This window comes from Streptomyces sp. NPDC093598, assembly GCF_044764825.1.
Classification (GTDB): Bacteria; Actinomycetota; Actinomycetes; order Streptomycetales; family Streptomycetaceae; genus Streptomyces.
Map to the genome: position 1 here is coordinate 1 of NZ_JBIWIV010000019.1, position 115,043 is coordinate 115,043.

The following is a 115,043-nucleotide window of genomic DNA, read 5'->3' on the forward strand; positions in this document are numbered from 1 at the left end:
TGCGGTGGAGCAGTTGGCGTATGTGATCTATACGTCGGGTTCGACGGGTCGGCCCAAGGGTGTGGGTGTGGGTCGGGGTGCGTTCGCGGCTCATGCGGGTCGGATGCGCCGCAGGTTCGGTCTGGGTCCGGCGGATCGTGTGTTGCAGTTCGCGGCGTTGGCGTTCGATGCGTCGGTGGAGCAGATCTTTCCCGCGCTGACGTGCGGGGCGGCTCTGGTGCTGCCCGAACACGGGCTGATCGCCCCCGACCAACTCCTCACCCACCTCCAACACCACGAAGTGACTGTGATGGAGGTCGTCCCGGCCTACCTCGGCGAACTGGTCGCCGAGCTGTCCGGAACCGGAGCGGCCGACCTCGACCTCAGCCGACTGCGCCTGCTGGTGCTCGGCGGTGATGTCGTCCGTCCGGCCGACCTCGCCTGGTGGCACCAGCGCTTCCCCGACATGGCTGTCGTCAACACCTACGGTCCGACGGAGGCGACGGTGTCGTCGACGGTGTTCGACGTGCCGGCGGGTGTGGGGGAGTGGGAGGGCGGTGTGCCGCTGGGGCGCGCGGTGGGGGACCGCTGCCTTTACGTCCTTGATGAGCGGTTGCGTGAGGTGCCGGTCGGTGCGGTGGGTGAGCTGTTCATCGGCGGAGCCCTGCTCGCTCGTGGATATGTGGGCCGGGCCGGGTTGACGGCGGAGCGGTTCGTGCCCGACCCGTTCGGGGCCGGCCCGGGTGGGCGGCTGTATCGCACCGGTGATCTGGTGCGCTGGCGCAACGACGGTCAACTGGCGTTCTGCGGGCGTGCCGACGACCAGGTCAAGGTGCGTGGGTTCCGGGTGGAGACCGGTGAGGTCGAGGCGCGGCTGCGGGAGCACCCCGGCGTCGACGATGCGGCAGTGGTCGTCTGGCAGGACCGGCTGGTGGCCTATCTGGCCGGTCGGAGGGGTCCGACTGGCGACGAGGTGCGCGACTGGCTCGGTGAGCGGCTGCCGGCGTACATGGTGCCCGCCCTGTCCATCGCGCTGGACGAGCTTCCCCGCACGGTCGGGGGCAAGGTCGACCGGGGTCGGCTGCCCGACCCCGACCAGCACCGTCCCGACCTTCGTGAGAGCTACCAGGCGCCCCGCACTCCCACCGAACAGGCGGTCGCCGAGGTCTGGCAGGAAGTCCTGCGACTCGACCGGATCGGCATCCACGACAACTTCTTCGACCTCGGAGGCCACTCACTCTTGGCCACCCGGGCCGTGATCCGGCTGCGCGCGGTGTTCGGCGTCGACGTCGGCGTGCGCACTCTCTTCGAACGGCCGACCATCACCGGTCTCGCCGACGCCGTCGAGGAGCAGCTGATGCGTGAGATAGCCGCGATGAGCGCCGAGGACGTCGAGCAGGCGCTGCGAGAGCAGGAGTTGTCCGAGGACGTGGAGCGGGCGCTGGGGGAGCAGGACCGGGTGGAGAAGGAGCAGCAGGCATGAGCACGATGCACGGACTGGTCGAGGCGCAGGTCCGACGTACCCCGGACGCGGTGGCCCTGGAGTTCGAGGGCGAGGAGCTGACGTACCGAGAGATGGACCGCTGGGCGAACCGTCTGGCCCACGCGCTGCGCCGGCACGGTGCCGGCCCGGAGACCGTCGTCGCGGTCGGCGCACAGCGCTCCCTGGACCTGGTCGTCGCCCTCCTGGGGGTCCTCAAGACGGGAGCCGCCTACCTGCCGCTCGACCTCGAACTGCCCCTGGAGCGGCTGTCGTACATGGCGCGGCAGGCGGGCGCCGTTGCCCTGGTGCGCGGGCCCGGCATGGACGTGGATCTCGGTCTGCCGGGCCTGCCCGAAGTGTCCCCCGCCGACATCACACAGGAGCCGGACGAGCCCTGTGGCGTACAGGTCGACGACCGCAACGCCGCGTACCTCATGTACACCTCCGGCTCGACCGGGCGGCCCAAGGGCGTGATCGTCGAACACCGGGGCGTCTGCAACCGTCTGCGCTGGGGACAGCACGAGTACGGCATGACATCGGACGAACGGGTGCTGCAGAAGACGCCGTACGCGTTCGACGTCTCCGTGCACGAGCTGTTCTGGCCCCTGATGGTGGGGGCCCGGCTGGTCATCGCCCGGCCCGGCGGGCACCGGGACAGCGGATACCTCGTCGATCTGATCCAGCGCCGCGGCATCACGTCCGTGCACTTCATCCCCACCATGCTGGCGCTGTTCGCCGGTGAGCGGGGTGTTGCGGACTGCACCGGCCTGCGCCGCATCCTGGCGAGCGGGGAGGCCCTGCCCGTCGATACGGCGAACCGGGTGCTGCGCGTGCTGCCGCACGTAGAGCTGCACAACCTCTACGGACCGACCGAGGCGTCCATCGAGGTGAGCGCGTGGCCGTGCCGCCCCGGCTGGACCGAGCCGGGCGTGCCGATCGGCGCCGCCGTCACCGAAACACAACTGCACATCCTCGACGACGAGTTGCGGCCCGTGGCGGACGACGGCCAGGGTGAGCTCTACCTGGCGGGCGTGCAACTGGCGCGCGGCTACTCCGGCCAGCCCGGCCTCACCGCCGAGCGCTTCCTGCCCGACCCGTTCGGCGAGCCAGGCGGCCGGATGTACCGCAGCGGCGATCTGGCGGCCTGGCATCGGCCGGGTGTCGTGGACTATGTCGGCCGGGCCGACGACCAGGTGAAGCTCGCCGGCAACCGGGTCGAACTCGGTGAGGTCCAGGCCGCGCTGAACGACCAGCCTGGCGTGCGTACCAGCGTGGTGGTGACGAGCGGCTCCGGTGCCGACCAGAGACTCGTCGCGTACGTCGTCGCGACGGACGACGGGCTCGACCAGGCGGCACTGCGCAGCGCGCTCGGCGACCGGCTGCCCGCCTACATGGTCCCGTCGGCCCTCGTCGAGCTGGACGAACTGCCCCTGACCGGGAGCGGAAAGCTTGACCGCAAGGCGCTGCCCGCACTGGGCAGGCCCGACCTGCCCGTCCCGTACCGGGCGCCGCACGGCCCGCTGCAGGAGCGACTCGCCGCGGTCTGGGCGTCGATCTTCGGTGTGGCTGTCGTCGGCGTCGACGACCCGTTCTTCGCACTCGGCGGCCACTCCCTCCTCGCCGTCCGCCTCATCTCACGCCTGCGTGACGAAGCAGGCATCCACCTCTCGATCCGGGACCTCTTCGAGAAGCCGACGATCGCGGAACTGGCCGGTCACCTCACCGAGACCGGCCCCGCCCCCGAGACCGGTCCCGTCCCCGAGGAGCCGCCTGCCGCCCCGGCCACCGGCGACGACCCGCCGGTCGCCTCGTTCGGGCAGGAACGGCTGCTGTTCCTCCAGCACATGGACCCCGGCAGCGCCACGTACGTCATCCCGATCGCCTGGCGGGTGGACGGACGGCTCGACCCGGCGGCCCTGCGGCGGGCGCTGGAACGTCTCGCCGTCCGGCACGACGCCCTGCGCACCCGCTTCCCCGGAGTCGGCAGTGCACCGGTCGTCGAGCCCGGCCCCGTCGTGGACCTGCGCCTGATCGACGCGCCGCAGTGGAGCGACGAAGGCGCCGCGATCGAGATCAGCCGGCCGTTCGACCTGGCCGGCGGGCCTGTATGGCGGGCCGTGGTGATCCGGTTGCCGGACCATGACGTGCTGCTCATGACGTTCCACCACCTCGTGGCGGACGGCTGGTCCCTCGGCGTCATCGCCCGGGAACTCGGCGAGCTGTACGCCGGAGGCACGCCGCCCGCGCCGACGGTGCGCTATACCGACTTCGCTCGTCGACAGCGCGCCGCCCTGACCGGGCAGCGCATGACCGACCAACTCGATTGGTGGCGGCGGGCCTTGGACGGCGCCCCCGTCCTGGACCTGCCCACCGACCGTCCGCGCCCGGCGGTCCTCGGCACCGGGGGAGCCACCCACCGGTTCGACCTCCCCGAAGAGGCACTGCGCACGCTGGCGCGCCGGGCCCAGGACGGCGCGACGACCCTGCACACACTCCTGCTGGCGGCGTACCAGGTGGTGCTGGCCCGGTGGAGCGGACAGACCGACTTCGTGGTGGGCATCCCGGTCGCCGGCCGGACCGGAGCCGACGTGGAGAACGTCGTCGGGTTCTTCGTCAACACCATCGCCGTCCGCGCGGACCTGGCCGGCGACCCCACCCTCGCCGAACTGCTGAGCCGTGTCCGAGAGGCCACACTCGGCGGGTACGAGCACCAGGACGTGCCGTTCGAGCGGGTCGTGGAGGAGTTGCAGCCCGAGCGCGACCTCAGCCGCACACCAATCTTTCAGACCATGTTCGCCCTGCGGGACGGTGCCGGCACGGCCCTGCGGCTGCCGGGCACGACGGCCGAGGAGATACCACTGGGCTGGCGGACCGCCAAGTTCGACCTCACGCTCTTCGTCGACCAGGCCGCCGACGGCTCCTGCACCGGACTCATCGAGTACGCCACCGCCCTGTTCGACCCCGCGACGGCGCAGCGGATCGCCGACGGCTACCGGCATGTGCTGCGCGTGCTCGCCGCCGACGCCGACGACCGCCTCAGCGACTGGGACGTCCTGGCCCCGGCCGACCGCGACCAGCTCATCCAGGCGGGCACCGCGCCGCGGCCGACCGTGCCCGAGCGGGCTCTGCACGAGCTCGTCGCCGAACAGGCGGCCGCGCACGGCAGCCGGCCGGCCGTCGTGGACGGCGACACGGTGTGGACCCACGCCGAACTCGATCGCCGCGCCAACCGACTGGCACACCACCTGCGCGCCCTGGGCGTGGGCCCGGAGGCCGTCGTGGCCGTCGCCCTTCCGCGCAGCGCGGAACTGGTCCTGGCCCAGCTGGCCGTGCTCAAGGCGGGCGGTGCCTATGTGCCACTGGACGCCGACCAGCCCGTCGAGCGCAGCCGCCATGTGATCGAGGAGACCGGAGCCGGCCTCCTCCTCACCACCGCCGGGCACCTGGACAGCGAGGGTCTGAGGTGCCGCGTGGTCGACCTGTCCCGGGTCGCCGCGGAAACGGACGGCCTGCCCGACGCCTCGCCCGAGGTGAGCGTGCACCCGGACCAACTCGGCTTCGTCGTCTACACGTCCGGTTCCACGGGCACACCCAAGGGCATCGGCATCACCCACCGCGGACTGGTCCGTACGGTGCGCGAAGGCGGCTATGTCGACCTCGGCCCCGAGGATCGGGTGGCGTTCGCGGCCAACCCCGTCTTCGACGCGGCGACCTTCGAGGTCTGGGCGACGCTGGTCGCAGGGGCGGCGATCGTGGTGACCCCGCCGGATATCGCGCTGTCTCCCGACGCTCTCGCCGGCCATCTCGCCGGACACGGTGTCACCACGCTCTTCCTCACCACGGCCCTGTTCAACCAGGTCGTGCGGGAACGCCCCGACGCCCTGACCGGTCTGCGCCACGTACTCTTCGGCGGTGAGGCCGCGGATCCGCACGCCGTGGACACGCTGCTCGCCGACCCGCCCGGACGGGTGCTGCACATGTACGGCCCGGCCGAGTCCACGACGTTCGCCACCTGGCACCCGGTGACCGAACCTGCCGACGGCCGCCCGGTGCCGATCGGACGACCCCTGCACCACACCACCGCCTACGTGGTCGACGCCTCGCTGCGGCCGGTACCGGTCGGCGTCGTGGGAGAGCTGCTGATCGGCGGAGCCGGTCTGGCCCGTGGCTACCTGCGCCGGCCGGCGCTGACCGCCGACCGGTTCCTGCCCGACCCGTTCGGCCCGCCGGGCGGCAGGGTCTACCGCACGGGAGACCTGGTGCGGTGGGCCGCACTGGGCCGGCTGGAGTTCGTCGGCCGCGCCGACGGCCAGGTGAAGGTCCGGGGATTCCGCGTGGAGACCGGCGAGATCGAGTCCGTGCTGCGCCGCCACCCGGCGGTCCGCGAAACCACCGTGCTGGCCCGTCCCGACCGCAGCGGCGCTCTCAGCCTGGTCGCCTACGCGGTCGTCGACAGTGCCGAACCGGCCGCCCTCCGGGCGTTCCTCGGTGAGCACCTGCCCTCCTACCTGGTGCCTGCCGCCGTGGTGACGCTGGGCGAACTGCCGCTGACCCCCAACGGCAAGGTGGACCGGGCCGCGCTGCCCGAGCCGGAGCACACCCCGGGCGACGGCCGCACCGAACCGGCCAATGCGCTGGAACGGCTCCTCGCGGAGGCCTGGACCGAGATCCTCGGAGTCCCCACGCCGGGCATGGACGACGACTTCTTCGCCCTCGGCGGGCATTCGCTGCTGGCCATCCGCATGGTCGCGGCCGTGGCGGAGCGCACCGGACGGCAGATCACCTTCCGTGACCTGTTCCGCACCCGCACCATCGAGGCACTGGCCCGCCTGCTGGGTGAGGCCGGTCCGGCCGGCGCCCCGATGACACGCGGCGAGCGAACCAGCGGCCTGCCCGTGTCGTTCGGGCAGGAGCGACTGGTCTTCCTGGACGTCCTCGAGGGCGCGGGCCCGGCGTACACGATCCCCGCCGTGTGGCGGCTGACCGGACCGCTGGACCTCGACCGGCTGACGGACGCGTTCGACGCGCTGGTCGCCCGCCACGACGTGCTGCGCACCCGCTTCACCCTGGTCGACGGCGTCGCGTACCAGGACATCGACGCGCACTGGAAGGGCCTCGACCGGCACGAGGCCCTCTCCCTCGACGAAGCCGTCCAGGGGGTCCGGGAGTTGGTGCGCGAGCCGTTCGACCTCCATGCGGGCCCGCTGTTCAAGGCGGTGGTGTACCGCGCCGGCCCGGACGAGCACGTCCTGGCGGTGGTGATGCACCACGCGGTCGCGGACGGCTGGTCCATGGGGGTGCTGATCCGCGAGCTCCAACTCTGCTACGACGGCACCGCCCTGCCCGAACTCCCCGTCCGGTACGCCGACTTCGCGGCCTGGCAGCGCCGGGAACTGTCCGCCGACCGTCTGGCCGGCGGGCTGGCGCACTGGCGGCGGCGCCTGGCGGACCTGCCCGTGCTGGAGCTGCCCACCGACCGCCCCCGCCCGGCCGTCCGCGACCGCTCGGGCGACGCGGTGCGGTTCACGGTCCGACCGGAACTCGTCGCTGGACTGGAGCAGGTGGGCCGACGGCACGGGGCCACCCTGTTCATGACCCTGCTGGCCGCGTACCAGGCGCTGCTGGGCCGGTGGAGCGGGCAGACCGACTTCGCGGTGGGTACGCCGGTCGCCGGCCGCGACCGGCCCGAGGTCCGCGACGTCGTCGGCTTCTTCCTGAACACCCTGGTGCTGCGGGCCGACCTGTCCGGCGACCCGACCTTCGACGAGCTGCTGAGCCGCGTACGCGACGACGCCCTCGACGCCTACGAGCACCAGGACATGCCCTTCGGCCGCCTCGTGGAGGAGCTCCGCCCGGAACGTGATCTGAGCCGCTCGCCGCTGTTCCAGGCGATGTTCAGCTTCAACGGCTGGAACCTGGACACCCTGCGGCTGGGCACGGCGCACGGCACCGCACTGCCCGCCGACCGGGGCGCTGCGAAGCTCGACCTGACTCTGGAGCTGGTGCAGGGCCCGGACGGACTGGCCGGCACGATCGACTTCACCACCGACATCTTCGACACGGACACCGTCGAGCGCATGGCGCGGGCGTACACCGCCCTCCTCGGCGCTGTCGTGGCCGACCCCACGGCCCGCGTCGGCGCCGTCGCCCTCACCGAGGCGGACACGGCGTCGAGCGCTACGGCACCCGCGGCGCGGCACGGCCGACCGGTCCTGGACCGGATAGCCGACCAGGTACGGGACTTCCCGGACGCGACGGCGGTGATCAGCGGCGATGAGCGGGTCACGTACGCCGAGCTGGACCGCCGGGCGAACCGGCTGGCCCACCACCTCGTCGGGCTCGGCGTGACGCCCGAGTCCCGGGTCGGGCTGTGCGTGCCACGCGGCATCGACACCGTGGTCGGGGTGCTGGGCATCTGGAAAGCGGGCGGAGCCTTCGTCGGCCTCGACCCCGATCAGCCCGAGCGCCGACTCAAGCTGCTGGCAGCCGACTCCGGGATGCTCACGGTCGTCGACTCCGACACCCTCGCCGACCCCGCCCTCGACCACTGCCCCGCCGGGGCACCGGACGTGCCCCATGCCCCGGAACACCTCGCCTACACGGTCTACACCTCCGGTTCCACCGGAACCCCGAAGGGCGTACTGGTGGCCAGGGCGAACATCGCCGACCACCTCGACACGTGCTTGGCCCACTACCGGCTGGAACGGGACGACGTGGTCCTGCAACGCGCGTCCACGTCCTTCGACGCGTTCCTGCGCGACTGCCTCGGACCGCTCGCCGTGGGGGCGACCGTGCTGATGGCCGACCGGCCGGACTTGTCCGGCTTCGAGGCCGACGGACCAGGCGCTCCCGCGCCGACCGCGATCCTGAGCATGGTGCCGTCCCTGCTCCACCAGCTCCTCGACGACGGCGAGCTGAGCGTCGAGCGGCTGCCGGCCCTGCGGCTGCTGGTCCTCAGCGGCGAACCCTGCACACCCGCCCTGCTGGCACGTCTCCACGAGGCCCTGCCCGACCTGCGCCGGGTGGTCAACCAGTACGGGCCGACCGAATGCACGCTCACCACCACGTTCGAGGACCTGGACCCGTCGGTGCCCTACCGGACGGTGCCCATCGGCCGGCCGATGCCGGGCACGTCGGTGCACGTGCTCGACGCCGCACAGTGTCCGCAACCATGGGGCGTGTACGGGGAGTTGTACATCGGTGGACGGGGCGTGACCCGCGGCTACCACGGCCGTCCCGGCCTGACCGCGCAGTCCTTCGTCCCCGACCCCTTCGGCCTGCCCGGCTCCCGCATGTACCGCACGGGCGACGCCGCCCGCCTGCTGCCGGACGGGAGGCTGGAGTTCCGGGGCCGTCTCGACCAGCAGGTCAAGGTCCGCGGCGTCCGGATCGAACCGGCCGAGGTGGAGGCGGCGCTCGCCACGCACCCTGCCGTGGGTGCCACGTCCGTCGTGGCCCGCCCCGACGGCACGAACGGCTGGAAACTCACCGGCTACGCCGGACGCTCCCCGGGCACCGCCGTCACGGCCGACGAGCTCCGGGCGCACCTGGAGGCCGCACTGCCGTACGCGATGATCCCGGCGGACCTGGTGGTCCTCGACACGCTGCCCTTGCTGGGCAACGGCAAGGTCGACAAGTCGGCGCTGCCCGAGGCCGGTCAGGCCCCCGGCGGCACGCACGTGGCCCCGCGCACCGCGACGGAGAAGGCCATCGCCGAGATCTGGTCCGAACTGCTGGGCCGGGCCGACATCGGCGTCGAGGACGACTTCTTCGCCCTCGGCGGACACTCCCTGACCGCGCTGCGGGTCATCTCCCGGCTGCGGTCCCAGCTCGACACCACGATCAGCCTCCGCGCCTTCTTCGAGGCCCGGACCATCACCGGGCTCGCCAGGAAGCTGCTCGCCCAGGAAGCGAAGGGAACCACGTGAACGGCCTGACACCCGCACAGCGGGAGCTGCTGCGCCGACGGCTCGCCGGCCGCGTCGAACACCTCGACACCCCGGACCCGATCACTCCCGTCCCCGGCACCGGCTCACTGCCGGTGTCCTTCGGACAGGAACGTCTCTTCTTCCTCGACCGGCTGGAAGGACCCGGCCCGGCGTACACCATCGCGGTGGCCTGGCGGCTCAAGGGCCCGCTGGACTCCACCCGGCTCGGCGCGGCGTTCGACGAGGTGGTGGCCCGCCACGCCACCCTGCGGACCCGGTTCACCGTGGTCGACGGCCGGGTGCACCAGGACATCGATCCGGGCTGGCAGGGCGTGCGGTGGTGCGCGGCACGCTCGGAGCAGGAGGTGGCGCGGGCGGCGCGTGACCTGGCCCGCGAGCCGTTCGACCTGGCCACCGGCCCGGTGTTCCGGGTGACGGCATGGCGGCTCGCCCCCGACGACCACGTCGTGCTGATGGCCTTCCACCACATCGCCTTCGACGGCTGGTCGATGGGCGTCCTGGTCCGCGAACTGGAGGCGCTGTACGCCGGTTCGGCCCTGCCCCCGTTGCCCCTGCGCTACGCCGACTTCGCCGCCTGGCAGCGCCGCACCCTCACCGGGGAGCGGCTCGCCGGGGAACTGGGACACTGGCGCGACCGGCTGGCCGGACTGCCGCCGCTGGAACTGCCCAACGACCTGGACCGCGAGGGCCGGCGGGACGCCGCGGGCGCCGTGTGCGAGTTCCACGCGGAGCCCGGGCTGGTGGCCGGCCTCGAACGGCTGGGCCGGGACCGCTCCGCGACCCTGTACATGACGCTGCTCGCCGCCTACCAGGTGCTGCTGGGCACGTGGAGCGGGCAGAGCGACTTCGGCGTCGGCACCCCGGTCGCCGGGCGCAACCGGCCGGAGGTGGAGCACCTCATCGGCTTCTTCGCCAACACCTTGGTCCTGCGCGCCGACCTCGGCGGGGACCCGTCGTTCGGCCAGGTACTCGAACGCGTCCGGGACGACGCCCTGAGCGCCTACCACCACCAGGACGTGCCGTTCGAGCGGGTCGTCGACGAGGTCCGCCCCGACCGGGACCTCGACCGTACGCCGCTGTTCCAGGCCATGTTCACGCTGGAGGACGACGCCGACGACCGGCCCGTACGGCTCGCCGGAGTCACGGCCACCCGCTTCCCGCTGGAGCTGGACGCGGTCAAGTTCGACCTCATCCTCCAGACCGCCCGCACATCCGACGGCCTGGCCGGCGCGTTCTTCCACCGCGCCGGGCTGTGGCGCCCCCAGACGGTACGGCGCTGGGCCGACCAGTACCTCCACCTGCTGCGTACGGCCGTCGCGCACCCCGACACACCGATGTCCCGCCTGCCCCTGCTGCCCGAGGACGAGCGGCGGCGACTCGCCGTGTGGGCCACGCCGACGGCGTCGTACGACAGCGGCGACCTGCTGCACGAGCGGTTCGAACGGCTCGCGGCCGCCCGGCCCGACGCCCCCGCGCTGATCGCCGGAGAGATCCGGCTCGACTACGCCGACCTGAACCGCAGGGCCAACCGGCTCGCGCACCGGCTGCGCGCCGCGGGTGTCGGCCCCGAATCGGTGGTCGCGCTCTGTGTGGAGCGCGGAGCCGATCTGGCCGTCGGCATCCTGGGCATCCTCAAGGCCGGTGGCGCCTACCTGCCGCTCGACCCGGAGTATCCGCGCGACAGGCTGGAGTACATCGTCGCTGACGCCGGCGCGCACACGGCCGTCGTCTCGCCCGGGCTCACCGACCGGGTGCCGGCCGGAGCGGGGCAGCAGATCACGCTCGACGACGCGGCCCTGGCCAGGCAGCCGGAACACGATCCCGCCCTGGCGGGCGACGCGGACCGGCTCGCCTACGTCATCTACACCTCGGGTTCCACCGGCCGCCCCAAGGGCGTGTGCATCCCGCACCGGCAGGCCGTCCGGCTCCTGGACGCCTGCGAGGCCGACCTCCGACTGCCGCCGGGCGGCGTGTGGAGCCTCTTCCACTCGTACGCCTTCGACTTCTCCGTCTGGGAACTGTGGGGCGCGCTCGCCCGGGGCGGCAGCGTCGTCATCGCCGACAAGGACACCGCGCGCGACCCCGAGCGCTTCGCCGCGCTGCTGGAGACCGAGCGGGTCTCCGTCCTCAGCCAGACCCCCGGCGCGTTTCGCAACCTCCGTGCCGCTCTCGGCACACGGCCGCTCGCCGAACTGGGCGTGCGCACGGTGGTCTTCGGCGGGGAGAAACTCGACCTGTCCGAGTTCGACGGCTGGCTGGCGGGGCCGGGCACGGGAGTGCAGCTGGTCAACATGTACGGCATCACCGAAACCACCGTGCACGTCACCCACCACACCGTGACGCCCGGCGATCTCACCGGCGGCACCGCATCGCCGATCGGTCTGCCGCTCGGCGACCTGACCGTCCACGTCCTCGACGCGCACCTGAACCCGGTACCCGCCGGAGTCGTCGGCGAGATGTACATCGGGGGTGCGGGCCTGGCCCGCGGCTATCTCGGCAAGCCGGGACTGACGGCCGACCGGTTCGTTCCCGACCCGTACGGCTCCGCACCCGGTGCGCGGCTCTACCGCACCGGGGACCGGGCACGCCGGCTGCCGGACGGGACGCTGGAGTACCGGGGGCGGGCCGACGACCAGGTCAAGATCCGTGGTCACCGCATTGAACTGGGCGAGGTGGAAGCCGCACTGCTCGGACATCCCGCCGTCGAGCAGGCTGCCGTGCTCGCCCGGGGCGAGCGCACCGGCGAACACCGGCTGCACGCCTACCTGGTGACGGGAACCGGCGTCGACCGCGACGAACTCCGGAACTGGCTGTTGCGACGGCTGCCGGAGCCGATGGTGCCGGCCACCTTCACCGTCGTGCCGGAGATGCCGCTGACCGCGAACGGCAAGACGGACCGCAGGGCGCTCGCACAGATGGACGGCACCGCCCTGGACACCGCACGTGCCTTCGTCCCGCCCGCCACCCCCACCGAGCGGGTCCTGGCAGACGTATGGGCGCAGGCGCTCGGCCTGCGGCGGGTCGGGGTCACCGACCGCTTCTTCGAACTCGGCGGCGACTCCATCCTGGCGCTGCGCGTCGTCGGCCTGGCCGAGCGGCGAGGAACGACGGTCGAACTGCGTGACGTCTTCGCCCACCAGATGCTCGGCGACCTCGCACGGGCCGTCGACGCCGCCGCCGATGCCCGGCAACGCGACGGGCGGCGGCAGGGGCCGGTGGAACGGTTCGCCATGGTGTCGCCCGCGGACCGCGACCGCCTCCCGGACCATGTCGAAGACGCCTACCCGCTGACCCGGATGCAGCAGGGCATGCTCTACGAACTGCTCGCCGACGCCGGCAAGGGTGCCTATCACAACGTCACCAGCTTCCGCATCCAGGAGCCGGCCGGCTTCGACGCCGGGGCGATGCAGCAGGCCGCCGACGCGGCCGTGCGCCGCTACGAGATCCTGCGCACCGGCTTCGACTGGAGCGGCTACGACGAACCGCTGCAACTGGTCCACCCCGACGCCGGACTCCCGGTCGGCGTGGACGATCTGCGCGGCGCCGACGAGGTCACCCAGTCGGACCGGGTGCGCGCCCACCTGGACGCCGAGGCCAAGCGCTGGTTCGAACTGTCGACGCCCCCGCTGATCCGGCTCCACGTGCATGTGCTGAACGACACCGAGTACCGGCTCACCCTCACCGACTGCCACGCCGTACTGGACGGCTGGAGCCTCACCTCGCTCATCGCCGAGCTGGTGGACCGGCACCGCCGCATCAGGACCGGCGAGCCCGAACCGGCCGAAGGCCCCGCGGTACCGCGCTTCGCCGAATACGTCGCTCTGGAGCGTGCCGCCCTCGCCGACCCGGCCGCCCGGCAGTTCTGGGACCGGATGGTGGAGTCGTTCCCGCCGGTACGGCTGCCCCGCTCGCGAGGCGGCAGGACCGGCGCGCCCACCTGCGAGGCGCTGCGCGCGTACGGCCATCTGACGGCCGGCATCGACGCCCTCGCGGCCCGGGCCGGCGTGCCGCGCAAGACGGTGTTGTTCACCGCCTACTACCAGCTGCTCGGACAACTCGCCGACGGTGAGGCCTATTCGACGGGCCTGTCCACCAACGGGCGTCTTGAGAGGGCCGGTTCGGACGGCATGCGTGGCGTGTTCCTCAACGTGGTGCCGTTCGGGGTCCGCTCCGCGGCCACCAGTTGGGTGGAGCTGCTGCGTGACGTGTTCGCCGCCGAGCAGGAGGTGCTGCCGCACCGCCGCTTCCCCCTGGCCGAACTGCAACGCGGCCGCTGGGCGGGTGAGGTCCTGGTCGACACCGCCTTCAACTACGTCCACTTCCACGCCCTGGGCAACGAGCACAAGCAGGAGATCGAGGAGATCGCCCGGACCAACTTCGGGCTCATGGTCACCACCGGTCCCACGGGTGTGTCCTTCGAGGCCGATGCCGCACGGATGTCACCGGCCGAGGTGGAACGCCTCGCCGACGCCTACTGCACCCTGCTGACCGCGATGGTGGACGACCCGGAGGCCGTTCCCGGCCTGCCCGCTGCGACGGACGGCACGCCGGTGACGACACCGGGCGGGGACCTCGCCCGGGACGAGCGCAGCATCGTCGACGTGTTCGAGGCCCAGGTGGCCGCCCGCCCCCACGGTGTGGCCCTGGCTGCCGGCGACGGCACGCTCACCTACGCCGAGCTGAACCGGCGGGCCAACCGGGTCGCCCACCATCTGCGACGGCTCGGCGCGGGCCCGGAACGCGTCGTCGGACTGTGCGCCGACCGTGGCGCGGACCTCGTCGTCGGTGTCCTCGGCATCCTCAAGTCGGGTGCGGCATACCTGCCTCTGGACCCACGGGATCCTGCCCATCGGCTCCACCGGCTGACCGCGGACACGGGCGCCGACGTGGTGCTCGCCGAGCCGGTCCATCTGCGGGCGCTGCCCGACGGAATCCGCGCCGTCGTCCCGCTCTCCGAGGAGACCTTCGCCGCCGACCCGGCCGGCGACCCCGGCGGCAACGCAGACGCGGACAACCCGGCGTGCGTGCTCTACACCTCCGGCTCCACCGGCCGCCCCAAAGGTGTGGTGGTGACGCACCGCTCCGTCGTCGACTCCCTGCTCGACCAAGGGGCCGCCTTCCACCTGGACGCGGACGAGACCGTCCTGCACCTGAGCAGCCTCAACTGGGACGCGGCCGTCTTCGAAATCCTCGGCCCGCTACTGCACGGCGGGACCTGCGCTCTCCACCCGGCCGGGCCCCTCACCCCGGCCGGAATCGCCGAGGTGATCCGCACCCGGGGCGTCACCACCGCCTTCCTCACCACCACACTGTTCAACCTGGTGGTGGAAGAGCGGCCGGACGGGCTCGACGGACTCCGGCAGATCCTGTTCGGCGGCGAGACGGCCTCCGCGACGCACGTCCGTGCCCTGCGCCGCAGCCGGCCCGACCTGCGGATCGTCAACGGATACGGTCCCGTCGAAAGCCTGTTCATCGCCACCTCCCACCAGGTGGACACCGTCGCGGACGACGCCGTCGGCCTGCCGATCGGCCGCCCTCTGCAGCGGACCACCGCGCTCGTCCTCGACGACGACCTGCGCCCGGTCGCCGCCGGAGTGGCGGGGGAGATACACCTCGGCGGCGCGGCACTGGCCCGCGGCTACGTCGGCCAGCCCGCACTGACCGCCGAGCGGTTCGTCCCCGACCCGCGCGGCGGTGGCGGGCGGCTGTACCGCACGGGGGACCGGGGACGGCACCAGGCGGACGGCGTACTCGAGTACGGCGGCAGACTCGACGACCAGGTGAAGATCCGGGGGCGCAGGATCGAACTGGGCGAGATCGAGACCACGTTGACGACGCGCCCCGACGTGGCGGTCGCCGCCGTGCTCGCCCGGACGGACCGGCCCGGCGACGACGCCCGGCTCGTGGCCTACGTGGTGCCCGCCGCGGGCGCCGCCGCGCCCACCGCCGAGGAACTGCGGCGCTGGCTGCGCGACCGGCTCCCGGGCTACATGGTGCCCGCGGCGTTCGTACCCATGACCGCGCTGCCGATGACCGCCAACGGCAAGCTCGACCGCGCCGGGCTGCCGGAACCCGGCCCGACCGCCCATCCGCAACGCCCCTACGTGGAGCCGCGCACCGACGCGGAGGCGAAACTGGCCAAGCTGTGGGCCGAGACCCTGCGGCTCGACCGGGTGGGCGTCTACGACGACTTCTTCGAGGTCGGCGGCGACTCCCTGGCCGTCGTCCGCGTCGCGGCACGCGCCTGCGACCTCGGCCTGCCCGTCGGCGTGGCCGACGTGCTGCAGCACCCGACGGTGGCGGCACTGGCCGCCGCCGTGGCGGGCCGCCACCAGGCGGCCCCCGGCGCAGCACCGGCACCGCGGGGCGAAGTCCTCGTCGTACTGCGCGAGGGCGCGGGGCGACCGCTGTACTGCGTCCACCCCAGCGGCGGCAGCGTCGCCTGGTACCTACCGCTGGCCAAGGCCCTGCCCCCCGGCCGGCCGGTCATCGGGCTTCAGGCCCGCGGCCTGGACGGCGGCACGGACGCGGACACCATGACCGGGCTGGCGGCGGACTACGTCCGGCAGTTGCGCACCCACCAGCCGCACGGCCCGTACGCGCTGCTCGGCTGGTCGATGGGCGGCAACATCGCCCAGGAGATGGCGATCCTGCTCACCGCCGAGGGCGAGCAGGTGGACACCCTGCTGCTGGTGGAACCGGCGGTGCCGGACGAGGCGGGCATGTTCGCGGTCACCGAGGCGCTGGACCTGCTGGACAAGGCCGTCGCTCTGCGCGAGGCGATCCGCGCGCTCTCCCCGGGCACGCCCGCCCGGCTCAGCCAGGAGCGGGAACTGGTGGCGACGCTCCTCGCGGCCGGGGTGGACGAAGCGGAGGCCGCGCTGGGCGCGGACTGGCCGGTGGCGATGTGGACCGCGCTGCTGCGCGCGGCCGCGACCTACCGTCCCGAGCCCTACCAGGGGCCGGTGCATCTGCTGGTCAGCGCGGAGGCGTCCACCGCGGCCCCCGGCCGGCCCTCCGTCGTCGCCGGAGAGGACCCCGCGGCGTACGAGCGGCGCTGCCGGGAGATGTTCCCGGGCGCCCTCACCCTGCACCACCTGCCCGGCACCCACCGGAGCATGGTCACCGAACCGGAGGTGGCGGCGATCGCCGCCATCGCCGCCGAGTCGATGGAGCGCACGACATGACCAGCACCGGGCAGGTCACCGACCGCTATCTGCTGGACGACGACCTCGTCGCCGACCCCTTCCCGTACTTCGCCCGGCTGCGCGAGACGGAACCCGTGCACTGGAGCCCGGTGCAGCGGTCCTGGCTGGTCACCGGGTACGAGTCCGTCACCGCGTGCTTCTCCGAGCCGGCCGTCTCCGCGGACCGGATCACCCCGATGCTGGCCCAGACACCGCGCCACCTGCTGGGCCCGGAAGCCGCCCGCACCTTCGAGATCATGGCCGGCTGGATGGTCTTCGTCGACCCGCCCGAGCACCGGCGTCTGCGCAGCGCTTTCCGGGGGGCGTTCGGGCCGAAGCAGATCCGGCGCAACCGGCCGATGGTGCAGGAGGCGGTCGCCGGGCTCGCCGCACGGGTCCGGGACGGCGGGCAGTCGATCGACCTGGTGGCCGGTCTGGCCCGCCCCCTGCCGGCAACCGTCGCGGCGGCCTGGATGGGGGTGCCGGCATCCGACACCGCACAGTTCCAGCGCTGGGCGCTCCAGGTCGGCGACCTGGCCCTCGGCGCGGTGCAGTCCGCGCAGGAACACGAGGACTCCCAGCGCGCCCTGCTCGACCTGTTCGCCTACCTGCGCGACCTGGTGCGCCGGCGCCGCTCCGCACCGCAGGAAGACCTCATCAGTGCCGCGCTGGCCGGCGGAGTCGTCGACGACACGGTCAGTGAGGACGAGTTCGTCGCGATGCTCACCCACATCGCGTTCGCCGGCGGCGAGACGACCAGCAACCTGATAGCCGTGGGCACCTGGAACCTGCTGCGTCACCCCGACCAGCTCCGACTCCTGCGGCAGGAACCGGATTTGGCGCCCGTCGCGGTGGAGGAGCTGCTGCGCTTCGACGGGCCGTCGAAGATGTCCGTCCGGCAGGTGCGGCACGACTTCGAACTGGAGGGCAGGACCCTGTGCCGCGGTGACCGGCTCTACCTGGTCACCGCCGCGGCCAACCGCGACCCCTCCCGGTTCGAGCGTCCCGACGAACCGGACCTGCGCCGGCAACCGAACCCGCACCTCGCCTTCGGCCAGGGCGCGCACTTCTGCCTCGGGGCGCCGCTGGCCCGGCTGGTGGCCGGGGCCGCGCTCACCGACCTGCTGGCCGTGGCCCCGCGGCTCGCCCTCACGGGCAGCGAGCCGCAGTGGCAGCCGTCGCTGCTCAACCGCAGCCTCCAAGCCCTCCCGGTCCGGCTGTGACGCCAGGAACACCGGCCACCGGCCGGACAGTCACCCTCACCACTCACACAAGAAGGAGATTTGCCATGTCCGCAGAAGAGGACAACCGCACCTTTCGCGTCGTCGTCAACCACGAGGAGCAGTACTCGATCTGGGCGGCCGGGCGTGACCTGCCGGACGGCTGGACGGCCACCGGATTCGAGGGCCCGAAGCAGGACTGCCTGAGCCACATCGACGAAGTGTGGACGGACATGCGACCCCTGAGCCTGCGCCGACGGATGGCGGACGCCGGACAGTGACCCGACGGGCCCAGCCGGGACGCGGCCGGGCGGCGCACGCCGGTCCTGCCGCGTCCCGGCCCGGCGGCCGTTCCGCCCGCGGCCCCCCATGCTTATGCGCTCTTTCCTCGTCAGACCCAGCAAGCCCCACAGATAGGCGGCCGTGTTGAAAGCCTTCGCCCACCAGCGTCTTGAACGACTCGCCCGCGACCGGGGCATGCCGGAGGAGTACCTGCACGAGCTGCGGGTGGTGTCGTCGGTGTTGCCGTTCAAGGTCAACGAGTACGTCGTCGACGAACTCATCGACTGGTCCGCGGCACCGGACGACCCGATCTTCCGGCTCACCTTCCCGCACCGCGACATGTTGCCGCCCGACGTCTACGACGGCATGGCGGCCCTGCACCGCGCGGCCGCCTCGCCCGACGTGATCCGCAAGGCCGCCCGGGAGGTCCACGCCCGCCTCAATCCCAATCCCGGCGCGCAGTTGGAGGCCAACGTCCCGAACCATGGGGAGCACCCCGTGGACGGCGTCCAGCACAAGTACGCCGAGACGGTCCTGGTGTTCCCCGCGCAGGGCCAGACCTGCCATTCCTACTGCGGTTACTGCTTCCGCTGGTCCCAGTTCGTCGGCAACGCCGACATCCGGCAGGCCGCCCCGGACGTCGGCCGCGTGGTGTCGTACCTGGCCCGCCACCAGGAGGTCACCGACGTCCTGCTCACCGGAGGCGACCCCATGATCATGAGCTCCGCCGTGCTGGACCGGTGGGTGGCCCCGCTCCTCACCCAGGACCTCGACCACATCCGCACGATCCGCTTCGGGACCAAGGCGCTCTCCTACTGGCCCTACCGCTTCACCACCGACCGCGACGCCGACGACCTTCTCCGGCTGTTCGAACGCATCGTGGCCGATGGCCGGCACGCCGCGGTCATGGCCCACTTCTCCCACCCGAGGGAACTGGAGAACCCGGCGGTGCGGGAGGCGATCCGGCGCATCCGCGACACCGGCGCGGTCATCCGGGCACAGGCGCCCCTCATCGCCCACGTCAACGACCGTGCCGAGGACTGGGCGGTGATGTGGCAGCGCCTGGTGGAACTCGGCGTGGTGCCGTACTACATGTTCGTCGAACGGGACACGGGCGCGCACAGCTACTTCAGCGTGCCGCTGACCCGAGCCCTTCAGATCTACACCGACGCGATCCGCAGTGTGTCCGGTCTGGCACGCACAGCCCGCGGCCCCGTGATGTCCGCCGCACCGGGCAAGGTCCTCGTCGACGGCGTCGTGACCGTCGGCGGCAGCGAGGTGTTCAGCCTGCGCATGCTCCAGGCGCGCGACGCCCGCCTGGTGGGCCGGCAGTTCTTCGCCCACCACGACACGCATGCCGAATGGCTGGACGACCTGCGGCCCGCACTCGGCTCGTGGTGGCCGTGACGAACCCGGCAGCGAGCCCGGCCGGCAGGGCGAGCGCCGCGGCCGTCGCGATCTTCGAAGTCGCCACCCCTGGAACGTCCGTACTGGAGGAAACCGATGCCGCCGACCAAAGAGGACGCCGACGCCACGGCGAACGCCGAGCCGGAACCGAGTCTGTGGCGCAACAGGGACTTCAACCTGCTCTGGGTCAGTCAGTCGCTGTCCGACCTGGGCACCGCCATGTCCAACCTGGCCCTGCCCCTGCTCGTTCTGCACCTCACCGGATCACCCGCCCAGGCAGGTCTGGTCGGCACCGCCGGTCTGCTCGTGACCATGGTGTGCAGGCTGCCGGCCGGAGTCCTGGCCGACCGGCTCGACCGACGCCGGGTGATGATCGCCTGCGACCTGCTGCGCCTCACCGCCTACGGTGCCCTCTTCGCCGCCGTCATGGCCGATGTCGCCGGCATCGCCCTGGTGCTCACCGTGGTGGTCCTGAGCGCCGGCGCCAACGCCCTGTTCAGCACCGCCGAGCACGCCGCCGTCCGCAGCCTGGTCCCCTCCGGTCAGCTGTCCACCGCGGTCGCCCGCAACGAGGCGCGCGCCTACGGGACGTCACTGGCCGGACCGCCCCTGGGCGGCATACTCTTCGCGGCCGGACGGTCGCTGCCGTTCCTCGGCAACGCGCTGAGCCATCTGCTGTCCCTCGTCGCCGTCCTGTGCATCCAGCGGCCCCTGCAAGGGCCACGGACAGCAGAGACCGAGTCCGGGCGGGCGGCCGGGGCCGAGGGGCTGCGCTTCGTGCTGGGCAATCCGTTCCTGCGCGCCCTGCTGCTGATCGCCGCTCCGCTCAACATGGCTTTCACCGGCATGATCTTCACCATCATCGTCGCCCTGCAACGCAACGGCACTTCACCCGCCCTCGTCGGCACGGCCAGCACGATCTTCGGACTCGGGGGCTTCCTCGGCGCCTTCGCCGCCCCGGCCCTCCAACGAAGGCTTCCCCTGCCCAAGCTGATTCTGGTGCTGTGCTGGGCCACGACCGTTCTCATGGCGGCCAGTGCCCTGTTCGCCACCAGCGTCCTGGCCGCCGTACCACTGGCCTGTGCCGTCTTCCTCGGCCCCACCGCCAACGCCGCCCTGTTCGGCTACCAGGCGGCCATCACCCCCGATCACCTGCAAGGGCGCGTGATCAGCGTCATCCTGCTGGTCGCCACCTCGGCGGCGGCCCTCGCGCCCGGACTCGCCGGCCTGCTCACGGCGCACCTGTCCAGCGCGGCGACGATGCTCGCCTTCTCGCTGATCGTCGCGATCGCCGCGATCGCGGCCACGTTCAGCACCGGCATCAAAACGATGACCACGGACGCATGACGTCCGACCACGGCCGACACGGCCCACGACACGAAAGAAGGGTTCACCGCATGCGTGAACGCACAGCTCGACCCAGGCGCTACGTCATGTGCCGGCCGGAGTACTTCGACGTCACCTACGCCATCAACCCATGGATGGACACGGGCAAACCCGTCGACACACCACTGGCCGTGGCCCAGTGGGAACGGCTGCGCACGGTCCTCCAGGAGAGCGGCCATACCGTCGAACTCGTCGATCCGGAGCCCGAACTGCCCGACATGGTGTACGCGGCGAACGGCGCGATCGTCATCGACGGCAAGGTGCTGGGGGCACGCTTCCGCCACCCCGAGCGCGCCGCCGAAGGGACGGCATACCTGCGCTGGTTCCGACAGCAGGGGTTCCGCGCGGCCGCGAGCCGCTGCATCAATGAAGGCGAAGGTGACTTCCTCTGCACCGGCACGCTGGTGCTCGGCGGCCACGGGCTCCGCAGCCAACGGGACAGCCTGCTGGAGGTCCAGGAGTTCTTCGGCCGCCCGGTGATCGGCCTCGAACTGATCGACCCGGACTACTACCACCTGGACACCGCCCTGGCGGTCCTCGACCACGACGAGATCATGTACTACCCGCAGGCGTTCACTCCCGGCAGCCGTGAGGTGCTGCGCCGCCTGTTCCCCGACGCCATCGAGGCGGAGGCCGCCGACGCCGAGGTGTTCGGCCTCAACGCGGTGAGCGACGGGCACCGGGTCTTCCTGCCCGAGCCGGCCACCGCCCTCGCGGCGCGGCTGCGGGACCGCGGATTCGAACCGGTGGGGGTGGACCTGTCGGAACTGCTCAAGGGCGGCGGCAGCGTGAAGTGCTGCACGCTGGAGATCAGAACGTAGGAGCAGCCCTGCTCTTCCTTGTCGCCTGTCAGTCCCGGACCAGACAGAACGGGTGTCCTGCCGGATCCGCAAAGATGCGCCAACTCCGCTTTCCGTCACCCTCGTCGAGCAGTGTGGCGCCCCGATCGAGGACGTCTTCCTGGGCTCGCTCCAGGTCCTTGACCCCCAGGTCGAGGTGGAACTGCTGGGGGTGAGCGGAATCGGGCCACCGCGGCGGCCGGTGGTCTTCCACGCGCTGGAAGGCCAGCACGAACCCGCCGTCGGTGTGGAGCGTCGCCCAGCCCTCGCCGCTGCGGTCAACGTTCCTGTGGGGGAGGGACGGTGAGCGGAATTGAGTGCCGGCTACTCCATGGGCGATGGCCATCCGGGCAGAGCATTGCCTCTGCGCCCACCTCGGCGCGTCCCTCATTTCCAGACACGTGGAGAACCGGATGAGAATACGGGCTACGGCGACCGCCACCATCACGGCCGCGCTTCTCACGACGGTAATGGCGGGCACCAGCCCCGCCTCTGCCGGTGAGGAGCCGGACCACCAGGCGGTCTCGACCGCCATCCAACACGCGATCGCGGGAAAGGCCACTCCTGAAGATCTCCAGATCATCAAGAACGACCCCAAGCTGGCCCGGACGGTTCCGGTGAACGTGCGGGCGGGCCGACCGGTCATCACCAAGGCCTCGCCGCCCGCAGGCAAAGATGCCGCGGCTTCCCGGACAGCCGCAGCCGCCACGGCCGACAACCAGACGAAGTGCCTGAGCGTCGACTACCCGCTCACCAACACCAGCTACCTGGGCGAGATCATCTACACCTGGCACCACAAGTTCTCCTGGTGCACCGCCAATACGGTCTCGGGTGCGGAGTGGTCGCGGGTCATCACGGCCAGCCCTTACAACCGGTACGACTACTTCACCAACAAGTCCAGCGTGGTCTACCCCCAGGGACTGACCACTGATGTGTCCTTCGCGCCGGTAGGGTCCCCGATGGGCACGATCAACCCCAGTGGAGCAGGATCGCCCTACCACTCCTACTTGGCGAGGTCGGTGAACCTCTGCATCGCGCAGTATGCCTGCTACGCCAGCAACCTGCCGCAGAGCGACCTGACCATCGGAAGGGACAACGCCTACCCCGCGATGGCGCGGGCGCTCTGATCTAGCCCCCCGCTGCGCCGCAGACCTCACCGCTTCGAGACGGTGGGGCCTGCGGCCGCCGGGAGATCCCGGACAACGACTTCGGCGACGACGCAGACGGCAGATTCTTCCTCCAAGCGCTGCGCAAGGCAGTCGCGGCAGCCAAGCAAAGCTGAACCACGCGTGGTGGTGCGTTCCCAGCTCGTCCTTGTCCACCGCTCCGCCATGTCTGGGCTCCTCATCATGAATCGCTCCTCCGGAGAACGCGCGTCGGCACGGACCACAGAAACACCGACCAAGGACAGGGGAGTCACCTGGACGGGGCCGTGTCGCCGGCGTCCCGTAGGCTCCCGGCCATGAACGACGGGGAATCCGGCAGACGGGTCATAGACGGGCGCTTCGAACTCCAGGCGCGGCTCGGTGGCGGCGGCATGGGCCTGGTGTGGCTGGCTCGCGATCTCATCCTCGACCGAGCCGTGGCGCTGAAGGAAGTACGGCCCTCCGATCCAGGTCTTGCCGAATACGATCCGGGTGCTGCGGCGATGCTCCGGGCCCGCGTGTTGCGCGAGGCACGGGCACTCGCGCGGGTCGACCACCCCAATGTGGTGACCATTCACCACGTGGTGGACGGCGAGGAACACACCTACCCATGGCTCGTCATGGAGCTGGTGACCGGCGGATCGCTTCAGGACCGGCTGGACAAGGGGCCGCTGGCGCCCGTCGAGGCCGCCCGGCTCGGCCGCGAGGTTCTCACCGCGCTGCGCGCCGCGCATGCAGTCGGCATCCAGCACCGGGACGTAAAACCCGCCAACGTCCTGATGAGGCCCGACGGGCGTCCCGTCCTCACCGACTTCGGCATCGCGGCCATCAGGGAGTCGACCGTCCTGACTGTGACCGGCTCCCTCATCGGCACACCCGACTACATGGCCCCCGAGCGCATTTCCGGCGGTGAGGGCGGCCCGAGCTCCGACCTGTGGTCGCTGGCGATGATGCTGTACGTCGCCGTCGAAGGGCATCATCCGCTGCGCAGGGGAACCACCCTCGCGACGCTGGCGGCTCTCCTGAGCGAGGAGCTTCCGCCGCCCCTCCAGGCCGGAGTGCTGACCGGCTTCCTGAACGCCGTGCTGGTCAAAGACCCGGCCGGCCGAGCGGACGCGGAGACCGCCGACCGGATGCTCGCGGAAGCGGCCAACGGCCGCAACGCGGCTCCAAGCGCTCCCGACGGGGCGGGCGCGGCCACCACCTCGTACCGGCTGGCGCCTTCGTCAGGGCCGACACCCACACCGTCCGTACCGGCCGGTTTCGGACCGCCTTCGGGCTTCGGGCCGCCGACCGGCTTCCGGCCGGCGGGACCGCACGACGCCGTGCCCGGCCCCGTCGTGCCGCCCACCCCCTACCCGGTGGGTCCCACACGGCCGACACCGTCGCGACCGGGAAGCCGTGCGAAGAGCCGTATCACGATCGCCTCGTCGGTCGTCGGAACGGTGCTGGTGGGAGTCCTGGTGTGGACCCTGCTACCAGACGGAGGCGACAACAACGACAGGAACGCAGCCGATTCACCCGGCTCGGCCTCGACCCGGACGAAGGACCCGACTTCCGCACCGCCGAGAGCGTCGCATTCGGCATCGGCATCCCCAGCCGACACGAAGACCGGTCTGCTCACCCCGGACGGCATCCGGACGGCGGTGAAGGAGATCAAAGCCGCGACCGGCACGGACCGCGCCTGCGGCCTCACCGTCTATCCGGACCACGTGTCCGCGGACATCATGGTCAAGGGAAGCGACACCAAGTACGACAGCTACACCTACCGCCCGGGCCGGGGCGTCGAGAAGGGCATCATCAGCAGTTCGATCATCGGCGGCGAACGCCCCTTCAGCCTGGACGACTTCGACTGGGACGTCCTTCCCCCCTTGCTGAAGCGGGCGGAGAAGGACCTGAACGTGAAGCGGCCGACCATGCGTTACGTTCTGGTCAACCCTGCCGATGACACGTTCGACACCCCGCTGGGGCTGTCCGTCTATCTCGCTGACGGTCATGCCACCGGCTATCTGGCCGCTGACCTGAAGGGCAAGGTGACCCGGGTCGTGCCGGTCCGGGACTGACCGACCTGACGGCAAGACCCGTCGCTGCGGTCGACGCACTCCCGGGCCCCCGAGGCATGGTGAACCCAAACCCGCGGCCGGCCGTTTGGAGACCGAGGGCCCGGGGTGTCTGCTGAAGGGGAGGGCACGGCCACGGATCGGGTGGCGGCGGCCATGGGAGAGCCTACCCATCGGCCCGCGAGACGGGCGAAGACCTGTTGCAGCCAGGCAGTGATGGTGTTGCCGTTGTGGCCGGAGCGTTCCCCTTCGATTGCCAGCCCGCTCATCCCAGCACGACGAGCACCGCCAACGCCCCTACGAGTGAGTCGATGCGGTCCAGCAGCCCTCCGGCTCCCGCCAGCCACCGGCCGGAGTCCTTGACGCCGGCGCCGCGTTTGATGAGGGATTCCACCAAGTCGCCTGCGGGTCCACCTACGGCCACCGCGGCTGCCGCCGGCCAGCTCCACGCCGAGAGCGACGCGAGTACGGCCAGGCCCGCCGCCGCGCCGCACAGCGTCCCGCTCCACCGCTTGGCCGGGGACAGGCGCGACAACCGGGGCCCGCCCAGTCGCTGGCCGGCGAAGTAGGCCACCACGTCGGCGATCGATACCGCGGTGAAAAGGGCCAGGCCGAGTGTCCCCAACGGTGCCAACGCGGCCAGCACGCCCAGCCACACCAAGCCGAGTACACCGGTGCCGAGCCGTCGCAAGCCGTCCTCGGCATCGCCGGCCGCCACAGTCACGGCGACCAGGGTAAGGGCCCCGACGGCGCCTACCCGCCAGATCTGGTCCGGCGCCGACGCGGCGGCGACGATCAGCCCTGTCACGGCGGCGGCGAGCACCGCCCGGTCGGTGCGAGGCAGCTGGGTCATCGCGCCGAACTCCAGCACCGCGACCACCGCGACGATAACGGCCAGCAGGGCGATCCCGGGCCGCCCCCACCAGAACGCGGCGGTCACCACCGGCACGCCCACCGCCCATGCACACCACCGGACCATCAACTCCCGCCGCCGTGATGCCCCGACCGCCACACCGCTCACCAGCAGGGCGCCGCCCAGCCACGGCGCCAGTGCGGCCACCGAGGTCACTGTGCCGCTCCGAGGCCCGACACAGCGAAGGAGTCCGCGCGCAGTTCACCCAGGGCAGCCCGGTAGGCGTCCACGATGCGCGTGTTCTCGCCGGTGTCTCGGACCGCGACGCGTACGGTTCGGCCCTCGTACGACGACGACAGCGGCGACAGGTCCCGCAGGTACACACCGTGGCGTCGGCACTCCGTGACCAGGGACGCGGCGCTCGGCCCGCCCGGCGGCAGAGTGAGCGTCAGGAAGTTGGCCACCGACTCCTCGACCGTGACCGACGCGTCCACCGCGGCCAGGTCGGCGGCGAGCCGGCGGCGCAGCTCGTGCGTGCGCCGCAGCACGCCGGCGTAGTACGCCGGGTCGCGCAGTGCCGCCACCGCCGCGAGCTGGGCCGGCAGCCCGAGGGCCCACGGCGGCGTCCACCGGCGCAGCTCCGCCGCCGTATCCGGCTCGGCCACCAGGTAGGCGGCCCGCACGCCGGAGAGGGCGTACGTCTTCGACATGGAGGTGCAGACCACCACGCGCGGGTCCCGCGCGGCGAACGGGGCGAGCGACTCGGCGGGGTCGACGTAGCCGAGGTATGCCTCGTCGATCCACCACCGGGTGCGGGCCGGGGCGGCGGTGATGGCCGCGCGCAGCTCGGCGGCCGGTGCGTGGCGGCCGGTCGGGTTGTTCGGGTTGACCACCACCACGAGGTCGTAGGATCCGCCGGCGACGACCGCCGACAACCTGGCCGGATCGATGCGCCAGCCCTCCTCGCGTCGCAGCCGGAACCGGTCCACGCAGCAGCCGATCACCCGCTCCGCGACATGGGAGTACTCGCCGTATCCGGGGTCCACCAGCAGGACCCGGCTCGCCGACGTCAGCCACCGGTCGAAGGCTCGGAAGATCAGGTCGGAGGAGCCGGCGCCGACCGCGAGCGTCTCCGGGGGCAGGCCGCGGACGGCGGCGAGTTCAGCGAGCAGGCCCTCCGCGCCGGTCGGTGGTGAGGTGCGGGCGACCCACCCGGCGTCCTCGGCGAGCACCGCCCGCGCCCCGGGGGCCGGCGGGAACCAGGCGTCGAGCACGTCGGCCGCGACCACTTCGTGCCGTCGTTCAAGTGTGCGGAAGTCCACGCCGACTGCGGTGAACGAGGCTCCACCGTGCTCGCAGCCGTCCGGTCGGGGTGCGAACGGCGCGTCCAGCCGCCAGTCCACGCCGGCCGTCAACCGGGCCAACGTTGCCGCATGCCGGCCTGTCGCACCTCGCGACAACTCCGCCACGTCCCCGGTGAGCACTTCGAAATCGACCGCTCCGCTGCGGACGGTACGGCCGACGGGACGCAGACCCGCCGCCCGGTACATGCCGACCAGGTCGGAGCGGCCCATCGCCACCACCCGCCGCCCGCCGCGGGACGCGATCCAGCGCAGCGCCGCGTACATCAACAGCGCGCCCGCCGCGCCGGCCCGGGCCTCGGGCTCGACGGTGAGCAGCCGCACCTCGAAGACGTCGGCCTCGTCCAGGAGCGGAAGCTGCTCCCGGGTCAGGTACTTGTCCAGCCCGTACCGGCCCACCCACGGAGGCGTCACGCTGACGAACCCGACACGGTCCGCACCTCGCGTCGCTACCAGGTAGACGTTGTCGCCGTCCAAACCGTCGACCAGCCGCCCCTCGGCGTTGGGCACGTGCTGGCCCAGCTCCTCGGCGTAGACACGGTGCCGCAGTTCATAGACCCAGGACATGTCACCGGCGGCGGCGGAACGCAGGCTGAGGGGACGGCTCATCAAAACCTCTTCGTACGGGGGCAAGGCGGTCCAGTGTGGCTGCGACCGGTCTGCGGGGAGCAGGGGCGGACAGCTCGGGCGGTCTGAGTACGCGTACTCAGGCGGTTCCGGTCGCCGAAGTCCAGGCTGTTGCGGTCCCGTGTCCTGCGGCCCCGACCGTCGCGGCCCTGTCCGCCTGGGTCCCTGCTGTCTTCCTTCTGCCCAGGGTCGTTGTCCGCCGTACCGGCGGTGCCGTCGAGCCGCAGTCGGCGGGCGGTGGCGAACGACGACCGGTGGATGCCGGTGGGGCAGGTCCACGCCGACACAGCCCGTGCGAGGAGGTGCGGAAGGCGGCCGTCGGCCCCGCGGCCCAGCCTCCGGCTGCACCGGCCGGACTCCGTATGCCGTCGTCCGCTCCGAGTTCGGCGAGATCGGTGACCCGCACCACGTCGTCAAGATCCTTGTTGTGCCTGTGGCCGTCGCGCACTGCCAAGAGCACCGTGTCGCCCTGGCGCCTGCTGACGCCAGAGCCCGGCCGAACCCGGTGTCACCACCGTGGAAGTGCGGGCCGCCTTGCCCTGCGAAGTGGGCGGGGCGGTCGTCGCCGGGGGCACGGTGACGTCGAGGGCGTGCCACCCTCCGTGAAGAGCGCCAGGCTTGCCAGGATCGGGGCTCGCTTCTCCACGGTCCGACGTGGATCGTGGCGTGCGCGTGGGAGACCCGCGTGCTCTGCAATCTTCCGGCCGCGGCCAGGCGGACGGCGGTTCCGCAGGATCGTGAACCGAGGCTCCTCAAGTCTGGAGTCTGCCCGACGCTGCTGATGCCCCTGCCCGTGACGGCGTCGGCTACCGCCGCAGGGATCAGCACGCCGACATACTGATGGGAGATCCTGGAGTCAGCATGCGGATCGTCTGTGTCGTTGTCGTCCTGGCCGTCGTGAACCTGCTCAACAACTGGCTCGCGCGGGGCCCCTACGTGTACGTGCTGACCTGTGTGACCGCCACGGTCGTCCTGCTGCTGATCGCCCGCTGGGACGGTCTCACTCTGGCCGACCTGGGGCTCGACACAGCGGGGGTGCGCCTGGGGTTGCGGTGGACGCCCGTCCTGGCCGGTGCCGTCCTTGTCGTCCTGCTGCTCCTCCTCTCCGTACCGGCCGGCCGAGAAGCCTTCCGCGATGCCAGGGCCGTCGACCTGTCCATGGGGCAGTTGCTGTGCCGCGTACTGGTGCGGGTGCCGTTCGGCACTGTGCTGCTGGAGGAGACAGCTTTCCGCGGTGTCCTGTGGGCCATGATCCGCCGTCGACGCGGAACGGCGTGGGCCACCACCGTCTCGTCGCTGCTGTTCGGTCTGTGGCACTTGCTGCCTTCTCGCGGGCTGGGCCGCTCCAACGCCGCCGTGGGAGCGGTCTTCGGCAGCGGCTCGGCGGACGTGACGCCGACCATCGCGGTGGCCGTCGTGGCCATGGTGGCTGCCGGAGTGGTCCTGTGCGAGCTGCGGCGCCGCACCGGCAGCCTGCTGGCGCCGGCAGCACTGCACTGGGCGATCAATGGCTTCGGTTACGCACTGGCCTGGGCGACACCTCGGTGGTGACCCTCCGCCTGAACCTCCGGCGGCGCCCGCCCCGAGCTACTCGGCTCACCCCTGAGCGTGCTTTCACGACCATCTGATGATCACGCCCAGCACCGCTGGGGGGCGGCATAAGGAAGGGCCCCGAGGCAGGGTGTTCTGCGTGTCCGACAGTCCCCGCGCCGAGATGACCTGCAGCGAAGCGGGTGACCCGGGCACGCGCAAGGGGCCCACCGTCTCGGGGAACGTGTGGCCCCGGCGAGAGGTGACAAGGAGGCTCGCCGCCCGGCGTGCTGATGTAAGCCCGAAAGGCGAGCCCCTATTGAGTCCCCCGCGCACCGAAGGGCGGGGAGCCGCGTCCACGTGGCCGTCCGACCCCCCGCCACGACCGGACCGACGCCGGGCGGGTCGACAAACAGCACGCTGGAGGCGCTGATGTGCCGGCGCCGTCACGGCGTCGATGGCGATGCGGGGCTTGGACCGCTCGACGACCGGGATCGTCAGGCGAAACAGTGACGTCGTAGAGACTGCCTGGGAAACCCTCCGCGGCGGCCTCTCATCGGTCCTGGCGGCGCTGTGGTCACGCCGGGCGGATGTTCTCCGCCTGCGGGCCCTTCTGGCCCTGCGTGACATCGAACTCGACTTTCTGCCCCTCCTGCAGCTCGCGGAAACCCTGAGCGGCAATGTTGGAGTAGTGAGCAAACACGTCGGGTCCGCCGCCTTCCTGCTCGATGAAGCCGAAACCCTTTTCGCTGTTGAACCACTTCACGGTGCCCTTAGCCATGACCTGCTCCTTCGGTCGAGGGAAACCCAGGCGCGCGCCTTGCAGGCCCGGGAGGTGATCGCCTTGGTCCGATGAGGCGCTGAACAGCAAGAACGCCCATGATCGTGATCACGGGCGAACGGGACTTCGGAACCACGACTGCTGAATAGCGACGCTACACCGCGCGGCCGACAGCCGCTATTGAGAGCGACCTCGCCCGGGCTTGGGCCGGTCCCGCAGACTACGACTTTCCTCGCGAGGTATTCCGGGTGCACAGTGTAAGCAGCACCAACTTGCACTGGAGGTGGCCATGCTCCTCCTCGGTATCATTCTGCTCGTCATTGGATTCGTCGCAGGTATCTCCATCCTGTGGACCATCGGGATCATCCTCGCGGTCATCGGTGCGGTCCTATGGGTGCTCGGAGCCACCGGACACGCCGTGGCAGGCCGTCGGCACTACTGGTGACCGTTGGGTACAGCCAGGCGTTCAGCGTTGCGGCGGGCTTCCGCAGGAATCACCGCACGTTCACCCAACACCTCCACGAGAACGACTTCCTCGCGTCAGCCGCAGTGGGGCCGGCAGTCCGGCTGCTCTCCGGAGCAGAAACTCGATAACACGTCGGGGACCTGCCAGGAACCGTCGGCCCGCTGCCAGGTGGCCTCGTAGTGGGAGCTCTTGGTCGTGCTCATGTGCGTGTGGCCGTTGCCTTCGGTGTGCGTCGTCGCCGAGGTCGGGGTGTGCGTGGGCCGACCGACCATGGAACCCGCCTCTGTTGTCGGCGCCCCGCTCACACGCCACAACTTCGCGGAACCGGGTCTGCCTACGGGTCAGCGGCGCCGGAAGCGCCGCCCCGAGCACACTCGGACCAAGGGCGACCACAATCCACGCTTGAGGGAGCGCTTGGCCGTCGCGGGGCCCGGCAGCAGGCGGACTGACGAAGCCACGGCCGGAGGCGGAGCAGCGGCTGGCGATCTCGTGCGGTACTGGGGGCGGGTGGCGTCGGAGGAAGTCGATGCCCGCCGCGTTGGTGATGTTGCTGCGGGTGACGAAGGCGGTAGGAGTGCGTCTCGAAGTACCGGCACGGCCACGAAAAGCCTCGCGAGGCCCAGTCGAGGGTGCTGAAGCGGCCCCGGTGGTCGACCGCCTCCGGTCGCCTGACCGTGACGCCGAGGGACTCCAGCAGGGCGACGCACTCCTCGAGTTCGTGCTGGGCCCGCTCGATCAGTGAGCGGGGGTACCTGAAGCTTCCGGCAAAGCCCAGTAATGGTTTCGCCCAGGGCGGGACGTTGCAGGACACGACCGGATGACGGGAGGGGAGGGTTGCGCCGTTTTGCGACCACTCCAGAAAGTGCGTGTGAAACGCCGATCGGCGCCGCTCCGGGCCAGGCTCCTCCGACTCGCCGGGCTCGTGGGCCGACTCGCCCCTGCTGGCGTAGGCCCCACTGGGCGACAACCAGCGCGACGTGCTCCAGACTCGAAAGGGACACTGCCGGTCGATCGCACTTGAGGGGTCGGACCCGTGCATGACGTTCCGCTGTGGCTGTGGATGGTGTTCGCCGTCACCGTGCTGGTGTCCCTGGCGGTTGATCTGCTCGCGCACCGGCAGGCTCACGTGATCGGTTTTCGCGAGGCCGCCGCTTGGAGCGGTGTCTGGGTGGGACTGGCAGTCGTCTTCGGTGTCGTGGTGTTCCTCGTGGTTGGCACGGCCGCCGGGGTCGAGTACACCACCGCCTGGCTGCTGGAAAAGAGCCTGTCGGTCGACAACTTGTTCGTCTTCGCGCTGATCTTCGGCTACTTCAGAGTGCCACGCGCCTACCAGCACCGTGTCCTGTTCCTCGGCGTCCTCGGCGCCCTGGTGTTCCGCGGCATCTTCCTCGCCGCCGGTGTGGCGGTGGTCAGCCGCTTCACCGCCGTCCTGTTCGTCTTCGCCGCCATCCTTTTCTACAGCACCTACAAGATCCTCAAAGAGGAGGACGACAGCTTCGACCCCGGCAAGAGCATCGCCGTGAGACTGCTCCGCAAGATCATCCCTGTGCGGGACGACTATGCCGGAACCCATTTCTTCGTGAAGGAAGCCGGACGACGCGTCGCCACCCCGCTGCTTGCCGTCGTCGCCGCGATCGAAGCTGCTGACCTCGTCTTCGCTGTCGACAGCGTGCCCGCAGTCCTGGCCGTCAGCAGCGACGCCTTCATCGTCTACACCAGCAACGCCTTCGCCATCCTCGGCCTGCGCGCCCTGTACTTCATGCTCGCCGGTCTGCTCGACCGCTTCCACTACCTCAGCACGGGCCTGGCACTCATCCTCTCCTTCATCGCCGTCAAGCTCATCCTCCAGGCCTCCCATGAAACGATCAGTACGGCCGTACCCGAGATCCCCTCGCCCCTCAGCCTCGCCGTCATCGCCACCGTCCTGGCCGTCTCCGTCGCCCTCAGCATGCTGCGCCCCCCACCCGAAGCCAAGGCCCTCCCGGAGCCCCTCAGGTCCCTCGACGGCGAGCCCGCCGAGAGCAGCTCGGACCGACCCGGCCCCACGCCGCCGACCGATACGCAAGACACCGCCGAACCACCCGGCAGCAAGTGACCCCGCCAAGCGTGCCGCGCCCGCGGGAGCCGACTGGCGCCGGGGACACCCCACACCAAAAGACTCCAAAACCAAGTAAAGCGGTCGTAAAATGTGGTTATGGGCAGCGAACAGAAACCCCAAGCGACCACGTCGTCCCGATACGTCTGCAGCTCATGCAAGCAGCCGGTGGATGCCGTGGTGGAACGGCACAAAACCATGGGAGTCTTCGTCCCGCTCTGGACGGCAGGCCCCTGCCACAATCCGCGCTGTGACCAGTACATATCGGAACAGGTGCAAATCAGCTCAGTGCGCAGCGCCATCTGGAAGAACATGATCGGACGGACACGCGACTGATCGATGCCTGTGCGACGGAACCACCGCAACGATCATTAGTGCCCTTCAACAACGCTGATCGGCTCGACTGCGGGCGCCCCGGACCGACCCACCCGCCGGGCATCTGAAGAGGGGGACGTGCGGGGTAGTCGCGCTGATCTGCCCGGGGTCGGTGTCAAGCGGGGGCGAGGGTGCTACCCCTGTGCGAATTCGTTCGAGGGTGATGAGTCGGCGGGGGCAGCCAGGCCCAGCCGGAGGGTGGTGGGCCCGCTTCTCCACGCGAATCGCCAGACAGGCGCCGGCATCCGACCGGCCATCGCTCGCGAGGTGGCACAAGCCGCATGCTGCGGCCCGCTACATTGACCCGCGACCTACCCGGAACCGGCCGGCGCGCTGGTGCGCGCAGGGGGTGGCGCGGCAAGCGGAGTTCCGTCGGTCGACCACACCCTTTCATCGCTCTTTTCAGGGGGCGCTCCGCGTGCCGGGGACGTCCCACGTACGGAGGTCGCCGCCATGGCCCAGGACGCGAAGTCCGCGAAGAAGCTGAGGCACAACCGCTCCACCTTCACCCACAAGGTCGGCTACGCCCTGACTCACCCCAGCCGCGTCGCCCCGTATCTCCGCCGTGCCACCCGGGACACCTGGCTGCGCGTGAAGCATCCCGACCACGTCGGCTACTACCGCGCAGTGATGGCCTCCGACACCCGCCGCAACCCTGAAGCCGCGGTCGGCAGCCAGACCCGCGAGCGCTGGCTGGCCCTCGGGCAGATGCAGTTCGACTACCTGATCGAGCACGGGCTGCGCCCTGAGCACCGGATGCTCGACATCGGCTGCGGCAACTTGCGCGGCGGCTGGCGCTTCATCGACTACCTCCACACCGGCAACTATTACGGCATCGACATCTCGCCGGACATTCTGATCGCCGCCAAGAAGACGCTCGTCGAGCGAGACCTCCAGGAGAAACTGCCGCACCTGACCCTCACCGGCGACCTCACCCTGGACTTCCTGCCCGGCGACCACTTCGACGTCGTGCACGCACACAGCGTCTTCTCCCACTCGCCGCTGGAGGTGATCGAAGAATGCCTCGCCCACGTGGGCCGCATCCTGACCCACAAGGGATTCTTCGACTTCACCTTCGATCGCACCGAAGGCACCGAACACCAGGTGCTGGGCGAGGACTTCTACTACCGCACCCAGACCCTCCTGGCCCTGGCCCACAAGCACCGCCTGCACGCCTGCTTCATGGACGACTGGGAGCAGCGGCCCCACGGGCAGTCGAAGATTCGCGTAAGCCGCTCTCCGCTGCCGGGCCCGATCAGTAGGACGGAGTGAAGCGGCGCCTGCCGCACGTTACGGATCCTGCCGGATCGCGGCCTTGGTCAGGCCTTTATCGGCATCCATCCGTCGATGAGTCCGGCGTCAAGCAGTGAGCATGCAGCAAGGGCCGGCACGACACGCCTGCTGATGACGGGCGCCGGCTCCTGCTCAGGAGCCGGGGCCTACGTCAGCGTGGGCGACAGGGCGTGTTCGCACGATCCCGTCGGCGCGTGCTTTCACCGGGCATCCGCCTGCCAAGGGACGGGCTGCCTATCCGGTCCCCGCGTTGGCCTCGGGCTGCCGACCTCGGTGACCGGCGCGCGCCGCGCCTGGACGAGACGTCCGGCACGGTCGCCCACCGCTCGGGTCAGGCCGCTGACGGAACGGCCAACGGCACAGGCATGCAACGGACCGAGCGATGATCACGGCACACCAGCAACGCCCCAACAGAGGAGTGCACTTCGGGCGGTGGCGGGGCTCCGGCCCGCCGCGCGCCTGCCTGACCGAGCACTACCGGTGTCACCCCACCTATTGACGCACCGCGAACCCGGCCATAGCCTCCCGCTACCGTTCGGGATACGGACAATATTTCGCACAGCGCACACACTCGTCAGGAGAGGCCCATGCGAAGAGGCATCATCGGGCTCGCCATAGCAGCGGTCACGTTCACGGCCGCGACCGGATGCGGATCCTCGTCTTCTGCGACAGGCGGTTCCTCGCCCTCGGACGGGGGCAAGACGACGCAGGTCAAGGTAGGGGTCATTCCCATCGTCGATGTGGCGCCGCTGTATCTGGGAGAAAAGAAGGGCTTCTTCAGCAGTCGCGGCATCGAGCTGGAGTTGGTGACCGCCCAGGGCGGGGCGGCGATCATCCCCGGTGTCGTCAGCGGCGAGTTCCAGTTCGGGTTCAGCAATGTCACCTCGCTGATGATCGCGCAGTCCAAGGGAGTACCGGTCAAGTCCGTGGTCAACGGTGTCGCCTCCACCGGCGTCACCGGGAAGGACGTCACGGGAGTCGCGGTCAAGAAGGACAGCAAGGTCAAGTCCGCGAAGGACCTCGCCGGGAAGACAGTGGCTGTCAACACCCTCAAGAACATCGGGGACACCACCGTCCACGAGTCGGTGCGCAAGGACGGAGGAGACCCCTCGAAGGTCAAGTTCGTCGAGTTGCCGTTCGACCAGATGCCGGCCGCGCTGGACAGCGGACGGGTCGACGCCGCCTGGATGGCCGAGCCGGCGCTGACCATCGCCAAGGGCCAGGGCGCCCGCGTCGTGGCGTCCCCGTTCGCCGACACCGACCCGAAGCTCACCGTCGCGACGTACTTTGCCTCCACCAAGCTGGCGCAGGAGAACCCCGGGCTGCTGAAGAAGTTCACCGAGGCGATGACCGAGTCCCTGGAGTACGCCGCCGAACACCCCGACGAGGCGCGCCAGATCCTCACCACCTACACCAAGATCAGCGGTGAGGTGCTGAAGAACCTGACGCTGCCGAGCTGGACCGCGGAGTACGACATGAAGTCCCTGGAGAAGCTCGCCTCCCTCGGCGAGAAGGACGGCATCTTCGGCGGCACGAAGCCCGACCTGGACGCCCTGTTCTCATGAGCGGTTCTGAGAGCACCTCTGTGCTGACGAAGAGCGTCGGCGCCGTCGGGACCGTCAGCGGTCCCGACGGGCCTGAGACGCGGCGTGCCCGGCGCTTCCCGGGGAAGGCCACCACTTTGTCGCGTGGGGCAGCGGGCCTGGTGGGCCTGGTGGTCCTGCTTCAAGTGCTGCCCCACACCGGTCTGGTCTCCGCCGACTACCTCCCACCCGCGTCGGAGATGGGCCGGGCCCTGTGGCAGGTGCTCGCCGAGGACGCGTTCTGGACCGCGCTCGGCGACACCCTGACCGGGTGGGGTATCGGACTGGCCATCGCCGTCATGGCGGGCGTGACGGCGGGCATCGGGATCGGATCGGTGCCCCTGCTGCGGGCGGCCACCGCCTCGACCATCGAGTTCCTGCGGCCCATCCCGTCGGTGGCTCTGATCCCGGTGGCCGTACTGCTCTACGGCACGGACCTGAGATCGAAACTGCTGCTGGTGGTGTACGCCTCCTTCTGGCAGGTCCTCGTCCAGGTGCTGGCCGGGATGCAGGACGTCGACCCGGTCGCCGACGACACCGCCCGCAGCTACCAGCTGGGCACGTGGGGACGGGTGCGCCACGTCATGTGGCCCACCGCGCTGCCGTATGTGATGACGGGCGTACGGCTGGCCGCCACCGTGGCGCTGGTCCTGGCGATCACCGCCGAACTCGTCATCGGCTCGCCGGGGCTGGGCAACCAGATCGCCGTCGCCCAGACCTCCGGCGCGGTACCCGACGTCTACGCCCTGGTCCTGGTCACCGGGCTGCTGGGCATCGCGATCAACCTGGTGGCCCGGACCGTCGAGCGGCGGGCACTGCACTGGCATCAGTCCATCCGCAGGGAAGGGTAGCCGGATGATCCGGACGACTGTCCTCAACGTGGCCCGTCGTGCCTCGCTGGTCCTGGGCCTGCCCCTGGTCCTGTTCGGAGTGTGGTGGTCCCTCAGCGCCGGCAGCACCGACTTCTACAGCCCTCCGCTCTCCACCATCCTGGGGAAGTTCGCGGACGTCTGGACGGGCGAGCGGCTGACATCCGACGTGGTGCCCAGCGTGATTCGGCTGACCGCCGGCTATCTGCTGGCCATCGTCGCCGGAGTCGGGCTGGGGCTGGTGATCGGCATGAGCCGCCTCGTGCGCGACTTCCTGGAGCCGGTCATGGAACTCTTCAGGGCCATACCGCCCCCGGTGCTGGTACCGATCATCATGCTCTTCGCGGGCATCGGCGACACCATGAAGGTGCTCGTCATCGTCAGCGGGTGCATGTGGCCGATTCTGCTCAACACGGTCGAGGGTGTCCGCGCCGTCGACGAGGTGCTCAGCGACACCTGCCGCTCGTACGGCATCACCGGCACTCGACGCCTGTGGCACCTGGTACTGCGCTCGGCGAGCCCGCAGATCGTCACCGGCATGCGTCAGTCCCTGTCGATCGGCATCATCCTCATGGTCATCAGCGAGATGTTCGCCGCCAGCAACGGCCTCGGGTTCGCCGTCGTGCAGTTCCAGCGGTCCTTCGCCATCCCCGAGATGTGGAGCGGCGTCCTGCTGCTCGGCTTGCTCGGTTTCGTCCTGTCGCTGCTCTTCCGGTTCACGGAGAACCGGGTCCTGGCCTGGTACCACGGCTTGCGCCGAGCTCAGCGCAATCCCTGACAAGGAGACGTCGATGCTTGACGTACGCAATCTGCAGAAGATCTACACCGGACGCAACCGCAGCGTCGAAGCTCTGCGGAACCTGACCTTTCATATCGCTGCCGGAGAACTGGTGTGTCTGGTCGGACCGTCGGGGTGCGGCAAGACGACTCTGCTGAAATGCATGGCCGGGCTGCTCGACCCCACCAGCGGCGAAGTCCGTCTGGAAGGTCGTCCCATCGCGGGACCGCCTCCCGCCATGGCCGTCGTGTTCCAGGAGTACGGCCGGTCCCTGTTCGCCTGGATGAACGTGCGCGACAACGTGGCCCTGCCGCTTCGCCGCAAGAAGCTCGGCAAGGCCAGGGAGAAGGAACTGGTCGACCACGCGCTGGAGGTGGTCGGTCTCGCCGATGCCCACCATGCCTACCCCTGGCAACTCTCGGGAGGAATGCAGCAGCGCGTCGCGATCGCCCGCGCCGTCGCGTTCGAACCGAAGGTGCTGCTGATGGACGAGCCGTTCGCGGCCGTCGACGCACAGACGCGCGCCGAGCTGGAGGACCTCATCAGGCACCTGTGGCACGAGCTGGGCGTCACCGTCCTGTTCGTCACCCATGACATCGATGAAGCGGTCTACCTCGGCCAGCGGACCATCATCCTGTCCAAGTCGCCGACCGTCGTGCAGGAGGATCTGACCATCGATCTTCCCGACGAGCGTGACCAGTTGCACACCCGCTCCAGCACGCGATTCGCCGAACTGCGCGCGCACGTCTACGAACAGATCCAACGCGCGAAACACCTCAGCGGCGACACGGACACAGAGGCGCCCGACCGCGGCAAGGACTTCGCCTCACAGGAGGCCGGGGCCTGACACACCGCACGACACGGGGCCCGTGACACTGCACGCACCTCTCGTGATGCGCCATGAGGTACGGCGGCGCGCGCGGTGGTCGGCTCGGTGCTCTCCGCCCCTCCAACCTGTCATTCACACCGTGAAGAAGTGGGCAACGCCATGGCGTTCAGTTCAAGCGTTCAGGCCAGAGGCATCCAACTGCTGCTCGGCCGCAAGATGACCCGCGTGCACCAGGACCTGCGCTTCACCGACGTCCCGAAGCGCACCGAAACCCTCCGGGTGGAGACCGGTGCCGGACCGGTGGCCTGCACCGTCTACCGCCCGCCGACCACCGGATCCCTCGCTCCCGTGTACGTCAACTTCCACGGCGGTGGTTTCGTGGTCGGCCGCCCGGAGCAGGACGACCACATCTGCCGCTACATCGCCGCCACGGCCGGCTGTGTAGTGATCAACGTGGACTATGCCGTCGCCCCGCAGCGGCAGTTCCCCGTCCCCGTGACCCAGGCGTACGACGCCACCGCGTGGGTCGCCGAGAACGGCGCCGAGGGCGGCTGGGACGGTTCACGCCTTGCGGTGGGCGGGCACAGTGCCGGAGCCAACCTGACCGCCGCGGTCTGCCGCCTGGCCCGGGACCGCGGTACTTTTTCGCCCCGCCTCCAGATCATCGACTCCGCACCGCTCGACCAGTTCGCCGACCCGGCCACCAAGCAGTCCCTCGCAGCCAAGCCGCTGCTCAGCCCTCAGCTCATGCGGATCTTCACCGCCGCCTACGTCCCGGATCCCGCCGACCGTGCGCATCCTCTCGTCTCTCCCGCACTCTCCGACGACCTCGCCGGACTTCCTCCCGCCCTGGTCATCACCGCGGAGAACGACCGCCTGCGCGACGAGGGCGACGCCTACGCCAAGTCTCTGGAGGCCGCCGGCGTCCCGGTCACCCACCGTGTCTTCGAGGGGGCCGACCACTACTTCACCCACACCGGCCCGGTACCGGCAGCGAAACAGGCCATCGATCTGATGGCCACCACCTTGCGCACCGCACTCAGCGACTGACACCGGCGCCCCGGTCGGCGGCGCATTCAGGGATGAGCGGGCGGGGACGGGCTCCCGCCCATCGACGGTCCAGGCCAGGCCAGGTCGATCTCGTCGAACCGGTGGATCACCTCCCGGAACACACACTCATATCCGGGATGCGTGCTTCGCCGGTTTCCGATCGAAACAAGCGCGCTCCGTCGCCCGTTCCTGGCGGAGCGGCGCGGGCTCCCAGGCCCTCTGGAGGACTGATCGGCTACTGTTGCCTGCACCGAAGCAAGGAGTGACGGCATGACGGCCGAGGTCGCGGCCAGTGAGGTGGACGGCGCCGCAACGGAGCAGGTGCCGACCGAGGCGGTCGGCCCTCTGATACGTGGGATCGCCGTCCTCAAGGCTCTTGCGGACGCCGGCGGGCAGGAGGACCTGCAAGAGCTCGCGAACCGCACAAGCCTCGCACGGGCCACCCTCGACCGCATCACCGTCACCCTCGGCGCCATGGGCTACGTCCACATCGAGGGACGTAGGGCCGTACTGGCCCCGCCACTGATGGAGCTGGGCAACGCTTACCTGACTGCCGTCAGGATTCCCGAACTCCTGGGACCACGGGCCGACGCGCTGGCCGAGGAACTGGACGAGGGGGTCACCCTGACCGTGCCGGACCAGCACGGCGCCCATTTCGTCCACTCGGCGGTCCGCGACCGGCGGATGGGAATCGTCTGCAGCATCGGCGACAGGCTGCCACTCGACGCCTCGGCGCCGGGCGCGCTGCTGGCCGCCACCTGGAGCCCCGCCGAATGGGAACACCACCGGGCGCACCACCCCTGCGTGCGCGGCGCGAACCTCATCGAGGCGTGTACGGACGATCTCCGCGAACGCGCCGCCGCCGCGAAAGCCAACGGTTGGTCCCTCGACGACCAGTGGCTGGAAGCCGGCCTGATCGCCCTCGGCCACCCCGTCCATGCCCCGGACGGGGACCTGGTGTGCGTGGTGAACGTGGTCAGCCTCATCGGACGCTACCCGAGCGCGGAAGCGCTGGCACGGGCCGCGCTGCCCGCTGTGCGGAGCGCCGTGGCAGACATGGAACGACAACTGCGCACACCGCCGCCGGAACCACCGGCTGCGGCGGTCAGACCACCGCTCGATACCGAAGTCTCCAAGCCCGGGCGCGGAATCATCGAGTCCCTCGCCCGCGGCCTGAGCGTGCTGACCGCCTTCGGCCCGGGCCGCGACGCCCTCAGAAATGCCGAGATAGCCCGTCTCACCGGCTTGCCACGGGCAACCGTACGGCGTGCGCTGATCACGCTGGACCACCTCGGGTATGTCACTGGTCAGGACGGGCTGTACCGGCCCAACGCCGCGATCCTCTCGCTGGGCTACGCTCCGTTGTCGCGTCTGTCGCCGGCGCAATTGGCCCAACCTCATCTCACGGCCCTGTCCCACCGGCTCTCCGACTCCGCGTCCATGACGGTGCTCTCCGGTTCGGAGATTCTTTACGTCGCCCGCGCTGCCCCCGCCCGCCTGATGACGGTCCACGCCACAGTGGGCACACGACTGCCCGCGTACGCCACCGCGATGGGCCGCGTACTGCTCGCCGGCCTGCCCAGGAACGAATGCGCCGCGATCCTCGCCTCCTCAGCTCCGACATCCCTTACCGCGCAGACGGTGACGGATGTCGATGAACTGATCCGGCTTGTCGCACAGGCCGACGACGACGGATACGCCCTGGTCGACGGGGAACTCGAAGTCGGTCTGCGCTCGATGGCCGTGCCGGTCCGCAGCCTGGACGGCAAGGTGCGCGCCGCGATCAACGTCGCCATGCACTCCAGTCGGCGTTCGGTCACCGAATGCCTCGAGGAGGTCCTGCCCGCGCTCCGCGCCGCGGCGGCGGGTATCGAACGTGACCTGGGGCCGGTTTCCTCGATCAAGACCTGACGGCGCCACCGCCGCGCGACGGTCGGGGTGTTCGGCGCAGGATCGCGTGAGCGCCGGGGCGCACCCCCGCCCGCGACGTGCGCCCGTCACTGGCCGGGCGAGGGCAGCCGAAGCCCTCGCCGTGGCGCTGTCGCCGACTCGCAGCCGGTGGGTCGTGAGCCCGTGCATCTTCACCACCATTGACACCCGCTCGGTGTCGGACCCAGACTCATGCCAGCCGTCCAACGAACTAAATTTCGCCAGGCGAACGCAGTTCATCTGCTCCAAGTAATCCGGCCATCCCGGCGGTTCGGCACCCGAACCGCCGACCGCTTCCCACTCGAAGAGGAGTGAGCATGAGGATCCGGCATCGACGACCTACGCGGTTGCGTATCGGTCGCGTTCTCATGGCGCTGGCGGCAACTGCCATCGCCTTGGGGGTCACCATGGCCCCCGGTTACGCGGCCCCCGCCCCGGGACCCGACGAGGTGAGAGTGACCAGGGACATCGCCTACGCGCCGGCCCAGCCGGCCGACAGCCAGGGCCACCTGTTGGACCTGTACATCCCCCGGTCGCAGCGGCCGGTGCCGTTGGTGATCTTCACGGGAGGCTCGGCGTGGCTGGCCGACAACGGCCGACAGGGCGCTGACCAGGTTGCCGCCCAGCTCAACCCGCATGGGTTCGCGGTGGCGGGTGTGTCGGTCCGTTCCAGCTCGCAGGCCGAGTTCCCGGCCCAGCTCCACGACATCAAGGGCGCCATACGCTGGCTGCGGGCGCACGCCGAGGTCTACCACCTCGACCCTCGACGCTTCGCGATCATGGGTGATTCCTCGGGGGGCTGGACCTCGGCGATGGCCGCGGTCACCGGAGACATCCCGCGGCTGGAGGGAGACGTGGGTGTGCGCGGTCCGTCCAGCGCGGTGCAGGCGGCCGTGCCGTTCTACCCGCCGACTGATTTTTCCCAGATGGATGCGCACATGCTGGACAACTGCAAGGTGTTCAACGACTTCCTGGGGACGACCGACTGTCACTCGGACGCACGCTCGCCCGAGTCGCGGCTGCTCGGCTGTCCCATCAAGGACTGCCCGGACAAGGTCGCGGCCGCGAACCCTCTCACCTACGTCACCGACCGGCCCCTGCCCCCGACGCTGATCTTCCATGGCGAGCAGGACCCCTTGGTGCCTTACCACCAGGGTCGACTGCTGCGCGACGCCCTGGCCTCCGCCAACGCCGATGTGCGCATGATCTCCCTCCCGCACGCCGGTCACGGTCCGATTTCCAGCATGCTGGGCGACCCCGACACCCGCCGGGACGCCTACGAGGAATACGCACGGCACGGTCACACCACGCCGCCTCTTCCCGTGACACCGTCGTGGCAGACCATCGTCTCCTTCCTGACGTCCGAGTTGCGTCCCGCGGCGAGGTAGATCCACCGCAAGGCGACCTCACGACGCACACCGCATTCCGCGGTCCAAAGCCGCCTACAGCGCACCGTGCCCGCGCCGGTGCTCGACTGCCAGCGACAGCTCGACCAGGGTCTTCACCGCCCCGTCCGCGCACAGCACCTCGTCAGTGAGCTCGAAGAGCGCATCCGCGCGAGCGTAGAGGCATTCGTAGAAAACGACCCGAAAGCGGGACAATACGTCCAATGCCTGGCTGCGGGTGCATCGACAGACAGACTCATACACAGCGGCCGTTCTCTCGTGCTTTGTGACTCGACATCTCGAAGCGTGGGAGAACGGCCGTCTCCGCTGTCCCGGAGAGAACCGCAGATCAGCGGGTCGAGTGACCTACGACGCTAAACGCCAAGCTCAGAGGGCGTTAAAGAAGCGACGTTGGATGTGTGCCAGCCGCTCCTGCTCACGGTCCGGCCTGGTGAACAGCCGCTGCAGACGCGTGAAGGCTCCTTCGGTACGCACCCATCGGAGTTATATCTCGCGATCGGGCGATACCTCTCGGTGCCGGCCCTTTGGGTGGGCGCCAGCCCGTGGCATCAGGGGACGTGGCGATGTCGCCGACAGGTCAGTCGGCGGCGATACAGGTCAACGTCTCGGAATCGGATGGGTCGGCCGTGAGCCCCTTCCGGAGTTTGACCGCGGCCCGCGTGCTGCCTGGTCGGTCCGTGGTGGGGGCGTCGCCGCATGCCTCACCTAGGAAGGGACTGCTGGCGTCTCATCGCTCGCAGGTGCCGGGCCCCCTCAGTCGTGAGGGCCGTTCGCCTACGCAACTGGGCGAGCTGATCATCAAGGATACGGAGGTCGACGTCGGGCTGGCAGTGCGGCCAGGTGGGAAGCCAGGAGCCGCGGGCTTCGTCCCGCCGACGGCGCGGCGGCTGCCTGCGGCGTAGCTGTCACTGCCGTGGACCGCGACGGGCGAGCGTCCGGTGCTGACACCGAGCTGGACGATCCACTCCGGCCCGGCAGGTCAGCTCGGTCCAGTCTGCTTCCGCTTGCGCCGCACCGCCGCGTTGTGTCAGGTGACGAGCAGGCGGTTGAAGAACGCACGGTAGTGGCGCAGTGCCAGACGCAGGTCCTCTGTATTCGCTTGTTCGCCGCGGTTCCACTGTCCTTCCAGTTCCTTTTTGTGGTCGGCGAATGTGGCGGCCAGCTTTTGCATCACGTCGGCGACGAGGGCGTCGGCGGTGTGCACGGCGTCGCGCGGGTCATCCAAGAACTCGTTCTGCACCTCCTGCCAGCGTGTGCGGAACCCTTCCTCGTCCTCCGGGGTGAGGAGCTGGGGGACCGCGTCATCGGCGTCGGCGCCCGGGCTGCCCGTGACGTGGCGCTGGGTGCCCGCGTCGGCCTCCCGGCGCCTTGTCCTGAGTTCCCGGGTCGGCTCCCACAGCCTCGTCTTCAATGGGCTTGCTCGGCGTGTTCGTGCTCTCGCCGGGGAAGGTCGGGACTTCGGCCGGCGTGCTCGCCGTGTCCTCCTGCGTGGACGTGTTGCGAGACTGGGCGAGGTCATCGGTGGACAGGCCGCTCGCGGCGGCGGAGTCCGGTATGTCTTTGCGTTGCATATCTTCTCCGTTCCCAGATGCCCTTCCTCCCGGATGGGGCGACGGGCTGTTCGCTGAGCCGCTCAGGTCGGCGCATGGCGGGGTTCGCCGCCGTCGGAGAGCAGCTCGTCGAACAGGGCCCGGTAGTGCACCATGGCACCCCGCAATTGTTCGGTGGTCGCCTCGTGCCGGGTGCTGAGCACATCGACATCGTGGGCGGCCCGGTAGTGTTCGAGTGTCCGGCCGTGCTCGACCGACAGGTCCTTGAGCTGTTGCTCGAAATCCTGGGTTGGGTAGCCGCGCTCGTGCATCAGGGAGGTCACCAGGCGGTCTGCGTGGTGCACGGCGTCCTCTGGGCTGCCCTGGTGCGGATGCCTGACAGCTCAAGGCGGGGCTGGTGCATCAACGCACGCGAGTGCCTGTCGTTCGGCCAGCCCGGTCAGGCCGGTTGGTTTTGCGGTGTGGGCGGGGCGGGCTGCTGTGCGCGGCTGCGGATCCGGACGGTCACCGTGCTGGCACAGCCGGCGAGGATGCCGAAGACGAGCGCCGCCGACACGCCTGAGCCTACGGAGACGTAGTAGAGCAGGGGCCCACCAGTGCTGCCTTGATAGGAGAGGAGCGAGTGCCAGACTCCGCTCACCACCACGCCCAGGGTGGTGGCGGCGACGGCGCCGAGCGAGTAGGCGGGGTAGGTGACACGGTCGAGCAGGACGGGCAGCAGCCGCAGCCCCCACCAGACCAGGGCGAGCAGAGCCACGTCGCCGAGCCGGTACAGCAGCCAGCGCCCGGGAGCGGAGCCCGTGGGCAGGGTCCAGGCGCCAAGCTGGATCCACTGCCGCAGCAGATCACCGGGCTCGGACAGCCGCCCGTTGCCCGTGAACCCGGTCTGCATCCACCCGGCCACCCGGTCGTTGGACAGGACGGCGAGGGCGATGGCGACCACGGCGGTGCCCAGGGTCGCGGCGAGCCGCGCCGTGGCCGCGGTCGGCACAGACCGGTCAGGTGAGGGTGTCACCTCGGGCCGCAGCAGGGTCATGAGGCCGACGGCGCCCGCGGCGGCGACCAGGGCAGCACCCACCGGCAGTTCGCGGCCCTGGGACATGGCACTTGCGAGGCCGGGCAGCAGCCGGAACGCGGCGGAGCCGCCGGAAGCGAGCATCCAGGGCGCGGACACAGTGACGGCGAGCATGGCCGCAACGATTCCCCAGCCCCACAGGGCCGCCACGGCGACGGCCGCGCGCCCCGCGCCGCGGCCCGACAGCCGGCGCAGCAGTGGCACTGCGCCGCACGCAAAGAGCAAGACGAGCACGGCGTAGCGCACCCGCATGGCGGTCTCTCTCAGGGCCGCATAGTCCGCGCCGTGGCCGGGTGCGCCTGCGGGGTCGGTGAACTGGGCTGATGACGGGGAGTCGGTCGACCAGGGCATCGTCCACGCGGCCAGGCGGTTCGCCTGGTCGGGGCCGAAGAACCGTGTGGCTCCGGGCAGGCTGAGTGCGTGGGCGCTGGTTCCCGCCCACCACAGCAGCCCCGCCAGCAAGAGCGCCCCGAAGATCGCGGGTGCGAACACACGCCGATTCGCCATCGTCCTTTTCCCCCATCCGCCCGCGCGCGCGGACCCCCAGCCGCCGCTCGTCGACACGTGCGGGCTTCCATCCGTCTAGTCGGCGGATGCATGACAACGGCCTCAGATGTATCAGACGTCCAGAGCGCAGTGCACCCCGGGACAGGGCGACGAGAAGCTGCCCGCACCTGGGCGGCCGTTGTCAGCTTCGTGCTGGCCTGCGACGGAGACCCTGACGAGTGGAGCGACCGCTGGCAGAGCCTGCGGCTGGCGGACACCAGGCCCGCCAGCGACCTGAGCTGTGATGCACTGCGGCAGCGGGAGCGCACCGGCATACTGAACCCATCAGTCCCGCAGGCGAAGTCGAGCTGCGTCAGCTGATCCGAGACGCTGCTGGACTTCAACGAACTCAGCCACCGCCAACTCACCCGTCAGGTGCCCGGCTACTCGCATGTCACCTACGGTGCCGCGCTGCGAGGCGCCCGCCCGCTGCGCGCCAAGATCCCTCACCGGATTCTGATCGGCTGCGGCGTGTACTCGCTGCACAGCCAGGAGGAGTGGTTTCGGGAGCTGAGCCGCTCGCTTTGGAGCAGAGCGTTGACGGAGGCAAGCTGCTGGACCGGGTGGAGCCGAGATACCGGTACGCCGACGACATCGACCTGAAGCCGCTGGACCGGGGCTGCATCGGCGTGGGCATGTCGTCGGCCGTCTGCGGGCAATGCTGAACTATGGCTACGGATGGTGGCGTTGCGGCCGGAGTGCAGGTCTGCTCTCTCAAGGTCGATACACCTCAGCTGATCTCGCCGGGCACCGCGTACACGATTGTCCGGTTCCCCTTCGGAGCGGCGGAATCGACGGACCGATTCGAGATGCACCAGGCCGTCCAGCCGGACGGCTACGTGGTGAGTGACTGGGCGGCAGACGACCGGAGCGGCCTGATCTGGCCGTCCAAGGCCGGCTGGGGCCATCTGCACGCGATGATCCAGTGGGAGTCCGCCAGCGGCACGGCCGGCTACACCGAGCTGCGCGACCAGTACGTACGTGACCCGCTGGGCCTGACGCCCAATCCCAACGACACCACGGCGACCGAGCACCGCACGCCGACGCCCGGCGGCCAGTTCTACGTCAAGAACCACGGCGTCTTCGTCGCCCCGGGCACCCCGGTTGCGCTCCGTGTCACGCACAACGACGCCATCCCGCGTCTGTTGACCCTCGCCGAGTTCAAGCTCGTCATTCACGATGCCGCCTGAACCGGTTTGTTTCGTCTCTCGGGCGGGGGGGGCTGTCGGCTTGTGGTGCGGTAAAGGGGGTCAGCCGCAGTCGTTGCGGTTGATCTTCACCGAGCGGGTCTGGTCGTGAGGTTGTAGCCGCGCAGGTCGTGGATGGAGCCGCCGCTGCGGGTGACGCACGGATAAGGCGCACCGGCGCGGTCAGTGCGGGCACCGACGATCCGCCGTATCGCGCACCGGGAGTTCGGCGTATCGGGTCGGAGGATACGCCGGATCCCCCTACCGTGGCGCTGCGCACCGCGCGGTGCGCAGCGCGGGCCCCTCCAAGTGCTCGAGCGCCGCCTTCACCAGCCTCAGTAGCCGGATGCCCGCCCTACTGACTGATGCCACCCTGGCTGCTGCCCTGCAGGAAGGCGAGGACCGACTCGCCGCCCTGCAAACTTCCTTTCCGGTTTGACGTCCTGCCCGACCCCGATGCCATCCTCGTCGCTCCCGTCACGCTGAAACGACCACCAAGTGCGCAGCTGGCCATGTCACCCTCTCGCCCTCGGTCTGATCACAGAAGTCCTTGGCATGCCCGAACGCCCCGTCTACCTCCTCGATGACGGCAACGACCTCAGGTTCCGTCCCCACCGGCCCGAGCTCGGCGACGTCGACGCCTGCCCCTGGGCCCTCGCCCTCCACGGGCTCGACAAGGAGCCCTTTCCAACCTCAGCCTGAGGCCTGGTGAAGGGCCAGGGCGGCCTTCACGATGTCGCGGATGCGGTTGGTGTTGCATCGGAGCTTTCGGAACAGTCGCCAGCCCTTCAGGCTGGCCATGGCCTACGCGCCGAGGCAACGGACCTGGACATGGCTGCTGTTCTGTCGACGCGTCCACCGCTTGAGACAGCGGCCGGGGAACGCGCTCTGGGCAGAACCGTTGAACGCTTTCGCGCATTCAGCCTGGAGTCATCACGAGCTTGCCCCGGACGTGGCGGCCGGCCAGTTCCTCCAGGGCGGCCGGAACTTCGTCGAGCGTGACCGTCCGGGCCAGAAGGGGATCGAGCCGAGCGTCGGCAGCCAGCGCGCACAGCTCGGTGAGCATTACGGCCATGTCCGTCCGGGCCTTGTCGTCGCCGCTGCTGTAGGCGGCTCCGAGCGCGATCTCGTGCACCGAGGGCGCGATGGTGAAGGGCGCCACCGTGGTGACGTCGGGCCGCCCCGCGACGGCGGCCAGTCCGCCGCCGTACGCCAGCAGGCGAAGGGAAGCGGTGGCCGACTCGGTGCTGACGGTGTCGACAACCGCATCAACCCCCCGCCCGCCGGTCAGCTCGTATACCCGGTCAGGCACGTCCTCGGTGCGGTAGTCGATGACCACCTGCGCGCCCAACTTCCGCACGTAGTCGGCGTTGCGCGCGGAGGCGGTCGCGAGTACCCGGGCGCCGGTCATCGCGGCCAGCTGGACGGCAAATCCGCCCACGCCGCCCGCTCCGCCGTTCACGAGCACGGTCTGACCCTCGGAGATATGCAGCCGCCGGACCAGAGCCTGGTAGGCACTCATACCGGCGGCCGGCAACGCAGCAGCACTCACAAGATCAAGCGCTGCGGGTACCTGAGCCAAAACCTCCGCGTCACCGACGGTGTACTCGGCGAATCCGCCATGGCGCCGCAGGTCTGCGTGGTAGGCGATACGTTGCCCGACGCCGACACGGGTCACCCCCTCTCCCAGAGCGTCCACGGTGCCGGCCACGTCCAGGCCAAGCACGTGCGGCCATGCCAAGCCGGCGACGCCGTTCTTCGCGATCTGGTAGTCCACCGGGTTCAGTCCGCACGCCTCGACCTTCACGCGTACCTGGCCGGGACCTGGCGCCGGGACGGGCAGCTCGGTGCTGTGTAGGCTGTCGAGCGGTCCGGGACGGTCTAGGACGAGCGCGCGCATGCACGATTCCTTACGCTGTCGGTTGCTTGTTTTGACCACTCGTAGGATCGGGAAGCCGAGGGATGCTGGGCGTGGCCCTGTGTTTCCAGCCCTCTTGTCGCTAGCAGGGATTGGCCCATCTCGCGACGTCAACCACTCATTGTGATACGCGCGACAAGATCGCTTGGTAGGGACACGCTGGCGCGGGCGCCTGCTGGGACCGGTACTGGAACGACTTACTGATCGTTTCAGAATGAGTTGGGCCGCGGGTCTTGTGCTCGACGATCTTGGTCGGCAGGGTGTCCGGGGTGCGTGCTGATCTTGTTCCTGACGATCTGTGGGAGCGGGTCGCCCCGCTGCTGCCGCCTGCTCCCGAGCGGCGCCGTCGCCACCCCGGGCGGCTGCGTGTTCCCGACCGAGCGGCACTCGTGGGTGTCATGTACGTGCTGCGGACCGGTGTCGCGTGGCGTGATGTACCTGCGGAGACGGTGGGCTGCTCCGGGGTGACGGCCTGGCGCCGGCTGCGTGACTGGACCGAGGCTGGCGTCTGGCCCCGCCTGCACGCCGCCCTGCTGACCGAGCTGCGCCGCCCCGACCTGCTGGACCTCGACGACTGCTCCGTGGACGGCTCGCACGTCCGGGCTCTCAAAGGGGGGATCACGTCGGCCCCTCACCCGTCGACCGCGTCCACCCCGGCTCCAAGCACCTCTTGATCGTCGACCGTCACGGAACCCCGCTCGGCGTCACGCTCACCGGCGGGAACCGGCACGATGTCACACAACTGCTGGCCCTGCTGGACGCGGTCCCGCCGATCCGGGGGCTTCGGGGGCGGCCCCGCCGCAAGCCGCGGCGTCTGTACGCCGACGGGGGCTACGACTTCGACAAGTACCGCTGTCTGCTGTGGAAGCGCGGCATCAAGCCGGTGATCGCCCGACGCGGCGTGGCCCACGGTTCCGGGCTGGGCAAGGTGCGCTGGGTGGTCGAGCGCGCCTTCGCCTGGTTGCACCGGTTCAAGCGGCTCCGCAACCGCTACGAGCGACGTGCCGATCTCCATCAGGGCCTGCTCGAACTGGCCTGCAGCCTTATATGCCTGCGCCGCCTGCGAACCTCAGCCTGAGCGATCAGTTGGCTACGCTGAACCACCCCGGCCGCACCTCGTTCAGAAGCGGTTGCAGCGACCGCACTGCAGACCGCATGTCCTCATCCATGACGTCAACAGGCTCCGGCAGACTCAGCCCATACCCGCGCAGCCGCCAGAGGTCGAAGACTTCGCTCCCTTCGGTGCGAAGTCCACATCGACCTCAGTGCCGTTGTCGCGCACGAAGCGGCAACCTGCCCCATGAACCTTGTAGGAGTAGGTGCCGATGTGATCACGCCTCTCTCGCAGTAGTAGTTGAGAATTGAGGACAACGACGTCAGGACGTGCGCCAACGAGCTGGTGCGTGATAGCGGGTGGGACATGTTCGGCCTGGGTGGCCTGTTTTCAGATGCTGGAGGTGCGGTCGGAGACGATGCCGGCGATGGCTCGGTAGGTGTCGGGCAGGCGGTCGCGGCGGTGGGTCCAGCGCATCAGTTGCTTCCAGCGTTTGTGATCTGCCAGGGCGTGTTCGACGGTGATGCGGTCGGGGGAGTGCCAGTGGCGGTTTCGTGTTCTGCTTCTTCTTGCTCGAGATGAACGCGCGCCGCCCGCCACGGTCGGCCGGTGGCCTGCGGACCTGGATCTCGGTGGCGTCCAAGCGGAGCTCGATGCCTTCGGCCCGGGCGTAGGCGAACACATCCACCGTCGCGTCCAGCTCGGCGGCGGGGCCGACGGCGGATAGGGCGCCGGTGCTCTCGTCGACGAGCACGGCGCCGTCGGCGGTCACCCGGTCCGCGGGGCCTGCGATGACACGGTCGGCGGTGATCAGTAACGTGTTCACGGGGGTGGGGGTCTCCTCTCGTGCCTGCTGCTTCCCGGCGAAGCGTTCCGCGAGCCCTCCTACGGGAACTGTTTCTCCTCGCGGCCGATGTCGTCGATCGGGCCGAGGATCGTCCAGCCGGGCCCGAGGGGGCGGGTGGAGCGGAAGCCGTGGGCGTCCGCGTACTCCTCGGCCTCCTCCGCGGTGTCCTCGGGGGCGCGCATGATCGTGTAGCGCGGGGGGTCCTCGTGGTAGAAGCGGTAGAACGTGCGGCCCTCGTCCTTGGGCTGGTAGAGGATCACGCTGACGCCCCAGAGGGCGTCGTACACCTTCTGGTCGCGCGGGGGCGTCGTCGTGCACGTGTCGGAGGGGCGGCCGGGCTCGCGGACGCAGGTCCGGTACCGGCTCCAGTCGATGCGTTCGGCGCGGGGGTGTTCCGCGATCAGCTTCCGCATCCGGGCGTCGGCCCGGGCGAAGGCGTCCTCGCGGCGGTCGTACTCCTGCTGCAGCCGGTTGAAGCGCTGCTCGTCGAAGCCGCTGCCGAAGTGGGCCTCCAGGCCCGCGAGGACGGCGACCCGCCAGGCCAGGTACCCGGCCGTCACGACGAGCAGCGTGACGACCAGGACCCGGCCCGGCGAGCGCCTGTGGGGCATCAGGTCGGCGAGGTCAGAACGTGCCGCTGATGGGGATCTCGATGTCCGCCTGCGCGATCGGCGGGGGGTACTTCCCGTCGAACCGGTCATAGTGCTGGAGCGTAAACCAGTCGATGAAACCGTACTCCGTGATCTCGTCGTCCGGGTCGAGACCGAAGTGGTCGTAGGAGTGGAAGACGAGCTTGCCGGAGAAGGAGTTGCCCTCGACCTTGTAGTCCTTCAGCGCGATCGTGTGGCCGTGGAACTGGTGGATCGCGATGGAGAGGGCACGCTGGTTGGCGTCCCAGAGCGAGAAGTCGTACACCGGGTACTTCACGTCCTGGCGGAGGAACTCCTGGAAGAGGAAGTTCTTGGAGAGGTCCTCCTGGACTTTGAGCTGATCGGTGCGGCCCTTGTTGTCGATGAGGGACTGCTTGATGATCTGGCCGGCCTTGTCGGTGTACGTCTTCTCCTGTGGTGAGGCGCCGACGGCGCGGGAGAGGGCCGTGCCGGAGCCGCGGTAGAGGTAGCGGCCGGGGTCGAAGTTGTCGTCGACGGTGACCGTGCCCGCGCTCTGGCCGTCGCGGCCGTAGCGGAAGGCGTTGCGGAGGTCGTCGACGGACTGGGCGTAGTCGGCGTCGGCCCCGAGCTTGCCGAAGTTCATGATGTCGTTGAACTCGGCCCACATCCAGGACTCGGGCGTGATGCGGGCGACCCAGAACTCCCCGCCGAGGTCGGTGAGTTCGTCGAAGTTGTAGTCGTTGAAGGTGAGGTCGTCGGCGACGCGCGGGTCGGCCGGGACGGGCGGGTGCTGGGGGTCGGGGGCCTTGCGGCGGCCCTCGCGGAAGGACGACTGGTGGATCAGCATGTCGGTCGGGAGCGGGTCGCCCGGGTCTCCGCCGTCGCCGGGGCCGTCGGAGAGGATTCGCTTGCCAGGGGCCTTGGGGCCTGCCTTGTCGAAGGCGTGACTGTCGAGGACGACGTACTTGGCGGAGCCGTCGGCCGTGGCGGTGGCCGTGATGGTGCTGCCGCTGCGCTGCTGGCCTGACTGCTTGACGAGGTGGCGGGCCTTCTCGTCGTAGCGGTAGAGGGCCGGTGCGGTGCCCTCCGTACGGTCGGGGTCGAGGCGGAAGGTGAGCCTTGCGGCGCCGTCCGCGGGGGCGGAGACCTGGAAGCCGTTGCCGAGGTAGCCCGGAGTGGACTCGGGGAACTCCCGCTGCTTGGCAGGGAGCCTGGTGACCTGGAAGCCGCCGACCTGCTTGGCGCGCAGGCCTTTGAGCGTGGCCTCGGCGGCGGTGGCGCCGCCGTCCGCGCGGCGGGTCACGTCGAAGGCGGAGTTCTTGGCGCGGGGGGAGGTGTTGAGCCTCGTCTCCTCGCCGTCCTGGACGCCGTCGCCGTCGGTGTCGGCCTTGGTGGGCTCCGTGCGGAGCTTCAGCTCGCGGGCGTCCGCGAGGCCGTCCTGGTCGGTGTCGGCGCGGGTGGGCGTGGTGCGGAGATTGAGCTCGCGGGTGGCCGTGAGGCCGTCCTTGTCGGGGTCCTCGGCGCCGTCCTTGGTGCCGTCGCCGTCGGTGTCGGCCTTGAGCGGGGTGCTGAAGCGATAGCCGAGCTCGGCGAAGTCGGAGAGGCCGTCGCCGTCGGTGTCCTCGGACTTGGGGTCGAGCTTGGCGCGCACCTCCAGGTCGTCGGGGAGACGGTCGCCGTCGGTGTCCTCCGTCGGCGAGATGCCGTGCTTGGCGAAGGACGCCCAGGTCGGGGTATCGGCCTTGGCGCCGGGCTCGGCGCGGTACCAGACGGTCTCGGTCCTGCCCGGCTGGAGGGTGTTCGTGGGGCCGACGCCCTGGAGCGTCGTGCGCGCGTCCTGGGGGGCGGCGAGCTTCGCGGCGGAGGTGTCCGTGATGCGGTCAGAGAGCTCGAAGGTCAGCGACCATTTGGAGACGGGGTGATCGGAGACGTTCTCGAGCTGGAGCCGGGCGACGTACGAGCCCTCCGTCGCTCTGCCGCGGAGGGCGGCCGGGACCTGGCTCCACGCCGCGTCGCCGGGGGCGACCTGGCGGTAGGAGACGTCGACCGTGTTGTCGCGGTAGAGCGTCGCCCCGTCGGTGGCCGCGGCGTCGCCGGGGGTTCCCGCGGCGGCGGGCACGGCCGTGCCGAGGAGAAGGAGTAAGGCCGCGCCGAGGGGCACGGCGGCGCTTCTGTTCATGGGGCCTCCCATGTCTGAAGCCATGTCTGAAGACATGCCCGTTGTCTCGAAGCTGCCGCTGTGTCACAGCAGTTCGGAATCGAACGGGGAAGCTAGCATGCGTGGGGGATGGTTCCCAAGGTGTGGTAGAGGCGAAATTGAGACGTTTGGGAGATTGGTAAGCCCTGTTCGGCCCCGGAGTCCTGGCCCGGACACCGGGGAACAAGTAGCCCACCGGTAGCTTTCAGGGCTTCGTGACCGGCTGGCGAGGCACGGTCCTGGTCTTGTCGAGGTGCCCGTACACCGTCGACCGCGGCACGCCGAACATGTCGGCGATCTGCTGGACCGTCTTCTCCCGCTCGTCGGAGAGCCGTTGGGCGAGCGCGGCCTGGTCCTCGCTGAGCTTCGGCCGGCGTCCGCCAACCCGGCCCCGGGTGCGGGCGCGTCAGAACGTCGGTAGGCGCTGCGTAGGGGCCGGAGTCACGGTAGCGAGGCGGGAGTTCGATGCCGGACAGTGGGTGTTTCGCAGGTCGAGGGAGAAGGACTTGTCGCGGGTGGCGTCGCACTGGACGAGGGCAGTCAGGGCGGCGTGCACGTCGGCCGGCACCTTTCCGCCCTTCTTACTGATCGTTTCAACGTGAAGTTTGGAGTCGTCTCAAGCAGATGATGCTGCAGGCGAGTTGGAGCAGGTTGAGGTGGATGTCCGCGCGTACGGATGACGCTCGCTCGCGCCGTGCCCGCGCTGATCGACCGCGACGACCCGTACCGGGCAATCAGCCGCGCGGCCACCACCTCCCACTCACCCGCATGACCGGCCAAGCCGTGCAGCAGCACGACCGGCTCCCCCGGCCCGCCCCGGTCCCGGCAGACAAGCCGAACCCCGTCACGCACCACCACACGCTCTGACCACACCACGATCGCCCCCAGGAATCGTCTCGCCCCGATCACGCCCGACAGCCACGAGCCGCGCTCAAGGCCGCCCTTCTCGAACGCGCGTCGCCATGAAAACCGGCCACGTCCGCGGCGACGGTGCCCTGCGACCGCAGCGGGGCGACTGCCACTGTCAGACCCAGGTGGCAACATCACCGAAGTGAAAGCCCTGAGGCGTCCTCAACTCACCTCCGTCGCGAACGAAGAGGAGCATTCCCCTTGCGACTGCATCGCGTAGTGCCCGGCATCGCCGCGGGCATCCTTGCCCCGGCTCTCCTGCTCGCCGCCCCGTCCTTCGCCGCCACGGCGGCACCGACCGCGGTGACGGTGCCCGCGGTGTCCTCGTCCGCGGATGAGCCGGACGCCGACGACCTGAGGGTGGCCATAGTCCGGATCCTCGCCGACTCGGACAGCGGTCGGCGTGTGACACGAGAAGCCAACGCCCTCCTGGACGCCAACGACCCCGAGGCGATGCGCGACTGGCTGGAGACCGGCTACCGCATCGCCCAGGCCGAGGACGACCGCGTCGCCATCGCCCGCATCCTCGCCGATTCGTCCATCAGCCCGGCCCTGCGCGCGGCAGCCAACGCCGCCCTGGACGACAACACACCCGAAGCACTGCGCCACTTCCTGGAAGTCGGCAGGTACCAGGTCGCCTGACCGGCCCGGCGCCGCACCACAGCGCGTCGCCTGGGTGGCACCCCCTGCCGCACGCCCGGTCGCCGGAACGCCGAGAATCCGGGCGGGGCCGCCTGCACTTCTGTGTGCCGGCGGCCCCGCCCGGCAGGCCCTGTGTCGGCTCGGCGCCCTCCGCAGAGTTCTGTGGTCTCGCCGCCCGGTGCGGCGTGGGCCACTGACACCTCCGACAGCAGAAAGCACATTCTTCGATGACCACACAACCCCTGCGCACCGAGCGCAGCGGTCCGCAGACCGCTTCCGTCGTGACCGACCTGCCGTTCAAGCCTCAGCTCGTCAAAGCGGTGTTCAGGGACGTGACCTCGTTGCACGTCTCCCGGTCGGCCGCGTGGGCCGCCGCGTCGGTGACGCGGACCGTGCTGACGGAGATCATCGAGGGCGCGAGAAGCGCGGCGGCCGAGGAGGTCAGGAAGAGGCTGATCCCCAAGGACCTCATCTCGGCGATCGACCGGAACATCGAGGTGGAGGTGGGATCGGCGTGGTACCTGCACAGCCCGACCTTCCACGGCCTGATGGGCGAGGTGCGCAACGCCGATGGTGCGCTCGTGTCTCTTCGTGAGCGCCGCGGGGCGCGTACACCGAGTGGTGTGGCTGGTGCCCACCGGTTCGAGGCCGGGGTGAGAAGACTGCTGGGGAGCCGGGGGGTGAGGGCGGTCCCGGCGATGGTCCGCGACCTGGACGGAATCGCGAGCGTGTTCCTGACGGCCCTGGCCCGGGACGCGGCCAAGGTCGTCCGCGAGGGCGGGGTCAAGCGGTTCGGGACGGTCAGTCTGGTGGTGCCGGGCGAGCCAGCCCCGGCCCCGCTGCTCAAGGACCCCCTCCTCGCCCTGTCCACCCGTCGCGGGGACGGGCGGACTGTTGGCGGGGACGACGTCCTGGCCGCCGTCACGATGCAGCTGTTCGGCGATCTCAGGCAACGCGCCATCACTGAGGCTGCGCCATCTTGCAGTGGCTGGTCAGCAGGGGTGGTGTGACCCGTTTCGGGCTGCTCGTACTGGTCGCGGGCGGCAGTCTGGGATGTAGATCGTCTGGCAGGACGGTTTTGCCGATGAGTTCACCGTCCTCGAACGGTCTACCCAGCGACACAACCGTTCTCGTCAGGAGTGCCATGTCCACCATCCAGCCGGTGATCCTCACTGCCCACCAGGACGTCCTGCTCGGCTTCTATACGAAATTGTTCGGCGCCGAGGAGATCTTCCGGGTACCGGCGGAAGGCCCGGCCTTCTACCTCGGCTTGCGTATCGGCGACACCGACCTCGGGCTGGTGGCCAAGGAGAACCCGGGGACCGGGGCGGCACCGCGGATCCTGCTCAGCATCGGTGTCGACGACGTCGACGAGATGCTCGGCCGGGTGACGGCGCTGGGCGGCTCGGTCCGCAGTGGCCCCAACGACATGCCGTGGGGACAGCGCGTCGCCCACATCTCGGACCCCGACGGCAACCCGGTGAACCTCACCCAGCCGATCCCGGCCCGGTGACGCTGTTCCGTGTGCTTGTGCTGGTCGTGGACTACCTGCGGTAGAGATCAATTGCCTGTAGTGGCCTCGATGTTCGTCAGTATGAGCAGCGCGCGAAGCAGGTGGGTGGCGAGGGCGGGGCCAGTGCGGAGCTTGATGAGGATCCGCCAGTTCTTCAGATGGGCGAAGCCGCGTTCGACCGGGGCGCGTCCGGCGGCCAGGATGCGGTTGGCCTCCCTTTCGGCGGGTGCGAGCTTGCGGGCGCGGGTGGCCTTGAAGCCGGTGACGACCACGGGGTCGTCCCCGTCGTCGTCCAGGCCGATAAAGCCCAGGTCGGCCAGGGCGCCGAGACCGGCAGCGCGCAGGTGGGCCAGGATTCGGTCGCGGCGGGCGGCTGTGATGTCGTGAGTGCGGCCGGGCCGGGCGGCCGATATCCACACCGGACAGCCCCGCTCCGCGACCAGCGGAAACCGTCACGACGTCACCCAGCTCATGCCCCTGCTGGACACGATCCCTCGCATCCGCGGCCTGGTGGGCCGGCCCCGCCACCGGCCACGGCAGCTGTTCGCCGACCGTGGCTACGACTACGACAAGTACCGACGCCTGCTCCGCGCCCGTGGCATCACGCCGAGGATCGCCCGCAAGGGTACCGCCCACGGATCCGGCCTGGGCAAGACCAGGTGGGTCGTCGAGCGAACCTTCGCCTGGCTCCACCAGTTCAAGCGGCTCCGGATCCGCTACGAGATACGAGCCGACCTTCACCTCGGACTGCTCCAACTCGCCTGCAGCATCATCTGCTTGCGACGACTCCGAACCTCATTCTGAAATGATCGGTTAGAACTCCTAACGGAATGACTGTTCGAGTCAGGAGTCGATCTCCCAGTGAAGGGCACCGGCTTGGGCGGGTACTTTCAGCGCCTCCGTGAGGGCAGCCGGGTCGGTGCCGGGCGGCAGGTCCACCGAGAGGTAGGTGCCCTGAAGCCACTCGTGTGGCGGGGCGGCTTCGACGACCTTGCCGTGCAGGAGCTCACAACGCCCGCTCTACGACCCAGCGTTGGTGCCAGATCCGGAGCCGTACTCGGTGCCTCGGCGTGCGATCAGGGGTTTCACGCCGAGCGCCCGGGCGAGGCGGAGGTACTTGTCGTGGGTCGTAGCCTCGGTCGCCGAGCGCCACGTCGGGGCGGCGCCGGGGCCGGCCGCGCTTGCCCCGCACGGATGATACTGCTTCGAGTAGCGGGATGAGCTGGGTCACGTCGTTGCGGTTGCCGCCGGTCAGGGTGGCAGCGAGCGGGATCCCGGTGGCGTCGGTGATCAGGTGATGCTTGCTGCCGGTTCTGCCCGGTCTACGGGGGCTTCGTCCGGTCTTAGCTCCCCCTTCAACGCTCGGATGTGGGAGCCGTCGACACCTGCCCGGGAGAAGTCCAGGGCGTTCGCGCTGCGGAGTTTCGCCAGGAGAACCTCGTGCAGCCGGGACCACACGCCGGCCTCGGTCCACTCGGCCAGACGCCGCCAGCAGGTCATGCCCGACCCAAAGCCCAGTTCCTGCGGCAGGTGTTCCCAGGAGATCCCGGTGTGCAACACGAACAGGATGCTCTGAAACACCATCCGGTCCGGATGCCGCTTGCGTCCCGGATGTCGCGTCCGACGCTCGACCCTGGGCAACAGTGGCTCGATCACCTCCCACAGCTCATCGTCAACTTCCCACGGGTTCGGCCGAGCCAACCCGCACGCACCCCCCAGATCACCGGTCCCGGAGTGATCCAACCACCTCGAAGATCATTTCGTTCGGAGTTCTTAGAGGTCCTATCAGAAACTGCCGTGGGGTGACTGTCGGCTTGTGTGCTCGTTGGTCTGGTCGTGGGGAAACGTCAGTCGCAGCCGTGGATCGTGTCCGATGAACGGTGGCCGCTGATCGAGCCGTTGCTGCCCGAAGCTGAAGGAGGGGCGGCCGCGGGTGCCGGACCGGCAGGCACTGTGCGGGATCCTGTTCGTGTTGCACACCGGCATCCAGTGGGAGTATCTGCCGCAGGAGCTGGGCTTTGGTTCGGGCATGACCTGCTGGCGGCGTCTGGCAGCCTGGGACCAGGCCGGCGTATGGGAGGAGCTGCACGTCGTGCTGCTCAGGAAGCTGCGGGCGGCGAAGAAGCTGGACTGGTCGCGGGCGCTGATCGATTCTCCCACGTCCGGGCGGCCCGGCTGGGCCCAAAAGCGGGCCCAGCCCGGTCGATCGTGCACGGCCGGGCAGCAAGCACCACGTCCTGACCGACGGCCAGGGCATCCCGATCGCGGTGTCGCTGACCGGCGGCAAACGCAACGACGTCACGCAGTTGCTGCCGCTGCTCGACAAGGTTCCACCGGTTGCCGGGCTCATCGGCCGACCCCGCCGGCGCCCGGATGCACTGCTCGCCGACCGCGGCTACCACCACGACAAATACCGGCGCCTTGTGCGAACTCGCGGCATCACGCCGGTGATCGCCGAACGCGGTCAGGAACACGGCTCCGGCTTGGGCGTCTTCCGCTGGGTGGTTGAACGCACCATCGCCTGGCTGCACGGCTTCCGCCGCCTACGCATCCGCTGGGAACGGCGCGACGACATCCACGAAGCCTTCCTCGGCCTCGCCACCAGCCTGATCACCCACCGCCACGTGAAACGCCACCATGAATCCATGGGCAACCACTTCGCGACGTTCATGCGGGACATGCGAATCGTGGACAAGGATGCGTACTGGCTGGACACGCGGATGGATGACGGCGGCACCTGCACGTACGGCATCGGCGGCGGTCAGCCGGTGATCTGCAAGCTACTGAACTTGATTCGGTGATGTCGGGCCGTTCGCCTGACGAGGGCCGGTTGGTCCGGTAGCCCTGTGGGGCGTGAGATATGCACAGGGCGGCGGGTTGACCGACGTCGGGAGGGCCGCGCGGGAGCGGGTCCGGTTAGAGGCAGTGGAACGCTTCAAGGGCGGGGAGAAGAACAAGGGCATCGCTGCCGCGTTGCGGGTGAGTGAGCGGTCGGTGGAGCGGTGGCGTCGGCAGTGGCGTGAGCAGGGCGAGGCCGGGGGTCCTGTCGAGGGGATCACCCGGGCGTCCACGGCTCGGTGAGTCACAGATCGCCCGGCTTGAACGGGAGCTGGAGTGTGGCCCGCTGGCTCACGGCTGGGCTGACCAGCGGTGGACGCTGGCGCGGATCAAGACGCTGATCGGCCGGCTCTTCCACGTCTCCTACACCGTGGAGGGCACCTGGCAGCTGCTGAAGCGGCACGGCTGGTCGTGGCAGCAGCCCGCACGGCGGGCCATCGAGCGAGACGACGAGGCCGTGGAGCTGTGGAAGATGGAGGTATGGCCGCGGGTAAGAGCATCGCGGCGGCGTGCGACGGCTGGATCGTCTTCGAGGACGAGGCAGGCCAGTCGATGTCGCCGCCGCGCGCCAGGACATGGGGCCGCAGAGGCCGGACCCCGGTGGTGCGGGTGCGGGGCCGGGGCTCGGGGCGGGTGTCGATGGCAGGCATGACCTGCTACAAGCCGGGTGAGCGGTCCCGGATGTTTTACGCGATCATCGAGTACAACGGCCGCAAGGACCAGCCGAAGGGCTTCGGCTGGCGCGACTTCCGCGACCTGCTCATCCGGGCCCGCATCCAGCTCGGCGGCCCGATCGTCCTGGTCTGGGACAACGTACGCATCCACCTGACGGTCCCACTGAGGGATTTCATCGCCGCGAACGCCGACTGGCTCACCGTCTTCCAGCTGCCCTCCTACGCACCGGACTTGAACCCGCAGGAGGGCATCTGGTCGATGGTCAAGCGCGACATCGGCAACCTTGCCGCAGCCGACCTGAGCCAGATCACCAGGGCCGTGAAACGCAGACTCAAGCAGATCCAGTACCGCCCCGACGTGGTCGACGGCTGCCTCGCCGGTACCGGCCTGCTCATTGACCGCTGACCGACATCGCGCATTCACGTGAACCCGACCATCGTCGCCCCGGCCCGCCCCCTTCACACAAACTTACAAACGTGTATGTTTGTTTCTATGGGGAGAGAGATCAGCGAGAAGATGAGCTTTCGCCTCGTGGCGGCTGCGGGCTGGCTCGCCATCGGCATGGGCGTCGTGCACGTCGTCGTCGCACCGCTGGAGGAGGGCGACCTCTGGGCGAAGGTCGTCGACGAGGGCGTGTGGAACACCTTCACCATCGACGTGCCCGCCACGCCTGGCCAGTTCGAGCGCGCGGCCGGATTCTGGGCCACATTCGGCAGTTGGGCCGTCCCAGTGCTCGCCTTCGGTTGCTACGTCCTGTGGTCAGCGCGCCAGCACCGTCGTGTGCCGGGGTGGTTGGGGTGGATCTTCCTCGCCTGGGGGCTGCCCCTCGCGATCGTGTGCCCGACCTCGCCGGGCTGGGCATTCCCGATCATCGGCGGACTCATCGTGCTCGGGGACACGCGCCGAAGCCGCTTCGTCTCCGGGCCGCCACCCGAGACCGCGGCTGGGACAGATCAGCCGGACGCGTCCCGTCAGGGAATCCGCTGAACAGCCGGCGGAGCCGAAAGAAGAGACGTACAGACTTGTCTGCATGCGAGAAGCGATGACGGGAGCAACACCCCGGCTGACACAGGCCGAGCGGCGTGCGAGGACCAGGCAAGCAGTGCTGGAAGCCGCGGCCCGAAGGCTGTCCACCCACGGCTATGCCCACCTGACGCTGGATTGGGTGGCCGGCGAGGCGGGGTACTCCCGCGGTGCCGTGTATCACCAGTTCGCCGGCAAGGAGGAGTTGGCGCTGGCGGTTGTGACGTGGGTCGAGGAGACCTGGACCGCGGAGGTGGGCAGCCCCGCCGCCGAGGCCGACCCTGTCGATGCGCTGCTGACGCTGGCCCGGAAGCATGCCGTCTTCTGCCGCCGGGACGTGGCGCGAGTCCTGTTGACCTTGAGGATCGAGTTCGCCGGGCAGGACCATCCGGTGGGCCGGGCAATCGCCGGGATCGTCGACCGGCTCGACGCCGACTGTGCTGACCTGATCGCTGCGGGCAGGACGAGTGGGGTGATCCCTCCCGGGCCGCCGCCCCGGGAGACCGCGGCGGCCTACACCTCGGTCGTCGAGGCGGTCGGGATCGAGCTGGCCGGAAGGGCTCCCTACGACATCGAGCTCATGGACCGGGCAGTGCGCGGAGTGCTCGGCCTGCCCCCGACAGGGCGCTGACCGGGACGGCCACGACGCCACCGCGCGCCATCACATGTGGGCCTTGAGGCCGCCCTGCCCTGTGAGCCGGCGGTTCCCCGTCACGTCCGGACAAGGAGAATGCTCATGAGGTTCACCAAGCCCGCTGGATGGGTGGCGGCAGCCGGCCTCGCCGCCGCCGCGGCCCTGCACGTGGTCTGGGTCTGTTCACCGTGGCCGTTCGACGACCGCGCCGAATTCACCCGCACGATCGGTGGCGTGTCCGAAGCCGAGGCCCCCAGTGCCGCCGCCACGGCCACCGTGGCGGCGGCACTCGGTTCGGCGGCCTATCTCGTCGCCGCTCAGGCGGGCCTGGCCCCGCGCCTGCTGCCTGCCCGGCTCGGACGCCTGGGCGCTGCCACCGTCGCGGGCGTACTGCTGCTCCGCGGCGGCGCGGGTCTGGTCTCCTCCGGACTCGCCGACGAGCCCACCACCTTCACACGGTGGGACCTGGCCCTGTACTCGCCCCTCTGCCTGGCCCTCGGCACCCTCGCCGCCTACGTCGCGAAGAACGAGTAGGTCACGCCGTGACCGGTACCGCGAGGACAACGTCGATGACTGCCTTGCCGCCACCGGCCTGCTCGACTTTCCGACATCACGGATTCAAGTTCAGTAGCGGCGAAGTAACACCCCTGCCATCAAAGGCATTGGCCCCCACCTTGCGATCAGGGTGGGGCCGGTCTCATGCGAGCTGCAGACGCGTCATGCCGGGGCGATGAGGACGCAGGGAAGGTCACCGGCCTTCACGGCGTCCTGGTCGATGGCCACGCCCGTGTAGGCGCCCACGGCGGCGAACACCAGCTCGGGCAGGCGCTCGCCATGCTCCTCGAAGTACGCGACGACTTCGGCCTCACTGGCCTCAGGCATCGACGGGAACACCGCGCCCGCGGCGCGGAGGGCGGCATCGAGGGCCGAGCCCTGCCCGGTGTCGGTGCCGAAGTCAGCCCGGTAGGCGCAGGCATCGGGCGCATGGATGATCAGCGCCGGGGGGCTGAAACGGTTGGCGGTCAGGCAGACGATCTCTTCGCCCCCGCAGGGAAGCATCGACTCCACCTTCCCTTGGTAACCGGTCGCCCAGGTTGCCATGCCCCAGTCGTCCAGCACGTACGTCCACTCACCGCACGTGCCGTACATGGCGCGGTTGAGATGGGGTGAGGGCTGGCCCGGCTGCCCCGCCGGCGCACGCAGCTCACTGCACGGGGTGCGCGCTGCTAGCTCGTCGAGGTCGGCGCCCAGGTTGATGAGGAACTCGTCCGTCTCCACGCCTCGGGCCAGGGTCAGCGAGATGCCGCCGAGCATGCCGGGCACGGTCGATGAAGGGGTGTGGTGGTGTGCGCCTATCCACGCGATGCCGTCACTCATGCCGGGCAGACTATCGACCAGTATCGAGCTGCAAGGGCCAAAACTGGCCCCCTTGTCCAGCTTGGTCGGCCCGACCATGACCCCTTGTCCCGGTCTGCGCGCCACCGACCTTCGCCACGTTCCCCTTGCCCACACCAGCTACCCGGGCGCCGTCAGACCGCGGTCAAGGGGGTCTTGTGCATGCTGCTCCCTCGATCACCGCCCACCTAAGGGCGGTTCGAAGCGAAGGAGCCACGACGATGAGCACACACCAACCACCAGCGGGCGCCAGGCGAGCCAGCCCCGACCATGGGCTCGACCAGCACTGGGCAAGCCGTCCCGGCCTCCTGAGGTGCGGACTTGGGAGACCACGGGCGTCGAGGCCGAAAATCTCGGGCCCTGCATCCGCTTTCGTGCGACGATCTACAGGCCCTCTCGGGCTCCACCCTGCCGCAGTAACGATTCCCCGGAGAGTTCATGCGCCGCGCCCACCTCCTCTCCGCTGCTGTCCTCCTGCTGAGCACCGCCTGTTCCGGCGGTGCGGCGGAGGAAAGTGCGGAGAAGACTATGGATCACGGGGCAGCCGTGCGTGTAGCGATCGAGAGGACGAGCGCGGACAGCGCCCGCGTGGACGAGAAGATCGAGCTGAAGTCCGCCGACAGCCCCAGGACGTACGTGTTCGCGATCGCCGGCGCGTTCGACCTGGCAGGTGACAGGGGCCGGCTTACGGTGGAGTTCGAGGACAGTGGCATGGACCCCGTCGAGGAGGTCTTTGTCGGCGACACTGTATATGTGCGGGGCTCGCGGGATGTGGGCGAGGACAGGTGGGCCTCGGCCGTCCGCAGCGAGGCACTCACCCGCTATTTCCTGCGGGCGCCGCTGAATGACCCGGAGCACGTGCTGCGCCAGGTGAAGGCGATGCGGCAGGTGTCGAACGAGGGCAAGGAACAGGTGAACGGCGCCCCTGCGGTGCACTACCGGGGCACGATCGACCACGCCACCGCGACGCTCCGGATGACGGCGGAGACGAAGCGAGGGCTGAACGACCTGCGCGAAAAGCTGGGCGACGACATGCCCGTCTACGCGGACGTGTGGGTCGATGGGAAGGGGCGCGCCGTTCAGGTCCGGCTGTCCTGCTTCGGCGCTGTGAAGGCCATGACGACGATGACGCTGTCGAACTTCGGGACGCCGGTGAGGGCCAAGGCGCCGTCGGCCGAGCAGATCGTCCCTGTGACGGCGGGTGAGGATGTCCTGCTGGCTTGAGCAGGGGGCGAACCTGGCACGGGCTCCTGGGAGGACGTGAGACCAGGGGGCGGCGGCGGGGACGAAACCGGCGAGGGGCCAGGTCTTCCTGCGGCAGGTGCGGAGCAGGGCGTGGATGCGGACGAAGGTCCGCAGCACCTCGTGGAGCCCTGAGGCTCGGCAGCGGCCGGGTCCCTCGTCCAGGAGCGCGGGATGTACAGCTGTCGGTCCACCTCCGTGTGTCCGCGGGCGTTGGCGTAGACGAGGTAGACGGCAACCTGGGAGGGCGGCGCCGACTCCGCCAGCCGCTGCGATCGGGACCGTCAGCGAAGGGTGTGCAATGCACACGCCCGCCCGCCGCCTGCACTCGGCAGCGGCCGGGCACAGGCCTGCCGCACGCCGCCTTCGTCAGGCCAAGTTTCTACAGCGTCCGGCATCCGGCCGGGAGGCGGCGGGAATGCCTACCGCCGTCGGTTCCGGGGCATCAGGCCCGCGCGGCGGGCCAGTTCGTCCTCCGGTCCGGTGCCACGGCGCTTGCCCGGCGTCGAGCGGACCACGTAGCGGAAGGGCAGCCCGCCAGGTTCGGCGATCATGCCGCCGAACCTGGTGTCGCCGGCGAACCACACACGGTCCGCCGGGCGGGGCCCCCGCGGACGGGGGCCGTCCCAGCCGTCCGCGGGGACGGGGAACGAGCAGTGGCTCTGGCCGTCCGGCTGGAGCAGCACCACCCGCCCGTCCGTCCCCCAGCGGCGGCCCTGGACCCGCTCGCCCTCGGCGGCGACCACCCGGACGTCCTCTGTGCGCACGGGCCAGACCTGCCAGCCGTAGGTGGACATCACCAGCCGCTCCCGGCGTCGCGCCCGGCGCCACAGCAGCGTCAGGCCGACCGTGACCGCGATGCCGGGGATCACGCAGGCGGCGGTGACCAAGCCCGGGGCGGAGCCGGGGCCCGCCACAGTGAGGACGGCCGCCAACAGCAGCACTTCGGCGGTCAGCGCGAGGATGCCCCACCGCAGGCCGCGTTCACGCCGCCGTAGGACGTCCTCGACGCCCGGGGTGTCCACCGCCACTCCGGGCAGCACCTCATAGCCGTACTCCGCAGCGTTCATCACGTTCCCCTTCCGCAATGGCCGTGGTGCGGCGGCTTGCGGGCCTCCGTCGGGGCCAGAGCCTACCGGCCGCGGCCGGCCGCCAACGGAGGCGTTCGTCAACCGTGTCATGACCAGATACTGCTGCTGCTAGGACTTGTCCGGTCGATCATGTGACTACTTCGTCCACAGGCCGTTGATGTGGACATGGGGCGGGGAGATCTGACGGATGCCGAATGGGAACGGCTGCGGCCGTACCTGCCGGTGAGCAACGGCTGTTGCGGCCGGTGGCGGGATCACCGTCAGGTGATCGACGGGATTCTGCACCGGGTGCGGACCGGCGTTCAGTGGCGGGACTGCCCGAGCGGTTCGGCCCGTGGAAGACTGTTTACGAACGCCACCGGCTGTGGTCGGCCGACGGCACCTGGGAACGTCTGCTTCAGCAGGTCCAGGCCGCAGCCGACGCGGCAGGTGAAATCGCCTGGGACATCTCTGTGGACTCCACCATCGTCTGCGCGCATCAACACGCGGCCGGGGCCCGCACCGATCCGCCCCCTGCGCCCGCCACAAAGGGGGCCGACGAGGTGGAACACCAGGACGAGACTCCGTGGCAGAGCCTCGTCGGCCGCCTGGTGGAGGTAGTGCTGGAAGTGAGGGCTTGGGTCGTTCGCGGGGCGGGTTCACCAGCAAGGTCCATCTGAGCGCGGACGGCCGCTGCCGACCGCTCTCTCTGGTCATCACTCCAGGTCAAAGGACAGACCGCACCCAGTCAGTCCCGAGTTGTCGCCACTCGATACGACAAGCGCGGTTACGTCTACCTTGGCACCGCGACAGCGGCAGCCGTGGCAATCTGGCTCCGGACCTGAAGATCCGGGACCCAGCTCAAAGACCGCCCTCGGCCGTCCGCTGGTGCCCACACGGCACTCGGCCTCCGTTCTTGTCGAAGACCTCGGCATCGTTGCCAGAGTTCACCCACACCGTGATGCCCTGACCATGCACGACCACATTGAACGGCGACTCCTCCGCCTCCGTCTCAGTCACCACCGTGAACTCCTCGCCCGGACGCATCCAGTGATCGGTTCCCCATGGCTCGACCCACAGGCAGAGCATGGTGCTGGTCTCGTTGCTCACGCTCGTCTTCGACACGCTCGCACCCTAACCAGCAACATGATCGGCCGGACACGTCCTAAGCGAGGACGATCGCGAGTCCGAAGAGGAACACGGCTGCCGCGAGTTGGTAGTTCAGTGCGGCCCTGCCGTTCATCAGCGCAACCCACTTTGGCATCAGGTCTCGGTCCGAATCCCACAGTCCACGGCGGGACCAGGTATTGAGAGCCAATACCAGGTTGCACACCCCGACGAGAACAAGGCCGACGACCACGTTATCGCTGGACAAGTTCGCTTTACCCCCCTTTGGCGAACAGCATGTCGAGCAAGTATGCCCTGCGCAGGACGCAAGCCGCAGCGGCCGTCCACTCTCCGCGTCTCGCCCCAGGGCGCGTCCATTGGACGTACTACGAACGCGACATCCACCGCACCGCCCAGGAGCTCGCGGACTTCCGCCTGAATCCTGGCGACGTAAAGGGAGGTGCATCTGCCCATCTACCGCGATCACAACGAGCATGACCCGGAAAACTGGAGCCGGGCCGACTGGCGGCAGGACGGCCGCACGATTGCGGGCCCCGACTCTCCCCCCAGGAGGAGGTGCGGGCAAGGGCTGGCAGCACGGCGCGCGGGGGCATCCGGCCCCGGCCCGCACCACTGACCGATGGCCTTCGCCGCCGCCGACGCTGGCCGTAGGCGTTGCGCGACGCCGTGTAGACGGCGGGGACGCAGCGCTGGTCACAGCGCCACTACCAGCGGGTCACCCGAGCGGTTCACGACCGGCCTCCACACCCCGTCCGCCGACGGACCGGAAACGACGAAGACGTCCCCCCCAGAATCGTCGCCATAGGCCCCCCGACCTGGCAGAGTGCTCGCCACTCTCAAGCTTGCTCTGCCGACCGTGAGACCCCACGTCCACGCCAACGCCGCTCCGGCGCTCGGCCGGCCCGCATCCGCAGGTACTGGACCTGGACTTGTCCGAGGTCGCATGCGACGCGGATGACCCAGATCATCCCGGGTCAGATCCAGAAAGATCCGCGGTCACGCGTACTTGATCACCGTGTTCGAAGCCTAGTTGTTGCGGGTCAGGACGTTGGTGACGGCGCATAGTGGTGGGCAAGGTCGGTGGCGAGGGCGCGGAGGTGAACCCTGGCTTCGGTGGGGCCGTGCACAGTGATGGCGCTGCCGAACGGCAGTAGTGCTCGCACGTCCTCCAGATGCAGGAAGCGGATCGTCACCTTGTGGCCGGTGGCGGATGCCTCATGGTCGTCCCAGACGAGTCGTTGGCCAAAGATCCGTCGCGCTCGCTCGATCTGGGTTTGGTCGATGGTGGCGCTGACCTCTATCGCATGGTTGTGTTCCCACTGATCAATGAGCGCTGCAGCGACGGCAGCCAGGGTTTGGTTCTCGCGGATCCGTCGTGGCTGGTCGACTTCTTTCCACGTCGTGATCCGTTCGAGCCGGTAAATCTGTGGCACTTGGGCACAGTCGGCGACGAGATACCAGATGCCGGCCTTGGCAAACAGCCCGTAGGGATCCACGAGCTGGTCGCGTGGGCATGACTCGCGTGGGCTGTCGTACTCGATCCGTAGCTGGCGACCTCGCCGCACCGAGCCGATCAGCGAAGCCGGAGTCGTGCCGGAAGCTCGTGTCTGGAGCCAGGGGCGGCTGTCCACGTGCACTACGTCGGTGAGCGGCAGGAGCTCATGAACTCGACGTGACTGTGTAGCGACGATCTTGGAGAGCGCGCGCCGGCTTTCGACCGATGCGTTGAGCTCCGCACGTTGCTTCTCATCCAGCCCGGTGAGCGAGAGATGATCACGCTCGCCAGGCGTGAGTCGCGTGAGATCGAGCCCGGACCCGGGCAGCATGGTCACGCCTCCGAGGCGGCCCCGGTGTGCGGTCACGGGCAGACCGGCGTCGCGGAGCCAGTTCAGGTCCCGGGTGATGGTTCGAAGGGAAACCCCGAGCGCCGAGGCAAGTTCCTGTGTGGTCACTCCATCCCTCGATTCGAGGAGCAGCATCAGGGTGAAGAAGCGATCTGGGGTCACACCCCAAGTTTTTCAGGAATTACGACACGATGCGGCGCATATTCCGATCAGGCTGGCGGATGCGTACCTACGACCTGTGAGAAGGAACAAACATGACCACATCCGTCGTGTCCATCGTCTATGTGAACGACGCGCCCGCCGCAGCTCGTTTCTACGGCGACCTCCTCGGCATGAGCCCTTCGTTCGAGACTCCGGGATACATCACCTTCGACCTCGGGCCAGGCGCTGACCTCGCTCTGTGGTCTGACCAGTTCGAGGATCTGTCACCGGACGTCCCGCGTACCAGTGAGGTTTGCCTGGCCATCGACGGTGGGCCCGACGAGGTCAACGCGATCTTCAAGCAGTGGCAGTCCATGGGCGTCACGATCCTGCAGGAGCCACATGATGCGGGGTTCGGGCTGACCTTCCTCGCAGCCGATCCTGACGGGAACCGTATCCGCGTCGCACCGCAGGACTGAAAGGCCGCAATGCGGCAGGCGCCCACGCTAGGTGTCGCGCCTGCCGTCGTCTGACTTCGAGAGGACGACGAGTGCTCCACGCGAATGCGCCCCTGAGCGTCGAGGGTCGTAGGCGGCTCGTGAAGCGGTGCCAGACACGTCCCATCGCCCACGTCGCCGCCGAAATGGGCATCTCCCGTGCATGCTGCCAGCAAGTGGGTAAATCGCTGGCGATTACACGGTGATGCGGGACTGCAAGACCGCCGTCGAGCCCGCACCGGAGTCCGAACGCGACACCAGCATGGGTGATCGAGCAGATCGAGTCCTGGCGCCGCGAGCACAAGTGGTCCGCGCAACGGATCACCGACGAACTTGTGAGCATCGGTTTTGTGATCGACCGGCGGACTGTTAGCCGACACCTGACCCGGCTCGGCCTCGGCAAACGCCGCTTCATCGACCCAGGCCGAGAACAATCAAAAGCCGGGGAAGATCACCGCCCGCTGGCCCGGACACATGGTGCACCTGGATGTGAAGAAGGTCGGCCGGATCCCTGATGGCGGTGGGTGGCGGATCCACGGCCGGGACAGCGACCAGGCCAAGGTCGCTAGTCGGGCGAAGTCGGCCGGGGCGAAGCGCGGCTACGTCACCCGCACTCCGTCGTCGATGGTTTCTCACGGCTCGCCTACACAGAACCGCTGGGCGATGAGAAGGGGGCGACGGCTGCTGCCTTCCTCGCCCGGGCGAAGGTCTGGTTCACCGCCCACGGCATCAACCACATCCACCGGGTCGTCACCGACAATGGCGCTTGCTACCGCTCCGGCGACTTCGCCCGCATCGTCGGGCAAGGCACCCGGCATCAGAGAACCAAGCCATACACACCTCGGCACAACGGGAACGTGGAGCGCTACCAGCGCATCATGGCCGAGAAAGTCCTCTACGCCCGCGAGTTCACCGGCGAGGACGCCCGGTCAGGCGCGATCGCAGTGTCGAATATCCACTACAATTACCCATCGGCCGCATAGTGCTGCCGCCGGAAAGCCGCCAGCAGCACGCCTCCGCGAGAGCGTCACCAACGTCGAGCCCTCATACAGCTAGCGGCCGGTCCGGACGAACACCCACTTCCCCTCGGGAAGGATCCGCGGTCGCGGGTGTCCGGCTGGACCACGCGCACCCTGGCTGCCCCATTGCTCACGGGGACTCCGCCGGCTGCTCAGCTTGCCGCGCTGTTCCTGGCGGCTCACGCCTCTGCCCATCTGAACGGCACGGTTCCGGACGACCTGCCGCGAGCCTGTCGTGATCGCCTGCCCGGCCTGGTGACGAGCGGCTTCCTCGCCCATCTCGACGGCGACCGCTACCGGCTCGACTCCTCCATGCGGAACATGGTTGGACGGCTGCCTCACCGGGCCGACCCAGACGACTTTCGACCGCGCAAAGGTCCGTGGAAGGCCCCCCGGCCAGGCCGGACCACCAAGGCCGAGTGGGCACAGTGGAAGCAGGAGGCCCACCCGACAGTCCGGCAGAACGGGGAAGCGGTCGAGCGCTGCACCCTGTGCCGCCTACCCCGCGCTCAGGTGGCGGCCGCCTTCACTACCACCCGCTATACCGGCAAGGCCCCGCGCCACGTACGCGACGCGTACGACGCCTGGAAGGAGCGCAACCCCGGCCACGGCCTGCAAGCCGCCCAGGTCACCGCCGTGTTCCGGACCAGGCACGGGCACGGCCCCTCGTACGGTTAGCTGTGCTCCAGTCCCCGTTGGCCGCGGACGCTGCGGGGCATCATCGTCCAGCGGCTCCTGGCCGGCAGGTGGCTCGCCGAGATCCCATCCGTGCCGTGGACCCTGCGGCCGGGAGACACGGCCGCAGCTCATGGGATCCTCCAGCAGCCTCGCGCTGCGAGAGAGTGAGCCGCCCGAGCAGGGGACCGGTTCAGCGCGTCGAGACGAGGCGACTTCGTGGATCGCGCCCGCGGGCCCTGGTGCGCCGCACGGCCGTTCCCCGGATGGCGCCCGGGCGGTGACGCCGGGTTAGGCATGGGAGGGGAGCCGAGGATGGCCAATGCCCGTACGTACCCGCTGTGGCGGGAGCTTGCGATGAGCGAGGACCTCCCCAAGGAAGCTCTCAAACCGTGTCGAGACCCTGTGCGCCCGGGCGACGAGTCCATACGGCTTCGACCCCCAGGCCGACCGGTGGCGGGAGGAAGCCCTCAAGGCCGCACTGCCGACGCTGCTGACCCGGACCTCTGCCAAGCGGCTGCGACTGTGCCCACGGGCGGTTCACTCGGATGGGTCGGCGTTCGTTTGCAGTTGCCGCCAGCAGTGGTGGACGTGTTGCTCAGCCTCTCGCACGGCGCAGGAGGAGGCGTCCGAGCCCCCGGCCGCAGATGACGCAGTCTTGTCCGCGTGAGGTGCGGTGCGACGGCGCGCGACGTTTGCTACGCGCGCGACACGCGTTCGGTCGCCCTGGCGAAGGATGACGGCACGGGCGACCAAGATCGTGGCGATGACTGCGGCGGCGGTCAGCGCGGCAGCCGCATGCTGATCGGACATGACTGTGGGCGTCCTTCGTACGGGTACTTGCCGGGGGCGATGAGAGGGCCGGTATCCGTGCTTCGTACCGGCCCTTGCTCATCCTCATAGGTCAACCGGGCCAAGTGCCGGTCAGGCGGCGGGTGGCGGCGGCGCCGGCTCGGTCGACGGCGGCCTTGACCCCGGCGAAGATCGCGCCCTGCAGGGTGGCGGCGAGCAGCACCTCTGTCCAGGCGCGCTCCTCGTCGGTGGCGTCCGGTGCGTCCTCGTTGTGGCCGAGCATCTTTCACGCCTGCTTGAACAGTTCACCGGCGAGCATGCCGCTGACGGCTCCAAGGGCCAGACCGACCGGCTTGTAGGCGATCTTTGATGCCTTCGACCAGCTCACCCCTTCCGGCGGCGGCAGACCAGCCACACCACGGCGGCCGCACCGGCTGCCGCCAAGAGCAGGTTGCGGTTGTCCCGCGCCAGCTGTGCCCCCTGGGCGGTCTTCTGCCGCACAGGCTCGGGCACCTTCTCTTCCCACAGCTGACCGGCCTGGGCCGTCTTCGCCTTGGCCTGCCCGGCGGCGTGGGCGGCTTTGTCCTTGACCGGGTCGGGCAGCCTGTCCTGTGCCTGGTGGGCCAGGCCGGTTGCCTTCGCCTTCAGCTCCCCGGCCTTGGCTGAGGCCTGCTCCTTCAGCTCGTCGGCCTTCGCGGCGGCCTGTTCCTTGACCTCGGCGGCCTTCTCCTGGGCGCGGGCCTTGACGTCGGTCTTGGCCGCCAGCGCCTCGACCGTCTGCCCGAGCTCTTCTCGGGTCTGCTCGACCTGCTCGCGCAGCTCGTTGGGGCTGGAGGCGGTGGGCTCGTCGTGAGGCGGCTGGGTCATCGCTGTGCACTCTCCTTGATCTCGGCCACGTCGGCCTTCACGCTTTCGACCGTCTGCTCGGGCGTGGGCGGCGCGGCCTGGTCGACCTGCTTCTTTCCACTCATGGCCATCACTGCGGCGATCACACCCAGCACCGCGGTGACGATCAAGGCGGCGGCCCATACCGGCAGCGGCACCGCCAGCGCGGCAATCGCGGTGGCGACCAGCGCCTGCAGCATCAGGAAGCCAACTACCCCGGCTCCGCCGAACAGTCCGCCGCCTTTGCCGTAGCGCTTGCCCTTCTCCTTCATCTCCGCCTGCGCCAGCCTCAGCTCGCCGCGCACCAGCTCCGTCAGCTGCTGCGACGCCCGCTGCACCAGTTCGCTCATCGGCTCGTCGGTGCTGTGAGTACTCCTGCGGTCGGCGCCGGCAGGAGGTGGCTGCATGGTCGACACGACGATCACCTCCCGTCCGTCTTCGGTCCATTACGACGGGCCGCGTTGCAGCCCCGTCTCCTTGGTGAGGGTGCGAGTACCCCGAACAGACAAGATCAGGACAGGCTCGGTGCGGTGGTTGAGCCGAGGCTCGCGGGTCACCCGCACGGTGCGGTCTTGGTGCGTCGCGGCGGCGACCTGGCCGGCTTGTGGGCGTGTGCCCGGTAGTGGGCTGCCGGGTACGCAGCGCCGGCCCGCTCGTGCAGGTTCCGAGCGGGCCGGCGCGTGTAGGCGACGCAGGCTCGGCTACTGTTCCCCAGTCGTCGTGCCTTCGGTGTCGATCTGTTCTCCGCGGAGCTGGCCGCACCGTCTGGACCACATGGGTGTGGCGGAGCTGCCCACGGTCTGCCCCGGGGCCAGTCCCGCTGCCGGTCCTTTCCGTGCACGCCCAGCCGCGCCGATCTGTCGGTGGCCAGTGGGTTGCTGGGTGTCAGCTGCCGGCGGGCGTCACGCCGAACATCAGGGTGTGGCGTGGGACGTCGTACTGGACCGTCTGATTGTGCTCCAGCAGATCCTTCAGCACGTCGGCGTCGTCGGCGTCGACCGTGAGGACTTCTTCCCCGGCGCCTTCGTCCAGGACCAGCTGCAGGGTGAAGGTGCCGCGCTGGCCGGGTTCTCCAGCCACCCAGCTGAACTGGTAGTGGTTGACTTGGCGCACTTTGATGGCGGCTTCTGTCAGGGGCTGCTCGACCTGGGTCATAACGGCCGACTCCTTTTCTGTTCCGGTGTTGATTGCCCGGGCAGCGTCTCGAAGTCCCGGGGCTGGTGTCCGGCAGCTGTTGACCTGCCGGACCCCCCTTTTTCAAGTCCGCCGAGCGGCAGCGGGCAGGCGACGCGGGCTCGGTTACCTGTCGCGCCGGTCTTCATCGACGCCTTCTGTGTCGATCTGTTCCTTGCTGACCTGACCGCGCACCGTCTCCTCGTCCGTCTGCTCCTCCGTCGTCATGCGCACCCGCTCCACCGGCACCGTCTCGGTCTCCGTCACGGGGCGTTCCTCATGGAGGGTGACCTCGTGCTCGTCCTCGCTGATGTCGGGCCCGGACAGGGCGGCATCGCGGTCTTCGTCCGTGATCGGCCCGCGTTCGACGCGGACCTCCTCCCGGCGCACCGGCACGGTCTGCTGCACCTCTTCGGTGACGGCGACTTCGGAGTGGTGGCCGCTTGCGTCGACGTCGACGTCAGGTGCGTCCTTGACCTTGTCCTTGGGGTAGGGGATCTCCAGGTGGTCCTCCACTCTGGAGGCGTCGTGGATCGCCACGAAGGACTCGCTGGTGCCGAACAGGCCGGTCTAGACGCTGACCCACTCGGGCTGGCCCGTGGCGTCGTCGAGGAAGACGTGCTTGGCATCGCCGATCTTGTTGCCGTCCGTGTCGTAGACCGGGTGGTCGAGCACAGTCGGGATCTGCTCGTGGTGATCACAGTCTGCTCACCCCCTCTCTCGTGTGCGGCTCACTCCCTGCCCGGCTCACCATCCCAAAGGGTGTGAAACAGGAACAAGCATGTTGAATCGCGACGCGACAAGCGCGTCCCGGAGGCTGCTCTCACTCCCCGGGCCGGATCAGACGGTGTCCATCCACCGAGCTTGTACACGCGTTTGATCTCAGGTGACGTGGGCTACTCGCACCTGCAAGCCTGCGTCGCAGCGAGGGACAGCGCCGACGGGACCGCGCAGAGACAGACAGCGAGGGGTTGGTCCCGATGACCGTCGCGACACAGCAGGGCGGCGGGGGCGGTTCCAGCGGCCTGTACGACGTTCTGGAACTCATTCTCGACCGCGGGCTGGTGATCGACGCGTACGTGCGGGTCTCCCTTATCGGTATCGAGCTACTCACGATCGACGTACGGATCGTGGTGGCCAGCGTCGACACCTACCTTCGCTTCGCCGAGGCGTGCAACCGCCTCGACCTGGAAGCGGGGCCGCGCAAGCCGGCCGGGCTTACCGAGCTCACGGGGCAAGCGACTGAGTCCGGCACCCGCGGCAAGACCAAGGGAGCGCTGTCCGGCCCCGCTGAGACCGTCTCGGATGCCTTCCAGCAGGCACGTGACGAGGGCCGGGAACGTCAGGCCGAGTCTCCCGCCGCGGCGGGAGAGGGGGAATGAGAGATGAGCACGTACGTCTACGGGATCGTCCGCGCCTCACACCCCTCCCTCCGCGAGGATTTGGACGGCATAGGCGACCCTCCGCGGCCGGTACGCGTGCTGCGCCAGGGCGAGCTGGCCGCGATCGTCAGCGACGCCCCCGATCCGCTGAGGCCCAAGCGCCGTTATCTGCTTGCCCACCAGGCGGTGCTGGACGAAGCCGGAACGGGCGGCGTGGTACTGCCGATGCGGTTCGGCAGCGCCGCTCCGGACGACGACACGGTGACGGCGGTGCTCGCCGGAGCGTGCAGAGCACTTCCTCGAGCGACTGCGGGCCCTGGACGGCACAGCGGAGTACAACATCAAGGCCACCCACAATGAAGAGGCCGTGCTCCGTGTGATCATGGCGGACCATGACGACATCCGGTCCCTGGCACAAGCCAACCGCGAGGCCGGTGGCGGCACGCAGGAGCAGAAGACTCGGCTCGGGGAGATGATCGCCGCCGCCGTCCAGGCCCGCGAGACAACCGACGCGCAGCTGCTCCGGCAGGCGCTGGAACCGATGGCCAAGGCAGTCAGCGCCGGGCCGCAGAGCACCGGCTGGCTGGCCAATCTCTCCGCCCTCGTGGACCGCAGGTCGGCGGGTCAGTTCCTGGCCGCGGTGGAGGACTTCCGCCAGGAGCATCCGCATCTCGAGCTGCGTGTCAACGGCCCTCTGCCGCCCTACAGCTTCGTCGACACCCCCGCGTCCCAGCAGGCCGAAGGCGGCGCCGCCGAAGCGTTCTGAGCCGCAGCAACCCAGCAGACGAACAGGTAAAGCAGCGGCGCAGCGCGGGCGGCTTCCGCCTACACAGCTGATCGTCTAAACAATCAACGGCCCCGGGGACGCCTCCAGGACTCGGGTTCGACGGCGGCTGGCGTCAGCACCTCGTCGAGCACGCCGCCACTGCGCATCGGCATAGAGATCGTCCAACGCACTGCCGCGGCAGGCTGAGCATGCGCACTGCTGCATGCCCCCGGCGCTTTTTGGGAGGGGTTCGGCGCTGGGACAGTCAACGCCAACCAGTCATGCGACGCTGCGTGCCTTGGCGACGGCAATGAGTGTGCGGCGCTGGCGGTGGCGCCTTTCGTAGTCCAGCACCTGCCGAGCTTCGGCGGGGGCGGCAGTCTGCAGCCGGGCGGTTATCTGGTCGGGGATCATGGCGTCGTACCCGGGCCACGGTTCGCTGCCGCGCAGCCGCTCGATGGCGTTCAGGATCTCCGGCCGGCCGGCGCGGGCCCGCTCGTACGCGTCGAGCGCGTACAGCTGCGCCTGCGAGAGCGTGGGCAGGCGCTGGACGATGTCGGGGACGCGGAAGTGCTGGTATCCGAGGATCGGCGGCTCCTCTTCCCTGGTGACCGCGTCGTCGTTCTCCTCGGGCATTCGGCGGAGCGCGCCTGTGGCTGTGCGCGTAGCCTGCCGGGCACCGCCCTCGGCGGCTTTTGGGACCCGTTCGACGGCAGGGCGCACGGTGCTTGTGGCGGCGTCCGGCGGGCCGCCGTCACCGGATTGCCTGCCGTGGCCGTGGCCGTGGCCGTGGCCGTTGCCGGCGACCGCCGCGGCCCGGGCCTGCTGAGCGAGGCGGTCCTCGAGCGTAGCGAGCAGTTCCTCGTCCTGGCGGCGCAGCGTGGCGAGCAGGTCGGCGGCGACCTGGTCATGCACCCGCTCGGCAATACCCTCCCCGGCCAGGCAGGCCGCCAGCGCCCGGGCGGTGATCGAGTACTCGTTCTCGGTGTGTCTCACCAACTGGCGCGGGCTCGGCACATTGCGACGACGCAGTATGGCGGTTGTGATCGCCGCACCGATCTCGAGCAACAGCCCGGCCATCCGGACGGTTGCCCGGGCGGTGAGGCGGACCCGGTCGGCGGTGTCCCGCAGCGGCCGGCCGGGGCGCAGTTCACGCATGTGACCGTCGATGCGGGCGACACAGTCGTACGTGTCGTCTATATGGCGCTCCAAAACCTCCCGTCGAGGGCCCGTGGCGTGGACGGCGATATCGGCCCGGAAACGGTCGATGATCGCAGTGTGAGCATCACGAGCGTCCTCAAGCGCCGGGACAAGCGCATCTGTCGTTACCGCTGTCATGGTGTGCCCTACCTTCTGGCATGGGTTCGAACTGGGCGGATCGGTAAATCCAGCAGGGTCCGGGTATGGGTGTGGCTGAGGCCGTTTCAGGCCCACGAAGGTTCGCCGCTCAACAGCCAGTACCAGCCAGGCGCCTGCTGCCTGAGGCGGCACCGCAGCTGGCTCGAGTACCCCCGCACCCCTGGCTGATTGCCGGATCGCCACACCCAGCAGCCGCGAGGCAACGCCACCGACCGGGCATTACCCGCAGGCCGCACGGTGTGCACGGGAGTGCCCCGGCAACGAACCGCTAGAGCCAGTGGCGCAGGATCAGGTGCGGGGCGCGGCGGGTGAGCCAGGCGCTGACCAGGCCGATGGCGGCGCCGACGGCGACGTCGCTGGGGTAGTGGGCTCCGCTTTGCACCGGAGGGAAAGGAGGAGGAATCGGGACGGTCCTCGGCCTCATCGTGCGGAAACCACTCCCTGGGGGGCCGAGGACGGTCGGGCAGCTGCTTGCACACGCCGTTGGCGACCAGCTGCGCCACGGCCACAGCGGCCAGGCCCGCAGCGGCGGCCTTGTGGCCACGCCAGCCGCCCAGCCAGGCCATCACCGCGGCCGCGACGCACCACAGCTTGGTTCCCTCCGCCGTCTCCTCCACCACCGACAGCGCACGGTGAAGGCCGGGTGAGGCACTGGCAGCGAGCCGCTTGGTCAGACTCCGGTCTGCCTCACGGATCCCTGCCGGCAAGCTCAAGCCTGCGGGTATCCCACAGAGCACCCGCCATGCCCGGTCCCAACGCCGACGCCGATGCGGCGCTGCGGCGGTCAGGTGTTTCCTCAAGACGGGCGGCTTACGGCAGCGCGGCAGCAGCTGACCGAGCTGGTGTGCGGGAGATGCGGGTGACGCAGGCCGAGATGAAGGAAAAGGCAAGCGACAAGGCAAGGGGCGGGCTGTTCGTCGGCGGCGTTGTGGGCACGCTCACCCTGCAGGCACTGCCGGTGTGGCACGCGGCCGTGCTCCGCCCTACTCGGTCTGGTGGGTGGCGCGCCGACGCTGGACAGCACCGCACCCTGCACCGTCGGCACGGCGGGGTGCTTGTCAGAAGCACGCTACTCGGTCAAGCGCATTGCCCCCCCCGAGCACGCACGGCGAACATGCACACGCGCACAGCGCGGGGCCCGACCTTTGGGCGGCGCGTTGCCTCAGGCGAGACGGCGTCGGTCCTCCTGCGACCACTTACGGGTGTCCCGGGGCGGGACGTACGGCTCCTGCGTCTCCGGCAGACCACCGGCGACCGCACGCTGGCGGGCCATCTCGGCGTCGAATTCCAGGCCGAGCAGGATCGCGATGTTGCTGATCCACAGCCACACCAGGAAGACGATCACTCCTGCCAGAGTGCCGTACGTCTTGTTGTATGAGGCGAAGTTGGCGACGTAGAACGCGAAGCCGGCGGAGGCGACCATCCACACCAGCAGGGCAAGGAAGCTGCCCGGTGTGACCCACTTGAAGCCGCGCCCCTTCACGTTGGGCGTCGCCCAGAACAGGATTGCGATCATGATCGTGACCAAGACCCCCAGGACGGGCCATTTCGCGATCGACCACGCTGTCAGCGCCGCGTTCCCCAGGCCCAGCGCGGTGCCCACCTGACGCGCCAGGGCGCCGGTGAACACAACGATCAGGGCACTGATCACCGCCAGGATCAGCAGCGCCACCGTCACACCCAGCCGGACCGGCAGCACCTTCCACACCGGGCGCCCCTCCGGCATGTCGTACACGGCGTTGGAGGTACGGATGAAGGCGGCGACATAGCCCGAGGCCGACCACACGGCGAGCGCCAGACCCACGACCGCCATGATGGAACCGACACCGCCGTTGCCCTGCAACTGCTTCACGGCATTGCTGATGATGGTGCGCGCCGAACCCGGCGCCAGCTTGTTGATGTTGTCCATCACCTGCTGCGTCGCCGACTGCCCCGAGATACCCAGCAGCGACACCAACACCAGCAACGCCGGGAACAGGGACAGCACCCCGTAGTAGGTCAGGGCCGCAGCCCGGTCTGCGAGCTCGTCGTCCTTGAATTCCTTCAGGGTTCCCTTCAGCACCGCCCACCAGGATCGCTTGGGAAGCTCGGTCGGCGCGTCCGGAGCCCGCTCCTCCACCTCCTCGTCCGGTCCAACGGCCGTGTCATGGCCGTCCGGCTCCGGCTCAGGTCCCTTGTTTCCGTCCGCATCTACTGTCCGTGCCATGACACTCGGGTATCCGTAGGACTCCGTTCTAGGCAGCACCGGGACCATCACCCGTCCAGCACAGCCCCCTGCGGCTGTCGACCGATGGAGCACCCGGACACTGGTCGGTCACAGGCATGACGACTCGAGCCACAGATACCCGACCACCTTCGGGCCGCTGGTCGACAAGGAAAGTCCGCGGCGCCTCTCGTCACTGCGACCGGCCCAACCCCGCCCCCCAACCTGCGACTGCCTGCCGAGTCACCGGCTCCGGTGACGGCGCTCCTGCAGCTTCTTCATCTGGGTCTCCAGGAGCCCGCCACGATGAGTCCCGGCCTTGTGCCGCCCCTTGCTCTTCTGCTCAGCCGGGTGCCTCTGCCGTAGTTTGCCGGCCATCTCCCTGGCCCGTTGCCTCATCCTCTCGGCGTCCATACCGCTCCTCCTCACATCACCCGTTCAGACCCTTTTCGTCAGATTTGCACACCGCCTGGTACGCCGCATCCTGCCGACCGAGTATGCCGCTCCCTCAGCAGCAGCGTCCCCACGACGAGGCCCGCGGAATGGATGTAGCCGCGGACCATTGCCCCACAGCGCCGCGTACGCCGTCCAAGTCGGCCTGGCCCAGGGATGATGCCCTGACACCAGTTGGCCGGTGAGGCGCTGCCAGACCGCGATCGTCCACGTGGTAGCGGGTCCACTGCGCGTGTTCCCCAGCGACCGCATCCACGCTCTCGTACGCTCCCTGCATGGATGACGCAGAACCAGTCGGTGACAGCGGCGAGCCCACTGCGCGATGTGGTTGTGGGCCGTTTTCCCTCCAGGACGTCCTGCGGGAGCTGCACAGCAATCTGCAGTCGCTCTCGGCGCACGGCACGCAGAGGCATCCCCTTACTCCGGGGCGCGGCCGAGCCCCGCGGCCGCGGGCCCGTCCATGGAGCGAGAGCCACTGAGGGGTTCACCCACAATCTGGGGGGTTCCGGCCTTGGCCGGGCTGGTTAGGGAAGGGGGCAGGTGAGCGGAAGGAGGCGTTCACTCAGCTGCCCGGTGAGCTGGGTGTCGGTGAGGGTGGCTTCGGTGAGCCAGTCCGCTGCGGTCAGCTGGTCGACCAAGTGCTGCAGTTCCCCCGAATCGACCGGTACCCAAGCGGCGAGAGCGTGCAAGGCGATGCCCTGGCCGCCGGGACCGAGGCGCCCCGCGGCGTCGGTCTGGGTGGCCAGCGTCAGGGCTAGCAGCCGGGCGCCGGCGGTGGCCTTGGTCTTGCGGAGCTTCTTGTCCGAGATGACCTTCTGGGCCCAGCCAGAGAGCTTGGGCCGCATCTTCTTGCCGAACGTGAACGGGCCCGCCTTGTCCTCGTGGGGCGCAAGGGAGGGGACGGTGGCCGGGGTGGGGTTCTCCGGCCGGGAGGCGAGCAGATCGCGAGCGGTGCCGGGCAGGGTGAGCCAGCCGCAGGCGGTCAGCTTTTCGACCAGGTCCTCCGGGTCGGTCAGTCCCAGCGCAGTGAGGTCCTGGCCGACGAGGTTGCCGGTACCGGTGTGCGCGGTTCGCAAGGTCAGCATCAGCACCAGCAGCCGTGCCTCCGGGCCGGGCAGCGGGCTGTGGTCGGCCACGTGCTCGATGACAGAACGCGCGTGGCCCCACTGAGTCGGCGCGGTCAGCAGGCGGGCCACAGCCGGATCGTTGCTGTCTGGCTGGGTGCTGTTCGCCGTCAGGCCGGTGCGTTGCTGGTGCTGGAAGCGGGCGGCGGTGGCGGCCTGCTCGGCGCGCCGGGCCTCCAGCCGCAGGCTCATGATGCCGCTGACGTCGGCCCAGGTGGTGAAGGCCCGTGCTTTGCGCTCCTGGAGGTCGGCGAGGAGCGCTAGGTCAGGTTCGGTGCGCTGCTGGTAGGCGCGGAAGAGGTCACCGAGTTCGATGAGTTCGTCCCGCAGGGCGACCGGCCGCAGACTCTGGGGGATGACGCGCTGGGCGATCTTCGCCTGTGGTGGGCGGCGCACGGGTGTGGAACGGGGAGCCGGCACCCCGTTCCCGGCCGCGACCTCGCGGTCGGAGAACTGCGGCGAGCTTGCGCCCTGGGCTGCGGCGGCCGGGGGCTCGGTGCTCTGGGGGCTGGGGGCTGGGGGCTTGGGAGGTGGCTGCGGTCTTCGCTCCGGGTGTGGCGGCCGCGCACCGCGAGCAGCACTCCATGGCCTGCCACCAGCGTCCTTCCCGGTCGGTGATCACGGCCAGGACGACCGGGCCGCCGCACCGCCAGGGTTCGGCACGTGCGTGCCGGCCGGTGTCGACCAGGTGTGTGTGGCAGCCGTCAGCCCTGCAGGCGCAGTACGCCCCGGGTCGGGGTGCCGGGGCGGCGCGCAGGTGGGCCTTGAGGTGGGCGACCGCGGCCGCGCGGCCGGCGACCGCGGTGGGCAGGCGCTGCTCGGTACAGGCGGGGCGGCTGCACGAGACGCGTACCGCCGCGCTGCCTCGGCCGGCGGCGTCCAGACGCACCGTCCACCGGCGCCCCGGCACCCGCTCGTCCAGTTCGCTCACCGCGGCCTGCGTCATCCTGCTTTCCTCCCGTTCGTGTTCCCAACCCCGCACGCCGGATGGTGTGCGGCGGCGGGCCCACCGTACGCGGCATGGGCTGGGCAGGCGGTGAACTCGCCCTGCTTGCCTGCGGAGCCTTGCAGCCGCAGACCCCGAGAATTTGCCCGGGGCGCTGCCCGGTCTATCCGTCGTGGAGTGCGCAGCCCGTGGAGGAGAAGCAGACGGGGTTCTCGACCATGTGCAAATGATGTTGGTAGACGCCGTCCCATTCCGCCGCGTCGTACGGGCGGATGACCACGGGCTGTTCGGCGGCCATGCCTCTGGGCGCGGTCGTGATGTAGGGGAAGCGATGGCGGGCGGCAACCGTCCTCGGATCCGTTTCGCGGCGGGAAGGCCACCGACGGGTTCACCCACAAGCGGGCGATGCCGTCCACGCATCCGTCCAGCGCCAGGAACTCGTGCTCGACCAGCCATGCGACCACCGCGCGCAGACGGGCGACGGGCACTCCCAGTGCGTCGGCCCACTGGGCGCACTCGAATGGGACCGGTCCGCTGCCCTTGAGCCGGCCGGACAGGATGTCCAGCACATCCCGGCCGGTCCCCTCGTTGCGCGGAGGCTTCCTCCCGTCGGCGGCCTGGGCCTGCATGCGGTGCAGGAAGCCGGCCGCCATTCCCGCGGGTGCCGTGATGACGCCGAAGTCGCACGTGCAGCTGCTCAGGCCCGGACACGACAGCCGCGGCCGTTGACGACCGGCCAGCAACGTCCTGCGGGGCGAGACCAGCCTGGAGGCCCTGCTGGAGCGGGGCCGCGAACCCTTTCCATGGAGTCGGCGGCCCTTCTGGAACGCGAGAGCGACGCGACCCCGTGGACCTGCGCCGGCAGCGTGGGCCCTGCGCCCTGCGCCACCCCCGAGGCGGCGGACGTCGACGTACCGTTCGGCGATCACATGGCCCTCGCGCTGACCGGACGGGTTCCGCCCGCCGAGGACCGCCGCGTCCTCGCGGCCTTCGCCGCCCAGGCCGCCGTCGTACTGGACCGCCGACGCCTACGGCAGGAGGCCGACCAGGCCAAGGAATTCGCCGAGGGCAACCGCATCCGCACCGCGCTGCTCGCCGCCGTCAGCCACGACCTGCGCACCCCGATCCCCGGCATCAAGGCCGCGGTCACCTCCAGAAGAGGACCGACGAGATCATCTCGATGGCCCTCGGCGGCGCCCCTGAGGGCAGTGTCGAGTCGACCTGACCATTCGGCACATGGCGCCATGGAAGCTGACCACGAGCAGGGGGCGGCCGAATTGCTCGGGAGCGGGACGAACTCGCCGATGCGTTTGCTGTGCGCTCGGGGGCGTCGTCACCCGTTGGGAGGAGTCCGAACTGCGTCGGTGTGCGCAGACTGGTCGGCTAGTGGGTGCGGTTCTCTGCATGCCGTATCCGCGTCCCTGGCACCCCGTCCCTCCTTGCTGTCCACCATCCTGCGAGATTCCCATGAAGGAGTGCCATGCTTCCGCTCGAGGTGACTACGAGAACGGGCGAACGAGCGGTGCTCAAGGAATCAGTCGCTCGGGGTCTGGCGGAGAATCTGCGAGGAGAACTGCTCCTCCCCGGCGATGACGCCTACGACCAGACCCGAAGGGTCTGGAACGGCATGATCGACCACCGGCCTGCGCTGATCGCCCGCTGCGCCGGGAGCACCGATGTGGCAGCGGCCGTGGCCTTCGCGCGTGAGTACGATCTGCTTGTTTCCGTGCGTGGCGGCGGGCACAACATCGCAGGCAAAGCAGTGTGCGCGGGCGGCCTGATGATCGATCTTTCATCAATGCGCCGCGTCGCGGTCGACGCTGACAACCGAACAGCCCGGGTAGAAGGTGGTGCCACGCTCGGCGAACTGGACAGTGCCACACAGGTGTCGGGCCTGGCCACGACCACGGGCGTCGTCACTCATACCGGTGTCGCCGGCCTCACGCTCGGCGGCGGCGTGGGTCGGCTCGCCCGGACCTACGGCCTCGCCTGCGACAACCTGCTGTCCGTCGATGTCATCACCATCGATGGTCATCCACGGACAGCCAGCGCCACGGAGAACCCCGATCTCTTCTGGGGCATGCGGGGGGCCGGCGCGAACTTCGGTGTCGCAACCTCCCTTGAGTTCACACTCCACCCGGTGGGTCCGCAGGTACTCGGAGGCGTCGTCGTCCATCCCTTGGCGCGGGCCCGGGAAGCCCTCGGTTTCTACTACGAGTACTCACGTTCAGCCCCGGACGAGCTGAGCGCTGACGCCTTTTTCCTGACCTCGCCCGACGGTGACCCGTCTTTCGCCATCTCCGTCTTCTACGCCGGATCGATGGAGCAAGGCGAGCGAGTGCTGGAACCTCTCCGACGTTTCGGCCCGCCCGTCGCCGACCAGGTGGGGCCGGTACCGTACACGCAGCTTCAAGCCGCCGGTGACCCTTTCTTCCCTATCGGCCTGCACTACTACTGGAAGTCCCACTTCCTCGAGGAGATCCCGGAAGACGCGATCGAGGCCACCGTGGAACACTTCGCCAGTGCTCCCTCGCCCAGGTCCCTTATCGTCTTCCAGCAGTACGGCGGCGCCACCAGCCGCATCCCACCTACGGAGACGGCCTTCCACCACCGTAATGCGCAATACGACAACTTCGCCGCGTCGGTATGGACGGATCCGCAGGAACGCGACGTGCACAAGGAATGGGCACGGCAGTGGTGGGACAAGATGAGCCGCTTCTCCGTCGGAGCCGAGTATGTGAACAACCTGGGAGAGGAAGGCGAGGACCGGGTACGGGCCGCCTACAGCGACAACTACGACCGCCTGGTGGCCCTCAAGAACGAGTACGACCCCGAGAATTTCTTCCGGCTCAACGCCAACATCCTCCCGGGTGGCTGAGCCGCGGTCCAAACTCCAGCCGTAATTGTAGATCTTGGTGGGCTGCCATCGACAAGCAGCCGAGAGCGAGAAAAGTGAGCGGAGTGAGGTTTTCTCAGAGGCTCAGTTCAACATCTCTACGGGATCAGGTGTGGACTCGCATTGCGCGGCTTCGTCGGTAGGGAGTCACACCGGGTCCGGCAGGTCCATGAGCGCGAGTCTGGCTGGGTCGACCACGGCGGTGATCTCGGTGATGTGGCCGTCGGCGACGGTGAAGGCGAGGAGGGAGAGCGGGGTGCCGTCCTTGCCCCAGGAGATGACGCCGGGGCGGCCGTTGATGGTGGCCGCATGTCCTCGTGCCGCGCTGCCGGCCACTCGCGCGCGGGTGGCGACTTCGGTGGCTCCGAGCGTGACGAACGTGCCGTTCGGGGTGTGGACGGTGAACTTCACTTCGGGGTGGAGGACCTGCAGCAGCTGCTCGAACTGACCGTCGCGGGCTGCGGCCAGGAAGGCTTGGACCACCTCGCGTTGTTGTCGTCCGGCGCTTGCCGGCTGCTGGGCGGCTTGTATTTTCCTGCGGGCGCGGCTGGCGAGCATTTTGGTCGCGTCGGCGGATTTGCCGAGAATGGTGCCGATCTCCGCGAAGGGCACGGCGAACACGTCGTGCAGCACGAACGCCAGTCGTTCGTCAGGGCGCAGCGAGTCGAGAACCGTGAGCAGCGCGAGGCCGACGGAGTCCCCGAGTGCCACAAGGTCTTCCGGAGCAGGAGCGTCGTCGAGCGTCACGGTGAATTCGGGTAGCTGGTCGTCGAAGGAGACTTCTGGGCGCGTCCGGCCCGACCGCAGGGCATCGAGGCTGATGCGGCCGACCACGGTGGTCAGCCAGCCGCCGAGGTTGTCGATGGTGTCGGTGTCCTGGCGGGACAGACGCAGCCACGCCTCTTGGACCACGTCTTCCGCGTCGACGTGTGATCCGAGCATGCGGTAGGCGACGGCTCGGAGCCGGTCACGGTGGGACTCGAAGGCATCGGCGATCGGGTCCGCGGGATGGGGGCCGGCCATGTTGTTACCTCCCTGGAAGCTGCTCCGTCATAGGGATGACGCGCACAGGCGCCGCAACGTAACCCGATGAAGGAGAGCACTCCCCCATGGAAAACCGGCTCAAGAGCAAGAATACGAACAACCCCGATGTGTGGAACGCGGTCCAGCACCTTCAGAAGGCGATCGCCGCCGGGGGTGTTGACCCGAAGCTGCTCGCGCTGGTCCACCTGCGCGCCAGCCAGATCAACAGCTGCTCGGCGTGCGTCTACGCCAGTGTCGCCGGGGGGAAGAAGGCCGGTGACACCGACGAGCGGCTGCACAACGTGGCGGCGTGGCGTGAGGCGCCGTTCTACACCGATGCGGAGCGCGCGGCACTGGCGCTGGCCGAGGCCGCCACCCGGTTGCAGGATGGTGCGCAGGGGGTTACCGACGAGATTTGGGAAGAGGTCAACGCCCATTTCACTGAGGAACAGATCGGCGCGATCAACCTGGAGATCGCGCTGACAAACTTCTTCAACCGGATCAACCGCACCATCAAGGAACCGGCCGGCAAGACCTGGGGCTGAGCCCAGCTGGCTCTTACCCCCGCTGAGGCTTCCCCGGCGAAATGATCTCCGGGTGGGCCACGAGGTCGGGCAGGCGTGAAGCCCCTGGTAGGACTGGTCTACCAAGATCATGTCTGCTCGAACCAGAGGCTTCACGTTGGTCACCTACGCTGCCGCGCTCGACGTCCCACGCCACATCGTGGAGTTCCTCGCCCGGCTGCTGGCCGCTCACAGGCGCGGGATCGGCACGCCGAAGGGATCTCGCGCCCTGGGCCCGTTCCGCCAGGCGGTACTGGTGCTGCGGTGGTTCCGAGAACGCGGTTGCGTGCACTGCCTGGCCCGGGACGCCGGGATCTCGCAGGCCACCGGCTACCGCTACCTCCATGAGGGCATCGACGTGCTGGCCGCCCAAGCTCCTGATCTGCACGAGGTGTTGGACCTCTGCCGCGCCGAGGGGATGACACACGTGGTGCTGGACGGCACGCTGATTGCTTGCGACCGCCTGGCCGGAGTTCGGGAGAACGGCAACGACCTGTGGTTCTCCCAGAAGCACAAGAACTTCGGCGGCAACATTCAGTTCCTGGCCGCGCCGGACGGTACCCCCTTGTGGGTCTCCGAAGTCGAGCCGGGTTCCACCCCGGACATCACCGCGGCCCGTATCCACGTGCTGCCCGCGCTGTACAAAGCCGCCGCCGAAGGGCTACCCACACTCGCAGACAAGGGCTACATCGGCGCTGGCATCGGTATTCACGTGCCCGTACGCCGCCCCAAAGGCCGCTCCGAGACCGCCCTGGACCGAGGGACCCGCGCCACGAATGCGCTGATCAGACACGTGCGGGCGCGCGGCGAGCGGACCGCGGCAGAACTGAAGGAACGCTGGCGAACCCTCAAACACGTCACACTCAGTCCCAGCAGAATCGGCGACATAGCCCGCGCCGCACTCGTCCTCAACGGGCACTGGAAATGATCTTCGCTGAGAAAACCTCAGTGAGGACTCACCCATTGACGGAGCTGTTTCAGCGTTGCCGCTCCAGAGTGAGGACGGTCGCGGCGATTGACGTCATTCGATTCGGGCTGCACCGGGATCTGCGGAAGATGCGCCAGGACTTCAGCCGTGCCACGCCGCGTTCGACTGGCGCCCTTGCTGCGGACAGCGCACGGTTGACGGTTTGCTGGGTCGGTGTGAGCTCGCGGCCAGGCGGGCGTCTGAGGGGCGTCGTCACCCATTGAGCGTTTTCAGCGTTGCCCTTCCAGGGGGTGAGGACGGCTTTGGTGATGACGCTCATGCGGTTGGGGCTGATACGGGATCTACGGAAGATCTGCCAGGACTTCAGCGGCGCCATGCCTCGTTCGACAGGTGCCCGGGCCGCGGACAGGGCCCGGTTCTCGGTCCGCTCGGTGAGGGTGAGCTCGCCGCGGGATGGGCTGGCGCTTGGCGGTGGTGACCCAGTCGCCCGCACCGATGTATGCCATGTCGGCGAGGATCGGAACGCCCTGGCGCGCGCAGAGCGGGCTGCTCAGCTTGGACGAGGTCGGCAAGTGGTACGGCCGCGTCAATGACGTTCAAGACGGGAGGGAAGTGATGCAGGCCATAGGAGACGGGGAGTACCGGAAGGCCTTCTCGAAGGGCATGGGAATCTTCGCGGGAGGTGCTACAAGTGCAACCTGCGGTACCGGCGTTGCCATCGCGGCCCCGCAGACGGCCGGAGCATCCGCGGCTGCAGCGACTACCTGCGTGGTCATAGGCGGAGCCGCTGGAGAGTGGGCTGAGGCAGAGACTTCGTGAACGCCAGTGCGGTGCGGAGCGCAGAGCCCGCCCCGCACCGTAGGTAGAGGGTGACTAGTGTGCTTGTCACGACGTTGGCTCAAGACGTGACTCCGGACGGATACGAGCCGCACGTGATCATCGCTTGCTTGATACTCCTTGGAGTGATCTTGTTCTTGGATCGTCCCCGGGCCAACAGAAGGAAGGGACGGTGAGCGGACCTTGGACCGCAGCCGCCCGCCCCCTGGGAATGATGGGGGACGAACTTTTCCTTGTCTCTCACTCTTATGGCGATTGTGGGAGCCTTGCTCTACGGAGGGGCGGCGTTCATCGTCATCGCCATCGCTGGAGCAGTAATGACTGCTTTCAACGTCTGGGCCATCACAAGGCGTAGGCGCAAGCAGGAGAGCTGACTGCCGTACGCCCCGACGCCCACGGACCAGATGTCCGTGGGCATCGGCGCGTACGCAGACGATCGCCCCCGCACGCGGACCGGCGGAACCGGACGCCTCCGGACGTCGGCCAGCCAAGGGGGCCTGTCGGTAGGTCGGCGAGGGCATCCGCCGCAGCGGCATCGACCGCTCCGAGGTGTTCGTCACGACCAAGCTGTGGCTGTCCGACTACGGCTACGAATCCCCCTGCGCGCCTTCGACACCAGCCTGGGCAAGCTCGGCCTGGACTACCTGGACCTGTACGTGCTGCACTGGCCGGTGCCCTCCACGTTCGAGGCCACGGCGGCCTCGTACCGGGCGGCCGAGAAGCTGCTGGCTGAGGGCCGGGTGCGGGCCATCGGCGTGTGCAATCACAACCCCGCCCACCTGCGCGCCCTGACAGAGCAGACCGAGGTGGTGCCGGCGGTGAACCAGGTCGAGCTGAACCCCTACTTCGTCCAGCCCGAGGTGCGCCAGGCGGATGCCGGGTACGGCATCGTCACGCAGTCGTGGTCGCCGCTGGGCGGGGTGAACGTCTACTGGGACGGCGGCCGTAACAAGGCCAAGAACCCGTTGGATTACCCGACCGTCGGCGAGATCGCCGCCCGCTACGGCAAGACGCCGGCCCAGGTCATCCTGCGCTGGCACCTCGAACACGGTCTGTCCACTATCCCGAAGTCGGTCAAGGCCCACCGCATCGCGGAGAACTTCGACATCTTCGACTTCACCCTCACGGACGGTGAGGTCGCCTCGATCGACGCGGTCGACACCGGAGTACGCGGCGGCCCCGACCCGGACGGCGCCCGGCACAGCTCCTACAGCGATAGCTGAAGCATCGCGTTCGAGCGCGGCCACGGCCGACGGAAGCGACCGCTGCCGCCTCCTGCCGCACCACAAACGAGGTCTGGCCGAACACGCAGACCGAGGCCACTGCCACACATGAACTCCACAGACATGTGCAATGACCCGAGAAGGAGACCCCCTGACCAAGCGGTTCAAGCTGGGCGCGGCTATAGCCGCGACGGCAGCCGTCCTCGGTTCCGCGCCGTACGCGTCCGCCGAGACCGGGCAGACGCACCCGCAGCCGGTCGTCACCCACGTGAAGATCGCGGCCCCATTCGACTTCGCCGTCGGCGAGGCACCCGAGAACATCACCGTCAAACGGGATCACTCGGTGACCGTCTCGATGCTCGGGGCCCCGGCGGGCTGCAGACGGCCGCCCAGAACCATTCCCGGGTGGTCCTGGACCCTTCGGGCGTCACGTTCGCGGACTCAACGTTCCTGAACCTGCTGCTGCACATCCACCCCATGACGAGCCTGCGTGTGGCCGCGCCTACGCCACAGCTCAAGCGGGTGCTTGGATCACCGGAGCCGACACTGTCCTGGACATCCGGGCCAGCGTCGCGGACGCCACCTCGGACTAAGGTCAGCGCTCTCACGACCGCTCTGGGCACCGGGCCGCCGACTGCGCGGCGTCGAAGGGCCGGAGTTTACCGACCGCTACACGCTGGCCGTGCGCAAGGCAGCTGCTCTGGCCGTGCTGTCGCGGTCGCGGCGTGGCGGGAGGCGCATGACCTCGATCAGGGCCAGAGCCTGGTCGATCTTCTCGCCCTCTTCTAGCCGAACGGGGCCGGGCGTCGCCTGGGTGGGGTCACGGATTTCGTCTGGCCACAGCAGCCCGCGCAGCGCGATCACGTCCCCTGGCATTGGCTTTCGGACGTGTACTCGATCTAGGCTGCGTCGGTTCATGCCGCTCGCGGCGGCCCATCGACGGAGAGGAAAGCCGATGACCCAGCAGGCCTCGGCCACCGACCCGGCTTCAGGGCGTCGCCCCGAGCTGGTCCCGGATCCGGATGTGGAGGCGGCCCGTATTGCGGCGGTCCGCCGCTACGACATCCTTGATACTCCGCCCGACGGCGCGTTCGACCGGGTGGCGGCGATGGCCGCCCGCCTCTTCGATGTCCCCGTGGCCACGGTCACGATCGTGGACACCGACCGCATCTGGTTCAAGGCCGCACACGGCCTGGAGGGCGTCAAGGAGATCGGCCGCGATCCGGGCCTGTGCGGCTCGGCGATTCTGCGCGACGACGCGCTGGTCATCCCCGACACCCTCCGTGACCCCGTGGCGGCGAACAATCCGCTGGTCGCCGGGGAGATGGGTGTGCGCTTCTACGCCGCCGCACCGATCATCACCCCCGACGGCCACCGGCTGGGCACGGTCAACGTCCTGGACACCAAACCGCGCTCCATCACCGAGGGCGACACCGCCACACTGGCCGACCTCGCCGCGATCGTCCTGGACGAGATGGAGCTGCGGCTGTCGGCGCTGCGCGCACTACGCAACGAGCAGCAGCGGCGGGAGGCGGAAAGCCGCCAGGCCGAGACGGAACGGGCGCGTGCCGAGGCGGAACGGGCGGCGCGGGAACAGGCGGAGAAGGACAAGACCGCCATCGCCGCGTTCGCTTCCACCCTCCAGCGCACCCTGCTGCCCCCGGCGCTTCCCGTGGTGTCCGGCCTTGAGCTGGCTTGCCACTACCGCACCGCCTCCGCCCACGACGTGGGCGGTGACTTCTACGACGTCTTCCCCGTCGACGGCAGCCGGTGGGCGTTCTTCCTCGGGGATGTGTGCGGCAAGGGCCCCGAGGCGGCGACTGTCACCGCCCTGGCCCGCCACACCCTGCGCGTCGCGGCCCAGATCGACCCGGACCCGGTCACCGTCCTGCGCACCCTCAACACCGCCCTGCTCGCCGACGTCACCGCCGGAAGCCGCTTTTGCACCGCTCTCTTCGGCCTGCTGGCACCCCGGGAGGACGGCGGCTTCACCGTCACCGTGGCCACCGGCGGCCACCCGCCGGCCTACCACCTGCGCCCCGACGACAGCGGCGCGGTATGGGTCAAGGCGGTCCGGCCCAAGGGCGGCATGCTCATCGGAGCCTTCCCCCAGGCACAATTCGCCCAGGCCACCTTCTTGCTTGCCCCCGGGGAGGGCCTGTTCCTCTACACCGACGGGCTGACCGAAGCCCACACCACCCAGGGCACGATGCTCGGCGAGGACGGCCTGACCGGCTTCCTCCACCAGCGCACCGGCCCCCTTACCGCCACCACCCTGGTCGAAGACGCCGTCACGTTGCTGGCCTCAATGCCCGACGGAACCGGCGACGACGTGGCCCTTCTGTCCCTGTCCGTGCCTGACCCCGAAACCGCACCCGCGGTCGCCGTTACCGCCCACACCACCGCCGCACCCGAACACTTCGGCCAGGAGTGATGACCGACGTGACCCACACACTTCACCTGACCGTCCAGCATCCCCGCCCCGGCATCGCCATCGCCACGATCGTCGGGGATATGGACGTGCACGCCGCGCCCACCCTGCGCTCCGGTGCCCTGGAGATCATTCAACAAGGACACCCGCGCTTGGCCCTCGACCTGGCACAGGTCGGCTTCTGCGACTCCGCCGGTCTCAGCGCGATCATCGGCATCTGGCACGCGGCTCAGGAAGCGGGCGGCTCACTCAGCCTCGCAGCCGTCCCCGACCGCCTGATGCGCATGCTCAGCATGACCGGCGTCGACTCACTCCTGCCGGTCCATGCCACAACCCCCGACGCGGTCGCCGCCTTGACCGACAGCCCACCCGCCTCCGCGAACAGGTAAGCAGCCTCCGGTCTGCCAGACCAGAGGCTTGTGCGGCGTTCCAAGGGCATGCACCAGAGACGCTGTCGCCTCGGCGCCGGGGCAGGCGTCACGGGCCCAAGGGAACAGGGCCAGAAGTCAGGCGGAATTGCCCTTTGCAGGGCAACCGGCAGGCAGTCTGGCTCTTCACACGGCAGCGGACGCAATTCGACGGCGGTTTCGGGAGGCGGGTCGGCGCTGTCTGACTGCCGGGGCACAGTGAGTTTCTTGTGACGGCCATGTGAGGCGGGGCGGGGCGGGTTGCATGGGGCAGACAGCGGGGGATGAGGGACAGAAGACCGGGGACAGTGATCCGCTGTCGGCGTCGGCCGCCTATGACGGCGACTCCTCCTGTATTGGTGCCGCGCGGCGCCTGGCCATCGGCTTCCTCACCGACGTGCAGGCCGTGCACGGGCTGCCGGTGTCCGAGCGGGCGCTGGGTATGACGCAGCTGGTGGTCAGCGAACTGGTCACCAACGCGGTGAAGTACGCGCCTCGGCCGCTCATGCTTGATCTGCAGATCGTCGGCCGTGCGGTACGGGTGTCGGTGTGGGACAGCGACCCGGTCCTGCCGGACGTCGCCGCCACCGACCCGCAGCGAGTGGGCCGGCACGGCCTGGAGATCACCCTCGCCGTCAGCCAGGGCTACGAAGTCCACCGTGAACCGGTCGGCAAACGCGTCACGGCTCTGGTCGCTCTGGCCGACGACCCCGGCGGCAACATCGCCGGCCGCACCGCGCCATAGGGGCCCGATAGGGAGGCCGAGGAGGGAGCTGGGGCCGATGGATGGCGGCGCAGGTTCCGCTGCTTCTCCGGGCCCCAGCTATGAGGCATGGGGCCCATGAAGGTGGCGATTGCACCCATTCGCCGGGTGGGATGCCTGGTGCCGGACATGTCTGCGGGGCCCGGGTGCGCCCGGGGCCCGCAGTGTGGCGCGTTGCCGCTTGATGGTTACCAGCGATACCAGCGGCCCTTGCGGCCGCTGGTATCCGCCGTTCGCACGACGAAGCCCAGCAGCCAGACCACCAGCACGATCACAGCGATCCACCACAGTGCCTTCAGCGCGAAACCCGCACCGAACAGGATCAGAGCCAGCAGCAGAACCAGAAGCAGGGGAACCATAGTTATCAACCTCCGACGCACCGGATGCCCGAGCAATCGAAGAACACACAACCAATTTCCCTGGTTTCTTCACCGCTGTTACGGACACTCGACGCACTTCCGTCACCGCACACATCGTCCGTGCGATCTCATAGGAGAGGCTCCGGCACCGCAATCACTGACAGGCCGCCGCCTCACGGACGGGGTGATGGTCCGCATCCGTTGACAATGCACGATCACCGGGCGGCCTCCCCCAGGCAGCGGTTCTCCACCGATGATCAGCGCCCGCGCCACCTGTACGACAGATCGTAGGGGCGGTGCTGGTCGAAGAAGTCGGCCTCGTCCCGTGTGAGGTCGAAGCGGGAGGAGATCGAGAGGCCGTAGTCGGTGAAGAAGAGCTGTCGGCCGTCGGTGAGGACGTTCTCGAAGTGGGCGTCGAAGTGCAGAAGCCCGCGGGCGTTCATGAACGAGATGCCGGCTTTCAGCTCGTCGTCGACCATCGCGCAGGCCTGCTCGGCCGCCTCGTCGCTGGCCCCCCGGGGGATGGTGGAGCGGTTCACGCCGAACCAGCAGGCCAGCACGTCATGAATGGCCCCGTGGCGGAGATGGACAAGAGTGGCCAGCAGTCGGTCGACGAACACCAGCCGGAGCTTCGCGCCAGCGCCCACGGCCCGCTCGCATGGCCGGGACGCAAGCGTCGCCTGGTGCCGTTCGTGCCACAAAGGGCCTATCTCCGCGACGAGTTCAGCGATGACACCGGCCGACAGGCCGGTAATCCTTCGGTTGCTGATGATCGCTGCACGAGTCGCGTTCCCCACCACACGACCATGATCGACGATCAGGAGCCCGATGCCTCACCGCAACCATGCACCCGAGCTCGTCAGGTGAGTGCCGCCAGGATTTACGACGACCGCGCCAGACGCACGATCGCCGCGATCGACTGGTCGACATCGGCCTGCGTCGTGGCGTGGCCGGACACCGAGATGCGCATCAGCCGCCGGCCGCGCCAGGTGGTGGCGCCCATCCAGCAGGTGCCGTCATGCTGCACTGCCTGAACGACGTGATCGGTGCGGGCGTCGTCGCCGAAGCTGACGAGGACTTGGTTGAGCGTCACGTCGTTGACCACCTCGAAGCCTGCCCCGGTCAGGCCGTCGGCGAAGCGGCGGGCGAGCAAGCAGCAGCGGTCCACAAGTGCGGCGACGCCGTCACGGCCGAGTTCGCGCAGCGCCGCCCAGGTCGCGAACCCGCGTGCGCGGCGGGAGGACTCGGCGGTGTAGTCGGCGCCGCCGGCCGCAGTGCCGCCGGCGCGGGTGAGGTAGGAGGCGGTGTATGACAGGGCGGCGGCGTGGACGGCGGGGCGGGAGCAGAAGGCGTAGCCGCAATCGTAGGGTACGTTCAGCCACTTGTGGCCGTCGCAGGCCCAGGAGTCGGCCAGCTCCACGCCGTCGAGGAGGTGGCGGGTCGCTGGGCTCGCGGCGGCCCACAGGCCGAAGGCGCCGTCGACGTGCACCCAGCCGCCGTGGGCGTGAGTGAGGTCGCATGCGGTGCGGAGGTCGTCGCAGGCGCCGGTGTTCACGTTGCCCGCCTGGGTGCAGACGACAGCCGGCGTGCCCGGGTCGGACGCCAGCACGCGGCGCAGGTCGTCGGTGTCGAGGGCGCCGCGTCCATCGGTGCGGACCGTCTCCAAACAGTCGGTGCCCAGGCCGAGCAGCCGCAACGAGCGGTCGATGGTGGCGTGACGCTCCTCGCCCGCGACCACCCGTAGACGGGGGGCGCCGCCCAGCCCCTTGTGTCCGACGTCCCAGCCGGCCTCGGTGAGTAGGTGCTGCCGTGCTGCCGCGAGGCCTGCGGTGTTGGCCGCCTGTCCGCCGGTGACGAACCCGGTGGACGCCGTGACGGGGATGCCGAGCAGGTCCTTCAGCCAGCCGCCCGCCGCCTCCTCCGCGGCGAGGGCGGCGGGCGAGAGCGCGGCGTTGAAGGCGTTCTGGTCCCACCCGGCGGCGAGGATCTCCGCGGCGGTGGCTGCGGGCAGCGCCCCGCCGACGACGAACCCGAAGAACCGCGGCCCCGCGGTGGCGACGAGCCCCGTCTCGGCGACGGCCACCAGCTCGTCGATCACCGTGAGCGGATCGGCGGGCGAGCGGTCCAGCGGGCGGGAGAACGCGGCGCGCAGAGCTGCGTAGTCGACGGGCCGCGCCACCGCTCGCACGGGCAGCGAGCGGCGATAGGCGGCGGCATGCTCGGCGGCATGATGGAAGATCCTGGTCAGCTCGTCCATGACCGGACCGTAACCGCACGCCCCAACAGTCGAAAAGAGCCAATGGGGGGAGAACGGATTGCCCTACGACCCCGCAGCACCGCCGGCGGCCGGCTCGACGGTCTGCGCCGGCACCCCACAAGGGCACAGACCGGCCCGTGACGGGAACGACCTCGGCCCACCCGCTCTCGCCACGACCTCTGGCCGGCCTGGGCAGACCACCGCTGCTGCCGGGCCGCTTTCCCTCCGGTCGCCAGCCCGCCTGGAAAGCCGCCATCGCACGGCTGACCGCTGTGCCGGTCACCAGGCTCACCGTCCTGCGCACGCCCGACGGCAGCCCACATCGGACGCCTCTTCCAACTGCGCGCCGACGCAGGCACCCCCCGACCGTGGTCTCCCACCGCCCCCATATCCCCGCCGCTCGGCAACAAGCCCTGCACCCGGCCGACCACACGGTCATCACCGGCTCAGCGGCCGCCCGCCGCCACCACGACGACGGCCTGCCCCCCGCGCCAGAGGGCGAGACGGCCGACGCCCTCCGGCGGCCAGGCCGCTGACTCACTCCACCCGCCCTGCGCCCTCTGGCTCCCTACGACAGCCCTGCCTGCTGCGCAGAGCCCCGCACGCCGCCGCCGACCGTCTGGCGCCACCGTCCGCCGCCCGCGCCCCTCACCCCGCGGCCCGCCTGCACGGGCCTTCCGTGGTCTGGGGGGACTGCCCACCAACTCGTCGACCGACTGACGGGGCGAAACCGCCCACCTCCTCCCGGCCGCAGCCCCTGCTGCCACGCTGATCACCGGCGCTTCCCTCCAGCAACTCGGACCCGCCCGCCTCCGCGACCACGACGACGCTGTAGCCACGCTCGCCCCGCACGACCGCGCCCGCCGCACCGACGGCTGCGCCGCATACGCCCCGCCGACCGGCCTGCTTCGCCCGGTCCAGAGCCGTCTGCAGCGCGGCGAGCCGGGCCCCGCGCACTTGCTCACATCGCCCATCCGCACCGGCCAGCACGGCCGCCTGGAACTGCGTGTCGGTGACATCCACGCAGACCAGCTGGTACGGCGCACAGATTCCCCTGTCGATGGCCTCCGAGATAGCCAGAGCGAAAAAACCCGCTGCGCAGCCCTCGCCCAGAGACGCGTTCGGGCACGACATGGCCCTGGGCGACCTCGGCGGCGTGTACTTCTTCGTCGGTCGCGGCTGCCCCGACACCCCCTACACCCACCGCTACGACGGCTGAGGCCCGCTCGGGCGAGTCGCGTGCCCGCGATGCAGCTGGCCACCGGGCGGCCTCTCAGCATCGGCTCCGGCAGTGTCCACGTCGCGAACGATGACTCTCACTGCGGTTGGCCGCCGAGTGCTCTGACCAGAGCCCGCTACCGGCAACGGTCCTGATCACGCGTTCCACGGCCGATGCTGCCTGGCGCGGCGAGACCCCGCTCGGCTCTCGCCTCTCTTGATGGACACCGGCGTCCGCGCCATCTGTGTCCTGGGCGGAACGACCGGTGTTCGGGCCTGTCGTCAGGTGGCGGGGGTGTAGGTGACGGTTTGGTCGGGGCTGGCGGCGGCGAGGTCGGTCAGGGCGGCGTGTTCGGTGTCGTTGACGGTGAGCTTCCAGCGGAGTTTCGTGGCGGTCCATTCGGCGGCGTACCGGCAGTGGACGTCGCCGGCCGGGGGCATCCACTGGGCGGGGTCCTGGTCGGCTTTGCTGCGGTTGGAGCGGGCGGTGACCGCGACGAGCGACGTCTCCTGGCTTTGGTCGTTGGGCGTAGACCTCGCGACGCTGCGCGGTCCAGGTCGAGGCGCCGCTGTCCCAGGCTTCGGCCAGGGGCACCATGTGGTCGATGTCCAGGCCAGAGGCGGACGTCACCGTGGTCTGGTCGTAGTACGACCACCAGCTGCCGCCGGTGAGCCGGCACCTCGGGCGTGGTCGGCCCAGACGTAGCTTTCGGGCAGCAGGTCGGTGATCAGGACGGTTCGGATGCGGTCGCCCTCGCCGACGATGACCTTCGGCGGTGTGCTTGTTCCGCCAGATGATGTAGCGGCGGATCATGCTGCCTTGCTCTTTGTGGCTTGCGTGGTCGGTGCCGTCCAGCGTGAAGTATCGCAGGGCGGTGAACTGGGCCTCGATGCGGTTCAGCCAGGAGCTGTTGGTCGGGGTGTAGGCGAACTCGACGTTGTTGGCCTCGGCCCAGTCGCCGACCCGGGTGTCGTTCTTCGTGGTCAGGTGCGGGGAGAAGTTGTCGAGCAAGATCGCGATACGGATCTTGGGCGGGTAGAGGCTGCGCAGATAGCGGCAGAACTCCAGGAACCTCATCCGGTTCTTCTTCGGCTTGATGTGGCCGTAGAGCTTGTCCTTGCCCAGGTCCAAGGCGGCGAACAGATGTCTGACTCCGTGCGGGCGGGTGTAGGTCGCCCGCAGGCGGGGCCTCGGCTCCCGTTCGGGGTCCTTGTGCTTCCCGCCGCTCGGCCCACTGCCGCCCCGGGGGTGAGGCTGGAGGTTGAGCGGGCCGAACTCGTCCATGCAGAAGACGACGTCGCGCTCGCCCTCCTCGGTATGACCTCGCCGTCGGCGATGGCGTAGAGGTGCTCGACGCGGGCCTTCTTGGCTGCATAGTCCGGGTCGCGGGAGGTCTTTCAGGTCTTTAGACCGTGTCCTACGTGGTGAGGCGGACGAGTCGCTTGTAGCAGCAAAGGGCGGCTGCGAGGCCGAGGAAGGCCAGGTAGTTGCGGGGATTGCGTTCGTAGCGGGGGCTGAAGAGAGGCCCGCGAAATCTCGAAATCGGGCTCGGATACTCCGGCGATAACGCCCGTGGCTAGGTTTGCGGCATCCCTGTCACGTCCGGTGAAAGGCATCCTGTGAAGAAGCTCGCCTCTGCCTTGCTCTCCGCAGTCCTCCTGGGCATGTCCGTCGCCGCCACACCCGCCGCCTCGGCGGCCACCGCGTCAGGCACCACTGCCTCGGCGGCACCCGGTTGCGTCACCGAGACCAAGGAGGTGAGCCAGGGCTACGGAACCATCATCGTGTGCGTAAACGAGGACGGTTCCGCCCGGGCCTACGGCGACCTCCACTGCACCGCGTTCGGCGCCACCCTCGTGATGTGGGACATCGGCTGGCAGACCGCTTCCGGTGCCAAGTACTCGACCGTGGCCACGGCCGGCTGGGGCTACGACGACATCGAGCTCGACGTCGACCCCTCGGCCGGCCCGGACGGGATCAAGGGGATCACCGGAGTGGACGAGATCCATCTGACCACGATCTACATGTGCCCCCGGCCGGAGGAGGAGAGGCACGCGAAAGCCGTCGTCGGCCAGGCTGGAGGTTCCCCGGCGTGTGAAAGGCCGGGTAGGCCATTCTTCATCCAGCGCATTAGGCTGAAAAAACGTCACACTCCTTGCGTGCACGGAGAGTTAGCGTCACTTTCAGGTCACCTCGGCCTTGAGGCGCGTTCTCTCCACAGCTCCGTTTTGCCGCTCAGGGTGGGGAATGCTCCCTATCGGACATCTCGACTTCCCCATCACGACAAGTGAGGTCACAGGCCAAGCAGGGACCGGATTCTTCGCTCTGCACGTTCCCCCATCCGTCCTTGTGGGGCCGAGGATCTGATGTGATCTACCTGACGTTTGATCACGTGCGTCCCGACATGCCAAGCGCGCCCATCTCCCGACTAGTTGTCTGATGCACGTGTCCTGAAAGCAACTTCAGAGGGGTTGCTTTTCCTGTCAGGGTCCTGCCGTTCGTGCGACTCCGCACAGACGTTTGAGTTGACCCATGAGGAAGGGCACTGCACTTCGTGTCGCCATCCACACGATCCACCCCAGCAAGACGCATAAGAGGCAACCGAGTTGCGGCAGCAGCCGCATTGCTGCTGATCGCCGAGGCGGGGATCGCCATCACGGGCCAGGCCGCCGCGGCTTCTGGCCCTGACCGCAGCACGTCTGCGGAAGCCGCCCAGACTTACAAGGCTGACGCTCGCAAGGCCGACGCCAAGAAGGCCGCTCGCCACGCCAAGGGCTCGAAGGAGTGGGCGAGACTCGAGGCTCGGAAGACCGGCAAGAAGGTCGTCGCCTCTGACGAGACGACGGCCACCTCGTACACCGTGGCCAACCCCGACGGCACTCTCACCACCGAGCTGACCTCCGGACCCGAGCGGGTGTGGCGGGCCGGTGCGTGGCGCAAGGTCGATGCCACGCTGACCCGGGCCGGTGACGGCACGGTGAAGGCGAAGGAGCATCCCAACGGGCTGCGCCTGGCCGGCAAGGGCGGCACCGCGCCGCGTTCGCTGGCCGCTGCCCGTGACGCCGCCCCGCGTGATCTCGTCACGCTGGGCAGTGGTGAGCAGGCCGTGACGCTGCAGTGGAAGGGTGGTCTTCCTGCGCCGGAGCTGGACGGCACCACTGCTCGCTACCCGGAGGCCGTACCGGGCGCCGACGTCATCGTCGAGGCGACGCGGACCGGCTTTGAGCAGTACGTCGAGATCAACGAAAGGCCCTCCGGCGCCTATTCGTACACGCTGCCGGTCAAGGCCAAGGGGCTGAAGGCCAAGGCGGACAAGGACGGTTCGGTGACGTTCACCGACGCCGAGACCGGTGAGCGACGCGCGACGATGCCCGCCCCCGTCATGTGGGACGCCTCGGTGGACAAGCGGTCAGGCGAGCACACCCGCCGGTCCCGCGTCGCCATGAAGGTCGTGAACAAGGGAACCGGCCGCATCGACCTGGTTGTCACGCCCAGCGCGGAGTTCCTCGCCAGCCCCAAGACCCGGTACCCGGTCACGGTTGACCCCTCGACCTCCGCCCTGGCGTCCACCTTCGACACCTACGTGCAGCGCGGTGAAACAGTCGACTGGTCGGCCGACACCGAACTCGACTTCGGTAACCCCGGCACCACCAACGCCGACGGCACCACCCGCGTGGCCCGGTCCTTCGTCCACTGGAACACCACGCCGATCCAGGACGCATTGATCATCGACACGAACCTGGCGCTGTGGAACTTCCATTCGGGCAACACCGACTGCGCCGCCCAGGCGTGGACCGTATGGGACACCACCGCGGCGTCCACCTCGTCCCGTTGGACGAACCAGCCCACCTGGAACAAGCAGTACCACTCCTCGACCCAGACCCGCGGCAACCCGGACTGCACCGCCACCCAGCCCGACGGCTGGATCAACGCAGACGTCGACACCCTCGTGCAGACCTGGGCCTCCGCGAAGGCGACCCGCGGCTACATGGGTCTGCGCACGGAGACGGACGACACCCGTGCCTGGAAGCGCGTCAACTCCGGCAACGCGACCGCGAACCAGCCGAAGCTGACCGTGACCTACAACTACCGTCCCTCCGACGGAACGGCGCAGCAAGCTGGTCCGCCCTTCAAGACCTACAACGGTGTGTGGGCCGTCAGCACCCTCACACCAACGCTGAGGGACCAGTTCGCCGACGCGGACGGCGACAAGGTCAGTGGTAGCTTCCAGGTCTACGACGCGGAAACCAACACGCCGATCACGACTCCGGCCGGGGACGGCGTGCTTGTGTCCGACTTCGTCACACCCGGCGAGTGGGCCACCGTGACGGTCCCCGAGGGGCAGCTCGTCGACGGCAAGATGTACAAGTTCCGCACCAACGCCTACGACGGCACCCACTACAACCTGGGATGGTCCCCGTGGCGGACGTTCGTCGTGGAGACCGCCGCCGCCGGCGTCCCAACCAGTCTTCAGCCGGGCGACACCTACACGATCAACGATCCCGCGCTGATCGCCGACCCCGCTCAGGTTGAGCAAGTCCTGAACAGGGACGGGAATCTGGACGCGCTCGGCATCAAGCCGCGCACCGGTCCGTCCGCTGAGCAGCCTGCCGCAGCCACGTCCGGTACCTCCAGCAGTGCCGCGGCCGGTACGGCACAGGGGCCGACCGTCGGGACGATGGCTGCTTGGGAGCGCACCTACACCGTTCCCAGTCAGCGCTTCAACCGCGGCCGCAAGCCCGAGAACAACGGCCAGGATCCCTACGAGTACATCGCCGACGTCGACGAGTGCCATAACGCCGACGACTCGGACAACGCATCGGGGTGGATCAAGAACCGGTTCTCGTACTGCCAGGAGACTCTGACGGTCATGCCGGCGATCAGGTGCGGTCTCTGGCCCCCCGGCTGCTATCTGCAGGGCACCTTCATCTCGACCAACACCCTCATCGGTCGAGGACAGATCGGCGGTCTGGGTGACAGCACGCTGACCCGGTTCGCCGAATTCGATTTCAATGTGGATGTTTTCCTCTCCAGCGGAGACTTCAACAAGGCAGGCGCCAAGTTGGAAGCGAAACTGGAGTGCGAGGGAGACTGGGACATCGGAGTTCCGGGCAGCCCCACGGCGGAGGACGCCTGCCAGCCTGGCGTGTACACCGGCCGCAGTGACTCGCCCAGCCAGTGGAAGTACAACGGTGACACGAAGTTCGACCTGTGGTCGCTGGCGCCCAGGCTGCCCGACGTCGCCAACGGCGATCAGATAGCCACGGGTCTTTTCACCCCGGTCCTCAAGTTCACGATCCCCGGGTACTCCCAGGTCATTCCTTCCGAGGGCGAGCAGGGAGAGGTCCGCTTCGACAGCGCCGCCTACAACGTGCGGGCGAAGGTGGGTTCCGTCTTCCCCGACGCGACGCCTGCCCTGCGCTACGACCGCAGCGACACGTCCGATCCGAGTGCTCCCGTGGAGCCGTACATCGGAGTCGCCGCTGTCGCGGACCACATCGGCGACGCTCTGGACGACCCGAGCAGCACTTATCCGACGAAGAGCGACAAGAAGCTGCCCGGCGGGAGTGCCCTGAATCCGATGCACCGCCTCGTGCCCGGGTTCGGGTTGAACGAGCAGGCGCGCTACGACGCCAACCGCTCCGTGGTCTCCTCCACATGCAACAACGCCGCCGTTCCGGGCCGACCCACGGCGGGAGAGCAACGCGACTGCGACGAGTTCCCCTTCGCCTCCAGCTATCAGGGGGCCGCGCGCTACCAGTACGAGGGGGATGCGTACCGCGACGACTTCTCCGTCCGCTACATCGACTCAGACGAGAATCAAGAGGCCGGGCGGCGTCTCGGCGCCTGGTACGACAACGACCGGATTCTCAGTCATGACCCGTTCATAGTCGTCATCGGCGACTGACCGGACCTCCGGTCTCGAATGATCGTCATGCGGGGCCGCTCCATCGGAGCGGCCCCGCATTTCTCTTACTCTTCCACGATGTCTTCACTGGCCGTGATGCGCCAGATTTGGACCAAGCAGTACTGATCCGCGCCGTTCAGTTTCTCCTCGTGTCTCAAGGGCATGGGCAGGGGTTCGCGAATTCCCGCCAGTGGAGAGGTGAAAGCCCCGCCTGCAGGATTAAATATCCATTGCCATCGCATCCTGTACAAGCCGGACGAGGGCAGGATCAGGGGGGTTTCCTTCTGCCCGCCGTCGATGGTTTCCAAGGCGAGGTCACCGCCGGGAAGCTCCACCTCCACCTCTTCCGTACCGGACCACTCCTCATCGGCCGGCGGAGGGACGGTTGACCAACTCTCCAACCGCACAGACGCCCGGATCACCTGGGGCGGCACCTGCAGATACACCATGCCAGGGGCAGAAAGGAGCCATTGTGAGCGATCCGCATGGGGTGCATACGTATCGATACTCGTGTCGACTAGACCGAAGATGCGGTAACTTGGGGAAACCGTGGTTTCGTGGAAATCCAGCAGCCTGCTCATGGGCACCTCACACGTGATTCGTTGAGTCGCGAGCAGCATAATGCCCGGCGCTGCCGACCTGGTTGGGGACTCCAAAGGCCCACGGAGCCATTCGTCGCCGCTCAGCCCGTGTGGAGTGCAGGACCAGCCGGTGGAGGCGCCGGCTGGTCGTGGGTGCCCGCAGTTAGACACCGTTTCAGTTGGTGAGTCGGCGGTAGCTGATGAGGGCTGCGGCCATGCCGACGAAGGCCAGGAAGCGCTCGGCCTTTCCCCGTAACGGCGGTGCAGCCTTCGACATCCGCCCAGCCAGGAGACCGTTCTCTCGACGACCCAACGGTGTCGGCCGAGCCGCGTGGACGACTCGATGCCCTTGCGGACGATGCGGTGGCGGATGCGACGCTCACGAAGCCATTTCCGCAGGTCGTCGTAGTCGTAGCCCTTGTCGGCATGGAGCTTGGCCGGACGCCGGCGGCGCGGGCCGCAGCGGGAGCGGATGGGCGGGATCCCGCGCACGAGCGGCTTGAGGCCGAGGCTGTCGTGCATGTTGGCACCGGAGATGCCCAGCGACAGCGGCACGCCGTTTCGATCCGTGATGAGGTGGATTTTCGAGCCCGACTTGCCACGGTCGGTCGGATTCGGTTTCGGTCAGTTGCCCCCTTTTGCCGCCCGGACGCTGACAGAGTCGATAGCGCACCGCAACCAGGCCAGCTCGCCCAGAGCGCCGAGTTCGTCGAGGATCACCCGGTGCAGCCGGGCCAACACCCGCTCCCCGCTCCACTGGGCGAAGCGCCGGTAGACCGTGGGCCAGGCCGGCCCGAAGTGGCCACGAAGATGATCGCTGCCAGGCATTCGCGGTCACCGGCCCGACGCCGCCCGCCACCTTGCGGCCGTATGACCTCCGTCGGAGGGACCACCCGCCGAAACAGCACCCACAACTCGTCCGGCACCAACCGCTCCACCAGATCCGTCATGCATGGCTCAACGAGCGATCACGCCATCAGAAACGATGTCTAAGGGCGGCGGTGCTCCCGGCGCCGGAGCGGTTCGTCTGGCCGGGCAGGACGGTGGGTGCTGCGTGCCGGGTCGGACTGGCTCGCGCGCCCGCGACCGTGTCGTCTGAAATGGGACGCACCCGGCCCTTCTGGCCGGGTGCGTCTGTATCTTGTCGGGGCGTGGGTGTGGTGTTCGGTGCATGCCCGCTGTGTGGTGGGTCAGCGGTGGTGGCCGCCGTGGCTGGTGGTGGCTCCAGGGCCCGCGGTCGATGCGGCGTCCGTGGTCGTTGCGGGGGGTGGCGGTGTCGGCCCGGTTGTCCCAGACGTAGTGGCGGCGGTCCTCGTACAGGTCGCTGTCGGTGTCACGGCCGATGCCGGTGTGGACGCGGACCGTGGAGCGGCCTTGTGCGGCGGTCCTCGTCCTTGAGGGTCCAGCCGTCGAGGTTGGCGGTGTGACGGTCAGTGTTGGTGATCTCCACCCATTCCCGGTTCAGGGAGCGGTTGGAGTGGTCGTCACGGCCGGGGGAGTCGTACTGGACGTCCGAGATCTTCACCTTGGACCGCTCGGGGCGGGCGTGGTCGGCGGCGGATGCCGGCAGCGTGACCACCGAGACGATAGCGCCGGCGGTGAGTGCGGCGGTGGCGAGACGGCGAGCGGTGACGGAAGCGGAAGCGGACAAGAGGTCCCCTTATGGTGCGGACACCTTCCCCGGGGAGCCGCTGGAGGCTGCCGGACAGTGGGTGTGGTGCGCGTCGGCCTCGCCGCCCTTGCCCGCCAGACCCGCCGCATGAGCACGGCCTCCGCTCGCGGGCCGCCGGCCCCTGCTCAGTCGGGTGGGACGGCTGGGTCGATGATCCGATACCCCACGCCGGGTGTGGTGGCGATGACCGGGGGGTCGCCGAGTTTGCGTCGTAGGCGGCTGATGGTCACGGTGACGGTGTTGGTGAACGGGTCGGCGTGTTCGTCCCATACCTGTTCGAGGAGGTTTTCCGTGCTGAGAAAGGCGGGGCTGGCGTTCAGGAGGGCTTCGAGTACCGCGAATTCCTTGACCGAGAGGTCGAGTTGGTGACCGTCGCGGCTGGCGGTGCGGCGCATCGGGTCGAGTTCGATGCCCGCTGTGCTCAGGGTGCGGGACCGGGCGGCGGGGCGACGGCGGGCCAGGGCGCGGATGCGCAGGACGAGTTCGGGAAAGTGGAAGGGCTTGGCGAGGTAGTCGTCGGCGCCCAGGGTCAGGCCGCTGACGCGGTCCCCGGGTGAAACGGCGGCGGTCAGCATCAGGACCATCACGCGGCCGTCCCGCTCGGTGATCATCTGGCAGAGGGTGTCGCCGTGGATGCCTGGCAGGTCGCGGTCGAGCACGACGACGTCGTACGTGTTGACGTCCAGCTTGGCCGCGGCGTCGAGCCCGTCGTGGGCCACGTCTACGGCCATGCCCTGGTCGCGCAGTCCCTCGGCGATGACTTCGGCGAGGGGGCGGGCGTCCTCGACCACCAGGACTCTCAACGCGCGACGCCCGTCTCTGTGTTGGGAGCTTTCGCCGTCGCCCTGCCGTCCGTACGGGGGAGGGTGATGGTGACGCGCAGGCCGCCGTTGGGGCGGGCGCGCAGGTCCAGGGTGCCGTGGTGGGCCCGAGTGATGGCCGCGACGATGGAGAGGCCGAGGCCGCTGCCCTGGCCGGTGCCGGTCCGGTCGGCGCCAAGGCGGCGGAAGGGCTGCGCGAGGTCCGCCACCCGCCGCTGGTCGAGGACCGGTCCGCTGGACTCGACGACGAGGGACACTGCGCCTGCGTCGTCTCCTTCGGCCTGTACCGCGACACTGATCCAGCCCCCGGGGCCGTTGTGCGCGATCGCGTTGTCGACCACGTTGTCGACCGCGCGGCGCAGCAGCGTCTGACTGCCCCACACCCACGCGCAGTCGTCGATCCGGTTTTCACGCACAGTCAGGCCCTTGGCCGCAATGTCCTTTGCCCGTCCGGTCAGGGCGGTCAGCGCGAGTTGGCCGAGGGCGAGGCGCGTCGAGTCGGTGAACTCACCGTGCTGGGTGCGAGCCAGGACGAGGAAACTCTCCAGCAGCCGGTCCACCTGGTCGAGTTCGGCGCGCATCCGGGCGGCCAGCGTGGCCGTGGTCTCGGGTACCGGGCCCGGCTTGGCGAGGGCCACGTCCAGGGAGGCCCGCATCGTGGTGAGCGGGGTGCGCAGCTCGTGGGAGGCGTTGGCGACGAAGAGGCGCTGGGCGTCGAAGGAGCCCTCCAGGCGGCCGAGGAGGTCGTCGATGGTGTCGGCGAGGTCCTTCACCTCGTCGCCGGGGCCGCCGATGGCCAGGCGTTCGTGCAGGCTGTCGGCGGTGATCCGGCGGGTGGCCGCTGTCATCACGCGCAGCGGGCGCAGCACCCGGCCGGCGACGAACCAGCCGAGGCCGATCGAGATCACCGCCATGACGCCGAGGGCGATGGCGGAGCCGATCAGGATCTGCCGGGACTGGGTGTCGTGCGCCTGGGCCAGTTGTTGCTCCAGTTCGTCGATGCGGCCCTGGGCCTGTGCCGCCGTGACGGGCTGATCGGTGCTGCCATCGGGGGCGGTCTGGCTGGAGCGCGATCCGCCGGATGCCACCACTGCCGCGATGGCCAGCAGCGCCGTTCCCGACAGCAGGAACAGAGTCACGTACAAGGCGGTGAAGCGGGTGCGGGCAGTGCCACGGCGCAGGCCGAGCCGGGTGGTCAGGCCCCCGAGCCGTCGGGGCGGACCCCATTTCATCCGCATGCTCCCCTCTCGCCACCGCACCAGGACACGTACCGGGCCAGGCTAAGCCGAGGCACCTAACAGCGAGATGACAGGGGCCGTTCGGCCCCTGTAACTCGCTCCGTCACAGGGTGGGGCCCATGAGCGATGAGAGTACGAAGGCGACGATCGAGGTCATCGGTCTGCGTAAACGCTTCGGGCCACAGCTGGCTCTGGACGGGATGACGTTCACTGTGCGGCCCGGACGGGTGACCGGCTTCGTCGGCCCGAACGGCGCGGGCAAGTCCACCACCATGCGTGTGATCCTGGGCCTTGACGCGGCTGAGGAGGGAAAGGCCCTGGTCGGCGGGGTGCCGTACCGCACCCTGCGTCGCCCGCTTCGGCATCTGGGGGCACTGCTCGACGCCTCCGCGCTGCAGCCGAGCCGCACCGCCCGTAACCACCTACTGTGGCTGGCCCACTCACAGGGTGTGCCGACCCGGCGGGTGGACGAAGTCATCGATCAGACCGGCCTGGGCACCGCAGCCCGGCGCAAGGCCGGCGGCTTCTCGCTGGGCATGCGCCAGCGCCTGGGGATCGCGGCGGCGCTCCTCGGTGACCCGCCGGTCGTCATGCTGGACGAGCCGTTCAACGGCCTCGACCCCGACGGCATCGTGTGGATGCGCGGCTTCCTGTCGTCGCTGGCCCAGCAGGGCCGCGCCGTCCTGGTCTCGAGTCACCTGATGGGCGAACTCGAAGACACCGCGGACCATCTCGTGGTGATCGGGCGCGGCCGGGTCGTCGCGGACGCCAACGTGTCCGATCTACTCGCCGAGGCGTCCGGCGGCCAGGTCACCCTTCGTACCTCCGCGCCTCCGCGCGCCGCCCAGGTCCTGCACGGCGCGGGCGCCACCGTTCTCGCCACTGGCCCCGACACCCTTGGCGTCACGGGCCTGCCCGACGAGGAGATCGTGGCCCTGCTCGCCCGGAACGGGGTGCCGTTCTCCCAGGTGTCCGTGCACCGGGCGACGCTCGAAGAGGCGTACATGGAGCTCACCCGTGACGCGGTGGAGTACCGGGGCATCCCGGCAGGGGAGGCCACGCGATGACCGCCACCCTCACCCCTCGCCCCCCGGCCACGAAGCGCGCTGAGCGGGGCGGGTTCCTCAGGACGCTGCACGCCGAGTGGACGAAGTTCCGTACGGTACGCGGCTGGGTCCTCGCCATGGCGGGGGCCCTCCTGGTGACGATCGTGGTCGGCCTGCTCGGAACGGCGGCCCCCGCCCCCGGCGGTCGCGGCGCCGACTCCGCCTCGTATCCGAAGGGCCCCGGCGGCGAGGCCGTCAATGACAGCTTCTACTTCGTCCACAGGACACTCAGCGGCGACGGCGCCCTCACCGTTCCCCTGCGGTCCCTGACCGGTGTGGCCGACACCGGGACCGGCAAGACGGCCCAGGGCGCCCAACCCTGGGCGAAGACAGGGATCATCGTGAAGGAAAGCCTCACCCAGGGATCCCCGTACGCGGCGGTCATGGCCACCGGCGGCCACGGCGTGCGCATGCAGTACGACTACACGCACGACACGGCGGGCCCTTCCGGCAAGGTCTCCAAGGAGTCCCCGCACTGGCTGCGCCTGGTCCGCTCCGGTGACAGTCTCACCGGTTCCACCTCCACCGACGGCTCCCACTGGACCAAGGTCGGCCATGCGAAGCTGCCTGGGCTTGCGCGCACCGTGCAGGCCGGGCTTTTCGCGACGTCACCGCAGGCGAAGCAGGACACGGCGGCGGGCCCGGGCTTCAGTCCCGCCGTGGCCACTGGCACCTTCGGCCGCCCCGCCCTTACCGGTGACTGGCCCCAGGGGGCGTGGAGCGGCACACAGGTGGGCGGCGACGCGGGCACCTCCGGCAGCTACACGAACACCACCAAGGGCGGCTTCACCCAGACCGACGGCGGCGGGTTCACCGTGACCGGGGCCGGTGACATCGCACCGGTCGTCGGCGGGCCCGTCATGGGCGTCGGCTTCTCCGTCGAGAACTTCCTCGTCGGCACCTTCGCCGGGCTGATCGTGGTGATCGCCGTGGGCACGGTGTTCATCACCGGCGAGTACCGGCGCGGTCTGCTGCGTACGACCATGGCGGCAACTCCCCTGCGGGGCCGGGTGCTTGGTGCCAAGGCGCTGGTGGCCGGGGGCATCGCGTTCGCCCTCGGCCTGGTCGCCGCCGCGATCACCATCCCTGTCGGAGAACGCAGCGCGCGCGGCAGGGGCTTCCATGTTTTCCCCGTCACGTCGGCGACCGAAGTGCGCGTCATGGTCGGCACCGGCCTGCTCTGCGCGGCCGCCGCCGTGCTCGCTCTCGGCGTCGGTGCCCTTCTGCGGCGCAGCGGCACGGTGGTCGCCCTGGTCATCGCGTCGATCGTGCTGCCCTTCCTGCTTGCCACCTCCGGCGTACTGCCCCCGGGCGGCTCGGAGTGGCTGCTGCGGGTGACCCCGGCTGCGGGCTTCGCCATCCAACAGACCCTGCCGCAGTACGCGCAGGTGCTCAGCGTGTACGAGCCGTCGACCGGCTACTACCCGCTGGCGCCATGGGCCGGCCTCGCTGTGCTGTGCGGATACGCCGCGCTCGCCTTCGGTCTGGCCGTGGTGCGGCTGCGCGGGAGGGACGTATGAGTCTCCTGAGAAGTGCACGACTCACGAGCACGGCGGACGGCGCGTGGCGAGTGGACTTCGGCATCGCGCTGCACGCGGAGTGGACGAAGCTGCGCACCGCAGGGGGAATGGGCAGGTTGCTCCTGCTCGCCGCCGCGCTGACCGTGGCCGTCGGCTGCGGCACCGCCAAGGCCGTGAAGTGCCCGGACTCAGGGTGCGGCCAGGACGCCGTCAAGCTCGCCCTGACCGGCGTCACCGTCGGGCAGGCGGTCATCGCCGTCTGCGCGGTGCTGGCCGTCAGCGGCGAGTACGGCACGGGGATGATCCGCACGACGCTCATGGCAGTGCCGAACCGGCTCACCGTCCTTACCGCCAAGGCGACGGTCCTCACCACGGTCGTCCTGGCCTCCGGGACGGCTGCCGTCCTGGCCTCCCTCCTCGCCGGCCGCTACATCCTGCCCGGCAACGGATTCACCGAGGCGCACGGCTATGCCCCGCTGTCCCTGGCCGACGGCCCGACCCTGCGGGCGGCCGTGGGCTCGGTCCTCTACCTCGTCCTGATCGCCCTGATCGGCCTCGGCGTGGCGACGACGGTACGGGAGGCGGCGAGCGCCATCGGGATCGTGCTCGGGCTGCTCTACCTGTTCCCGGTCGTCACCCAGGTGGTCAACGACCCGGAGTGGCAGCGCCAGCTCCAGCAGATCGCGCCCATGACCGCCGGGCTCGCGATCCAAGCCACCGTCCATCTGCATGAGCTGCCCATCGGCCCATGGGCCGGCCTGGGCGTGCTCGCCACGTGGGCCGCGGCCGCGCTGCTGGTCGGCGGCCTGCTGCTGCACAGGCGCGACGCGTAGCCGAATCGAGCCGACCGCGCGAGCACGGGGAAGCGTGCGGGAGGAGGCAGACGGCAGCAGTTACTGAGATTCCGGGCTTGATTGTCGTGCGGCTGCATGGATCCTGAACTGCGGTTGGTTCGGTCGTTCGACGACACCAAGCAGAGATCATCAGTAGAGGAGCGGGAGTAGGGTGCCGGCTCGCGGCCAGTGATTGCGCCCCCGGGTTGTCATGGTCTGACCCCCGGGGCCGTCGGTCAGGTGGCGGTGGCTTGCTGAGCCTGGGCTTTGGTGTGGGCGAGGCGGTAGGACTCGGTGCCGGTTTGGATGATCGCGCCGTTGAGGGTGAGGCGGTCGACGATGGCCGCGCAGAGCCGGGGGTCGGTGAAGGTCTTTGTCCACGATGAGGTCGTTGGCGTGCAGCAGGACCCTCAGCTGGCGGCCGATGAAACGAACCGGCACCGAGTAGGCGTTGCCGCGGACGCTGATCTGGCTGAAGCGGTTGACCCTCGGGGTGAACCAGCGTCCCGGCTCGAACGGCTCGGTCGGCAACGGCCGCAGCAGGTGCTGTTCCTGCGCGAAGTAGGCGCCGACGGTACGGGTGCGGCCCCGCAGCCTCCGGCCTTCGTCGTCCCGGTCCCACTGATCGACCATCGCGTTCAGCTCCGTGAGGGAGGCCACTTCGGGGACGGGGACGAAGTGGTTGCGGAGCAGTTCGCGCAACTTCAGCAGAAGGTCGGCGCTCGCCATGCCGAGGTGCTGAAGCACTCCGACGGTGACCAGTTCGTGGTGGAGTACGCCCGGCTGGTGAACGTCACCAGCAAGCTGGTGGATCGAGAAGACGATTCCCGAATGTCTGGCCGAACCCGATCGCAGACGGAGTGAGCGCATCGTGACATGGTCCTGGCGCGGCCAGGCGGCTGTCGGCGCGGTGTTGATCGCGGTCGTCTTCGTCCTCGACCGCTCGACTTGGTGGTTGGTCCTGCTGGTCCCGCACTTCGGGGGAACGGTGGCCGGCTGCTTCCAGAAGGTCGATGCCGAACAGCACCGTGACCGCCGCTTCGGGGCCATTGGACTGCACGTGGTCGCGCTCCTGATGGCCCTCATCAGCCTGAGCGTGATCAGCCGGTGGTTCATCATCGCCGCCGCCGTGGGCTGGAAGCTCGTCGCCGGGTCCTTGATGGACAGCACGGACGCGGGTGCGCATGAGGCGCGGCGGTGAGCGACGACTACAGCTACCAGATCCGCCGTCTGGAGACCCGGACCGGCGGGATGGAGCACGAGCTGCACTCGCTGCGTTCGAAGCTGGGGGAGGTCGAAGACCTCGATTACGAGCTACGCGACATCCGGGGCGGCATCCGCAGCCTCGAGGACGACCTCAGCACCGTCCGCAACGACCTCACCGAGCTGGACGACGACGTACGCGGCCACATCCAGGACACGGATCAGTCCCTCAAGCGGTTGACCGGCCGCGTCCAGGCCCTCGAAGCCCACCTGCTCGCCGCGGGCGGCGCCCCACTCGCCGACCTCGACACCATCGACCCGGAGTGGAAGAAGCTGGCCAGGACCGCCAACCACGGCTGGCACGTGCGCTCTGGCCTGCACCACAGACACCAGCGCGAGGCCCACCGCCTCAAGGCCCGCGAGTACGAAGGCGCGGCCAGTGCTCGAAACCCAAGAGCACTTGGGGCAGCCTAGATGCCCATCACGTACCACTGCCTAAGCGATGTGCCACGCAGGTACAAGTGCCGGCCTCGTCCGATAGGGCGTGCGTACCGCTTGAGCGGTGCACCGTTGGGGAGGGTGAGACAGGCTTCCTCTATCAGTAGGGCCTCATGCTCTGTCATGCGGCAATGATGCAGGCGGTCTGGTTGCCGGTTGCCGCCGAGCATGACGATCTGCTTTCCGTGCACAGCCATGCCCGCAGGAGCGACCACGGGAATCCTCCGTAGTCGGATCTGACCGTCGGTCCGGGCCTCGAGCAGCGGGAAGGTCGGGTAGTAGCTGGCCCACGCGACACCGTCGTCAACATTGAAGGCATAGACCGTATCGATGTACTCGATGCCCTCCGGAGGCGTGTACCCCCACTGCTGGTTGCCGCCGCTGTCCCAGCGCACCAGGCCGGCGGAGCTGATCGGGTCGATGTAGACGCCTTCGTCGAAGTAGGCACTCCATACATGGTGCCGCCGGTCTGCCATCAGGTACTCGACCGCACGCCCCATGGCGAAGCTTCGGCGGCGTCGGCCGTCAGGCCCGTAGATCTGAGCATTGTGGTCCCCCGCGTCACCGTGGCCCTCCAGGACCAACCGGCCATTGGGCAAGGCATCCAACCGGGTCGCCCGCAAGCTCACACCGCGCAGGAGCTGTTCCCGGACCGCGCCGCCGCTGTTGATGACGAGAAGCGCGTCGTAAGGCCGGGTGCGGGGCTGGGGGTAGGGCCTGCCAAACGAGCTTGGTTGGAGTTCCGCGTCTGGGCAGATCAACCAGAGGGCCCGGCCCCAGGCGTCCACTGTGGTCGCCAGGACCTTCTGGTGGTCGTACTGCCGAGGCAACAGTGCGTGGGAACGCAGTGCCACCTTCCTCAAAAGATCACCTCACGGGCGCATGAACACGACTCGCTCATGATCGCATCCCCTCCAACCCGCCATCGGCCTCCGTGCCAATGCCACGGAGGTTGAAACGCGAGATGACAGATGATCTACGCAGCAGCCGCGGCCGCGGTCGTTGCGCAGGGTGGCGGTGTCAGAGCGGTTGTCCCAGACGTAGTGGCGGCGGTCCTGGTAGAGATCGGTGCTCCGGTCCCGGCCGACGCCAGTGTGAACGCGGACGGTGGCGCGGCCCTCGATGCGGTAGTGGTCGAAGGTGTCGGTGTGGACGTCCTCGTCCTGAAGGGGCCAGCCATCGAGTTGACCGCACGGCGGGCGGTGTTGATGATCTCCACCCACTCGTGGTTCAAGGAGCGGTTGGAGCGGTCGTCACGCCCGGGGGAGTCGTACTGAACGGCCGAGATCTCGACCTTGGGCCGGTCGGGGGGGCTCGGCGGCAGAGGCCGGCAGAGTCACCACAGAGACGAGCGCGCCGACGGTGAGTGCGGCGGCGGCGATACGGCGAGCGGTGACGGAAGCGGAAGCGGACATCAGATCCCCTCACGGTGCGGACACCCTCCCCGGTCCAGCCACAAGGGACGGTCCGGGGATGTTGGTGCGGTGTGCGGTCACGGCCGACTGGCCCGCACACACACTCTGTCCACGCCGTGAATAAGTTGCGGGGAAACGCGACACCTTGTTAATGGTTGTCCATTTTTCCATGACTCCCAGATGCAACATCCATGTATGTCACCCGTGTGGGATGTGGACACGCTGACATCCTGTCAGGCCTTGCGGGGGCTGAGCGTGGCGTCTTCCTGCTAGGCCCGCCACCTAAAAGGGGATTGGGTTGTCACCCGAAAGTGAGTAACAGCAGGCTGGTAGCCGAGCCTTCGAGGTCTGGCCTGGAGAAACCGTCTGTCAGAGAAGGGCGCCACTGGTGACTCCGCTCCTGCCGTGAGGGGTGAAGCCGGTTGTGCGGGGCGTCGGGATGTGGCTGGGGTCCGGTGGTTGGAGGCGCAGGTTCCGCTGCTTCACCGGGCCACAGCTATAGGCCCGAGTGCTCGGAAAGGTGATGGTTACACCGTTTGCCCGGGGAGATGCCTTGAAGCCTGTGGGCCCCGGGTGTTCCCGGGGCCCACAGGCATGTGGCTGTGTGCTGGGGTTACCAGCGATACCAGCGGCCCTTGCGGCCGCCAGTGTCCGCACTGCGCAGCACGAAGCCCAGCAGCCAGACGACCAGCACGATGACGGCGATCCACCACAGGGCCTTCAGCGCGAAGCCCGCGCCGAAGAGGATCAGAGCCAGAAGCAGAACGAGAAGCAGGGGAACCATAGTTATCAACCTCCGCTGCTCCTCGTGCCCGGCGATTTGAAGAACACGCGGCCGATCTACCTGGTTTCTTCACTGCTCTTGCGGGAATTGGTCCCCGTTTCGTCACCGGCGTTCACCTCACGGACAGTGAGCGTTCGGCGTGTCCGAGCCACCTGGCGTTCGGAAGCGGGACATCGCCGGTTTTCTGGCATCAGACCGACGACGTCCAGCACCAGCGCCCCGACGACGGCGGCATCTGATACGCGGCATCTGGTATCCGGCAGACCACCGCATCACCAGCACCTCCACCACCCACCTCATGCGGCTCCTGGGATGTTGGCCTGGATGGCTGGGCGGCTGATCGAGCGTCGACGTGATGCGGACGATTTTGCACACGTCGTAGCGGGTGCCCGGCGTCTGTTCTTCGTACCGGCCAATGCCCGCCGCCGCGCCTTCGAGGCCCGGCCGAAGCCCGAGCAGCCGGACGACGTGGTCAAGCCCGCC

88 protein-coding genes and 25 pseudogenes (1 of these 113 running past the window's edge) are annotated in these 115,043 nt (G+C 69.3%); 61 read left to right on the top strand and 52 right to left on the bottom strand.

What is annotated here, in order from left to right:
* Positions 1 to 4 precede the first annotated feature (4 nt).
* The 8 genes from ACIRDU_RS34240 (at position 5) to ddaH (ending at position 21,714) form a co-directional block, all read left to right on the top strand.
* On the top strand, positions 5 to 1,462 hold the full coding sequence (locus ACIRDU_RS34240; RefSeq protein ID WP_403587381.1) for an amino acid adenylation domain-containing protein: 1,458 nt from the start codon (positions 5 to 7) through the stop codon (positions 1,460 to 1,462).
* Positions 1,459 to 9,390: an amino acid adenylation domain-containing protein gene (locus ACIRDU_RS34245; RefSeq protein WP_403587107.1), complete on the top strand. Its 7,932-nt coding sequence runs from the start codon at positions 1,459 to 1,461 to the stop codon at positions 9,388 to 9,390. Before ACIRDU_RS34240 ends, ACIRDU_RS34245 begins: the two co-directional genes overlap by 4 nt.
* Entirely contained in the window at positions 9,387 to 16,598 is a 7,212-nt protein-coding gene (locus ACIRDU_RS34250; RefSeq protein ID WP_403587109.1) for an amino acid adenylation domain-containing protein, read from the top strand. Before ACIRDU_RS34245 ends, ACIRDU_RS34250 begins: the two co-directional genes overlap by 4 nt.
* Entirely contained in the window at positions 16,595 to 17,821 is a 1,227-nt protein-coding gene (locus ACIRDU_RS34255) for a cytochrome P450 (RefSeq protein ID WP_403587112.1), read from the top strand. Before ACIRDU_RS34250 ends, ACIRDU_RS34255 begins: the two co-directional genes overlap by 4 nt.
* 65 nt (positions 17,822 to 17,886) lie before the next feature.
* Positions 17,887 to 18,099 (top strand): MbtH family protein, encoded by a 213-nt coding sequence (locus ACIRDU_RS34260; RefSeq protein WP_403587114.1) that lies wholly within the window; start codon positions 17,887 to 17,889, stop codon positions 18,097 to 18,099.
* A gap of 142 nt (positions 18,100 to 18,241) precedes the next feature.
* Positions 18,242 to 19,507, top strand: a complete 1,266-nt coding sequence (locus tag ACIRDU_RS34265) for a KamA family radical SAM protein (RefSeq protein ID WP_403587116.1) — start codon at positions 18,242 to 18,244, stop codon at positions 19,505 to 19,507.
* Between the two features lie 96 nt (positions 19,508 to 19,603).
* Positions 19,604 to 20,854: an MFS transporter gene (locus tag ACIRDU_RS34270; protein ID WP_403587118.1), complete on the top strand. Its 1,251-nt coding sequence runs from the start codon at positions 19,604 to 19,606 to the stop codon at positions 20,852 to 20,854.
* Positions 20,855 to 20,904: 50 nt separating this feature from the next.
* Positions 20,905 to 21,714 carry a dimethylargininase gene (ddaH, locus tag ACIRDU_RS34275; protein WP_403587120.1) on the top strand — a complete coding sequence of 270 codons (810 nt, stop codon included), beginning with the start codon at positions 20,905 to 20,907 and terminating at the stop codon, positions 21,712 to 21,714.
* Between the two features lie 28 nt (positions 21,715 to 21,742).
* Here ddaH and ACIRDU_RS34280 read toward each other — a convergent pair whose 3' ends face one another.
* A complete protein-coding gene (locus ACIRDU_RS34280) occupies positions 21,743 to 22,078 on the bottom strand; it encodes a VOC family protein (protein WP_403587123.1) in 336 nt (111 codons plus the stop codon).
* 67 nt (positions 22,079 to 22,145) lie between these two features.
* On the opposite strand from ACIRDU_RS34280, the gene ACIRDU_RS34285 reads away from it, so the two are divergent.
* Complete coding sequence (locus ACIRDU_RS34285; protein ID WP_403587126.1) at positions 22,146 to 22,859, top strand: hypothetical protein; 714 nt, start codon at positions 22,146 to 22,148, stop codon at positions 22,857 to 22,859.
* Between the two features lie 335 nt (positions 22,860 to 23,194).
* Positions 23,195 to 24,940 (top strand): serine/threonine-protein kinase, encoded by a 1,746-nt coding sequence (locus ACIRDU_RS34290; protein WP_403587129.1) that lies wholly within the window; start codon positions 23,195 to 23,197, stop codon positions 24,938 to 24,940.
* A gap of 262 nt (positions 24,941 to 25,202) precedes the next feature.
* Here ACIRDU_RS34290 and ACIRDU_RS34295 read toward each other — a convergent pair whose 3' ends face one another.
* Both ACIRDU_RS34295 and ACIRDU_RS34300 read right to left on the bottom strand, forming a co-directional pair.
* A complete protein-coding gene (locus ACIRDU_RS34295; RefSeq protein WP_403587132.1) occupies positions 25,203 to 26,006 on the bottom strand; it encodes a phosphatidate cytidylyltransferase in 804 nt (267 codons plus the stop codon).
* Entirely contained in the window at positions 26,003 to 27,760 is a 1,758-nt protein-coding gene (locus ACIRDU_RS34300) for an aminotransferase class I/II-fold pyridoxal phosphate-dependent enzyme (RefSeq protein WP_403587135.1), read from the bottom strand. The genes ACIRDU_RS34295 and ACIRDU_RS34300 overlap by 4 nt, the downstream gene beginning before the upstream one ends.
* Before the next feature lie 879 nt (positions 27,761 to 28,639).
* Here ACIRDU_RS34300 and ACIRDU_RS34305 point away from each other — a divergent pair.
* Positions 28,640 to 29,329 carry a lysostaphin resistance A-like protein gene (locus tag ACIRDU_RS34305; protein WP_403587137.1) on the top strand — a complete coding sequence of 230 codons (690 nt, stop codon included), beginning with the start codon at positions 28,640 to 28,642 and terminating at the stop codon, positions 29,327 to 29,329.
* A gap of 556 nt (positions 29,330 to 29,885) precedes the next feature.
* Here ACIRDU_RS34305 and ACIRDU_RS34310 read toward each other — a convergent pair.
* Positions 29,886 to 30,089, bottom strand: a complete 204-nt coding sequence (locus ACIRDU_RS34310) for a cold-shock protein (RefSeq protein ID WP_007379522.1) — start codon at positions 30,087 to 30,089, stop codon at positions 29,886 to 29,888.
* Between the two features lie 289 nt (positions 30,090 to 30,378).
* Here ACIRDU_RS34310 and ACIRDU_RS34315 point away from each other — a divergent pair, with 289 nt between their 5' ends.
* The gene (locus tag ACIRDU_RS34315) at positions 30,379 to 30,534 is read left to right on the top strand and encodes a DUF6131 family protein (protein ID WP_403587141.1); all 156 of its coding nucleotides are present in this window, start codon (positions 30,379 to 30,381) and stop codon (positions 30,532 to 30,534) included.
* A gap of 95 nt (positions 30,535 to 30,629) precedes the next feature.
* On the opposite strand, the gene ACIRDU_RS34320 is transcribed toward ACIRDU_RS34315, so the two are convergent.
* Positions 30,630 to 30,827 (bottom strand): hypothetical protein, encoded by a 198-nt coding sequence (locus tag ACIRDU_RS34320; protein ID WP_403587400.1) that lies wholly within the window; start codon positions 30,825 to 30,827, stop codon positions 30,630 to 30,632.
* Between the two features lie 199 nt (positions 30,828 to 31,026).
* A pseudogene (locus ACIRDU_RS34325) lies at positions 31,027 to 31,396 on the bottom strand (hypothetical protein); the annotation flags it as partial.
* Positions 31,397 to 31,588: 192 nt separating this feature from the next.
* Here ACIRDU_RS34325 and ACIRDU_RS34330 point away from each other — a divergent pair.
* The 10 genes from ACIRDU_RS34330 to ACIRDU_RS34375 all read left to right on the top strand — a co-directional run bounded on the left by ACIRDU_RS34330 (position 31,589) and on the right by ACIRDU_RS34375 (position 42,744).
* A complete protein-coding gene (locus ACIRDU_RS34330; RefSeq protein ID WP_403587143.1) occupies positions 31,589 to 32,650 on the top strand; it encodes a TerC family protein in 1,062 nt (353 codons plus the stop codon).
* A 99-nt stretch (positions 32,651 to 32,749) separates the two neighbouring features.
* Positions 32,750 to 32,986 (top strand): hypothetical protein, encoded by a 237-nt coding sequence (locus tag ACIRDU_RS34335; protein ID WP_403587146.1) that lies wholly within the window; start codon positions 32,750 to 32,752, stop codon positions 32,984 to 32,986.
* Positions 32,987 to 33,478: 492 nt separating this feature from the next.
* On the top strand, positions 33,479 to 34,297 hold the full coding sequence (locus ACIRDU_RS34340; protein WP_403587149.1) for a class I SAM-dependent methyltransferase: 819 nt from the start codon (positions 33,479 to 33,481) through the stop codon (positions 34,295 to 34,297).
* 608 nt (positions 34,298 to 34,905) lie between these two features.
* Entirely contained in the window at positions 34,906 to 35,883 is a 978-nt protein-coding gene (locus ACIRDU_RS34345) for an ABC transporter substrate-binding protein (protein ID WP_403587152.1), read from the top strand.
* Complete coding sequence (locus ACIRDU_RS34350; protein ID WP_403587155.1) at positions 35,880 to 36,752, top strand: ABC transporter permease; 873 nt, start codon at positions 35,880 to 35,882, stop codon at positions 36,750 to 36,752. Before ACIRDU_RS34345 ends, ACIRDU_RS34350 begins: the two co-directional genes overlap by 4 nt.
* A gap of 4 nt (positions 36,753 to 36,756) precedes the next feature.
* The gene (locus ACIRDU_RS34355; RefSeq protein WP_392358200.1) at positions 36,757 to 37,548 is read left to right on the top strand and encodes an ABC transporter permease; all 792 of its coding nucleotides are present in this window, start codon (positions 36,757 to 36,759) and stop codon (positions 37,546 to 37,548) included.
* Positions 37,549 to 37,561: 13 nt separating this feature from the next.
* On the top strand, positions 37,562 to 38,395 hold the full coding sequence (locus ACIRDU_RS34360; RefSeq protein ID WP_403587158.1) for an ABC transporter ATP-binding protein: 834 nt from the start codon (positions 37,562 to 37,564) through the stop codon (positions 38,393 to 38,395).
* A gap of 141 nt (positions 38,396 to 38,536) precedes the next feature.
* Positions 38,537 to 39,427 carry an alpha/beta hydrolase gene (locus tag ACIRDU_RS34365; protein ID WP_403587161.1) on the top strand — a complete coding sequence of 297 codons (891 nt, stop codon included), beginning with the start codon at positions 38,537 to 38,539 and terminating at the stop codon, positions 39,425 to 39,427.
* Positions 39,428 to 39,697: 270 nt separating this feature from the next.
* Positions 39,698 to 41,338 (top strand): IclR family transcriptional regulator C-terminal domain-containing protein, encoded by a 1,641-nt coding sequence (locus ACIRDU_RS34370; RefSeq protein WP_403587164.1) that lies wholly within the window; start codon positions 39,698 to 39,700, stop codon positions 41,336 to 41,338.
* A 473-nt stretch (positions 41,339 to 41,811) separates the two neighbouring features.
* Entirely contained in the window at positions 41,812 to 42,744 is a 933-nt protein-coding gene (locus ACIRDU_RS34375; RefSeq protein WP_403587167.1) for an alpha/beta hydrolase fold domain-containing protein, read from the top strand.
* Between the two features lie 57 nt (positions 42,745 to 42,801).
* Here the strand turns inward: ACIRDU_RS34375 and ACIRDU_RS34380 are convergent.
* The 4 genes and pseudogenes from ACIRDU_RS34380 to ACIRDU_RS34395 form a co-directional block, all read right to left on the bottom strand.
* A pseudogene (locus ACIRDU_RS34380) lies at positions 42,802 to 42,966 on the bottom strand (transposase); the annotation flags it as partial.
* Positions 42,967 to 43,789: 823 nt separating this feature from the next.
* The gene (locus ACIRDU_RS34385; RefSeq protein ID WP_403587170.1) at positions 43,790 to 44,002 is read right to left on the bottom strand and encodes a hypothetical protein; all 213 of its coding nucleotides are present in this window, start codon (positions 44,000 to 44,002) and stop codon (positions 43,790 to 43,792) included.
* Between the two features lie 393 nt (positions 44,003 to 44,395).
* Positions 44,396 to 44,668: pseudogene (locus tag ACIRDU_RS34390) on the bottom strand (hypothetical protein); the annotation flags it as partial.
* Between the two features lie 83 nt (positions 44,669 to 44,751).
* The gene (locus ACIRDU_RS34395; protein WP_403587173.1) at positions 44,752 to 45,894 is read right to left on the bottom strand and encodes a hypothetical protein; all 1,143 of its coding nucleotides are present in this window, start codon (positions 45,892 to 45,894) and stop codon (positions 44,752 to 44,754) included.
* Positions 45,895 to 46,457: 563 nt separating this feature from the next.
* Between ACIRDU_RS34395 and ACIRDU_RS34400 the strand changes: the two genes are divergently transcribed.
* The 3 genes from ACIRDU_RS34400 (at position 46,458) to ACIRDU_RS34410 (ending at position 47,822) form a co-directional block, all read left to right on the top strand.
* Positions 46,458 to 46,598 (top strand): hypothetical protein, encoded by a 141-nt coding sequence (locus ACIRDU_RS34400; RefSeq protein WP_403587176.1) that lies wholly within the window; start codon positions 46,458 to 46,460, stop codon positions 46,596 to 46,598.
* 3 nt (positions 46,599 to 46,601) lie between these two features.
* Positions 46,602 to 47,123 carry a hypothetical protein gene (locus ACIRDU_RS34405; RefSeq protein WP_403587179.1) on the top strand — a complete coding sequence of 174 codons (522 nt, stop codon included), beginning with the start codon at positions 46,602 to 46,604 and terminating at the stop codon, positions 47,121 to 47,123.
* A gap of 552 nt (positions 47,124 to 47,675) precedes the next feature.
* Positions 47,676 to 47,822, top strand: a complete 147-nt coding sequence (locus tag ACIRDU_RS34410) for a hypothetical protein (protein WP_403587182.1) — start codon at positions 47,676 to 47,678, stop codon at positions 47,820 to 47,822.
* 217 nt (positions 47,823 to 48,039) lie between these two features.
* Here ACIRDU_RS34410 and ACIRDU_RS34415 read toward each other — a convergent pair whose 3' ends face one another.
* On the bottom strand, positions 48,040 to 49,020 hold the full coding sequence (locus ACIRDU_RS34415; RefSeq protein WP_403587185.1) for a zinc-binding dehydrogenase: 981 nt from the start codon (positions 49,018 to 49,020) through the stop codon (positions 48,040 to 48,042).
* Between the two features lie 287 nt (positions 49,021 to 49,307).
* On the opposite strand from ACIRDU_RS34415, the gene ACIRDU_RS34420 reads away from it, so the two are divergent.
* Positions 49,308 to 50,116, top strand: a protein-coding gene (locus ACIRDU_RS34420; protein ID WP_403587188.1) for an IS5 family transposase whose coding sequence is annotated in 2 segments (ribosomal slippage) — positions 49,308 to 49,647 and positions 49,647 to 50,116 — 810 coding nt in all. Because the reading frame shifts where the segments join, the coding sequence is not laid out codon by codon here.
* Positions 50,117 to 50,230: 114 nt separating this feature from the next.
* On the opposite strand, the gene ACIRDU_RS34425 is transcribed toward ACIRDU_RS34420, so the two are convergent.
* From ACIRDU_RS34425 to ACIRDU_RS34450, 6 genes and pseudogenes are all read right to left on the bottom strand, one after another.
* Positions 50,231 to 50,446, bottom strand: coding sequence for a DUF6896 domain-containing protein (locus ACIRDU_RS34425; RefSeq protein ID WP_403587384.1), 216 nt, complete (start codon positions 50,444 to 50,446; stop codon positions 50,231 to 50,233).
* Positions 50,415 to 50,918: a hypothetical protein gene (locus ACIRDU_RS34430; protein WP_403587191.1), complete on the bottom strand. Its 504-nt coding sequence runs from the start codon at positions 50,916 to 50,918 to the stop codon at positions 50,415 to 50,417. Before ACIRDU_RS34430 ends, ACIRDU_RS34425 begins: the two co-directional genes overlap by 32 nt.
* 59 nt (positions 50,919 to 50,977) lie before the next feature.
* Positions 50,978 to 51,550: a hypothetical protein gene (locus tag ACIRDU_RS34435; RefSeq protein ID WP_223124638.1), complete on the bottom strand. Its 573-nt coding sequence runs from the start codon at positions 51,548 to 51,550 to the stop codon at positions 50,978 to 50,980.
* Positions 51,551 to 51,563: 13 nt separating this feature from the next.
* Positions 51,564 to 53,729: a DUF3289 family protein gene (locus ACIRDU_RS34440; protein WP_403587195.1), complete on the bottom strand. Its 2,166-nt coding sequence runs from the start codon at positions 53,727 to 53,729 to the stop codon at positions 51,564 to 51,566.
* A 223-nt stretch (positions 53,730 to 53,952) separates the two neighbouring features.
* Positions 53,953 to 54,114 (bottom strand): annotated as a pseudogene (locus ACIRDU_RS34445) (helix-turn-helix domain-containing protein); the annotation flags it as partial.
* 306 nt (positions 54,115 to 54,420) lie between these two features.
* Positions 54,421 to 54,623, bottom strand: a pseudogene (locus ACIRDU_RS34450) (alpha/beta fold hydrolase); the annotation flags it as partial.
* A gap of 234 nt (positions 54,624 to 54,857) precedes the next feature.
* On the opposite strand from ACIRDU_RS34450, the gene ACIRDU_RS34455 reads away from it, so the two are divergent.
* From ACIRDU_RS34455 to ACIRDU_RS34465, 3 genes are all read left to right on the top strand, one after another.
* Positions 54,858 to 55,298 (top strand): ALF repeat-containing protein, encoded by a 441-nt coding sequence (locus ACIRDU_RS34455; RefSeq protein WP_403587198.1) that lies wholly within the window; start codon positions 54,858 to 54,860, stop codon positions 55,296 to 55,298.
* Positions 55,299 to 55,525: 227 nt separating this feature from the next.
* Positions 55,526 to 56,308 (top strand): hypothetical protein, encoded by a 783-nt coding sequence (locus ACIRDU_RS34460; RefSeq protein ID WP_403587201.1) that lies wholly within the window; start codon positions 55,526 to 55,528, stop codon positions 56,306 to 56,308.
* A gap of 134 nt (positions 56,309 to 56,442) precedes the next feature.
* A complete protein-coding gene (locus tag ACIRDU_RS34465; RefSeq protein WP_403587203.1) occupies positions 56,443 to 56,811 on the top strand; it encodes a VOC family protein in 369 nt (122 codons plus the stop codon).
* A 47-nt stretch (positions 56,812 to 56,858) separates the two neighbouring features.
* Here ACIRDU_RS34465 and ACIRDU_RS34470 read toward each other — a convergent pair whose 3' ends face one another.
* Complete coding sequence (locus ACIRDU_RS34470; protein ID WP_403587206.1) at positions 56,859 to 57,230, bottom strand: transposase family protein; 372 nt, start codon at positions 57,228 to 57,230, stop codon at positions 56,859 to 56,861.
* A 19-nt stretch (positions 57,231 to 57,249) separates the two neighbouring features.
* Here ACIRDU_RS34470 and ACIRDU_RS34475 point away from each other — a divergent pair.
* Positions 57,250 to 57,615: pseudogene (locus ACIRDU_RS34475) on the top strand (transposase); the annotation flags it as partial.
* Positions 57,616 to 57,817: 202 nt separating this feature from the next.
* Here the strand turns inward: ACIRDU_RS34475 and ACIRDU_RS34480 are convergent.
* Both ACIRDU_RS34480 and ACIRDU_RS34485 read right to left on the bottom strand, forming a co-directional pair.
* Entirely contained in the window at positions 57,818 to 58,105 is a 288-nt protein-coding gene (locus ACIRDU_RS34480; RefSeq protein WP_403587387.1) for a transposase, read from the bottom strand.
* A complete protein-coding gene (locus ACIRDU_RS34485) occupies positions 58,102 to 58,467 on the bottom strand; it encodes a transposase (RefSeq protein ID WP_403587209.1) in 366 nt (121 codons plus the stop codon). Before ACIRDU_RS34485 ends, ACIRDU_RS34480 begins: the two co-directional genes overlap by 4 nt.
* A 180-nt stretch (positions 58,468 to 58,647) precedes the next feature.
* On the opposite strand from ACIRDU_RS34485, the pseudogene ACIRDU_RS34490 reads away from it, so the two are divergent.
* From ACIRDU_RS34490 to ACIRDU_RS34515, 6 genes and pseudogenes are all read left to right on the top strand, one after another.
* Positions 58,648 to 59,444 (top strand): annotated as a pseudogene (locus ACIRDU_RS34490) (IS5 family transposase); the annotation flags it as partial.
* A gap of 220 nt (positions 59,445 to 59,664) precedes the next feature.
* A pseudogene (locus ACIRDU_RS34495) lies at positions 59,665 to 60,202 on the top strand (winged helix-turn-helix domain-containing protein); the annotation flags it as partial.
* On the top strand, positions 60,130 to 60,729 hold the full coding sequence (locus tag ACIRDU_RS34500; RefSeq protein ID WP_403587212.1) for a transposase: 600 nt from the start codon (positions 60,130 to 60,132) through the stop codon (positions 60,727 to 60,729). The pseudogene ACIRDU_RS34495 and the gene ACIRDU_RS34500, both read left to right, overlap by 73 nt.
* Positions 60,730 to 60,816: 87 nt before the next feature.
* Positions 60,817 to 61,311, top strand: coding sequence for a DUF6463 family protein (locus ACIRDU_RS34505; RefSeq protein ID WP_403587215.1), 495 nt, complete (start codon positions 60,817 to 60,819; stop codon positions 61,309 to 61,311).
* Between the two features lie 115 nt (positions 61,312 to 61,426).
* The gene (locus ACIRDU_RS34510) at positions 61,427 to 61,978 is read left to right on the top strand and encodes a TetR/AcrR family transcriptional regulator (protein ID WP_403587218.1); all 552 of its coding nucleotides are present in this window, start codon (positions 61,427 to 61,429) and stop codon (positions 61,976 to 61,978) included.
* Between the two features lie 105 nt (positions 61,979 to 62,083).
* On the top strand, positions 62,084 to 62,515 hold the full coding sequence (locus ACIRDU_RS34515; protein WP_403587221.1) for a DUF3995 domain-containing protein: 432 nt from the start codon (positions 62,084 to 62,086) through the stop codon (positions 62,513 to 62,515).
* A gap of 183 nt (positions 62,516 to 62,698) precedes the next feature.
* On the opposite strand, the gene ACIRDU_RS34520 is transcribed toward ACIRDU_RS34515, so the two are convergent.
* Complete coding sequence (locus tag ACIRDU_RS34520) at positions 62,699 to 63,358, bottom strand: hypothetical protein (RefSeq protein ID WP_403587224.1); 660 nt, start codon at positions 63,356 to 63,358, stop codon at positions 62,699 to 62,701.
* A gap of 606 nt (positions 63,359 to 63,964) precedes the next feature.
* Here ACIRDU_RS34520 and ACIRDU_RS34525 point away from each other — a divergent pair.
* Positions 63,965 to 64,600 (top strand): LppX_LprAFG lipoprotein, encoded by a 636-nt coding sequence (locus tag ACIRDU_RS34525; RefSeq protein WP_403587227.1) that lies wholly within the window; start codon positions 63,965 to 63,967, stop codon positions 64,598 to 64,600.
* Positions 64,601 to 65,040: 440 nt separating this feature from the next.
* Here the strand turns inward: ACIRDU_RS34525 and ACIRDU_RS34530 are convergent, their stop codons facing one another.
* Complete coding sequence (locus ACIRDU_RS34530; RefSeq protein WP_403587230.1) at positions 65,041 to 65,688, bottom strand: hypothetical protein; 648 nt, start codon at positions 65,686 to 65,688, stop codon at positions 65,041 to 65,043.
* Between the two features lie 186 nt (positions 65,689 to 65,874).
* Here ACIRDU_RS34530 and ACIRDU_RS34535 point away from each other — a divergent pair.
* A pseudogene (locus ACIRDU_RS34535) lies at positions 65,875 to 66,368 on the top strand (IS5 family transposase).
* Between the two features lie 181 nt (positions 66,369 to 66,549).
* Here ACIRDU_RS34535 and ACIRDU_RS34540 read toward each other — a convergent pair.
* Together ACIRDU_RS34540 and ACIRDU_RS34545 are read right to left on the bottom strand one after the other, a co-directional pair.
* Positions 66,550 to 66,813 (bottom strand): hypothetical protein, encoded by a 264-nt coding sequence (locus ACIRDU_RS34540; RefSeq protein ID WP_403587233.1) that lies wholly within the window; start codon positions 66,811 to 66,813, stop codon positions 66,550 to 66,552.
* Positions 66,814 to 67,856: 1,043 nt separating this feature from the next.
* On the bottom strand, positions 67,857 to 68,822 hold the full coding sequence (locus ACIRDU_RS34545) for a helix-turn-helix transcriptional regulator (protein ID WP_403587236.1): 966 nt from the start codon (positions 68,820 to 68,822) through the stop codon (positions 67,857 to 67,859).
* Between the two features lie 92 nt (positions 68,823 to 68,914).
* Here ACIRDU_RS34545 and ACIRDU_RS34550 point away from each other — a divergent pair, with 92 nt between their 5' ends.
* From ACIRDU_RS34550 to ACIRDU_RS34560, 3 genes and pseudogenes are all read left to right on the top strand, one after another.
* Entirely contained in the window at positions 68,915 to 69,280 is a 366-nt protein-coding gene (locus ACIRDU_RS34550) for a VOC family protein (RefSeq protein ID WP_403587239.1), read from the top strand.
* 71 nt (positions 69,281 to 69,351) lie between these two features.
* Positions 69,352 to 70,354, top strand: a pseudogene (locus tag ACIRDU_RS34555) (IS481 family transposase).
* Positions 70,355 to 70,407: 53 nt separating this feature from the next.
* Positions 70,408 to 70,995 (top strand): hypothetical protein, encoded by a 588-nt coding sequence (locus ACIRDU_RS34560; protein ID WP_403587242.1) that lies wholly within the window; start codon positions 70,408 to 70,410, stop codon positions 70,993 to 70,995.
* Positions 70,996 to 71,896: 901 nt separating this feature from the next.
* On the opposite strand, the pseudogene ACIRDU_RS34565 reads toward ACIRDU_RS34560, so the two are convergent.
* The 5 genes and pseudogenes from ACIRDU_RS34565 to ACIRDU_RS34585 all read right to left on the bottom strand — a co-directional run bounded on the left by ACIRDU_RS34565 (position 71,897) and on the right by ACIRDU_RS34585 (position 74,526).
* A pseudogene (locus ACIRDU_RS34565) lies at positions 71,897 to 72,103 on the bottom strand (DUF4235 domain-containing protein).
* Between the two features lie 65 nt (positions 72,104 to 72,168).
* Complete coding sequence (locus ACIRDU_RS34570) at positions 72,169 to 72,651, bottom strand: DUF3618 domain-containing protein (RefSeq protein ID WP_403587245.1); 483 nt, start codon at positions 72,649 to 72,651, stop codon at positions 72,169 to 72,171.
* Complete coding sequence (locus tag ACIRDU_RS34575) at positions 72,648 to 73,076, bottom strand: phage holin family protein (RefSeq protein ID WP_403587389.1); 429 nt, start codon at positions 73,074 to 73,076, stop codon at positions 72,648 to 72,650. Before ACIRDU_RS34575 ends, ACIRDU_RS34570 begins: the two co-directional genes overlap by 4 nt.
* Before the next feature lie 478 nt (positions 73,077 to 73,554).
* On the bottom strand, positions 73,555 to 73,824 hold the full coding sequence (locus ACIRDU_RS34580; protein ID WP_402612978.1) for a hypothetical protein: 270 nt from the start codon (positions 73,822 to 73,824) through the stop codon (positions 73,555 to 73,557).
* A 144-nt stretch (positions 73,825 to 73,968) separates the two neighbouring features.
* Positions 73,969 to 74,526 (bottom strand): annotated as a pseudogene (locus ACIRDU_RS34585) (DUF2382 domain-containing protein).
* Positions 74,527 to 74,822: 296 nt separating this feature from the next.
* Between ACIRDU_RS34585 and ACIRDU_RS34590 the strand changes: the two are divergent.
* Both ACIRDU_RS34590 and ACIRDU_RS34595 read left to right on the top strand, forming a co-directional pair.
* A complete protein-coding gene (locus ACIRDU_RS34590; RefSeq protein ID WP_403587248.1) occupies positions 74,823 to 75,224 on the top strand; it encodes a gas vesicle structural protein GvpA in 402 nt (133 codons plus the stop codon).
* A gap of 3 nt (positions 75,225 to 75,227) precedes the next feature.
* A pseudogene (locus ACIRDU_RS34595) lies at positions 75,228 to 75,990 on the top strand (GvpL/GvpF family gas vesicle protein).
* A 279-nt stretch (positions 75,991 to 76,269) separates the two neighbouring features.
* On the opposite strand, the gene ACIRDU_RS34600 reads toward ACIRDU_RS34595, so the two are convergent.
* From ACIRDU_RS34600 to ACIRDU_RS34610, 3 genes are all read right to left on the bottom strand, one after another.
* Positions 76,270 to 77,328, bottom strand: coding sequence for a hypothetical protein (locus ACIRDU_RS34600; protein WP_403587251.1), 1,059 nt, complete (start codon positions 77,326 to 77,328; stop codon positions 76,270 to 76,272).
* A gap of 1,183 nt (positions 77,329 to 78,511) precedes the next feature.
* Positions 78,512 to 79,555: a YihY/virulence factor BrkB family protein gene (locus ACIRDU_RS34605; protein WP_403587391.1), complete on the bottom strand. Its 1,044-nt coding sequence runs from the start codon at positions 79,553 to 79,555 to the stop codon at positions 78,512 to 78,514.
* Positions 79,556 to 80,529: 974 nt separating this feature from the next.
* Positions 80,530 to 81,525, bottom strand: a complete 996-nt coding sequence (locus ACIRDU_RS34610; protein WP_403587254.1) for a hypothetical protein — start codon at positions 81,523 to 81,525, stop codon at positions 80,530 to 80,532.
* A 1,285-nt stretch (positions 81,526 to 82,810) separates the two neighbouring features.
* Between ACIRDU_RS34610 and ACIRDU_RS34615 the strand changes: the two are divergent.
* Positions 82,811 to 83,235 (top strand): annotated as a pseudogene (locus ACIRDU_RS34615) (histidine kinase); the annotation flags it as partial.
* 320 nt (positions 83,236 to 83,555) lie between these two features.
* Positions 83,556 to 84,953, top strand: coding sequence for an FAD-binding oxidoreductase (locus ACIRDU_RS34620; protein WP_403587257.1), 1,398 nt, complete (start codon positions 83,556 to 83,558; stop codon positions 84,951 to 84,953).
* Between the two features lie 165 nt (positions 84,954 to 85,118).
* On the opposite strand, the gene ACIRDU_RS34625 is transcribed toward ACIRDU_RS34620, so the two are convergent.
* Positions 85,119 to 85,994: a sigma-70 family RNA polymerase sigma factor gene (locus ACIRDU_RS34625; RefSeq protein WP_403587260.1), complete on the bottom strand. Its 876-nt coding sequence runs from the start codon at positions 85,992 to 85,994 to the stop codon at positions 85,119 to 85,121.
* An 86-nt stretch (positions 85,995 to 86,080) separates the two neighbouring features.
* Here ACIRDU_RS34625 and ACIRDU_RS34630 point away from each other — a divergent pair, with 86 nt between their 5' ends.
* Both ACIRDU_RS34630 and ACIRDU_RS34635 read left to right on the top strand, forming a co-directional pair.
* A complete protein-coding gene (locus ACIRDU_RS34630; RefSeq protein ID WP_403587263.1) occupies positions 86,081 to 86,539 on the top strand; it encodes a carboxymuconolactone decarboxylase family protein in 459 nt (152 codons plus the stop codon).
* A 136-nt stretch (positions 86,540 to 86,675) separates the two neighbouring features.
* The gene (locus tag ACIRDU_RS34635; RefSeq protein ID WP_403587394.1) at positions 86,676 to 87,485 is read left to right on the top strand and encodes a transposase family protein; all 810 of its coding nucleotides are present in this window, start codon (positions 86,676 to 86,678) and stop codon (positions 87,483 to 87,485) included.
* 49 nt (positions 87,486 to 87,534) lie between these two features.
* Here ACIRDU_RS34635 and ACIRDU_RS34640 read toward each other — a convergent pair.
* A pseudogene (locus ACIRDU_RS34640) lies at positions 87,535 to 87,744 on the bottom strand (transposase family protein); the annotation flags it as partial.
* A 33-nt stretch (positions 87,745 to 87,777) separates the two neighbouring features.
* Positions 87,778 to 88,027, bottom strand: a pseudogene (locus ACIRDU_RS34645) (transposase family protein); the annotation flags it as partial.
* Positions 88,028 to 88,891: 864 nt separating this feature from the next.
* On the opposite strand from ACIRDU_RS34645, the gene ACIRDU_RS34650 reads away from it, so the two are divergent.
* Both ACIRDU_RS34650 and ACIRDU_RS34655 read left to right on the top strand, forming a co-directional pair.
* On the top strand, positions 88,892 to 89,545 hold the full coding sequence (locus tag ACIRDU_RS34650) for an aldo/keto reductase (RefSeq protein WP_403587266.1): 654 nt from the start codon (positions 88,892 to 88,894) through the stop codon (positions 89,543 to 89,545).
* Positions 89,546 to 89,675: 130 nt separating this feature from the next.
* Positions 89,676 to 89,999: a hypothetical protein gene (locus tag ACIRDU_RS34655; protein WP_403587269.1), complete on the top strand. Its 324-nt coding sequence runs from the start codon at positions 89,676 to 89,678 to the stop codon at positions 89,997 to 89,999.
* Between the two features lie 215 nt (positions 90,000 to 90,214).
* On the opposite strand, the gene ACIRDU_RS34660 is transcribed toward ACIRDU_RS34655, so the two are convergent.
* Complete coding sequence (locus ACIRDU_RS34660) at positions 90,215 to 90,409, bottom strand: hypothetical protein (RefSeq protein ID WP_403587273.1); 195 nt, start codon at positions 90,407 to 90,409, stop codon at positions 90,215 to 90,217.
* Positions 90,410 to 90,500: 91 nt separating this feature from the next.
* On the opposite strand from ACIRDU_RS34660, the gene ACIRDU_RS34665 reads away from it, so the two are divergent.
* The 3 genes from ACIRDU_RS34665 (at position 90,501) to ACIRDU_RS34675 (ending at position 93,128) form a co-directional block, all read left to right on the top strand.
* Positions 90,501 to 91,979, top strand: coding sequence for a PP2C family protein-serine/threonine phosphatase (locus ACIRDU_RS34665; protein WP_403587276.1), 1,479 nt, complete (start codon positions 90,501 to 90,503; stop codon positions 91,977 to 91,979).
* A gap of 8 nt (positions 91,980 to 91,987) precedes the next feature.
* The gene (locus tag ACIRDU_RS34670) at positions 91,988 to 92,365 is read left to right on the top strand and encodes an STAS domain-containing protein (protein WP_403587279.1); all 378 of its coding nucleotides are present in this window, start codon (positions 91,988 to 91,990) and stop codon (positions 92,363 to 92,365) included.
* A gap of 283 nt (positions 92,366 to 92,648) precedes the next feature.
* Complete coding sequence (locus ACIRDU_RS34675; protein ID WP_403587282.1) at positions 92,649 to 93,128, top strand: ATP-binding protein; 480 nt, start codon at positions 92,649 to 92,651, stop codon at positions 93,126 to 93,128.
* Positions 93,129 to 93,334: 206 nt separating this feature from the next.
* On the opposite strand, the gene ACIRDU_RS34680 is transcribed toward ACIRDU_RS34675, so the two are convergent.
* The 3 genes and pseudogenes from ACIRDU_RS34680 to ACIRDU_RS34690 all read right to left on the bottom strand — a co-directional run bounded on the left by ACIRDU_RS34680 (position 93,335) and on the right by ACIRDU_RS34690 (position 95,762).
* The gene (locus ACIRDU_RS34680) at positions 93,335 to 93,505 is read right to left on the bottom strand and encodes a hydrophobic protein (protein WP_361950522.1); all 171 of its coding nucleotides are present in this window, start codon (positions 93,503 to 93,505) and stop codon (positions 93,335 to 93,337) included.
* A 275-nt stretch (positions 93,506 to 93,780) separates the two neighbouring features.
* Positions 93,781 to 94,305, bottom strand: a pseudogene (locus tag ACIRDU_RS34685) (transposase family protein); the annotation flags it as partial.
* A gap of 80 nt (positions 94,306 to 94,385) precedes the next feature.
* Positions 94,386 to 95,762, bottom strand: a complete 1,377-nt coding sequence (locus ACIRDU_RS34690) for a pyridoxal phosphate-dependent decarboxylase family protein (protein WP_403587285.1) — start codon at positions 95,760 to 95,762, stop codon at positions 94,386 to 94,388.
* A gap of 1,012 nt (positions 95,763 to 96,774) precedes the next feature.
* Between ACIRDU_RS34690 and ACIRDU_RS34695 the strand changes: the two genes are divergently transcribed.
* Complete coding sequence (locus ACIRDU_RS34695) at positions 96,775 to 96,981, top strand: hypothetical protein (RefSeq protein WP_403587288.1); 207 nt, start codon at positions 96,775 to 96,777, stop codon at positions 96,979 to 96,981.
* Positions 96,982 to 97,262: 281 nt separating this feature from the next.
* Here ACIRDU_RS34695 and ACIRDU_RS34700 read toward each other — a convergent pair.
* The 3 pseudogenes from ACIRDU_RS34700 to ACIRDU_RS34710 all read right to left on the bottom strand — a co-directional run.
* Positions 97,263 to 97,665, bottom strand: a pseudogene (locus ACIRDU_RS34700) (HNH endonuclease family protein); the annotation flags it as partial.
* A gap of 72 nt (positions 97,666 to 97,737) precedes the next feature.
* Positions 97,738 to 98,378 (bottom strand): annotated as a pseudogene (locus ACIRDU_RS34705) (transposase); the annotation flags it as partial.
* Positions 98,379 to 98,398: 20 nt separating this feature from the next.
* Positions 98,399 to 98,497: pseudogene (locus ACIRDU_RS34710) on the bottom strand (IS5/IS1182 family transposase); the annotation flags it as partial.
* A gap of 103 nt (positions 98,498 to 98,600) precedes the next feature.
* On the opposite strand from ACIRDU_RS34710, the gene ACIRDU_RS34715 reads away from it, so the two are divergent.
* Positions 98,601 to 99,272 carry a hypothetical protein gene (locus ACIRDU_RS34715; RefSeq protein WP_403587291.1) on the top strand — a complete coding sequence of 224 codons (672 nt, stop codon included), beginning with the start codon at positions 98,601 to 98,603 and terminating at the stop codon, positions 99,270 to 99,272.
* A 332-nt stretch (positions 99,273 to 99,604) separates the two neighbouring features.
* Positions 99,605 to 102,889: a DNRLRE domain-containing protein gene (locus ACIRDU_RS34720; protein ID WP_403587293.1), complete on the top strand. Its 3,285-nt coding sequence runs from the start codon at positions 99,605 to 99,607 to the stop codon at positions 102,887 to 102,889.
* A 65-nt stretch (positions 102,890 to 102,954) separates the two neighbouring features.
* On the opposite strand, the gene ACIRDU_RS34725 is transcribed toward ACIRDU_RS34720, so the two are convergent.
* The 5 genes and pseudogenes from ACIRDU_RS34725 to ACIRDU_RS34745 all read right to left on the bottom strand — a co-directional run bounded on the left by ACIRDU_RS34725 (position 102,955) and on the right by ACIRDU_RS34745 (position 107,195).
* Positions 102,955 to 103,470 (bottom strand): hypothetical protein, encoded by a 516-nt coding sequence (locus ACIRDU_RS34725; protein ID WP_403587296.1) that lies wholly within the window; start codon positions 103,468 to 103,470, stop codon positions 102,955 to 102,957.
* Between the two features lie 175 nt (positions 103,471 to 103,645).
* A pseudogene (locus ACIRDU_RS34730) lies at positions 103,646 to 104,420 on the bottom strand (IS5 family transposase).
* A gap of 217 nt (positions 104,421 to 104,637) precedes the next feature.
* Positions 104,638 to 105,121 (bottom strand): annotated as a pseudogene (locus ACIRDU_RS34735) (lamin tail domain-containing protein); the annotation flags it as partial.
* Positions 105,122 to 105,267: 146 nt separating this feature from the next.
* A complete protein-coding gene (locus tag ACIRDU_RS34740) occupies positions 105,268 to 105,945 on the bottom strand; it encodes a response regulator transcription factor (RefSeq protein WP_403587299.1) in 678 nt (225 codons plus the stop codon).
* Positions 105,942 to 107,195, bottom strand: coding sequence for a sensor histidine kinase (locus tag ACIRDU_RS34745; RefSeq protein ID WP_403587302.1), 1,254 nt, complete (start codon positions 107,193 to 107,195; stop codon positions 105,942 to 105,944). The genes ACIRDU_RS34740 and ACIRDU_RS34745 overlap by 4 nt, the downstream gene beginning before the upstream one ends.
* A gap of 125 nt (positions 107,196 to 107,320) precedes the next feature.
* Between ACIRDU_RS34745 and ACIRDU_RS34750 the strand changes: the two genes are divergently transcribed.
* The 3 genes from ACIRDU_RS34750 to ACIRDU_RS34760 are packed head-to-tail and all read left to right on the top strand — an operon-like array spanning position 107,321 to position 110,660.
* Positions 107,321 to 108,268, top strand: coding sequence for an ATP-binding cassette domain-containing protein (locus ACIRDU_RS34750; RefSeq protein WP_403587305.1), 948 nt, complete (start codon positions 107,321 to 107,323; stop codon positions 108,266 to 108,268).
* Positions 108,265 to 109,827 (top strand): hypothetical protein, encoded by a 1,563-nt coding sequence (locus ACIRDU_RS34755; RefSeq protein ID WP_403587308.1) that lies wholly within the window; start codon positions 108,265 to 108,267, stop codon positions 109,825 to 109,827. Before ACIRDU_RS34750 ends, ACIRDU_RS34755 begins: the two co-directional genes overlap by 4 nt.
* The gene (locus ACIRDU_RS34760) at positions 109,824 to 110,660 is read left to right on the top strand and encodes an ABC transporter permease subunit (RefSeq protein ID WP_403587311.1); all 837 of its coding nucleotides are present in this window, start codon (positions 109,824 to 109,826) and stop codon (positions 110,658 to 110,660) included. The genes ACIRDU_RS34755 and ACIRDU_RS34760 overlap by 4 nt, the downstream gene beginning before the upstream one ends.
* Before the next feature lie 236 nt (positions 110,661 to 110,896).
* Here the strand turns inward: ACIRDU_RS34760 and ACIRDU_RS34765 are convergent.
* Together ACIRDU_RS34765 and ACIRDU_RS34770 are read right to left on the bottom strand one after the other, a co-directional pair.
* Positions 110,897 to 111,040: pseudogene (locus ACIRDU_RS34765) on the bottom strand (ATP-binding protein); the annotation flags it as partial.
* 64 nt (positions 111,041 to 111,104) lie between these two features.
* Positions 111,105 to 111,530: pseudogene (locus ACIRDU_RS34770) on the bottom strand (hypothetical protein); the annotation flags it as partial.
* Position 111,531: 1 nt separating this feature from the next.
* Between ACIRDU_RS34770 and ACIRDU_RS34775 the strand changes: the two are divergent.
* Together ACIRDU_RS34775 and ACIRDU_RS34780 are read left to right on the top strand one after the other, a co-directional pair.
* Entirely contained in the window at positions 111,532 to 111,861 is a 330-nt protein-coding gene (locus ACIRDU_RS34775; RefSeq protein ID WP_403587313.1) for a hypothetical protein, read from the top strand.
* The gene (locus ACIRDU_RS34780) at positions 111,858 to 112,337 is read left to right on the top strand and encodes a hypothetical protein (protein ID WP_403587316.1); all 480 of its coding nucleotides are present in this window, start codon (positions 111,858 to 111,860) and stop codon (positions 112,335 to 112,337) included. The genes ACIRDU_RS34775 and ACIRDU_RS34780 overlap by 4 nt, the downstream gene beginning before the upstream one ends.
* Here ACIRDU_RS34780 and ACIRDU_RS34785 read toward each other — a convergent pair.
* From ACIRDU_RS34785 to ACIRDU_RS34795, 3 genes and pseudogenes are all read right to left on the bottom strand, one after another.
* Positions 112,334 to 113,215: a hypothetical protein gene (locus ACIRDU_RS34785; protein WP_403587319.1), complete on the bottom strand. Its 882-nt coding sequence runs from the start codon at positions 113,213 to 113,215 to the stop codon at positions 112,334 to 112,336. The genes ACIRDU_RS34780 and ACIRDU_RS34785 overlap by 4 nt on opposite strands.
* An 18-nt stretch (positions 113,216 to 113,233) precedes the next feature.
* Positions 113,234 to 113,776: pseudogene (locus ACIRDU_RS34790) on the bottom strand (lamin tail domain-containing protein).
* 613 nt (positions 113,777 to 114,389) lie between these two features.
* The gene (locus tag ACIRDU_RS34795; RefSeq protein ID WP_031106884.1) at positions 114,390 to 114,560 is read right to left on the bottom strand and encodes a hypothetical protein; all 171 of its coding nucleotides are present in this window, start codon (positions 114,558 to 114,560) and stop codon (positions 114,390 to 114,392) included.
* Positions 114,561 to 114,884: 324 nt separating this feature from the next.
* Between ACIRDU_RS34795 and ACIRDU_RS34800 the strand changes: the two genes are divergently transcribed.
* Positions 114,885 to 115,043: the 5' portion of a hypothetical protein gene (locus tag ACIRDU_RS34800; protein WP_403587322.1), read on the top strand. The gene runs 63 nt beyond the window's last position; 159 of the gene's 222 nt are visible here — the first part of the coding sequence; its start codon is at positions 114,885 to 114,887; its stop codon lies beyond the right edge, outside the window.

Bases quoted from the DNA above. Each gene is read 5' to 3' on its own strand.
- ACIRDU_RS34440 (WP_403587195.1), bottom strand. From the start codon at position 53,729: ATGAACAGAAGCGCCGCCGTGCCCCTCGGCGCGGCCTTACTCCTTCTC.
- ACIRDU_RS34315 (WP_403587141.1), top strand. From the start codon at position 30,379: ATGCTCCTCCTCGGTATCATTCTGCTCGTCATTGGATTCGTCGCAGGT.
- ACIRDU_RS34360 (WP_403587158.1), top strand. From the start codon at position 37,562: ATGCTTGACGTACGCAATCTGCAGAAGATCTACACCGGACGCAACCGC.
- ACIRDU_RS34345 (WP_403587152.1), top strand. From the start codon at position 34,906: ATGCGAAGAGGCATCATCGGGCTCGCCATAGCAGCGGTCACGTTCACG.
- ACIRDU_RS34675 (WP_403587282.1), top strand. From the start codon at position 92,649: ATGGGGCAGACAGCGGGGGATGAGGGACAGAAGACCGGGGACAGTGAT.
- ACIRDU_RS34530 (WP_403587230.1), bottom strand. From the start codon at position 65,688: ATGAACGCTGCGGAGTACGGCTATGAGGTGCTGCCCGGAGTGGCGGTG.
- ACIRDU_RS34655 (WP_403587269.1), top strand. From the start codon at position 89,676: ATGACCCGAGAAGGAGACCCCCTGACCAAGCGGTTCAAGCTGGGCGCG.
- ACIRDU_RS34625 (WP_403587260.1), bottom strand. From the start codon at position 85,994: ATGGCCGGCCCCCATCCCGCGGACCCGATCGCCGATGCCTTCGAGTCC.
- ACIRDU_RS34515 (WP_403587221.1), top strand. From the start codon at position 62,084: ATGAGGTTCACCAAGCCCGCTGGATGGGTGGCGGCAGCCGGCCTCGCC.
- ACIRDU_RS34305 (WP_403587137.1), top strand. From the start codon at position 28,640: ATGCGGATCGTCTGTGTCGTTGTCGTCCTGGCCGTCGTGAACCTGCTC.
- ACIRDU_RS34260 (WP_403587114.1), top strand. From the start codon at position 17,887: ATGTCCGCAGAAGAGGACAACCGCACCTTTCGCGTCGTCGTCAACCAC.
- ACIRDU_RS34575 (WP_403587389.1), bottom strand. From the start codon at position 73,076: ATGCAGCCACCTCCTGCCGGCGCCGACCGCAGGAGTACTCACAGCACC.
- ACIRDU_RS34750 (WP_403587305.1), top strand. From the start codon at position 107,321: ATGAGCGATGAGAGTACGAAGGCGACGATCGAGGTCATCGGTCTGCGT.
- ACIRDU_RS34280 (WP_403587123.1), bottom strand. From the start codon at position 22,078: ATGGCCATCGCCCATGGAGTAGCCGGCACTCAATTCCGCTCACCGTCC.
- ACIRDU_RS34690 (WP_403587285.1), bottom strand. From the start codon at position 95,762: ATGGACGAGCTGACCAGGATCTTCCATCATGCCGCCGAGCATGCCGCC.
- ACIRDU_RS34590 (WP_403587248.1), top strand. From the start codon at position 74,823: ATGACCGTCGCGACACAGCAGGGCGGCGGGGGCGGTTCCAGCGGCCTG.
- ACIRDU_RS34600 (WP_403587251.1), bottom strand. From the start codon at position 77,328: ATGACAGCGGTAACGACAGATGCGCTTGTCCCGGCGCTTGAGGACGCT.
- ACIRDU_RS34410 (WP_403587182.1), top strand. From the start codon at position 47,676: ATGCCCGAACGCCCCGTCTACCTCCTCGATGACGGCAACGACCTCAGG.
- ACIRDU_RS34745 (WP_403587302.1), bottom strand. From the start codon at position 107,195: ATGAAATGGGGTCCGCCCCGACGGCTCGGGGGCCTGACCACCCGGCTC.
- ACIRDU_RS34725 (WP_403587296.1), bottom strand. From the start codon at position 103,470: ATGAGCAGGCTGCTGGATTTCCACGAAACCACGGTTTCCCCAAGTTAC.
- ACIRDU_RS34605 (WP_403587391.1), bottom strand. From the start codon at position 79,555: ATGGCACGGACAGTAGATGCGGACGGAAACAAGGGACCTGAGCCGGAG.
- ACIRDU_RS34255 (WP_403587112.1), top strand. From the start codon at position 16,595: ATGACCAGCACCGGGCAGGTCACCGACCGCTATCTGCTGGACGACGAC.
- ACIRDU_RS34350 (WP_403587155.1), top strand. From the start codon at position 35,880: ATGAGCGGTTCTGAGAGCACCTCTGTGCTGACGAAGAGCGTCGGCGCC.
- ACIRDU_RS34370 (WP_403587164.1), top strand. From the start codon at position 39,698: ATGACGGCCGAGGTCGCGGCCAGTGAGGTGGACGGCGCCGCAACGGAG.
- ACIRDU_RS34570 (WP_403587245.1), bottom strand. From the start codon at position 72,651: ATGACCCAGCCGCCTCACGACGAGCCCACCGCCTCCAGCCCCAACGAG.
- ACIRDU_RS34460 (WP_403587201.1), top strand. From the start codon at position 55,526: ATGACCACACAACCCCTGCGCACCGAGCGCAGCGGTCCGCAGACCGCT.
- ACIRDU_RS34335 (WP_403587146.1), top strand. From the start codon at position 32,750: ATGGGCAGCGAACAGAAACCCCAAGCGACCACGTCGTCCCGATACGTC.
- ACIRDU_RS34405 (WP_403587179.1), top strand. From the start codon at position 46,602: ATGGCTACGGATGGTGGCGTTGCGGCCGGAGTGCAGGTCTGCTCTCTC.
- ACIRDU_RS34270 (WP_403587118.1), top strand. From the start codon at position 19,604: ATGCCGCCGACCAAAGAGGACGCCGACGCCACGGCGAACGCCGAGCCG.
- ACIRDU_RS34285 (WP_403587126.1), top strand. From the start codon at position 22,146: ATGAGAATACGGGCTACGGCGACCGCCACCATCACGGCCGCGCTTCTC.
- ACIRDU_RS34320 (WP_403587400.1), bottom strand. From the start codon at position 30,827: ATGGTCGGTCGGCCCACGCACACCCCGACCTCGGCGACGACGCACACC.
- ACIRDU_RS34245 (WP_403587107.1), top strand. From the start codon at position 1,459: ATGAGCACGATGCACGGACTGGTCGAGGCGCAGGTCCGACGTACCCCG.
- ACIRDU_RS34310 (WP_007379522.1), bottom strand. From the start codon at position 30,089: ATGGCTAAGGGCACCGTGAAGTGGTTCAACAGCGAAAAGGGTTTCGGC.
- ACIRDU_RS34465 (WP_403587203.1), top strand. From the start codon at position 56,443: ATGTCCACCATCCAGCCGGTGATCCTCACTGCCCACCAGGACGTCCTG.
- ACIRDU_RS34620 (WP_403587257.1), top strand. From the start codon at position 83,556: ATGCTTCCGCTCGAGGTGACTACGAGAACGGGCGAACGAGCGGTGCTC.
- ACIRDU_RS34500 (WP_403587212.1), top strand. From the start codon at position 60,130: ATGGCCGCGGGTAAGAGCATCGCGGCGGCGTGCGACGGCTGGATCGTC.
- ACIRDU_RS34795 (WP_031106884.1), bottom strand. From the start codon at position 114,560: ATGGTTCCCCTGCTTCTCGTTCTGCTTCTGGCTCTGATCCTCTTCGGC.
- ACIRDU_RS34340 (WP_403587149.1), top strand. From the start codon at position 33,479: ATGGCCCAGGACGCGAAGTCCGCGAAGAAGCTGAGGCACAACCGCTCC.
- ACIRDU_RS34665 (WP_403587276.1), top strand. From the start codon at position 90,501: ATGACCCAGCAGGCCTCGGCCACCGACCCGGCTTCAGGGCGTCGCCCC.
- ACIRDU_RS34505 (WP_403587215.1), top strand. From the start codon at position 60,817: ATGGGGAGAGAGATCAGCGAGAAGATGAGCTTTCGCCTCGTGGCGGCT.
- ACIRDU_RS34755 (WP_403587308.1), top strand. From the start codon at position 108,265: ATGACCGCCACCCTCACCCCTCGCCCCCCGGCCACGAAGCGCGCTGAG.
- ACIRDU_RS34520 (WP_403587224.1), bottom strand. From the start codon at position 63,358: ATGAGTGACGGCATCGCGTGGATAGGCGCACACCACCACACCCCTTCA.
- ACIRDU_RS34395 (WP_403587173.1), bottom strand. From the start codon at position 45,894: ATGGCGAATCGGCGTGTGTTCGCACCCGCGATCTTCGGGGCGCTCTTG.
- ACIRDU_RS34290 (WP_403587129.1), top strand. From the start codon at position 23,195: ATGAACGACGGGGAATCCGGCAGACGGGTCATAGACGGGCGCTTCGAA.
- ACIRDU_RS34550 (WP_403587239.1), top strand. From the start codon at position 68,915: ATGACCACATCCGTCGTGTCCATCGTCTATGTGAACGACGCGCCCGCC.
- ddaH (WP_403587120.1), top strand. From the start codon at position 20,905: ATGCGTGAACGCACAGCTCGACCCAGGCGCTACGTCATGTGCCGGCCG.
- ACIRDU_RS34300 (WP_403587135.1), bottom strand. From the start codon at position 27,760: ATGAGCCGTCCCCTCAGCCTGCGTTCCGCCGCCGCCGGTGACATGTCC.
- ACIRDU_RS34355 (WP_392358200.1), top strand. From the start codon at position 36,757: ATGATCCGGACGACTGTCCTCAACGTGGCCCGTCGTGCCTCGCTGGTC.
- ACIRDU_RS34365 (WP_403587161.1), top strand. From the start codon at position 38,537: ATGGCGTTCAGTTCAAGCGTTCAGGCCAGAGGCATCCAACTGCTGCTC.
- ACIRDU_RS34415 (WP_403587185.1), bottom strand. From the start codon at position 49,020: ATGCGCGCGCTCGTCCTAGACCGTCCCGGACCGCTCGACAGCCTACAC.
- ACIRDU_RS34680 (WP_361950522.1), bottom strand. From the start codon at position 93,505: ATGGTTCCCCTGCTTCTGGTTCTGCTGCTGGCTCTGATCCTGTTCGGT.
- ACIRDU_RS34580 (WP_402612978.1), bottom strand. From the start codon at position 73,824: ATGACCCAGGTCGAGCAGCCCCTGACAGAAGCCGCCATCAAAGTGCGC.
- ACIRDU_RS34435 (WP_223124638.1), bottom strand. From the start codon at position 51,550: ATGCCCCACAGGCGCTCGCCGGGCCGGGTCCTGGTCGTCACGCTGCTC.
- ACIRDU_RS34760 (WP_403587311.1), top strand. From the start codon at position 109,824: ATGAGTCTCCTGAGAAGTGCACGACTCACGAGCACGGCGGACGGCGCG.
- ACIRDU_RS34630 (WP_403587263.1), top strand. From the start codon at position 86,081: ATGGAAAACCGGCTCAAGAGCAAGAATACGAACAACCCCGATGTGTGG.